Source organism: Patescibacteria group bacterium, from assembly GCA_041649475.1.
GTDB lineage: Bacteria > Patescibacteriota > Patescibacteriia > Magasanikbacterales > GWA2-37-8 > JBAZNA01.
Window position 1 is genome coordinate 1 of record JBAZNA010000001.1, and the last position, 115,343, is coordinate 115,343.

Consider the following 115,343-nt stretch of genomic DNA (forward strand, 5'->3'; position numbering starts at 1 on the left):
AGCCGTAGTGCCGGACGGCCCAGGCCAGAATCTCCCGCTCAATCCGGAGCCAGCTCCTGTTCTCGAGCCAAGCCTCCGGAACACCCGAGTCGCAGAGGCGGAAACTAGAGCCTCCGGTCTCGAAGTGCTGCGGCGAAAGGACGTCCTCCCCGAGCGCGACCGCGCGCTCGACTGCCAGCTTCAGCTGACGGACATTGCCGGGCCAGGGCTGGCTGTTGAGCCAGGGCCAGACCAGAGGCGAGACCTCCGGTGGCCTCCTGTCTCCCACGGCCTGGTGCAGGAAGCGCCGAGCCAAGGGCTCGACGTCTGCGGGACGCTGCGCGAGCGGCGGAATCTGGAGCACGACGCCGGCGAGCCGTTGCACCAGGTCGTCGCGGAACCGGCCGAGGTCAACAAGGTGGGCGAGGTTCCGGCTGGTCGCCGCGATGATGCGAACGTCAATCGTGACGAGCGCCGTGGCGCCGAGCCGACGGATGGTGCCCTCCTCGAGCGCGCGCAGGAGCTTCGCCTGCAGATGCAGGTCGAGCTCGGCGATCTCGTCGAGGAACAACGAACCGCTATTGGCCTCCTCGAACAGACCCGGGGCAGCGCTCGTGGCGCCGGTGAAAGCGCCGCGCACGTGGCCGAAGAGTTCGCTCTCGGCCAGACCGGACGGAACGGCGGCGCAGTTGAGGGCCACGAGCGGCCCAATGCGACCGCTGGCCTCGTGGATGGCGTGAGCGAGTACCTCCTTGCCGGTACCGGTCTCTCCGAGGATGAGGACCGGAAGAGTCGAAGGTGCGACCCTCTCGATGAGGGAGAGCAGCCGGCGCATGGGCTGACTGGCGGCGACGATGCTGTCGCGCCAGTGCCTGGGCCGGCTGCAGTGCAGAGCTTCCATGGGTACACCTCCCTTCCCCGACTTCCTTGCCGGGGTGCGTACGTGAAAGAGCGATTGGCAGCGCCCCGACATGGGGCACCGTCCCCTCTGAGCACCGGTCTTCGACTGATCTCGAGGAGACCGATGCGCGCAGGCCCGTGACCAGACGGGGCAAGCGCCACGACCGGCGTTGGCTAGCGGCCGAGTCAGAGGGGACGGCCCGTCAGAGACGGGCGATTTCGGTGTGTGAACACCGAATCGAGTGGCTCTACCCCTCGCGTGCTATCGTGCGGCTCGAGGAGTTCTGTCACGTGAGCAAGAAACCAAGGAAGAGCGACGGCAGGCCGGCATGGCTCAGGAAGCTCGTGCAGAAGGAGGCGGGGGCCGACGGGGAAGCTCGCGTCCGGACCGCCGCGCACGAGGCCGGACACGCAGTCGCCGACGTACTGCTTGACCGACCCTTTCGCGATGTCTCGATGCGGGTCCAGAGGACCCCGGAGAAGCTGCCTGATGGCAGAGCAACGGTTCGCGTTTTCACCGTCGGCGTGACCGACGAGGACTGTGTCCGCAACCAGGCACGGGTCGAACGGAATTCTGCTCTGCTCGATCTCCGACTGCTTGTCTCCAGCATGGCCGGCATGATGGCGGAGGCCATGCACGACGAGACGATTGCCAGTCCATATGACCACGAGCTCCTCGATGCGGGCGAGACTGACTTGGCCTACATGGACTGCGTCATCGCCAGCGTGCCGAGGGGCCGCCGGCATTCGGCGTCGGACAAGGATGATCAGGCGTTCCGAGGAGCCCTCTATCGCTGGGCTTCGCGCCGGGCGCTTTTCCTGCTCATGGACCACTGGGCTGCGGTCGCGGCCGTTGCGAACGCGCTTCTTGAGCGCGAGACGCTGACCTGGGCAGAGGTCCGGGAAATGGTCTCGGCGGTTGATCGATCTCCAAGTGCGCCTGCCGGCGTCGCCGACAGTGACCCGGAGTAGACATCCCGTTCGAAACCCGACATGAGAGGGCGAGCTACCCGCAGAAAGCGCTGATCGCCCGTTCCACCTGCTCCCTCGGAGAACAGAACCTTGCTCGCGACTGCTCCCTGATCCTGGCAATGGTCTCAGCCGCGTCGGTTGGACGAACGATCGCCGGCAAGGTGCGTGCCGAGAACGGCTTCAAGCTCTCCCCGCGGGCGAGCATCTTCACGGCCACGTGGTAGCGCTCGAGCTGCTGCAGGTCGTTGGCCGTGAACGCCGGCGCGAACTCGGGCTCGAGCAGCAAGGCGTCGTGGCCGCCGAGGCGAAAAACAACCGAGGTGCCGATGTTGCCAAGAACCGCGTCGCGGATGGCGGGTGTCAGTTGGGCCAGGTACTGGTGAGCCAGCGTCAAGCCCAAGCCGAATTTCCTCGACTCGCTGAGCATCGTGGCCAGCGAGTCCGTGACGAAGTGCTGGAACTCGTCGACGTAGACCATGAAGGGCGGACCGCCTCGTGGCCTCTCCATGGCCGCGAGCTGGATGGCTGATAGGAGAAGTCCGCCGAGCAGATGGCTCGCATCCTCCCCTATCCTTCCAGTGGCCAAGTTGGCGAGCAGGATCCCGCGCTCGCTCATGAGCTCGACCAAGTCCAGTCGCGAGCGCTCCTGTCCGACGATGTTGCGCACGACAGGGTGGGCAACGAAGGCGCCCAGCTTGTTGAGGGCCGGAGCCACGGCCTCGCTCTGCAGGGCCTTGGTGTAGCCCGGGTACTCCTTGGTCCAGAACTGGGAGACGACCGGATCCGTGATCGACGAGGTGACCTTCTCTCGTAGCCCCTCGTCGGTTAGGAACCGGTAGAGGAACAGGAGCGTGGCTCTCGGATCAGGCGCGACCGCGAGGATGGCGTTTCGCAGGATGTGTTCGAGCCGCGGGCCCCATGAGTCAGCCCAGTACTTCCTGAAGACCGAGACAAGCTGGGAAGCCAGGAGGGCCGTGTCCGGATGAGGCTGCCTTCCCCGCCGGAAGATGTTGAAGGAGAGCGGGTACTCCCTGTCCTCCGGAGCGAAGAGAAGAACCTGGTTGGTCCTGCTCCGAGGGACAAGGGGGAGTACGCTGTCGACCAGATCGCCATGCGGATCGAGGAGCGCCAGGCCTACGCCAGCGGCGAGGTCCTGCGCTACCAGATTGGCGAGGGCCGTGGACTTGCCCGAGCCGGTCTTGCCGAGCAGCCAGAGATGGCGCAGCCGGTCATCAGGCAGGAGCCCAAACCGGAGGTGCTTGCCCCTCCAGGTTGTCTCCCCGAGGATGAGCAGCTTCTCCCGGGCCGGCTGCGGTGGCGTGAGGATGTAGGCTGGTGGCATTGGAGGGTGGAGGGTTAGGAGTGAAGGGCTGTGCCGACGCGGGCGTAGCTGTTGGAGTCGGAGCTGCGTATGCGGCCGGAGCCAGCGCCATCGTCTCGCCATCGACGGACTTCCACATCGGCGAGAGGATCGTGTCGGCCGTGAAGTTGGTAACTCCACGACCGTCGTTGTCCTTGTGCTCATAGGCCCCGAACCAGAACAACCGCCGGCCGTGAGCGAGTTCTTGAGCCAGGGCGTTCAGGTTCTGGGCCCTGGCCTCCGTGCTGGTCGCAACCAGCACCGCTCGAACTCGCTCGTGGCCGAAGGCCTGGCGAAAGAACCCCCGTCTGAGCAGCTCGGTGTAGCGCTTGAGCTTGACGAGCAGCCGTCGGTTGCCGCCCTTGATGTCGGATCGGATGACCTCGAGATAGAACGCGCGGCGCTCGCCAGTGGCTGGGAATCGGAGAACGACTGCGGCGTCAGGGATGATGAAGCCGGTGTCCCTGCCGGTTCGCTGCCGCCAGCTCCAGACCTTCCTCCAGAGCGACGTCTCGGCCTCGATGGACTCGACCTGAACGTCAGCGTGGCCACGGCTGGCCGCCTCGACGGCGACCAGGAAGTCGGTGGCGACCAGGTTGTGCTCGAGGAGCGCGGGCGCGCTCCCAGCTGGACGCAGCTTCGCGAGCTGCTCGCTCTCCTTCCTCGACTCGTCATCAAGAGCCGCAGCGCCGGCCGGCGCCAGGCTGTAGATGGGCTGGGACGCTCTCTTGGGCGGCCTATGCACTCCGTCGAGGACGAAGGGGATGAAGTGCCGATCGAGCATCTGGTGCTCCCAGAGCTTGCGGAGACGGACCTGGAGCACTCGGAGGCTGACATCCGGGCAGAGGACCTGGTGCAGCTGGTCGCTGCACATGAATCGGTGTTTGAACACCGACACCAGGATTGCCCGGTCGCGGGGCTGGAGAACTAGGCCGGTGGCCTGATCCGGACGGATGAAGCGTGATGGACGCATGGAGGTGGGGTTACTTGATTGACGATGGCGCCGTGCGGCGCCGGGACGGGACGAGGTACGGCTCCGACAGGAGAGGACGACCGTCAGCGCGCCGTCGCGATTTCCGCCCTGAAGTTGCCGTAGGCCTCCATCAGCGACTCCTCGCGGTCGGTCGCCTCGTCCACGAGCCGCATGAACATTGCGTGGAGCGGCGTGTCAGCGCCTGCGACGTCCGCCGCGTACAGGTACAGTCCCAGCACGGAACGCTCCTTCGCGATGGCGAGGGCCAGTATCTGATCCAGCGCCCGCTCGGTGAGAGAGCGAGCATGCCGGGGCCCCTGTACGATGGTCGCAGCGATGGGCATGGACGTCTCCTTGTGGCTCAGTGGCATAGCTCACCATCGGCAGACAGCGCAGCCGACTTGAGGCCGGGTGCCCGCAGTGAACGCGGGCCCCAGCGCCACTCGCGTCGTCAGGGGGGGCAACGGCCGCGGCAACGCCAGGGCCCGCAGGCTCAAGCGTAGCACGCAGCCACGAAGATGCCGCGCCGAGGACTTGGCCGGCGTTCAGCATCGTGGTCGCGGGCCGGACCACAGGTTGAAAAGGTAGATGCAACAGATGAAGACGATGGCGAGCACGATTTGTTTCTCTCCTTGGGACGTTGGCATAGTGGTTGTTGGTTCCTGGCGTCGGTCGTTGAACCGTTCACCGTTGGGTCCTCGATGGAGGTGACGGACCCGGTCCCGACTTGGTCGGGAATCGGTGTCCGGCGCCTCCTCGGGGTAACCCGCTGCGCGATTGTCGTGGGGCCGCGGAGCGCGTAGCGCGCAGCGGCACCCGACGTTTTTCTGGCTCATGGAAGGGTGGCGCGTTCTCCCTCGGATGAACCGCCGGGAACCCACCTTGATGCCAGAAAAACGTCGGGGGCGGAGCCCCCGACAATCGTCGCTTTCTTAACCCGTAGGTTAGCGGTTGTTAGAGTGTTAGACCGTTCGGTGCCTACTCGTCCGTTATGGCGAGTAGTCGTGGCACCGATGATTGGTCAGGACGTCGAATGCAGCGGCAGGATGGCGTTGACTACTTAGGTTGCTTGGCGAGTAGGTAGTCGTCTAGGGCGCGATCACGGTGTTTCCGGGCCGCGGTGTCCCTTACCTTGAAGAGCACTTTACCAAGCGGAATCCACAGCGGCTTGTGCACAAGCTCGACGAGCAAGGCACGGTCAGGCTTGTCAATTGACTTCGTGGACTTTGTGGCGCGGTCGATCACGTCCGCATCGGACTCGTAGAAGAAGCCGCCGACGGTGTCCTTGTAGGTAGAATCCGACGTGGTGTTGTCGGTGAGCTCGTAGGCTGCACCACCGTCGAGGAAGCTCCCGGCAGTGACGGTGGCGTCGAGGGCGACCTTGCGAGTCTTCCGATAGCTCGTTGTGTAGTCCTTGAAGTAGTGAATGCCACGGACGAATGCAACGACGTAGTTGGTGTCCTTCAGGTACTCATCGAGCTTGGCGTTTGCGGCCTTGGCCACTGGATCGTCCTTCAATGCGAGCCTGGTCTTAGCGGTAACAAACGTGTCGTCGTGCATCAACGTGACTATGTCGATATTGAGTCCGTACTGGTATAGGTCGGTGTCCGTGAATCCGCTCTTGGCCTGAAAGATGGCATAGCCCGCCGAGGCTCTCGCGGTCACGGCGCGGTTCATCAAGACAGTTCGCTGAATCTTTATCGCAGATGCCCCGATGTTCGTGCTGACCCAATTGAGATCCTTCTTGCCGCCATATACGGCCGGGCCAACCACGGTGAACCACGTTCCACCCTTCTTCTTTGCGACGAAGCTGCCGAAGTCTGCCTCGAGGACGTTTACTAGCGCACGATATCCTTTCGCGACAACGAGCTCGCGGAACTTCGTGTCCGATTCGAGCAGCTGCTTGGCGGCCTCCTCAGGATCGAACCTCTTGACCTTGCTGGAGTCGATGGATATCTCGTCGCGGCGGTCCTTGTTGAGCGTGTAGGCAGGAGATTCCCAGATGATGTAGGTGTTCTGTCGGGCCTGGAGGCTGACCTCGCTGTCTTTCGGGAACTTCTCGGCCAATTCGCTCGTGGTGCCGGCCTTGATTGTCTGAACTGCACGGAACTGAGGGGGCTTGTTCTCTGGTTTGATCTGGTAGCGAAGCTCGTAGGCCTGATCCTTGTCGGGATTGGTGACCTTGAGCGTCAGAGTGTTCATGCAGCCGCCGAGCAGCAGGACAATGAGCGCACCCCATGATGTGCGGAGCATTTGCAGTCCCTCCTTCCCTGAGGGGACCCAGGGTAACGGGTGGAGAGAGTAGCGTCAAATGGAACGCTCGCCTAAGCGTGCGGGTGCTCGACCAGGCGATACTGGAACTGGTGTTTCTTGGTCGGGTGGCTGCGGCGTTCAACCGGGTAGCCGTATGCGAGCAGCCTGAACTTGGCGCCGGCGAATGTGTGGCCGACCCTGTGGACGAGTTCCTTGGTGGAGTGCCAGTGGCCGTCCTTGATGATGTTGAGCAGCTTCTCGATCTTGGTGGAGCGAGAGCTGCCGTTGTTCCTGAACATAGTTGTGAGATGTTAATAACTTAGATCGTGGCCGGTCGGCCGTGGGGCCGCCGGCGACGGTGGGTCTGGAGCCTCTGCGCTGCCAGAACGAGCGCGACTGCGAGGAGCGGTACCGTGCGTCGCGCCTCGTTGATCGCGAGCCGTCTCGTCCCCGGGATGAGCGTCACCAGTCGCCTGAGCTTGGGGTGGAGGTCGATGAGGTGCTGGAAGACGTCGTGGCGGGTGGAACGCCTGCGGCCCGCCATGAGGACGCTCTTGATCTCGTCGAGCGAAACGGATCGCACCCGGCAACGGTCGAGTTGCCGAGCGATGGTGTGGACTCGTGTGTTGGTCTCGACGATGACGATCCTCGGCGGGTAGCTGGTGGTCGCCTTTCGGACCAGAAACCTGATGGTCGAGCGAACGGGACGTCTCGCAGGAATCCTATGGCGCAGGACATCAAGGAGTTCGCCATCCAACGTGACAGCGATGCCCAGGCCGTGGCCGCGGTAGGCGACGGCGAGGGTGTACGCCTGATGGGTGGTGTGCGTCATGGCCGGCGGCGCTGGAGATCCATCGAGGTCTGTCCGTCGGTGCGCTCCTTCGTTGCCCGGCGGCGGTTGATGTCTCGCTTGAGGTTCTCGAAGTACTCGGGATCGATCAGGCGCTCCATCGGTACCTGCAGGGCTATTGCCACTGCGAACATGAACTGCACCGAAAGTGGCAGGTAGCGCGAGCACTCATAGAGGCGAAGCTGCCTCTCGGATACGCCCGCGAGCTCGGCCAATTCGGTTTGCGATAAGCCAGACTCGCCATGCCATTGGCGAAGTCGGCGAATGTGGAATACAAGTGATCCCGATTGTTCGAGATCACGCTCTTGGTCATTAGTTGTGTCCATAATATATTGCTGGACTTGACAGGAAACTTCGTTTCCTGTTAATGTGTCCATTCACCTCCCTTCTGTGGTTAGATTGGCCTGGTCAAGGGCTCTCTATCGCGGTCGCGGAGGTGATAGCAAACAAACTGTCTATCCTTCCTCTCGAACCGTTGAAGTATCATAACAAACCTCCTAGGGGTTTGAGAGGTGGCACAACCGGCAGAATCCTGTCCCTCCTGTGGATAAGTCGCCGTTGGGACAGATGGACAAGCATGACAAAGAGCCCCCACATTCGCGTGGAGGCTCTTTGTTATTTGTTGAGATTGCCGCTTCTGCCACTTACGTGGGCCTTAAGTGTTTGGTACGCTGATGAGTCTATGACTCATCAGCAACATACAACAACGTCACCGACATCGCGTCCGTCAAGTAGAGCGGTCCAGCCCGACACAGAGGGGGCGCCGCCATTGTCCGAAAAGGCAGTCTCGAGCCTTCTCGACTTCCTGGCTGTCGTCCGCGGCATAGTCGATCAGTTACGGTATCAGGGCTTCACCTGCAAGGACGGACGGCTTTTTCCACCGTCTGGTTGGAGGAAGAGAATGTGACAGACCTAATCTACAAACTATATGTATCAAGACGAATACTTACTTTACGCCCGCCGGAGCTCGGCTGACGTCGACAATCAACAGAACACCATCGAATACCAAGTCCAGCGCGGCCTCGAGTACATGCGAGCCAACGGCCTGAAGCTCGCTGACTACACGGAGAAGGGGTTCTGCGAGCGCGGAATAATCATCGAGTTGCATACGGCGTATAAGACGAAGCTGCCGAGAATCCTCGCTGACGGCACGGTCAAGCGCAAGATTGACCGGCCGAAGTTCAAGAGGCTGGCCGTGGTCTTGGCGCAGGCCAGGTTCAAAGGCTCAGTCTCATTGTGCCTCGACCGATTGAGCCGCAACAAACAAGACGAGGTGGTTATCGATACGCTGACAGAAGGCGGCCGCGATATTCGCTATGTGCAGGCGAACTACGAAAAGTCCAGTGCCGGCCACCTTCACAAGTCTATCGACGGCGTCTTCGCCGAACACTACTCGAAGAAGATTAGCGAGAGCATACGTGCGGCGAACTCCAAACTCCGCGGCGAGGGCAAGTGCACCACGCGGGCCCCGATGGGCTACCTTGACTTCGGGCCTGACAACAAGCCTGTCGATCGCCGTCAGGCAGACATCATCAGGGGCGTCTTCGAGCGATACGCTACCGGCCAGTGGAGCTTCGCCGAGATCGCCAAGTGGGCTCTGCATCAGGGACTGACCAGCAAGCCCCGACGAAGAAACCGGACGCGCGATGAGATTCTTGCGGGTATCGAGATCGGAGCCGTTGGAGTGCCCGTGGCCAGGCCGGTGACAGAGAAGACGATTGAGGCCGTTCTCCACAACCCATTCTACGCCGGCCTGCTCCGACACGAGGACGAGCTGCACCCGGGCATCCACGAGCCGATCATCACGCGCGATGTGTTCTACTGTGTTCAGGAGAAGTTGAGGCAGCGTACCCAGTCCCTGTACTACCTAGACAAGGACTTCTACGCCTACCGAGGTTTCCTTCGTTGCGTGTGCGGGAGGGCGTACTCGCCATACACCCAGAAGGGACACGCCTACTACACAGTCCCCTGTCTGGGAGGCTGCACGAATAGGAGTCGCACGCTGGCGGGGTTCAGGATCGATGCCATGGTCGAGGACTTGCTCGGCCGCGCGCGGCTCACTGATGAGGAGGAGAAGTTCCTCAACGAGCGCGCGCCAGGCTTCTTCGCCCAGCAGAACACGAAACGGGCCGATGCCAGCAAGGCCCTGGACAACCGGCTCAGAGTCCTGAACCGGGACCTAGTATACCTCGGTGAGAACAAGCTCACTCTGATCAGGGAGGGCGTGTACACCGGCGCCGACGTCATGGCAGAGATCCACCGACTCGAGGGTGAGAGCAGTGATGTCAGGGGGAAGCTGAGCGGACTTAAGGAGGTTACGAATGAGGAGAAGCTCGCCGCAGTCCTTACTTTTTCCGAACTCGTGGGGTTGGCTAGCTCTTGCTACAAGTACGCTTCGGAGCAACAAAAACACCATCTTCTTACAATGGCGCTTTCCGAACTGGTGATTGAAGGGGGGAATGTGGCTGAGATTAGGGCCATGGAGGGATTCGAGGCCCTTCTCAAGAAGGGGGGATCCCAGTGTGGTGGATGATACTGGGCTCGAACCAGTGACCTTTGCAATGTGAATGCAACGCTCTAACCAACTGAGCTAATCATCCGGTATTATAGCACAGTATTATAGTATTTCCGCCAATTTCTTGCTTAGCATATCACAGTGGGAGCCAAAAATCAAGCCAAACAGCATTCGTTGATATTATTTTTGGGCTGTGTTACAATGACTTCACGTCAGTTAGAAATGTATTTATATGGATGAACAGCCATTACTTCCCCAATTTTCACCCCAAAAACCAAAGAAAAAGAAGCGGGTTTTTTTTGTTATTTTGATCATTATCGCGCTTTTATTTGGTCTGGGCGTCAGACGCTATGTTATCAGCCGGACACTGCATACTTACTACGACCCGGTTACTCTCCAGCCCAGACAGCAAAGTTTTTTTCAATCAGTCAGGGACTTTATCTTCAGTTCAGATAATGTGTTAACCGGTCAACAAGACGACAGAATCAACATACTTCTGCTCGGTATCGGCGGCCCCGGTCATGACGGCCCGTATTTAAGCGATACCAACATCATCTTAAGCATCAAACCAAGTACAAACCAGGTGGCCATGATTTCCGTGCCCAGGGATTTGATGGCCAAAATTGATGGCCATGGTTACAGAAGAATAAATTATGCGGACGCGTTCGGAGAAGCGGAAAAAGCCGGTAATGGCGGTGAATATGCTAGGCAGATCTTTGAAGATACCTTTAATATAAAAATTCCCTACTATATTAGAGTGGACTTTAGCGCCTTTACTGATATTATCAACACGGTTGGCGGCGTCACAATTAATGTGCCAAAATCATTTACCGACAGTTCCTATCCCGGACCAAACGACTCATACGAAACAATTTCGTTTACCGCCGGCATTCAAAATATGAATGGGGATCTGGCATTAAAATTTGCCCGATCCAGACACGGCAGTAACGGCGAAGCATCTGATTTTGCCAGAGCCAAAAGACAACAACTGATTTTAACGGCTCTTAAAGAAAAGGTGATGTCCTCGCAAACTTATCTTGATCCGGTGAAAATGCAACAAATTTTTTCCTCTCTTTCCAGCCATATCACCACTAATTTAAATTTCGGACAATTAATGTATTTGGCCAGCTTAAGTAAAGACGTAAGCAATAACGTAAAAACTCTGGTCTTTGATGACAGTGCTAACGGCTTCCTTAGGCCGACTATTTCTGAAGAGGGCGCCTTTCTGCTTGTGCCCAAGACCGGAGATTTCGCCAGTATGGATGACGCGATAAATAATATTTTCTTGGCTACCAGCACACCAATGATCGCCGCGCCCCAGCCGCAACAACCTCCTCTGCAAGGCACCAAACCGATCACCAAAATAGAAATACAAAACGGCACTTGGCGTTTGGGCCTGGCCGCAAAAACAAAACAAAGAATGGAAGAGGAAGGGTATATAATCGCTTCAATCAGCAATACTTCACAAAGACCGGTATCAGACACGATGATTTATGTGATTAATCCGGTGGCGCCGGCCAAACTGCTTACTGATCTAAAAAATCAATTCCAGACCCAACCCACCGCCTCAAGCACAATGCCAAGCTGGATGCAAACTAAACCGGGAACCGAAATATTAATTATTCTTGGCGAAGACACGCCTGACAATATCTAATCTGCATTATGGCTACTCCGGCCAAAATTATAACTCATGATTTGCCCACCATCGCTTTGGTTGGCCGGGTTAATGTTGGTAAATCAACATTGTTTAACAGAATCACCGAAACCAATAAAGCCCTGGTTTCTAAAATTCCCGGCACCACTCGCACCCGGAACATTGCCGTTGCCGCTTGGCGCGGTAAAAATTTTAATCTGGTTGATACCGGCGGTTTGACTTTTTCCAACAAAATACCGCTTGAGGATGAAATTATCAAACAAACCGAAATGGCCATGGCCGAAGCCGACCTAATCTTATTTGTCATTGACATTCAAGCCGGCATTTTGCCGCAAGAACGGGAATTGGCCAAACGGCTGATAAAAAATAAAAACAAAGTTGTGTTCGTGGCCAATAAGGCGGACGGCGCCAAATGGCGCGATACGATTTATGATAAAGACATCCTCTCTCTCGGTTTTGGCGAACCGTTTCCGGTCTCGGCTACCAATGGGGCAAACTTAGGAAATCTTTTAGAAATAATTTATAAGCGGCTTGGTAAAATATCCAAGCGGCCGAAAAAATTAAAAAAAATAAATCCGATCAAAGTGGCGGTGATTGGCAAGCCCAACGTGGGCAAATCATCAATATTCAATAAACTTATAGGCAAAGACCAGGTGATTGTCAGCGGCCTGGCCCATACCACCCGCGAACCGCATGATATGCTGGTGATGGTTGATAAACAACCGATTCTATTTATAGACACCGCCGGCATCAGGCGAAAATCACATGTCTCCGGAGAGCTGGAAAAAGAAGGTGTTGCCAAAAGCATCCAGGCGATTAAAAAAGCCGATATAGTTTTATTGCTTTTAGACGCCGGCGAACCGGTTACCAACCAAGATCAGCAACTGGCCGGATTGTTGCGCGAGAGCACGAAAAGCGTAATACTCATTATAAATAAATGGGATCTGGCTGACAGCAATGAAGACCATTTCAGAAATGAAGTCAAAGATAAAATCCGCTCCGAGTTTCCCCATTTGGATTTTGCCCCGATTATTTTTACCAGCGCCAAAACCGAATACCGGGTGCATCAGATATTTCCTTTAATTGCCAGGGCCTGGGAAGAAAGACATAAAATCATTCCCGAGGCAGATTTGCGCGGCTTCTTTAAAAAAATTACCAAAGAACACCGCCCGGCCAGAGGCAAAGGCACCAGACATCCGGAAATCTTGTCTTTCCATCAGATACACAATAATCCGCCGATGTTTGAAATGCGCATAAAATCAAAAACCTCGGTGCATTTTTCTTACGTGCACTATATAGAAAACAGGTTGCGTGAACAATTCGGATTCTTCGGAGCGCCAATTATTATCAAATTAACAAAAATAAGAAGAGACATAAACGCCTAATATGAAACTAATCGTCGGTTTGGGCAATCCCGGAAAAGAATACAAAGACACCAGACACAATGCCGGATATTTGTTTATAGACAAACTGGCGGATGAAGTTGTTTCTAAAAAAATAATTTTGTTAAAACCGAAAACTTTCATGAACAACTCCGGCACTGCGGTGCGGGCCAAAATGGATTTTTATAAACTCTCCCCCGCCGATTTAATCGTGGCTCATGATGACAAGGATCTGCTTTTGGGTGAATACAAGATTCAAACAAACCGCAGCGCGGCCGGCCACAACGGCGTAGGGTCAATTATTGACCACCTGGGCACGCAAAATTTTACCCGCGTGCGCATCGGCATCGCGCCTGAAGACAAACAACTAATGGGTGATACGGCGGATTTTGTCCTGCATAAATTCAGCAAAGCGGAAAAAGAAATCCTGGAAAAAGTGCTGGCAAAGGCGATGGAAGAAATTAAAAAAATATTATCGTAAACGCATGCGCTATCACGCAGTGCTCGCTCACTTCACCAAGATAACCTACGGCCGCTACAAAAAACTAGCGGCTCATTTTTCTGATTTAAAAAATTTATGGGAGGCCGGACTGGCGGAACTGGTTAAGGCCGGGTTGGAAGAAAATATTGCCCGTGAATTTTTACTGTGGCGAAGTCAAAACCCGGCTGAACAAATCTTGGAAAGATTAGAAAAAGAAAACATTCGCACGGTTTCAATCACAGAACCGGATTATCCCGCGCTTCTTAAAGAAATCTACGATCCGCCGCATACTTTGTTTGTGCGTGGGATCCTTCCCAAAAACGGACCGGCACTGGCCGTGGTTGGCACCAGAAAATTGACCGGCTATGGCCGTCAGGCCTGTGAAGAGCTGGTCAAACCACTGGCCAAAAGCGGATTAATCATAGTAAGCGGCTTGGCTTTGGGTATAGATGGTGTTGCCCATCAAACCGCTTTGGACAATAACGGCATTACTTTAGCTGTCTTAGGATCAGGCATAGACAAACAGCATATCTACCCGGCAGCGCACAAACAACTGGCTGAAAAAATAATCAGCCAGGGCGGAGCCGTTATTTCCGAATATCCTCCTGGATTTTTGCCCAGTCAATACTCTTTTCCGGCGCGAAACCGGATCATCGCCGGACTGTGTCTGGGCACATTGGTGATTGAGGCGCCGGAAAGTTCCGGAGCGCTGATCACGGCCAGACATGCTTTGGACTACAACCGGGAGGTTTTTGCCGTCCCCCACCCCATAAATTCTTTGACCGGAGCCGGGCCGAACAATTTAATAAAACTCGGCGCCAGATTGATTACAGCCGCCCAAGACATCGCCGACGCGCTCAATCTAAAAATTATGGCCGACACTGCCATAGACGGCCACGACGCTTCTTTAAGTGCCGACGAAAATAAAATTTTGGCGGTTTTATCCGGCGAACCCAAGCATATTGATAACATCATTAAAGAAACCAATCTTCCCAGCCAAACCATTACCGCCAATTTGACGCTTTTGGAAGTAAAGAGTAAAGTCCGTAACTTGGGGGGTATGAATTATGTCAAAACCCTATGAATTTTTCCGAGGCGTACAATTTCATAATTTCCCTCAATAATCTTTCCAAGAATGATTACCTGCAGGGTAAAGATAATCCCAAACTGTATCTGAAAAGATTGCAGTGCCTTTTAGATATTATGGGTAATCCGGAAAAAAAGATTAAACATTACATTCATATCACCGGCACCAGCGGCAAGGGCTCGGTGGCTACGTTTGTCAGTTCCATTCTGCGCGCCAGTGGCAAAAAAGTCGGCCTGCTCACCTCTCCTCATCCGTCTATTATAACCGAAAGGTGGGAAGTAGGCGGACAAGAGATGGAAAAATATGAATTTGTGGAGAACACAATCTTTTTAAAAACCGCCCTAAAAAAATATTTGCAGAAATATGTGAACTCCCCTTGGGGACTACCGAGTTTTTTTGAAATAATCACGGCCATGGGGCTTTGTTATTTTGCCCAAAAAAAAGTTGACTTCGCCGTGCTTGAAGTCGGTTGCGGCGGCCGCTATGACTCAACCAATATAATTCCCAAAAAAGACATTGCCATCATTACCAACATCGGCCTTGATCACACCGACATCTTGGGCACTTCCAAAGCCAAAATTGCCCGGGAAAAATCCGGCATTATCAAACGCGGCTGCAGGGTTTTAACTATGGAACGCGACCCTAAAATTAATGCGATTCTCGCTAAGGAAGCCCGGGCGCAAAAAGCGCGCCTGATTGAATTTAATTCCAAATATACTTTAATAAAAACCGACACGCAAGGCAGTATCTTTAAATATCAGAACCAGACCTACACACTCTCTGTTTTAGGAAAACACCAAATTGAAAACTCTATCTTGGCTATCCAAGCCGCAAAACTTTTAAAAATTAAGAATTCGGCCATAAAAAAAGGACTGGCACAAACAAAAATGCCAATCCGGATGGAGGTTGTGTCAAGAAAACCGCTGATTATTTTAGATGGCGCCCACAATCCGGACAAAATCAGAGCCGCGATCAAAACCATTAGTGATTTAAAATTAAAAAATATTAATCTGCTGGTCGGATTTTCGGGCAACAAAAACATCAAAAAGATGATTAGCCAACTGGCCGGGCTAAAACCAAAAATAATTGCCTGCACCAGATATACAATCAACCCTCTGCGCAAAGTGGCTGACCCCAAAGACCTGGCTGACAGATTTAAAAAATTGCTGCCAAAAACAGACATTAAAATTTTTATAGACCCCAAAGATGCTTTCCTGGAAACCAAAGCGCGACTCAAGGCAAATGACATGTTGCTTGTGACCGGTTCCATGTTTCTGGCCGGAGAACTGCGCACTCAAAATTGACAAAAACCAAAAAATCTTCTATCCTTATATAATGTCCGCTATAACGTTCGTGTTTCTTATACAAATCTATGAAAACACTGGTAATCGTAGAATCACCGACCAAAGCCAAAACCATCACCAAATATTTAGGAAAGGACTACATTGTTAAGTCCTCTTTTGGCCATGTCCGCGATTTACCAAAAACCAAACTGGGAGTCGATGTGGAACATAATTTTGAACCGCAATACATCATCAGCAAGGACAAAACCAAAACCGTCAAAGAGTTAAAAGACGCAGCCAAAAAAGTTGACGAAATCCTATTCGCGACTGATGAGGACCGAGAAGGTGAAGCCATCTCCTGGCATTTGGCGCATATTCTGGATATTGAGCCGGAACATGCCCAAAGAATTGTCTTCCACGAAATCACCAAGCACGCAATCACAAACGCGCTTGAACATCCGCGCGCATTGGACTTAAAAATGGTTGACGCTCAACAGGCCCGCCGTGTTTTAGACCGCCTGGTGGGTTATGAGTTGTCGCCCTTTTTATGGCGCAAGGTGGCCAAGGGTTTATCTGCCGGACGCGTCCAATCCGTGGCCGTGCGCTTAACAGTGGAAAGAGAAAGAGAGATTACGGCCTTTAAACCGGAAGAATACTGGAGCGTGGAAGGACTTTTTGAAACCGCCAAACATGAATCTATTTTAGCAAAATTATTTTCTGTAAACGAAAAGAAGTTTGATAAACTTGATATAAAAAACAAGGAGCAGGTTGATAAAATCCTGAAAGATTTGGAAAAAACTGGCTATAAAGTTGCGGAGGTTGAAGAAAAAAAGACAAAGCGCATGCCCTCTCCCCCGTTTACCACTTCCACCCTGCAACAGGAGGCCAATAATCATCTTGGATTTTCAGCCAAACAAACCATGCGACTGGCCCAACAGCTGTATGAAGGCGTTGAACTTGGCAGTGAAGGCCACGTGGGTCTTATAACCTACATGCGAACCGATTCAGTGAACTTATCAGAAAAATTTTTAGGCGAAGCCAAAGAAATTATCGGCAAAGAATTTGGCGCTAAATACCAATTAAGCAATCCCCGGGTTTACAGCAACAAAAGCAAAAACGCCCAGGAGGCCCACGAAGCCATCCGCCCGACCGAAGTAATGCGCACCCCCGAGTCAATGGAAGCTCATTTGGATAGAAATCAATACCGCTTATATGATTTGATTTGGCGCCGGGCCGTAGCCACCCAGATGGCTCCCGCGGAACTAAACGCGACAGTCATAGATATAATCAGTAAAAATAATTACCAATTCCGGGCCAACGGGCAAACCATTGCCTTTGACGGCTATTTAAAACTCTACCCGGATAAAGCCAAAGAAAATATTTTGCCGACTGTCACCAAAGGCGAAGATCTAAACTGCAAAGAACTTAAACCCGAACAGCATTTCACTGAACCGCCGGCCAGATACTCCGATGCCACGCTGGTCAAAGCCCTGGAACAATACGGCATCGGCCGGCCATCAACTTACGCGCCAACCATAGCCACCATTGAAGACCGCGGTTATGTTGAGCGTGATGAAAAAAAGCGCCTCAAACCAAAAGACATCGCTTTTGTGGTCAATGATTTACTGGTTGAACATTTTCCCGACATTGTAAATTACCAATTTACCGCCAAAATGGAAGATGATCTGGATGAAATCGCCAGAGGCAAAAAAGAGTGGCAACCGGTTATCTCCGAATTTTATATTCCTTTTAAGAAAAATTTAACTGCCAAAGACAAGGAACTCTCCAAAAAAGAAATCACCGAAGAAAAAACCGATGAGGTCTGCGAAAAATGCGGATCGCCGATGGTGATTAAAACCGGGCGCTTCGGCAAATTCTTGGCCTGTTCAAATTATCCGGAATGCAAAAACACCAAAAATATCGGCGCTGACGGCAAAATAGAAGAAGAAAAAATTGAGCTGACTGATCAAAAATGCGAAAAATGCGGAGCGCAAATGGTTATGCGCCATGGCCGGTTCGGACCATTTCTCGGCTGTTCAGCTTACCCGAAGTGCAAAAATATAAAAAATATTGAAGTTAAAATAAACATGAAATGCCCGAAGTGCGGCCAGGGCGACCTGGTGGAAAAACGCACCAAACGCGGTAAACCATTTTACGGCTGTAATCGCTACCCGGATTGTGATTTTGCTTTGTGGGAAAAACCAACCGGAGAGATGTGCACAGAATGCAAAAGCCCGATGGTTTACGCGGCCAAAGGACAAACCAAGTGCAGTAATAAAGAATGCACTACATCTTCAAAACCAATCTCTTAAAGAACCATTTTTTAACTACTTCCACATTTATCAGATAAACAATCACTATACCCACTATAGTCAGACCTTGTTTTAAGTTTAAAGCCGTAAACCCAAAATACCCGGCCCAGCCGCTAAACACCAAAAACCAGCTAAGAACCACAATCGCGAACGTGCTCAAAAATAAGGCCCACGAAGCTCGGCTCTTGATAAAAGATAATTTTCTGGTGCGGATAATGTGCACCACCAGGGTCTGCGTTGCCAGCGACTCCAAAAACCAGCCCGACTGAAAAGCGCTGGCATTAAGATGAAAAATATAAAATAAAAATATAAAAGTGGCGAAGTCATAAATGGAACTGACCGGTCCGAAAATCAGCATAAACTTCTTTAAAAATTTTATATCCCATTTCCTGGGCTTTTTTACATCTTCTTTATCAACATTATCTAAGGGAATTGTAAATTGAGAGGTATCATACATTAAATTGTTGAGCAGGACCTGCGACGGCAGCATGGGTAAAAACGGCAAAAACAGCGAGGCGCCGGCCAAAGAAAACATGTTCCCAAAATTAGAACTCAAATTCATCATCAGATATTTAATGGTATTAGAAAAGGTCTTGCGCCCCTCTATAACTCCATTGACCAGTTCCCGCAAACTTTTCCGGAGCAGAATCAAATCCGCGCTTTCTTTAGCCACATCAACCGCGTTATTTACCGATATGCCGGCATCAGCGGCTTTTAGCGCCGGCGAATCATTAATACCGTCGCCCAGATAACCCACCACATGTCCGTTTTTCTGCAAAACTTTTATTATTTTTGTCTTCTGATCCGGTGACAATCTGGCAAAAATCGTGGTCTCCTCAACCACTTTTTCCAAAACACCCATACTCATGTTCGCAATCTGCGCTCCGCTCAAAACCCCCTTCACTTTTAAATTAATTTCCTGCGCCACTCTTTGTGTGACCAGCTCATTATCGCCGGTTAAAATCTTGATTTCAATTCCATATTCTTCCATAACTTTTAAGGTTTCGGTAACGGTGAGCTTGGGCGGATCCAAAAAGGCGATAAAACCCATAAAAATCATATCACCCTCATCATCCTTGGAATAAACACTCTTTTTCCCCGTCAGCACTTTTTTGGCTACGGCCAAAACCCTGAAACCGTCCCGGCTTAAACTTTCATAATTTTTTAAGGTCTCGGTTTTAATCTTTCCGGCAAACTCATGATTGGCATTTTGATAAAATTTTGATATTTTAAATATTTCCTCGGGCACGCCCTTGGTGATCATAATTCTGCTGCCGTCATCAACCACAATCGATCCCCGGCGCCGGACATAATCAAACGGAATTTCATCAACCTTCTTATATTCGGAAATTTTAATTTTTCTAAATTCCCTGACGGCATTGTCCAGCGGATTTTTTATGCCCGTTTCATAAAAACTGTTGATATAGGCACAAAGCAAAACATCATCCGATTCCTTGCCCAACCCATCGGTATATTTAACCAGTGCAATTTTGCCGTCAGTTAAAGTACCGGTTTTATCAGTACACAAAATATCCATACTGCCGAAATTCTGAATGGCTGATAACTTTTTCACAATCACGCCTTCCTTGGCCAGCGCCAGAGACCCCTTGGAAAGGTTAAAGGTGATAATCATCGGCAGGAGCTCGGGAGTCAGGCCCACCGCCAAGGCCAAAGCAAATAAAAAGGCATCAAAAAAACTATTATGCCCGGTAATAATATTAAACAAAAAAATACAAACCACCAAAATCAAAATAACTTTTAAAATCAAATAACTGAACTGCTGAATGCCGCGGTCAAAATCAGTCATTTCATCTTTTTTTAAGAGCGCTTCCGCGATATGGCTGAATTTTGTATTTTTTCCGGTTTGTTCAATTAAAATTTTGGCGTCGCCGGTAACCGCGCTGCTGCCCATAAAAACCACCTCGCCGTTTAGTTTCTCCAAGGGGTATGATTCGCCGGTCAGGGTTGATTCATCCACGAAAAAATCTTTTCCGATAATCACTTTGCCGTCGGCCGGAATAACATCGCCCGGCTCAAGCAAAACCACGTCACCCGGCACCAGTTGACTCACGGGCAGTTCCTGCAGCTTGCCATCCCTTAAAGTATTGGCTGAAACTCGCACCTTTTCTTTTAAACTATTGGCCGCTTTTTGTGATTTATAGGTATTAACAAAATCCAAAACCGTACTTAAAAGCACCATTAAAATAATAATGATTGAACTCACCCACTCGCCCATGAAAAAAGATATGACCGCGGCGATAATCAAAATAAAAATCAACGGATTTTTGAATTCCAAAAGAAATTGAACTAGTGGCGGGTGTTCAACCTTATATTGGATTAGATTCGGCCCAAACCTTTTTAAAAGCTCCTTGGCCTTTTTTGTTGTCAGGCCCATAGTGTCCTCGGCGCGAATCGAACGCGCATTACCAGCTTCGGAGGCTAGTGTCCTATCCATTAAACGACGAGGACATACATGTTAGATTAACCTCCGCAGCCGCCGCAAAAATTTATAAAAATTATATTTTTTATTCTCTATTATTATATCCCGGGTTCCGGCGGCAGAATACGGCATACCCCCAAAACCAAGTTTAAATCTGGTTACTCCCGCATACTGATGTTTGGGACTATATTCATATTCCCCGGCCTGCCCGTTGGTTTGGGGCGCCACCCCAAAAAAATCATAACAGACAAAACCCAAGCCCTTAGCCAATTTTATCGCTTCCCATTGCAACAGATACGGAGCCATTAAATTTCTATGAGCATAGTCAGAGGCACCGTATAAATAAGTAAATGTGTTGCCGAACCCTATACATATTATACAGGCAATCGGCCTGTTATCACAGAAGGCCGTCAGTTGATACGATAAATTTGAACTTAAAATCTGTTTATAGTGGTCTTCATAGTGCAATTTAAACTGATCGCGCTTGCCGGTTTCTTTCATCAAGTTCCAAAAAATATCAAAATCTTTTTTATTTTCAATTCTGATATTTTTCTTAGCCGCCAAATTTAGGTTATATCTGGTTTTTTGATGCATGCCTGCCAATAAATCCGCTTCTGATTTTTTTAAATCCAAAATGAGCGTGGCTGGAGGGTTAAGCTCTATGGTTTTTTGGGCGGACCCACGCGCTGTGAATTTCTCCGGTTCAATTCTGAAAAATATACAACCCTTTTGTTTAAAATAATCCGCTAAAATTTTATAAACCTTATCATCTTCTTGAGCGATTACCGGCCCGTTCGGACAAAACGCGTACTTCCACCCAAAAATAAGGTTGGAGTAAACGACCTGCGCCTCCGCCAAAATTTTTTCCCCCTCAACTACCTTTAGTCGCTCAACTTTTTTACCTTCAGCTATCAAAATATCCCCCCACTGCCAGGACTGTGTGAAGCGATTGCATGGGCGGTTTTCTTTAAGAAGCCAACTGTCCCATTCTGCTTGATTTTCGGCTATTTTTATCAGAATTATTTCTTATGATTCAAATAATACTTGTAATTCGGATCCTCTGTTAGTTCAAGATACTCTTTTCGTAATTTTTTAATATCAGTACCGGCGTTTGTAACGATCTTGGCTGTTTTCCTGTCTATGGTAAGCAAATCCGGACCCGTTAAACCAAACACAGCCAGTTCCTCGTTAATTTGTTCAAGCATCTTCTCTGCCTTTTTTCCGGCTTTCATTTTTAACTCCGGGCCGGCTGTGCCGGATTCAATTTGTTTTTTCTCTCTAGCTTCATTCAAGTCCAATCTGGCTCTGTCGCCTTTCTCTTCTCCGGCAGCATATTCTCTTTTTGACACCACTCCGCCGGCGCGATAACTCATGGCTCGCGCAGTTTCGCGATTATCATTTGCTGCCCCCGGTTTTCTCCGGACGTCTTCCTGCGCCTGCAATAATGCCTGATAATTTTTATCATCGCTTAATTTTATAAATTCCAAAATCAATCTCCCTTTTTTGGTTAAACTGCCCCAAAAAGGCGGCTTAACAATCTGCGCCTCCAAATCATACCCTAAAGTTTTTAATTCCTGGGCTATTTCTTCTAACCTGTGTTTAACAACCGCACCGGCTTCCAGTATTTTTGCACTTTCAGTAAACCCTTCAGTACCCAGTGTTTCCTGCAAACCAACTTCGGCCTCTTTCTCTGATTTTGTTTGTGCATCCAGATCGCGTCCTTTAAAATGTTTGGCTTCTGTCCAGCGTTTTGATTCTGCCTCCGGTTCCTCTGTTTCCACTGCTTCCGGTTCAACCATCATTTTACTGGCGTCTGTTTCCTGCATATCCTTTTCAGCTATAGCCGCATAATCCGTCACGCCGATTTCGCCAGAGACCATATCTGCATCCTCGCTGGTTTTTCTTTTTTGCGCGTAATGTTTAACCGGCCTTGATTCCTCCGACTCCGGTTCCTCTAATAATTCTTTTTGCGCTCTACTGACAATATCAGTCATCTTCGCTTTTTTTGCTTTCTCTGTTCTTTGTGCTTCGGTTAAGTATGGCGAATGCAGACCTTGCGCGACTACAAAATCATTCTGCGCTTTTAACATGGCGCTCCTGGCCGCCTCAACCTTATCTTTTTCGGACTTTGTAATATCAACCCCATATTTCTGTTTAACGTCCAAAGTTCTCTTGAGCGCTTCAAACTGTGCTTTCGCGCTCATAAACAAGGCCTCGGCTTTGTGCATTTTGTCAGCGGCCTTTCGGGCTGACTCTTTGCGAGCTTCTGCCGGGCTTTTTACTTTTTTCTCTTTTAGCCGTTTTGCCGCCTCTTCTACGGACTCTTCCGCAGGAATTGCCTGTGCGGCTTCGTGATGGTTTAAAGCGTGATTTTCTCTGGACATATTAAAAAAATTATTAATGAATTCCAAAATATTATAACATAAAGCGGTCTTTTAAACAAATCGGGGCGCTCACCATCAAGGTTCACGCCCCGTTTCACACCTCCTCCTTGGCATCAAGCCATGACTTGGCCCAGATGGACAGTTTCCCGTACGTCCGAGTGTTTAAAACGAGCACACCCAGCCCTTGTGCTGAATCGGCTTGTCTGTACCCGCCGACTTGCAACTTGATCACTGCCGACCCCTCCAACTCTGACCCTCTGGTGGTGCCGGCCACGAGCACTGCACACACTTCCCACTTCCTGCCATCATACTCCACGGATTCCACCTCAGCGACCACGCGGCTCTGGATTAGAACCCGGCCACGACTCTTGTCTTGCGGCTCCAGCAGGATTTCCAACTGTCCTTGCTTCTCCGTGTTACAGGCCTCCAGGTAGAACGCCTCCGCGAGTTGTCTGATGTTGAACACGGCCAGATCCGGCTGGAGACAAGCATCCGCCTGTCGTCCTGTTGCCATGGGCTTGCCTCCTTCCTTTCCGTCAAAAGAACAATCTATCTAACCACTAAAATGCTCTTTTGTCAATAGATTTATCCCCCCTTGCCAAACTCGCGTATTTGGTATATAATATGAGGCATAATCAACTTAATTTCACTAATTTAACGACTAATATGGGTTTACCAGGCCATCGCCGAACATCATCTCACAAGAACCGCCGCGCCGCGCATTTTGCTTTAAAAATTGCAAATGCCACTGTTTGTCCAAAATGCAAACACCCGGTTATGCCGCACCACGCTTGCGCGTTTTGTGGAACTTATCGCGGACGCCAGGTTTTTAATGTTGATAAGCGAACTTCTCGTTCAACCAGGAGAGCAAAAGCCAAAAAGGCCTAAAAAATAATTTGCTCATTAAAAAGGAGAAAAATATGTCAAATCGCCATTTAGCCAGAAGCATCGCCATGCAAGCTTTGTTTGAATGGGATTTTAACGACCAGTCAAAAGACGCCCTGCCGGAAATAACCGAACGCGACTTGCAGGAATTCGGTCCCGGGCTGGATGAGGTTGATTTTGCCAAAGCAATCGTCGCCGGGGTGCAGAAAAATTTAAAAGAGATTGACAAATTGATTGTCAAATACGCCCCGCAATGGCCGATTGAACAAATCACGATTATTGACCGGAATATTCTGCGCATCGGCATCTATGAATTGCAATTTAACAACGAAGTCCCGCCCAAGGTAGCCATAAACGAGGCGATTGAATTGGCTAAAAACTTTGGTGGCCCTTCTTCAGGCAGATTTGTCAACGGTGTTTTAGGTGCGATCTACAAAAATTTGCCGAAAGAAGAAGAATCAGAAAAAAAATAAACGCGTATGAAAAATAAAATTGCAGAAAGAGAAGACGTAAAAGAAAAAAAATACGATTCCCTGGAAGAAAAAATCGGAATTAAATTCAAGCACCCGGAATATCTGGTTCAGGCCTTTGTCCATCGTTCATACTTAAATGAGCATCATGATTTTCCTTTGGGCCATAATGAACGTCTGGAATTTTTGGGAGATGCGGTTTTGGAACTGATTGTCACGGAATTTTTGTTTAAGGAATACGCCAATCCGGAAGGAGAACTGACAAATTGGCGCGCCGCGCTCGTTAATGCCAAAATTTTGGCCAGCATTGCCTATGAAATTGGCATGGAACCGTATTTGTTTTTAAGCCGCGGCGAATCAAAAGATGCCGGCACCAAAGCCAGGGACTACATCATGGCTAACACCTTTGAATCCTTGGTCGGCGCCATCTATGTGGACCGGGGCTATGACTCTGCAGAAAAATTTGTGTCTGAATGGGTGTTGCCAAAATTGCCGTATATTCTTGAAAATGGATTATACATGGACGCCAAAAGCCGTTTCCAGGAATCGGCGCAGGAAGTTGTCGGAGCGACTCCTTCCTACCGGGTGGTACACGAAGAAGGCCCGGATCATATTAAATTTTTCAAAATCGGAGTTTACTTAAACGGTGAACTGGTGGCCACCGGCGAAGGCACAAGCAAACAGGAAGCGCAAACCGAAGCGGCCGAAGCGGCCCTGAAAATTAAGGGCTGGAAGGGTCCGAAGGTAAATGTGATGAAGAAGAGTGCAGGAGACCCTATCTAATGGCGGCAAACATGATTGCGTACGCGGGTCGCTAGCTCAGCTGGTAGAGCAGATCCCTCTTAAGGATAAGGTCCAGGGTTCGATCCCCTGGCGACCCACAATTTTGCCTCCATAGTTTAATGGATAAAATTCTAGGCTTCGAACCTAGCGATGGGAGTTCGATTCTCTCTGGAGGCACGAGAAGTAATTTACACGATCAAACCATCCACTTTCACCTTTTCTTCCTGATAGAAATTATTTTCACCCAGCACTGCGGTGATTTCTTTTTTTAAGTCCTCCAAACCGGTTTGGCTGTCTGACATCGGAATAATTACAAACGGCAAGTCCTTGGAAAATCTCTCTTCGCCAAAACCGTGATGGCCAAAAGCAATATTTATCGCCACCTTTAATTCTTCAAGCGTATAGTCAGCCGGCAAATGTTTTCGTTCAATAATAAATCCCATCGGCAAGCCGATTTCTCTGTTGGGATTAAACCCGCCGATACCATCATAATAAACCACGCGGGCCACATGAAACTCGGCCGGGCGCTCCATCTCTTCGGCCGGGATGTGATTATAATTTTCTTCATGCCCTAAACGGCCCATTTCTTCAGCAACCATTTTTGACCAATTTTTAGCATAATTTTCAATCTGTTCAGCTGTTGGGTTAGTGCCCGGGAAATCCCTTTTATACGCCAAACCAGCTGCCCCACAACCCTCATGACTGGTAACCTCGGTTATACCTAAATCAACAAACATTTTAGCTGTTTTAGCAATCCGTTCTTCTTCAGAATTTGCCGGAAACAAAATTCCGGACCCGGCCAGACAAAATTTATTCTCCCCGCCATAATCTTTAAAAGCAGTGCCTTCATCCATACAAACCACACACTGCAAGTCCTTGACAAAAGCATGTTTTAAATCCGGAAATTCTGTTTTAAAATATTTTTCCGCGCCGTCATTTAATAAAATTTTGATTTCGTCATTTTCCGCCTCCCAGGCAGATTGTTTTTCCTGCTCAATTTGGTCATCCATATAAAAAAGTTAAAATTATATCTAAAAGATACTATTTTTTACCGCAAAAGTCAAACAAAAAAACTCGCAGTGCCGACCCGTCGTCGGATTCACTGCGAGCGTTATGAACAAAGAGCAACTACGAGTACAGGGCGTGCGGATAGTGCTCCAAAAGCCACTTCTCCGCGGCCTTGGTGGAGATGAAATAGGTGCGCTTGCGGGCGCTATTGCCGCCGTTGCCGTCATCGCCATAGTCCACATGCACAAAGCACGGAAACTTGACGTTCGTGAAAACGGGCATGGCCTTGAGACGGCGTTTAGCCTTGATGAGGCATGAGATCTCCTCCACAAAACTCATACCACAGAGCCCAGCCGCTCCACACGGCGCGTGGATGCAAAGTCCGACGGTCTTGATCTGCTTCATGCGAATGCCCAGCCAGACATTGATCATCAGTATGATATCCTGACGCATCGCCTTGCCCATGAACCAGATGACAGGGTAGAGGAGTAACAGCAAGATGCGCCAGCCGAAATCGAGATTGTTCTCAACCAGAAACTCGTAGTAGAACCTCGACATGTTGGCGAGCGGACTGGACGGCGAGAGTGCCAGCGCGCCACCATTTATTGCGAACAGATGAACACGTTCGGCGCCGTATTGAGCCTCAACCAGAAGCCCGATGTGCTTCTTCATCTCGGGAAGCTGGTCCCCGTCGCTACACACACCGCCCAAGATGATGCCATTGTGCAACATCAACTTGCTGTCCGCCAGCTCGGTCAGGATGTTTGCTTTGCGGGCTTCCAGGACCTGCTCCCGATCCCTTTCGGACAACTTACCCATGGCCTGCCTCCATTATATGGCTCCGCCTGACGGCGGATTGTTAACAAAATATGCGGCATTAGATTACCACAATTTTTTGAAACGGTCAAGGATCTGCTCCCGGTAAAAATTTATAAAATTTTTAATTTTTCTTCACCTGTGCATAACTTTGTCTTTATCCCCTTCACTTTTAGATAAAAACATTCTATAATAAAGGTGGTCGAGAAAATTTTTTACAGCAATGCTTGTCTTGTAAAAAATTCTTCAATAGATTTTTTCTATCGCTCGCGAGGAGAAAAAATTTATAATCATTTCTTAATCCCGGCATTGCCGGGAGAGAAAGGGGGTGTCTACTATGGCCAAGAAGAAGAAAGCAAAGAAGAAAGTTAAGAAAGCTAAGAAACGACGTTAGTCACAAAAAATCTTCCCGTTTAAATTGGGAAGATTTTTTTGTTTATAATTTTATCCATTGCCGCAGGCGGGGCTAAAATTAGAGCAATCTGGACTGTTTTAAATCGTTTTTTCTCCCGTCAGTTAACACTTCAACAACACCAAATTCTCCGTCATACCCCGGGTGCACCTTCACATGCCCGGCCCGCATATTGGCTATGGCTGTTAAAATATTGGCATCAGAAATATTTTTTTCAATTTCTTCTAAGCCCGCGTCCAATAAAATATAAAATTCACTGCCGATCTTTTTTATCATTAAATCATACTCGTTTTTTACTTTTTTACTCGCCGGACCGACGTCGTATACTTTTCCCAGCACTTCTTTTAAAGGCACAATATACTTGTGCGGGATGAACTTATCCACAGGAATATTATTTTCTTCGCGATCGGCCAAATCATCAACGCGGTGCAGAACGCCAACCGTTACCGGTTTCTTGCATTTCGGACAAATAAATTTTTTGGCCTTGGTTTCTTTTGGTGATAAAACGATTTCGCAATCGCGATGGCCGTCAAAATGATACTTTCCTTCCTCCGGATAAAATTCAATCGTGTATAAAAACTTTTTCTTATCACCGGTTTTGATAATGCGCGTGATTTCGTCATAATTTATATCCGCTTCATCCGCAAATTCAAACCGGTTGGCTTCCCTGCCTAAATTATTGAGGCCGTGCGCATCGGAGTTTGATACCAGAGTAATGTTATCCAGTTTAGACAGCCGATGATTCATCGGTGGATCGCTGGAAAGCCCGGTTTCTCCGGCTTTTACATGCGGGGTCAGCTCTTCAAAGCACTCTTCAAATGAGTCATACCCGGATTTTGAACCCAAAACCGAAAACCACGGCGTCCAAATGTGGGCCGGTATCAGCATAAACCTCGGATCAATAGCCAAAATCATGCTTAAAATTACTTTTGCCGATAAACCCATAATCGGCCGACCGTCTGATCTGACATTTATATTTTTTTCTTCCAAAGCCCGATTAAATTTTTCTACTGCTTCAATACTTGGCGCCAAAATCAACAAATGCACCCGCCGGGTTTTATCTTTATGTTTGTAGATACACGAAATTTCAGTGCTTAAAATAAATTTTGTCGGGCTGGAATTATCTTTTAATTTATAAATTCCGGCGCCGGCGGCAACCTCCACTAAACTTTCTTTTATATGTTTAAACCACAGAGGATGGGTGTAGTCGCCGGTCGCCACGATATCAATCCCCTTGCCTTCGCAGGCCTTGGCAATTTTTGGCAATTCTAATTCAGCCGAGCAGGCCCGGGAATAACGCGAGTGGATATGCAAATCCAGAATTTTTTTAAGCACAAATCTTTTCTTATGTGTCCAGCCCTTTTTGAAAAGCATTTTTATTTTCCTCCCAGCCAGCTTTTTCTTTCAGCCGTCCTTCAAGCAGCATCAGGGTTTCGGCAATCTTTAAAACGCCCTTGTGTTCCAACAGTTTCGCCAAAAGTCCGAGAAAAAATACATTAAAATTTTTCGCCTGCAGTCCGGCAAGACCCGCGTAATCCTTAACATCAAAAATTTTTACATCATCGGATATATAATTTGTTGTCCGCTCCCTGGCCTGATCGGACATGATCACCAAAATATCCGGTTCAGTGAATTTCGGATAAGAAATGCCTTTGTCGCTGATTTGGATAAAGGCCAAAGACACGCCTCCCCTTTGTTCCAGCCCGTAATTGGGAATATAGGTAACGTGCTTGTTGTTTTCAAAAACGGCCTTGCAGATAACGTCAGCCATCAGCTGAATTCCCTGGCCCCCGTCGCCGGCTAAAATTATTTTTAACAGCATAATTAAATTTCTCCTGTTTTAAAAGTTTGTTTTAAATTTTCCAAATAGGCAATCGTGCCCTGACCAATGGTTTTCCAATTGGTCGGACAGAAAGACAAAAATTCAATTAGTGAAAAATGACCCGCTTGCTGGGTTTCAATTGCTTTGCGGATAAATTCCTGCATTTGTTTAACGTCGTTTACGGCGGTTCTGGCCAAATACGCGCCTTCCTGCACTACGCTTTTTAACAGCTCCGGGCCAAACAACGCCTCCTCTTCATAACCATGAGGATGGGTGTCGGTCTTTTGTCCTTTTAAAGTTGTCGGCGCGGTCTGACCGCCGGTCATCCCGTAAAGTGTGTTGTTTATTACAAAAACCGTGATTGGCTCATCGCGCCTGGCCGCATATAATAAGCTCTGCAAACCAATTGCATAGGCCCCGCCGTCGCCGGTATAACCAAAACACAAGGACTCCGGCCTGGCTTTCTTAAAACCCATCATTGTCGGAGTCACCCGGCCGTGGTGGGTCTGAAAGGTGTTTACCGGCAAAAAATTCCAGGCCAAAAGCGAACAACCGATGTCCAAACCCAAAACAGCTTTGTCTTCAAATTTTAAATCTTTCAGAACTTTCCCCAGCATCATGAGCACTATCGGGTGTCCACAGCCGGCGCAAAATTTTGACGGTGCTAAATTCGGCATACTATTTTAAAAATTTTATAATCTCTTCCGGTTCAATCCCCAAAGCCGGATGCTGTAAATATTCAAATGGAACTGAAACTTCCGGAGCCAGCTGGTCGCGCACTATCCTGGCCAACTGTCCCAAACTTGATTCAATAACGATGATTTTTTCTACATTCTTACAAACTTTATCCAATTCTTTTTTGGGAAACGGGCTTAAAGTGACAGGACGGAACAACCCGACTTTTTTTCCTTTCTCCCGCAGATGATCAACCGCGGACTTTGCACTCGCCCCGACAATTCCGTGAGCGATTAATAAAATCTTGGCATCTTTAGTTTGATATTCTTCGGCTTCGGCAATTTTTCCGGCCATTTTATGAAAATCTTTTTGCGACTCTAAAACATGGTCGTGCAACTCTTCCTCAAAGGTATAAATATTTCGCCAATGCCTGATTTCTTCGTCTTTGATAAACTGCTGGGCCGGAATATTTTTTAGACCATCTGTTAATTCTGAAAAATCAATCACACCCTTGGTTTTGAGCATGTAACCGTCAGTTAAAACAATCGCCGGAAAATGATACTGCCAAGCGTTATTAAACGCTTTTCTCGTCAACAAATAAAGCTCATCCAAATTTGCAGGAGAATAAACAATGCGCATTCCCTCGCCATTGCCCCCATAACAGGCCAAAATAACCTCCTGCTGGGAATAAATCACTGTGCCGGAGCTTGGCCCGCCTCTTTGCGCAATAACAGCCACAAAAGGCAACCTCATGCCTTCGGCCATGCTCAAGGCGTCCTGCATCAAGATATGTCCCGGCCCGGCCGTGGCCGTAAAACATTTCTGCCCGGCCAGCACTCCCCCGCAGACCCCAAAACCAGCCGCGATTTCATCTTCGGTCTGTAAATACTTACCGCCTTTTTTTATCCAACCGGTAAAAACCTCGGTTGCCGGCGTGATCGGGTAACCATACATCATTTCAGCCCCGGCATCCTGCGCTGCTCTGGCTACCACTTCGGCTCCGGTTGTAAATTGTTTTTTATTATTTAGCATACAAATTATATGGCCTCGGCCAACTGCAGTTCCTCTTGTGAATTAACTCCCAAGGCCTCTCTGGCATTGATCAGTACAGAAGAAGTTTTCTGTTCGTCATCAATTGCCTGTTTTACCAAATCCGTAAGATAATATTCCTGCTGAGCGTTATTATTTTTTAAATTCTTTAAATTTTTCCATAACCAATCTGCCTGAAAACAAAAGTAAGCCGGATTTATTTCTTTTATTTCTAATTCTTCCGCAGTCGCATCCTTTTTTTCAACAATTTTCGCAATGCGCCCATCGCTGTCACGCACGATTCTGCCAAAATTATAAAAAGGCATGCGCCAATCCTCAAAATCAGGTACAACAGCGGTCATCATTGTGATAATATCGTTATTATCCAAATGAATTTTTATCAATTTAGCAACTGATTGGCTGGTTAAATATGGATGGTCGCCATACAGCACGATAATATGGCCCACTTTATCTTTGAGCAAACTTTCGGCGCAAGCCACGGCGTGGCCGGTACCTAACTGTTCGGTTTGCACGGCAAAATTAACCCGATCACCCAAAAAATCACGCACCAAATTATTGGTATTACTTACCACCACCGTTGGTTTAATTCCCAAACCTTCAACCACCCTGACAACATAATCTACTATTGGCTTACCTTTTAATTGATGCAATACTTTTGGCAAATCACTTTTCATTCTTTTACCCTGACCAGCCGCCAAAATCACAGCGCCCACATTGGTAAATTGTTCTTGCGTCATAGAATTTTAGCCGTTTAAAACAATTTCAGCGATATCCGCAAACCGCTTTGCAACGGTTCCGTCTAAAAATTTTTGCTGGGTTTTTTCATCAGAATACTGGGAAATTTCCTGCCACAACGCCCGGCCGGCCAAAAATCCAACCGCCCCGGCCCCGACCGCTTCAACCAGTTCTTTTCTGAAAACTTCAAAAGAATCACCGCGAGTCAGCAATATCCAGGGGGTTTTGCCAACCATCTCCGTAATTTTTTTACACGATTTCGCGTCGCCCGGATATTCCAATTTCCAGACATCCGGAATAACATTTGCTGAAATAAATTTTTGGAGTGACCTTAGCACCCATTCAGAACGGCTCTTGCCCAACTCCTCATTGCCGTAAGTAACAATCTCCAAAAACAACGGTAAATCATTTTGGTGTGCGTCTGCCAAAGCTTGCTTGGTAACTTCAATTTGCGCCGCGCAACTATCGGCTTCGGGATTAAAATATATGAGTAATTTGACGCCGCTGGCCCCCCACTCTTTTAATTGACTCGCTGTGTACTCCAATTCAGTTAACCGTTCGCCTTTCACGTCACTATAACCGGTCTTTTCCAGACACAAAAGAAACGGTTTTTTCTTGTCATAGCCGGGCAAACCCCAATCCGGATCAAGCAAAACCCCGCTGAATTGATCTTCCAGCGCCCCGGTAATCATTGATTTTACTTTTATCACTTCCGCATCGGTGGCGGTCTCGGGCGCTTTTGGTTTTACGTATTTTTTAAAACTGCCCCGGTGATCAAGGGCTAACATTAAGTATTTTCCGGCTTTTTGAAATTGAGAAATAGACATATGCCGATATTATAACAAAGGGGCTTGACATAGGCAATACTGGTGGTATGCTGGAGGGAATATGCAGAATGAACCCTTAAGCATCAAAACCTGGTGGGGAGAAGGCGGGGAATATCATATCGGGGAAGCACCCAGCGCCTACGTAATGAAAGACGGTATTAATTTTATCTCCCAGTATCTAAATGGCGGTAATCCGCTGGTGGATTTTGGAGTTTGGAGCGGACGTAATTTGGAACCACTCCTGTCGCTCAAAAAAAATGTCATGGCCACTGATATAAATTCGGCCAGACCGGCTGTGGCCAAGGCCAAAGAACGCTTTCCACAAGTACAATTTTTTGAATCCCCCTTAACCGCTCTTCCTTTTGATTGCAATTCCATCGGCGGAGGCATTTGCTGGCGCGTTCTTCATAACCTGATCGGCACGGCTGAAATTATTAATTCACTTAAAGAAATAAACCGTGTTTTAATACCTAATGCACCTCTCTTGGTAGCTGTCCGCACTGAAGAAGAACCCATTGGAACCGGATTTTGGAAAAAACTATCCAGCTATATTAAACAAAAACCCAATGGCGCCGGCGGCTCCAGACGCGATATATATTTTACTGAAAAATCCTTCAATCTGCTGGCCACGCTAATGGGCTTTGAGGTTATCTTTTCCACTAAAATTTGGGAGAAAGAATCAATTAACGGACAGGAACTAAACAATCAATATTTAGTCGCCCATCTTCTTAAAAAGAAAAACACCATGGATAGGGCCTGGATCGCCATGGTGCAACAATTTATTATCCGCTTGGACTGATTATTTTTCGCCGTCCCATTCAGCCAAAAACTCTTCAATAAAATTATGAAGATACTGCTCTCTTTTTAAAGCAATAGCTTTGCCGAGTTTGGTATTCATCAGTTTCGGCAATTTGAAGGCCTTCTCGTAAAAATAATTAAAACTGGTGCCTTCTCTTTTTCTAAGCTGATAATCTTTTTTGCTCATCTTGCGGCGGGGTTTTCTTTTTGGATCATGAATCATGCGTTGGATATAACCGCCGGTGGCAAAAATCCGCGCTATCCCCAGCGCTCCAATAGTTTCCAGCCAGTCCGCGTCTTGAACAATTCTTCCTTCAATGGTTGATGGCACCCTGGTTTCACTGCCGTTAAATTGTGATTCGTCTATAATTTTTACTATTTTATCCTGCACATCTTTATCAATATCCAAAACATCCATCATTCCTAAAAGAATAAAAGGTCCCTTAAGGTCGCTCGTCTGATATTGTTGTCTGAAATTTTCAAATTCATGAAGTAGCACTGCCAATTCAACCAATTCCAAATTGCCGCCTTCAGCTTTCTGAATCCGTTTTGCCATTTGCCAAACCCGCTCCACATGATACCAATCATGGCCGGTGTGCTCGATTATAAGTTTTTGTTTGACGTATTCCGCTGTTTTTTGCACTAAATTTTGAGAAACAACCATAAATGAAATATCAAAATTTACGCCTCTAATTTACCACATTTGGGCATAGGGGTCAATTTCAACAAACAAAAAAGACCATTGTCCTGGCGGTGGCCTACTTTTGCCCGAGGGCTATCATCGGCGCTGGCTGGCTTAACTTCCGAGTTCGGGATGGGATCGGGTGTGACACAGCCGCTTGAACCACCAAGACAATGGTCTTTTTTAAATTTTTAAAACATTGGCATTGAACAGTCAACAATGGATATAAGCACAACTAAGTGCTTCTTTCGTGCGCTTGACTTATTAGTACGCCTCGGCTTAATCCCTTACAGGACTTATACCTAGCGCCTATCAACCTCGTAGTCTACAAGGAGTCTATAACGAATGTTAATCTTGAAGACGGCTTCACGCTTAGATGCTTTCAGCGTTTATCCGTGCCAAATGATAGCTACCCAGCATTGCCCTTGGTAAGACAACTGGTACACCAGAGATTTGTCCACTCCGGTCCTCTCGTACTAGGAGTGAGTCTTCTCAACATTCAACGCCCGCAACAGATAGGAGACCGAACTGTCTCACGACGTTCTGAACCCAGCTCACGTACCGCTTTAATTGGCGAACAGCCAAACCCTTGGGAGCTTCTCCACCCCCAGGATGCGATGAGCCGACATCGAGGTGCCAAACCTGGCCGTCTATATGGACTATCGGGCCAGATCAGCCTGTTATCCCCGGAGTAGCTTTTATCCGTTGATCTTCCACTCTCCTATATGAGGTGGTCGGTTCACTAACTTCCGCTTTCGCGACTGCTCGGGTTGTTGCCCTTGCAGTAAAGCCAGCTTTTGCGTTTGCACATCCAGCTCGATTTCCATCCGAGCTAAGCTGACCTTTGTAAACGCCTCCGTTACAATTTGGGAGGCAACCGCCCCAGTTAAACTACCCATCAGACACTGTCTCCTTTGGCCGATTCAGGTCAAAAGATTAGGCATAAAAATAAGTAAGGGTGGTGTCTCATTGGCGCCTTGCGGCTCCCACCTACGCTCAACATACTTGTCCTTATACCAATATCAAATTGTAGTAAAGCTTCACGGGGTCTTTTCGTCTAGTTGCGGGTAGGAGGCATCTTCACCTCCCTTGCAATTTCACTGAGTCCCTCGTTGAGACAGTCACACTATCGTTATGCCATTCGTGCGGGTCGGAACTCACCCGACAAGGAATTTCGCTACCTTAGGACGGTTATAGTTACCGCCGGCGTTCATCAGCGCTTCGGCTCAAGGCTTCAGCTTGCGCTTAACCTCTCCCCTTAACGTTCTGACACTGGCCAGGCATCACCCCCTATACTTCAGCTTGCGCTTTTGCAGGGAGCTGTGTTTTTGGTAAACAGTCGCAGTGTGTCTTTTGTTGAAACCCATCTTGCGATAGGCAGGCCTTATCCCTAAGTTACGGCCGTTGTATTGCAGAGTTCCTAAACGAGGGTTCTCTCATACGCCTTGGTCTACTCGACCTATCCACCTGTGTCGGTTTACGGTACGGATATATACAGCTTAACGATTTCTGCCTTTTCTAGGCACTTCCTCACCTTAAGTTGACTCCACCCGGGGGCTTCGTCTTCATCTTGCGATACGTATATAACCAAAATACGCTTAAAACTTAGAAATGCGCAACAGAAACCAAACTGTACATAGTGCTGGAATATTAACCAGCTCATCCATCGGTTACCCCGCCTTGCAGCGGACTGGCCTTAGGACCGACTAACCCTGGGTCGATTCTCGTTGCCCAGGAAACCTCGGATTTTCGGCGGGCAGGATTCGCACCTGCCTTTTTGCTACTTATGCCTGCATTCTTGCTTCTTTACACTCCACCGCGGCTCACGCCTACGGCTTCAGCGCGTAAAGAACATTCCTCTACCACATGCGCAGTGAACTTCGTTCTCGATCGCTCAAGAAAAAAGTTCACCGCACAAGTTCGCAGCTTCGGTACTACGTTTGAGTCCCGTACATTTTCGGTGCTAAAACTCTTGACCAGTGAGCTGTTACGCTTTCTTTAAAGGATGGCTGCTTCTAAGCCAACCTCCTGGTTGTATGAGAATTAAAACCGCCTTTGATACACTTAACGTAGATTTAGGGACCTTAGCTAGCGATCTGGACTGTTCTCCTTTTGACAATGGAGCTTAGCCCCCACTGTCTGACTCCCAAGTTTTGGCTACTGGCATTCGGAGTTTGATTGAAAACGGTATCCCGAAGGACCCAATTCTCATCCAGTGCTCTACCGCCAGCAGAAACACTTGAGGCTATACCTAGATATATTTCGAGGAAAACCAGCTATCACCGAGTTCGATTAGAATTTCTCTCCCATCCACAACTCATCTCCGCATGTTGCACGGTGCGTGAGTTCGGACCTCCCCCTGTATTTCTACAGGGTTCATCCTGGTCATGGATAGCTCACCCGGTTTCGGGTTATGTGCGTGCCACTTAACGCCCGTTAAGACTCGCTTTCGCTGCGCTTTCGGACCATAGGCCCTTAAGCTCGCGACACACAACATACTCGCAGGCTCATTCTTCAATAGGAACACGGTCATCCATCCCGACTTGCGCCGGAATCCGGACTCCCGCTCTTTGTAAGCACATGGTTTCAGATACTATTTCATCGCCCTCTCCGGGCTGCTTTTCACCTTTCCCTCGTGGTACTTGTCCACTATCGATCACTAAAAGTATTTAGCCTTAGGCCATAGTCGGCCTGGATTCAGACGGAATTTCACGAGTTCCGTCCTACTCAAGAACACTAACTATGATTTATTAACTCCTTTCGCGTACAGGACTGTTACCTTCTTTGGTCGTTCTTTCCAGAACGTTCTACTAGGAAAGTTAACTCTGTCACCCGACTCTATAGAAAGTCGGCGTTAGGTCTTACTACACCGTATAAACAACGGTCTACACCTTTAAAACTGCAGTTCAAAGTTAATCCGAAGACCAACAAATCACTACAGCAACATTTATGCGGTTTAGGCTGGTCCCTTTTCGCTCGCCGCTACTAAGGGAGTCTCTTTCGATTTCTTTTCCTCTGGCTACTGAGATGTTTCACTTCGCCAGGTCTTCTTCACACACCTATGTATTCAGTGTGTAATAAATGTGTCTTACGACACAAATGGGTTCCCCCATTCGGAAATCCCCGGGTCAAAGGTTGCTTGGGACCTCTCCGAGGCATATCGCACCCTGCAACGTCCTTCTTCGTCTTTTAGTGTCAAGGCATTCACCATGTGCCCTTGTAAAATTGCGCACGACTAAAGCACTCAATCGTGCTTAGTCGCTTCTACCCTATTATTGTTGACTTATTCAATTGTCAATGAACATTTGCCATGTTCATCCGCTTCCAGAAATTCTCTCACACGTATTACACCAAATTTTGGTATGATTCGTGTTTTAAAATTTCGATTTGAGATTTAAAAAGAACCGCGGCAAGCGGTCCCTTTAAAATTCAGTAAAACTGAACTTCAGCCGCTTGGATGATCTGAGTAAAATATTGATGTCTTCATATGGTTTAGTTATGTAAGAAATCATTTACTACCCAGAGGTCCAAGCTGGTACGATTTGTATCCAGAAAGTGTGGACATGGTTCCCTAAAGTTAGGGTTTTCTATCGCTTGAACATTATAACACTTGGCAAAATTTTGTCAAGCCCTGGAATGTGGATAAACAGTGGACAATTCTGGTGTTCAAACCTGCTCCTCTGTAATGAATACCGCGGCGGCAATGCAGGTTGTCCAAAGCCCGTATTTATTACACTGGGCTGATTGGCAAATATTGGTTGTTTTGATAATCTTTCCGCTTGCCTTATATTCCTGTTCCCTCTCATTCCAGGCCTTTTCCGTGTCAAACTCTATACCGAGCGTGGTGGCCAACATAGTGGCAGCCAAATCCTCGGCATACTCGCCGGCTTTTTCATCTGTCTCGCCAAAAGCATGGTGTTCAGAAAGATAACCGTAAGTATCTTTGTCTGTGGGCAGAGCCAAGCCGATGGCGGCTGATATCAATCTGTTTGGTTCGTTGGTTTCCACCCTGGCCATGACGCAAAAAGTTATCTGGCCTGCCTTTAAATTTGCGACCCCCTTTGCTCGGGGAATTATTTTGCATCCCGGAGGAAAAATGCTGGACACGTAAACCAAATTTTGATTTTCAATGCCGGCGCTCCGAAGCGCCGCCTCAAAGGATGCCAATTTGTCTTTGTGCACGCCCACACCCTTCACGAAAAAAATATTTTTTGGGATCATAAAAATTAGATATCTTCTTTAAAAATTATTATGCAACTGCCAATTTTTTCATCAACTCTGGCTATTACACTTTGTAACTCCGGGATTTTTAACAATTCCAGCACCTTTTTTCGTAATATTCCTTCGCCGATTCCATATATAATCCGGACCATCTCTTTATCCAAATGATAATTTTCCAAAACAAAACCCCTGACATCTTCCTCATTAAAAAGAGACATTTTTTCATGCAAATCCAGCTCGGGCATTTTGGCTCCAAGCTCGGCGGCAAATGATTTTGCTTCAATACTGTCAGACATAAGTGCTGGAGGAGGGACTCGAACCCTCACGCCTTACGGCATTAGTTCCTAAAACTAACGTGGATACCAAGTTTCACCACTCCAGCTTAATTACGGCTATTTTCTTGTTGTCTCAAAAATTCTTTTGCCCGGCTATACTTTCTTTCCAAACTAGCCGGAAAACGTGAATAGTATAACAAATCTACTAATTTTGTCGAGTCCCTCTTGGCATAAGCAAGCACATGTATACCACCACCAACAGTAAAATATCCTTTTATACCATCTTTTTCAGTCATACTTTTTACCCAAACCAAAAAAGGTTTACTGGCCGAAACTAAACGAATTCTAAATTGTGGAAGCTTGCTTTCAGGATGCCTAAAAGAATCAATGGTGCCGTCGCCGTCTATACACCCTCTTAAAAAATCATAGAAATACTTATCTGGAATATTCAACTCTCCTAAAGTTTTAGATTTCTTTGGCATCAACCCAATACTCAATAAAAATTTATAAAATAAAACATCCCCAAATTGTATGACATAATAATTTCTATCTTTCCTGCCATAACCGCATTTGCTTTTGATACCAATTTTATTACTCAGCCCCAAATATTTTTTATACAACTCTATAAAATCTAAATCCTTAGACGTAAAACTAATATGTCTGCCATCTGTAGACAAATTTCCGTCAGTCACAATCAAACCTATAACATAGGCAAACTCCGGTGACCATTCAATTTTTACTTTTGCGAGTGGTTTCATGTCAGAATCATACCACAGCAAAAATGAAGAATGGATAAAAATAAAATAAACTGCTTTTGGCAGTTTATTTTATAATAATTGTTGTTTTATCTTCCTCTTCCACCATGTCCGCCGCCTCTACCACCTCGTCCGCCACCGCCAAATCCGCCTCGTCCACCGCCACTGCTTCTTTCAAATGCCGGCCTTTCCACATAACCCTCCGGCTTTTCAAGCAAGGCTTTCATACTCAAGTTGGTGCGGCCTAAATTATCAATTTCCTTCACTTTAACTTTCACGCGATCGCCTAATTTTAGCACGTCGCTTGGCTTGTTCACTCGGTCATAACTGATTTCACTGACATGAACCAAACCGTCCTGACCGGGCAAGATGTTCACAAAAGCGCCAAAGTCCTCCAAACGGACCACGGTGCCTTCATAAATTTCTCCGGCAGTCACTTCATGGGTCAATTCTTTAATCCAATTGACGGCTTTTTCCATGCCAGTGGCATCCGAAGACGTCACAAACACACGGCCATCATCTTCTATATCTATAGACACACCGGTTTCGGCAATAATCTTGTTGATTATCTTGCCGCCCGGGCCGATCACATCACGGATCTTATCCGGATTAATATTAATGGTAATAATTCTCGGTGCATACTGTGACATTTCCTTTCTCGGTTCGGCAATCACGCCTTTCATAAAGTCCAAAATCTTGATTCTGGCTGATTTTGCCTCCGCAAAAGTTTTCTTCACAATATCCCAGCTTAAACCATCGGTCTTGGTATCCATCTGAATGGCAGTGACGCCATCACGAGTGCCGGCAATCTTAAAGTCCATACCGCCCGGCCCATCTTCAACATCCTGCAAATCAGTTATCAGTTTCCAACTGCCTTTTTTATCGCTGGCCAAACCCATGGCAATCCCGGCCACCGGCTTCTTCAAAGGCACACCGGCATCCATTAGAGCCAAGGTTGAACCGCAGGTTGAAGCCATTGAACTGGATCCGTTTGAACCAAGCACTTCAGAAACAACCCTGATTGCATAAGGAAAATCGGCTTCAGCGGGAAGCATTGGTTCAACCGCCCGTTCGGCCAAAGCGCCATGACCAATGGCACGATTACCCGGTCCGCGCAAAGGTCCGGCTTCACCGTAAGTGGCCGGCGTATCATTATAATGATGCATGTACCGTTTCTTGCCTTCTTCTTCCATAGTGTCTAATGTCTGCACATCGCCGGGAGCGCCCAAAGTGACTACAGACAAAACCTGGGTATCGCCTCGCATAAACAGACCGGTGCCATGAGTGCGCGGCAAAAGTCCGATTTCCGCTTTCAATTCTCTAACCTCATCAAGTTTTCTGCCGTCCAGCCGCTCTCCTTTTTCCAAAATACGGCTAGTAATCTCTTTTTCAACATAGATTTTTACCCGGCCGAGTACAATCTTTTTTATGGTTTCATCAACTTCTTTTTCATCAAGCATTTCGCCAATGGCCTTGCTGAATTTTTCAATCATCAACACCCTTTCGGCTCTGCCCTTTTTAGGTGCCTCAAAAATCCAATCATCAACATGGCTGGCTACAAATTTTTCCGCTTCTTTTTCAACTTTGCGCAATTCCAATTCTTTTTCATCGGCAATCTGGGAAAGATCCAGTTTGGCCTTGCCAACTTCTTTTTGAATTTTATTTATCAGATCCAAAATCGGTTTGAGTTCCTTGGCCCCAAATTGCATAGCGCCAATAACTTCATCTTCCGGGGTTTCTTTACAGCCCGCTTCCACCATAATCACTTTATCCGGCGTACCGGCTACCACTAAATCAACACTGCCGGTTTCCCTCTCCGCAAAGGTGGGGTTAATTTTCCATTTGTCCTCAATCTTACCAATTCTAACGCCGGCAATCGGACCCTGCCACGGGATTTCAGAAATTGACAGGACGATTGCGGCCGCAATCATGGCCGGTATCTGCGTATCATTCTCGCCGTCATAGGACAAAGCAGTTAAAATCACCTGCACGTCATTGCGCATGGTTTCATCAAACAGTGGTCTGATAGCACGATCAACCAAACGACCGGAAAGTACCGCCTCTTCGCTCGGTCTGCCTTCGCGCTTGATAAACCTACTGCCCTTAATTTTTCCGGCCGCATATAATTTTTCCTCAAAATTCACCATCAGCGGGAAAAAATCTATGCCGTCGCGGGTGGTCTTACTCATCACGGCGGTAGCCAAAAGCACGGTGTCGCCATAGCGAACCGTACAAGACGCATTGGCCTGAAGAGCCAATTTACCAACTTCAATAGAAAGGGTGCGTCCGCCCCATTCTATGGACCAGTTTTTTACTTCCATATTTTTCCTTTCTGAAGTTGATGTGGGAGCTTAAGACCTCTTATTTAAAGGTCTATGTGTCCCCGCACCAGCTTCTTTATGATTATATCTTTTATCTGTAATTAAAAACTTTCCTTTGTCTTCACTCAAATTAATAAAATCATCAGCTGCTTCAATTAATTTTCCGGAGGTTGTTCCGCCAAAAGCCATCACTTCAACCTGTTTTCCCTGGTTTCGCAAAAATTCAATCAAGGGTATATAGTCGCCATCGCCGGAAACCAGCACAATCGCGTCTAAACTCGGCGACAAACGAATGGCGTCAACTGTAATGCCGACATCCCAATCAGCTTTTTTTTCTCCGCCATAAAAAATCTGCAAAGGTCTTTCTTTCGTCTCAATACCCAGGTTATACAAGGCATCAAAAAACGGCTGTTCTTCCTTGCTTTCAGTGCTGACAACATAAGCAATGGCTCTAACCAGCTTTCGGCCGGCAATTGCCTCTTTGACTATGTTACCGAAGTTAACCTTGGCGCCAAATAAATTTTTGGCACTGTAGTACATGTTCTGTACATCTATAAACACCCCTACTCTTTGTTCGGGGTGCTTCAGAGGATTATTTTTTTTATTCAATTGCGGGTTCATGGCCTGGACTCATTATATCTACTTCTTCTCCAAGATCTTCTTCAACCGTACTGGGAGTGCCATCCGGTTTAAGGATAACTCTTGGAGCTTTTATCTTTAACTTTTTAACTAGTGTTTCGTAACTTTCCGGATTCTCTTTTTTCAAATAACGCATCAAATGCCTACGGCTGCTGACCTTTCGCAGTAACCCCCGACGAGAAGAGTGATCCTTCGGGTGTTTCTTTAAATGATCCACCAGTTCCTCTATTTCAGACGCCAAAATGGCAATTTGAACCTCGTTAGAACCGGTATCTCCGGCATGGGTCTGGTATTTCTTAATTATCTGCTGCTTTTTCTTTTTATCCAGCATACATATATATGTTACCGAGCTGACAAGAGTATGTTTCTTGGCAGTCCGTCCCTGATCAATTCCGCCAATTGGCGAAGGTCAGGACTAATTAATGGCTGTAGGATAACCTACTAAGACAAAAATGTCAAGCATTACTTTACCGCCAGCCGACTGATTACAAAGTTAGAAATTGCATACGCGGCCAATATAATTATCAGACCAATAATGCCGGCCTCCAGGGCGTTTTTTGCTTTCTTGGCATATTCTTCATTACCGCGCGCAGTCATCCACCTGAAACCGGTGTAAAACATAATTCCTAAAAAAACGATCGCCAGCAGGGCTAAAAACAGGTTTATTCCTTGACCCACAAATGTGTAAACATCTGATTGCTGGTATCCGGCCTTAGACGCGGTCTGACCCAGACCATATTGGGCCAAGGCCGGCACCGCAAACATAAACAGAAGTGGTATAATAAATATAACCATTTTTTTAGCTATCTTTTTAGGCATATTTAACAAATACTTGGTTTAAGTCGCGGTTATTATAGCACATCTTGATTTTTTCGTAAAAATAAGGTATAATATGTCTGCTTTAAATATCGGCCCCGTAGTTCAATGGATAAAACACCGGCCTTCTAAGTCGGATATCTAGGTTCGATTCCTAGCGGGGTCACTGGATAATTATTTATCCTAAACATGGTGTCCATGGTATAACGGTTATTACGTCGGTTTGTGGTACCGACAATCTGGGTTCAACTCCCAGTGGACACCCCAAATATGGCCTATTCAAAAAAACTGCTGATTGTCTCATGCTCTACCGGTTCAGGACACGGCCGGGCCGCGGAAGCCCTGCGGCTAAGCTGCCAAAAGTTATACCCCGATGTCCAAGCCCTGCATATTGACTTTGCCGACTATTCCAGCTGGATAGCCCGGGTTTCAATTATAAATTCTTATAATTTTTTTATTTCGCGCGCGCCCGGACTTTTCGGTTATATTTATAAATTATCAGATAATTTTGCCATCCAACCATTTTTTAAAGTTGCCAAATTTTTTCTCCGCCAGGGCGTGAGAAAATTTTTAAAAAAACTGAAAGAATACCAGCCCGATCACATTATTTCAACCCATTTTCTGCCCCAGCTGGTTTTACCGATTGAATATCCAACTCCCATTGATGTGGTAATAACTGATTATCACGCTCACCGTATCTGGCTCTCACCAAACACCAGAAAATTTTTTGTAGCTTCAGACCAGGTTAAAACCGAATTGGAAAAATTGGGAATAAAAAGTATTGTTTCCGGCTTGCCGGTGCACCCAAAATTTTTTAGGGAAAGAGACACTCAAAAACTAAAAGAGGAATTCGGTATAAATAACGGTCTGCCCACTATTTTGATGATGCCCGCTTATCGGGGCGAACTTAAGGCCAAAGAGATTGTTAATACAATCTTTTCTTATGACAAAAATGTAAATGTAGTAGCCATTTCCGGCCATAATAATGAGCGGGTCTTTGAAGAACTGGCCAACATAAAAAAGAGTGGACAAAAAAATCTGATTGTAATAAAAAGAGCGGAAAACATAGACGACTGGATGCGAGTGGCGGATATTATTGTCAGTAAAGCCGGCGGACTGACTGTAACTGAAGCTATGTTTTTACAAAAACCAATAATAATAATAAATCCAATCCCGGGCCAGGAGGTATTCAATATGGAATATCTGATTAAGAGCGGTTATGGATTCGGAGCCGAGTCGTGCGATGATCTGGCTAAAAAAATTGAAAAAATACTAGCCAATCCGGGCATAATCAAAAAACCGGCGCCTAGCCGGTCCAATGAAATAATTTTGACAGAGGTTCTAAAAAAAGAGGAATGATGATGTTGCGCCGGTTATTGCATTAAATACAAACCAGGTAATTGAATAGGACACCAAAATTATAGCCAAGCCAATCACGCTGGCCATTAAAATCTTCTTGGCTTTAGCAATATTATCTTCATTGCCGCCGGCAGTCATCCATAAAAAACCGGCATAAACCGTAAGGACAATAAAAATTGTACCGAGCAACCCCAAGGCCACATAAATTATTTGAGCAACTATCAAACGCGGATCAACCGGCGCGCCCAAATTTCCGCCTTGCATTCCGGCTGCGGCTTGGAGTTGTCTATTGGCTTCGGAACCTGGCCCGGAGCCGCCTTCATAAAAAATTTGAGCGAGAACTTTGTGCATAAACAATAATTATGGGCAAGGATTGGCGCAGTTATTCCAAACACTGCCGCCATCTTTTATACATTGATTTTCCGCATTCACCCTTTGCGGATCTCCGGAATTAGGCAAATTAATGGCGCCGTAACTGGGATCGCATTGATGAGTGGTGGAAAAACAACAGCCCCTGGCCCCGTTTATTCCCTCAACAGTAGTTTCATCGTAACCGCCAACCACATTGCCTGTCGGCGAAGTGGCGCTATATAAATAATTAGTCACAAAATAGGTAATGCTGTACGCGGCCAGAACTATCACTAAGCCAATCACACTGGTAGTTAAAATCTTTTTAGCTTTGGTAATCGGCTCTTCATCACCAGCCGCGGTCATCCACAAAAAGCCGGCATAAACCGTCAGGGCTAAAAAAATCATCCCTACCAGTCCTAAAACTATACTAATAATCATACCAACGGTTTGGGATAGAGTTGTGTCTGTCACACCCGCGGTTTGATAACCGCTCTTCTGGGCAATCTGGCTGGTGAGATCATTAATATTTGGGGCGGCCAAAACCGGCCCTGCCATTAAGGCAGAGGCAAAAATTATTGCTAATAAAATTTTTAAATAAATCTTCATGTTACGAATATTTAATTTGCCAAGCCGCTTGGATTTGAATTTGATACACTGCCACCCAATTTGGTAGTTACAAAATAGGTGATCGCGTAGGCCGACAAAACGATTACCAAACCGATAATACAGGTTTTTAAAGTTGTCTTGGCTGTCTCAATGCGCTTCTCTTCCCCGGCCGCGGTCATCCACATAACACCGGCGTAAATTGTTAAGCCCAAAAATACTGTACCAACAAGCGACAGAGCCACTTTGATAACATTAGCCACAGAGGTGGTGAGGTCAGATTGTAAACCGGTTCCACCGGCGGCTTTCTGCAGATTTCCGGTAGCTGCCCCAAGCTGGGCATTGGCAATTAAAGGTATACCGGCGAGCAAACAAATTGATATGGCGATAAGAAAAAGTTTTTTCATACTAAAAAAATATTAATGACAATCTGCTGAACAATTACCACCTGTATAGTAAGCTTTCCCCCCAAGGTCAGTACAGGTCTGCTGATCAATCGCCGCACAATAATATCCACTCTGGCCATTCATACAACACTCTCCGGATTCAGGTGCAACCGGCTTATTGCATGGTAAAATACTCCACGACCCGCCGGTACACTGTTCTTCTGTCATCATACCAATCAAACCACCACTGGCATTACAACAATAGCCATTACCCGCCGGGGCTTGCCCGCCGGTGGGACATGGTCCCAAGACAAAAACACCACTACCGCCGCAGTCGGCCTGTGAGGCCACATTAACACCGTTTACTCCGGGAAAGGTACAGCACCCGGCAGTATCATTTCCCGCCGGAGGGTTGCTTCCTGCGCCTCCTGCGCCCCCCGTAGTTCCGGCCACATTCTTAAACAAGAAGGTGGTAATCGCATACGCTCCCAGAACAATCATAAGTCCAATCCCAGCCGCTTCCATTATGCTTTTGGCCGTGTCCACTTTCTTTTCATTTCCCAAAGCCGTCATCCATAAAATGCCGGCGTAGAGAATCAACAGGAAAAAAATCACGCCCAAAAGCGACAGGCCCACTCCCACTACATTTCCAACAATAGAAGGGATATCAGTTCCCAATTTTGAAGTTTTTAAGTCCGACGGCGCGGCCGCCCCCAAACCATAATCATCAGCCAAAACTACCACCGGTATGGTTAGAATGCTTACAAGAGCCAAGACGATAAGAAATTTTTTCAACATATAGATTATTCAATTGTCATCGCAAACGAACATGTTCACTTGAAATGACAGCAGAACAACTTCCGTCGCAGGGGGTTGCGCGCGCGAACCCCCTGCGAAGAAGAAGGTTATCCGTTAAACTGTGCACCTCCGGAAGTCGCTGAAACCAAACTGTTGATTACGTAAGTGGCCAAAGCGTAGGCCGCCAATATAATCGCTAAGCCAATTATACCGGAGAAAATCCATTTTTTTGCATCGCTGGTTTTCTCTTCATTACCGCCGGCAGTCATCCAAATGAAACCGCCAATTAAGATAATAACCACAGCCACGATACCAAGCAGTCCCATCGCGGTTCTAATGATTGACGCGACAGTAACACGGATATCCTGGTGACCTAAACCGGTTGCCGCTCCATATTGGATACCCAAATCTTGAGCTCCAATCGGAGTTTGAGCAGACACCAACACCGGTACTAATAGCGCTAGCATTCCAAAAATAACTAACCATTTTTTCATAATCTCACCCCCTTTCCATTGATTGTATTTGTCATATGAAAATGCGTCTAAAAACGGCTATATTATACCACATTTTACTGCGGAGCTGAAGTCAAATATTGAGTGAAGGTGCTTAAGATGAAATAACTGGTGAAAACTAACATCAGCCCGATAACTGCCCAGAGCATTGTTTTTGAACCATTTTTTACTCTTTCTTCGTTCCCTGCCGATGTCAGCCACTGAAAACCGCCCCAAACAAACATGAGCAGAGTGAGACCGCCAACCAGGCCCAAAGCGGCTTTAATTATAATTTGAATTACTTGCGGCACGCTTGTGCTTCCACTTATATTAGAAAGAGGATTTTGTAAATTACAAACCGTAATCGGGGTTCCGGCTGCGGTTTTTGATTGAGTACAGCCGGCTGTTTGCGGAGTTGCTGCCGCGGGAGCGGCCAAAGCGATCACGGGAACACTTAAAAAAATAAAAAAGGATGTAACCCCTATAACTATTCTAAAAAAAATTCTCATAAAATCACGGGTGTTAATCATTTAATCGCTTTAATCACAAAATTCACCAAGGTATAACTTAATAACATTACCAAAACCCCCAAACTTGTCCAAACAATAATTTTTTTGGCCGAGTCAATTTTTTTCTCCTCACCGGCCGCGGTCATCCATAATATTCCAGCCCAGATAAACAAAACCAGGGCGATTGAACCGATAAAAGCCATCATTAAACTGATAACTCGTCTAATTAAATCAGTGGGGGCTGTAAATTTTGCCGGATTCAATTGACTGGCTGCAGCACTCCTCAATTGATCGGCTGTTTTACCGCCTGTATTAATACCAGACGAAGCGGCGGGTTGTGCGGTTTTGTCACACGGACCACTTATTGGTTGTTCGCCGCATTTTGTACAGGCGTCCACTATGGACGCCGGATCTACTTTATTGCCGTCAAACTCCTGACAGGTCTTACAACAATGAAAAATATCCGCTTTAGCCGGAATTAAAAAAAACAAACTAGCCGCTAGCGCTAATAAATAAATTCTAAAATTAGATTTCATATAAAATTCACTTTACTCCCAAACTCGTGCTCAAAAACTGCACCAGTATATAGGCGCTAAACACAATAACCAAGCCAACTCCGGCGGCCATTATTATGCTCATGCCCTTTTTTACTTTTTCGGCATTCCCTTGCGATAAAATCAAAGTAAAGCCGCCATAAATAAAAAACAGTAAAGCCAGCGCGCCGACAATTCCAAAAACATAATTGCCAACAGTGATAAGCAGGGTGACAAAGACACTTACATCCGCGCAGTCCCCGCTGGGCGTAGTTTGGTTGCCGCATTTTTGGATCAAATCCGAAACCGGATTGGCGGCTAAGGCAGACCCGGCCCCAAAAAACAACAAACTGGCCATGATTGCCACAAAAAATATTTTTTTTAAATTTCGCTCACTCATATCGCTTATTGCGCAAAGGTTTGATTCATCTGCGAAGCCGCTCTGTTTAAAATTTCCTGCTGCCAACCCAGCGGGTCTTTGCTGCTTGGAATTGGTGCAAGCCATTGGTGGGTCATATCGCCCAAGCTCTTTACCGCACCATCATAATTACGTCCTTTATACCAGCTATTTGCCACCAGCGCCTGCGAAGCAAACGGGAATAAAACCGGATTATCCAATTGTCCGGAAATATATGTGCGCAAAGCAGAAGGCCGCGCGGTTGTGTCCAAATAATCTTTAACCGCCTTTGAGTGGGTCAAATAATTCACTAAGTCCCAGGCCTCGTTTTGATGTTTTGATTTTCCGGTAACGGTTTGGAGCCAATAACTAGCCGCGTTCACCGGCTGATCCGGGTTAAGCTGAAGCATTGGCAGAACATCAAAATTAAGCTGGGGCGCACGGGCTTTGATGGTAGCGTAGTTAAAATTATAGCCAAAATAAAAAGCGAGAGATCCGTTTATGAAACTATCCAAAGCACTGCCCTTATCCTCGTTCCAAGAATAAACATCACGGGTGGGATTGGCAAAATCAGTATAAAAATTCATAACGGACATAGCCGGTGACGATCCTTCGTTGACAGACGAGGCATTAAAAACCGCATAACCGTTTTGATCAACAAAACTCACGTTGCTCTGTTTGAACAAAATATATAACAAATCATCAAACCCGGGAATATTGGCAGCCGTGCCCAGCGCGGCTCCGGATTGTAAAACCGTGTCGGTCTTTTTATCAATCTTAGTTATCTTTAAGACCGCTTTGCGGAAATCATCCCAAGTTTTTGGCGGCTCGGCCACTCCGGCTTTGTCCAGTAAATCTTTATTGTAATACAAAGCCATGGTGTCAAAAGAAAGCGGCAATCCGTAAATTTTTCCACCAATCACAACATCGCTTTTAACCGCCTGCACATATTCTCTGTCTATTTGCGTGATATTCGGCAAAACAACATTAGCAGTATTTATGGTAGTATCTGTACCGCCAATCGCATTTTTTGTTACAGTGACGGTTGTGTCTTGCACCGAAGCAGGCATCGCCGCCAATTTTGTTTGGTAGACATGCATGTATTTATTTTGAACCGAAATAATATCCGGGCCCTTGTCTTCAGCCAGGGTTTCAACCAATCTTTGATAAATTTCATCCGGACGAAGCTGTCTTAAATTTATGGTCAAATACGGGCGTTCGGCTTTGAATTTATCTATATTCGCCTGCAGGGCATCAACATCATCATAAACTGTCCAGTATTCCAGGGTAACCGGCTGGGTTGCCTGTTGTTGAGCTGTAGACAAACCCTTGCAACCAAAACCCCCCAACAGTAAAACCGGGATTATAACTAAAAAAGGAAGAATTTTTTTAATCATAGCTCACCTATTATACCACACTTTTCAAATACCTTCTAAATTCTCCGCTTAATTTTTTATCTCTTAAAGCAAAATCAACATTGGCTCTTAAATAGCCAATTTTTGACCCGGTGTCATAATAAGTTCCTTCAATTAACCGGGCATAAATAGACCGCTTCTTGAGCAATTTAAAAATAGCATCCACCAACCACAGCTCACCACTCTTGCCAAGTTTTGTATGCTCCAGCGCTCCAAATATATCTGGAGTTAAGATAAATCCGCCCAAGCTGGCCAACTGCGAAGGCGCTTGCTCCGGACCGGGTTTTTCCACGATATTTTTTACCTGATAAGTGCTTTTTTCCACTTCCAAAGCATCAAGAATTCCATACTTTGACGTATCGGATTTGCTAACTTTATATGCCGTCAAAACCGGATCGCCGTATTTTTCAAAGGTCTCAACCAACTGTTTAAGCTGGGGTTTTTTGGGCGCATAGAAAAATTCATCTCCCCACATCACGGCAAACGGTTCGTCCCCAACCACGGCCTTGGCGCACAACACCGGCGTGCCGTTTCCATACGGGCCTTTTTGCCTGATAAAAATAAAATTGGCCATGTCCGCAATTTTTTTAACCTCTTCCGCCACTTCGTCTTTGCCCTGCTTTTTGAGCAGATTCACCAACTCATAATTGGGACTAAAATGGTCTTCAACCGCCCGCTTGCTCGGACCGGTTACCAGAATAATATCCGTAATCCCCGACCGCACCGCATCCTCAACTACATATTGAATGATCGGCTTATCCACCACCGGTAGCATTTCCTTGGGCTGGGCCTTGGTGGCCGGTAAAAATCTGGTACCCAGACCGGCGACCGGAATAACCAATTTTCTTATTTTTGACATAAATTAAAATTATTTAATATGTGAGTATTTTACTTCACTTCCTGCCAACTAATCAAGTTATATTGCGAGCCGACCGGAAACCCGGGCGGCGGACCGTAAGTGAGATTGGCATCATAAGTGGAGTTTGTATTTCTGTATCCGGAAGTTATTGAGCCCCCGCCGGAAACCCAGCTCCAAGTCCAAATTTTCATGGATATAACCGAACCGTAAATCAGTAAATTTGTTTTCATGTCCCCCGGATAATAATAACGCTTGGCCGCGCCGTTTTGAGCCAAAACAGCTGCGTCTATTTCCAAATCGTCCGGTGAATTGTGAGGGATTAAAATATTTTGATCGGCAATCAGACCCAAAACATCCGTACCGTCTTTGGCGGCATAAATTATATCCCCATTTAAAATAATATTTTTACCGACCGAGGTGCCGACAACAACCCGGCCTTTTACAGCCCCGTCCACCCAAACATTATCATCAACAAAGATATAACCATTGCTGGGCATATCATAAGTTGCGTATGACTCTTGAGTACTGATATCTATGCATGGCCAAAAATAATTATTGTCACCGACATCTTTGGCTTTATAACAATCCGTTGTTAAGACCTTTGACACAATTACCTGTCCTTGGCTGGAAGAAGTGAATTGCAATCTCCAACCTTGCTGTCCGGAAGGGGTAAAGTTTAATCCGCCCAGATCCGGGTCTGAATTTGTTTCAATTTTGGCCAGATCGGCAGTGACCTCTGTAAAATCCTTGGCCGTAGCCGGAAAATCCCAATATGATTCGGGTCCGCCATCGCCCCAAATACCCGGTTTAACTTGACCTGCACCGCAACCATGATACTGCTTGCAGGTGTAAGTGGCCATGGCGCTGGTTATTGGAGCATCACCGAGGCCGTCAAAACGGATTCCTCCATTGGCATGAAATTTTCCATGAGTCACTTCATCGTCTCCAATCCAAACATCAGTGCCGGTTAAAAAGGCGAAATCAGTCAGGGCCGGAAAACCAAGCTTCACTTTTATTTTTCTTTTTGTATTCGGCTGAATATCAAGCCAGCCGGTGGAAGTGACAGTGACGATGGTTGATCCGGTTGGCGGCGGACCAATCTCCAAAGAAAAATGTCCGATTACATTTCCATCTTTGTCGGAATACGCGTGCACATACGGCCCGGGAGTACTTGTGCCGTTTCCGTCATAAAAATCTGTCTGACTATGAGCCAGGTGCCAGCGGTAATAATTAATGCCCGCGTCGGCAATTTGAAAAGCTACTTCCCGATTGTGTTTGCTTAGCGAAGCTCGGTTTTCAGAAATTGCATATCCGGCCAGACCAACCACAATGATTGAAAAAGCAATGGTGCCAAAGACCATGACAAAAAGTAAAATGTTTCCTTTTTTATTTAACATATTTTAATTATTTTTCAAATTCCTAAGCATCGCTTTTGATTCAATATAAAAAGGAGCCGGTGTTAAATTGGGATTCTGATCTAATTTTAAAATTATTCTGACAACTCTGATCTTAGTGACGTCAATTGGGCTGGCTAAGGGCGCTCCGGAGCCGTTATAATTACCGTCATAATAATAAAAAACCGAAGTGGCATTGGCAAGTTCGTTGGCTACGTTGATTACGATTTCATTGACCGGATTATAAGTTAAGGGGTTGCCGGTTGGTTTGATGATACCCATCTTTAAGGTTGAAGTGACAGTAAAATAACGAAGACGTTCCACCAAACTATCGCTATCCGTATTTGAATAAAAAATAATTCCGGTGCTCGAAGCCGCCTGAACCGGATAAGCGCCAATACTGGATTGCGAGGCGGTTCTGATTTGATTGACAAAATCCTGGGTGGCTTTCCGACCTTCATTTTGGGTAGAGAGCTGTTCCCAAACAACGGAATTGTATCTGGAACCAGTCAGATATACGGCCACCACCGCGCCAACCAGTAGAACAAAAATACCCAAGGCCACAAGCACCTCAATCAACTGCAGGCCACGATTATCTGTTTGTATTTTTTTTAAAACAAACATATTTAAGAACTGGGTGACATATTAACCAAGGTTGATCCATTTCCGCTTATATCAATGGTGCCGTTATTGGTTGTGTAACCGCTCCGAGAAACATCCAAAGTATAGGTATCAACCGACAAACCGCTGAAAAAAACCTGACCGGGCGGTGTACAACTGGTGGAAAATGTAAAAGCTACTTCCGACAGGGTGGGTGTATAAGATGTGCTGGATGTATTTAAAAATACTTTATATCTAAAATAACGGTTATTATCGTTTCCGCTCCAAATCAAAGTATTAGTAGCTGTATAAAACGTACCGGCCGTGCCATCCGGCCCTTTATAACTCCAACTGCTGGGAGTACTGGTGTTGCTGGAAGCAAACTGGAAAGTAACAGGATTGGCGCCGCACTGTGTCTGCGCAGAATACTTAAAAATTATATTATTAAAGTTTACTTGCGTGCCCAAATCAAAAGTAGAGGACTCCAGCCAGCCGTTATTGGCATAATAAAGTCCGGATTTCTTTAATTTTAAATCACCCGGATAAGAGCTGTAATTTACGGTTCCGCTGTCAGCAAAATATTTTTTTGGATTGGTAAAATTTATTTGCCCGCTGCCGCTTGACCAATCCGTTTGCCTGGTATAACCATAACCGGTTAAGACAGTGACATCATAACTAGTGCCCGTAAGTTCTACTGTCGCGTCTGACAAAGGCAACCCGGTGCCGGCATCAACCACATTGACCAAGAGAGAATTTGCAGTATGCGCCTGAAGAATAACTTTGGCATCCTGGGTCAGACCGGGATTAATAGCTAACGGCAACATCGGCATGGCTCCGGCTACATCATAACTGATTGTGCCGGTAGTGGATAGAAAATAAGTATCCCATTCAATGTTGGGAAAACTATAATTTCCGGAAGCGTCGGTTGTAAAATTTTTATTAAATTTATAAATATCCGGATCGATGGCAATTTTCTTGGCGCCTGACATGTTTAACCGAACACTGCCCAGAGCCGCGCAAGCCGTATTAATGGTATGCAGGGTTAAATTACTTAATCTGTCTATGGAAAAACTAATGTCGGTCACGTCCTGACTGACCACATTGGCCGGCGGTTTTATGGGTGTGGGCGCGCTGGGGCCGGAGACCACTGTATAATCAGTTGAATAGCCCGGCTTACTGACATTTATATAATAACTTCGCGTACCGGTGGTTGTGTCTATGATGCGCAAATAGCCATCATTTCCGGTTGTATCATTTACTATAATCAAGGGTGTGCGCGCAGTATTGGTCACAGACACATCCGCGCCCGCTACCGGCAAACCATCGGCATCAAAGACCTGGATAAAAAGCGCGCCGTTAACGCTGGCGCCTTCCAACTGTTTGGGGGCCACAATTGTACTTAAAATAACGGACGCTTGTTGTAAACAATTTTGACAAATAGCCGACATTTCCACCAACTTAAAATCCGCCGGAGACAAATCGTGGGGTGTGCCGCTCGCAGTGCCATCAAACGGATCATCTATGTTTCTGATGGTTGTAATCAGAGTAAATATCTCTCCATTGCGAACAGTGGTGGTGGTATGAGGCAAAACTCCGGCCGGCACGCCGCTTATAATACCGACGCTATCATAAGGAAGATTGCGCACGACTTCCAATTGCTCGGCCAAAATACCTGTTTCCAAAATGCGCGTGCGCGATTGATACACGATTTTAAAAATCAAAGTGATGCCCCCATAGATGCCGACCGCGAATAATACAAAAATAGCCGTCGCCACGATGACTTCTATAAGCGTAAAACCTTTTCTGTTAAGAAGGATTTTCATGGGGATATTATATCACAAATCACCGGTGAGTTCATCACTTGATTTTAAGTAATTGTTGTGATAATATTTGAGACGTAATAAGCCCGGGTGGTGAAATCTGGTAAACACACTTGACTTAAAATCAAACGCCGAAAGGCTTGCGGGTTCGATTCCCGCCCCGGGCACTAAATTTTCACTTCCTCAACTCCATCTTTAGCATTCACCCATCTCGCCGCCACAAACAAGAAGTCACTTAACCGATTAAAATATTTATACAATTCCGGCCGAATTGGCGCGGTTTTTCCAAACGCCACCAATTGTCTTTCCGCTCTCCGGCAAACGGTTCGCGCCAAATGCAAATAAGCTCCAACTTCACTTCCGCCCGATAAAATAAAATTTTTAAGTTCCGGCAATTCCGACCACATTGTATCAATCCATTTCTCCAAATCCGTTATTTTCTCTTCGCTAAGCTTTTCTATTTGCTCATTAAGAGGCGTTTGCAGTGAGGCGACTTCCGAACCGGCTATAATTAAATCCTTTTGCACCTGAATCAAAAAATCTCTCAAATTTCCTTCATCCATTTTTGCTACCACCACCCCCAGAGCCGCATTTAGCTCGTCAATCTCGCCAATCACCTGCATCTCCAAACAACTCTTCCCTATCCTCCTGCCGTCTGATAAAGAGGTCTCACCTTCATCGCCCGTTTTAGTATAAATCTTCATACTATCTATCTATGAACACCCAGTGGTGCTTCCACAATTTAAACATTTATAACAACTCCCGCTTCTGATAGTTATATGCCCGCAAGTCGGGCAAGGCGGCGCATCGCCCATCATACCTGATAACTGTTGATTTACAGCATCAGCCGCTGCACCCGCAACCTCCTCAACCGGTTCAACTTTGGGAATGTTCGGAAGCGTGGCCTGTGTGCCGGAAGCATCATCTTCTTCGCGTATATCATCTGCCCCTAACTGCATAGTTTTTTGACCGCGCAATTCCGCTTCAATTTTTTCCATTTGCTCGGCCCGGTTCTTTTGAATGCCGGCCGGTTTCACCTGCACAAAATCCATTCTTCCCAGATATTCCATCCCCAACACCCGGAAAATAAAATCTATAATTGAAGTGCAAAATTTAATATTAGGATGATCAGTGATACCGCTCGGATCAAATCTGGTAAAGGTAAACTTATCAACATATTCTTCCAGTGGCACGCCATACTGCAAACCGGTTGAAATGGACATAGCAAACAAATTGAGCAAGCTTCTAAATGCGGCTCCCTCCCTGTACATATCAATAAATATCTCCCCTAACTTTCCATCCGGATATTCACCGGTGCGCAGGAAAATCTTTTGCCCGGAGACCTTGGTTTTGATGGTTATCCCGCTGCGCTTATAAGGCAACCTTCTCTGCTCGCCATGAACATAAATCTTTGACCCCTGGTTGGTGCCATCATGCGCGTATTTAATCATGGCGTGCGTAGCCAGTACCGATACGGTTTCTTCTTTCTTTGCTTCTACTTTCTCTTCTTTTTTCTCCTCTTCTTTTTCTTTCTTATCACCCTTGCTTGATAGCGGTTGTGATAATTTACTCCCATCCCTGTATAAGGCAATCGCTTTGAGTCCTAATTTCCAGGAAGCGATATAAGCGGTTTTGACATCGTCAATCGTGGCCTCATTGGGCATATTGATGGTCTTGGAAATTGCGCCGGACAAAAACGGCTGGACTGCGGCCATCATTCTAATATGCCCTAAATAATGAATATACCGCTGGCCCTTTTTGCCATTTTTATTGGCCGTATCAAACACCGCGTAATGTTCTTTGCGCAGATGCGGCGCGCCTTCAATGGTCATAGCTCCGCAAACATATTCATTGGCCGCTAAAATCTGTTCTTGAGTGAAACCCAAAGCGGAAAGCAAATTAAAATTCAGGTCATTATATTGTTCGCTGGTAAAACCAAGGCGAGTGAGACAATCTTCACCCAGCGTCCAGGCATTAAACGCAAATGGCAGTTCAAATACCATTGGCATTGATTTCTCCAATTTTACTATTTCTTCTTCAGTGAAACCCTTTTCTTTTAATGTCTCATGATTAATATGCGGCGCGCCTGAAAGAGTGCCCCGACCGCGCAAATAATTTATTATGTCAATCATTTGGCTCTCGGTATACCCAAGCACCTTTAAAGCCATAGGCACGGATTCATTTACAATTTTAAAATATCCGCCGCCGGCCAATTTTTTAAATTTCACCAGCGCAAAATCCGGCTCAACGCCGGTGGTGGCGCAGTCCATAAGCAAACCGATTGTGCCGGTGGGAGCAAGCAGGGTCACCTGCGAATTTCGGTAACCAAATTCCTGACCAAAAGCCAGGGCTTTGTCCCAACTCTCCTGCGCGGCAGAAAGTAAATATGACGGCACATACTGTGAATCTAAACCCATTGGCTTGACCGCCAAATTTTCATATTCATCTTCAGGGGCATTGTAGGCGGCACGCCGGTGATTTCTCATCACCCGCAACATATCTTCTTTATTAAGTTCATACTGCGCAAAAGGTCCGAGCAATTTGGCCATCTCCGCGGACGTGGCATAGGACTCGGCAGTCATCAAAGCCGTAATGGCTCCGGCAATGCCCATGGCTTGCGGAGAATCATAAGGGATACCGGCGGTCATAAGCACACTGCCGACATTGGCATAGCCCAGTCCCAAACTTCGAAATAGATAACTGTTCTTGGCGATTTCATAACTTGGAAATTGCGCCATTAAAATGCTTACTTCCAAAACAACCGTCCAAATTTTGGTGGTGTATCTAAAACCTTCAACATCAAAAGCCAAGGCCTCCGCGTCATAAAAATGGCCAAGGTTAATTGAGGCCAAATTACAGGCGGTGTCGTCTAAAAACATGTACTCACTGCAAGGATTTGAGGCCTTTATCCGGCCCGACTGCGGACAAGTGTGCCAATCATTTATATTGGTATCATATTGCAATCCCGGATCAGCGCATGACCAGGCCGCGGTGGCAATTTTGTCCCATAAATTTTTAGCCGGCAAGGTCTTACAAACCTGACCGTTTATACGCCAAGTTAAATTCCAGTCGCCGTTATTTTCAACCGCTTCCATAAAATCCTGGGTCACGCGGATGGAATTGTTTGAATTTTGTCCGGAAACAGTTTGATAGGCCTCGCCTTCATAGGCAGAATCATAGCCGGATGAAATCAAAGCCGCCACTTTTTTTTCTTCATTCATTTTCCAATCAATAAACTTCTCAATATCCGGATGATCAATGTTTAAAATAACCATTTTGGCCGCCCGGCGGGTAGTGCCGCCGGATTTGATCGCGCCGGCCGCGCGATCGCCAATTTTTAGCCAGCTCATCAATCCGGAAGATTCGCCGCCACCGGATAATTTTTCTCCGGAGCCGCGCAAATTGGAAAAATTTGTCCCAGTGCCGCTGCCGTATTTGAATAACCTTGCTTCCCTGACCCACAAGTCCATAATTCCACCCGGATTTACCAGATCGTCTTTGATTGATTGAATGAAACAAGCATGCGGTTGATTGCGGGAGTAGGCGTCAGGCGACGGCATCACTTCTCCGGTGGCATCCTCAACATAGTAATGACCCTGCGCCGGACCATTTATGCCATAGGCCCAAAAAAGACCGGTGGTAAACCATTGCGGCGAATTTGGCGCCACCATTTGGGCGATGAGCATGTAAACTAATTCATCATAAAAAATTTGGGCATCTTGAGGGCTGGCAAAATAACCGTACTTTTCTCCCCAATATCGCCAGGTGCCGGCCAATCTATGGGCAACTTGCTTAATACTTTTTTCACTGCCCAAAACCGGCGAACCGCTTTCGTTTAATGTTGGCGTACCATCCGAATTATATTGCGGTACTCCGGCTTTTCTAAAATATTTCTGGGCCAAAATATCCGTCGCCACCTGCGACCAGGTGCTGGGCACCTCAACGCTGGTCATTTCAAAAACAATTTGCCCGCTCGGCTCTCTGATAACCGATGACCGAAGCTCATAGGTGAACATATCAAACGGACTGATATCGTCCCGGGTGTAATGCCTGGCAAATCGCAAACCGTTCTCTACGTTATATTTAAAATCGCTGTCGGTTATATAGGTTTTGGTGGCCACGGCATTTTGCATATATTCCTGCTTATAGTATTTAAAATTAATTTTTACCACAATATGTAGTAAAAGGACATTGACAAAATACATTATATCATTTTTACAAGCCGGGCACAAAGATAATAAATTTTAGCTAAAATTGGCCTAAAATCTAAATAAAAAAACTCATACTAGATGAGTTATCCACCGCCAAAAAATTGGCCTCAACTTTATACCGAGACCGGGATGACTTCAAAAGGCGGAGCAGGAGGAGCTTCGGGAGGTGTTTCTGGAGTTGGAGGAACTTCAGGAGCAGGTGGGGCTTCCGGGGCAGGCGGAACTTCGGGGACAGTTGGAGCCGGGGCGCTTTCAACAACCGGAGGTGGGCTGGGTGGTGTCTCCGTTACAGTTTCCGGAGTTGGGGTCGGAGTGGTTGGTGTTGGTGTTGGTGTTGGGGCTGGGGTTGGTGTTTCAACCGGTGTTTCAGTCGGAGTAGGAATGGGAGGAAGTGTTGGGGTTACAGGCGCATTGCTCCTCTTAGCTACGACTATCCAATCAAAGGTTGCGTTGCTATTTCCATTGTTTAATTCTTTCACCACAAAACCATTAGCACTCTTAGAAGCCACATACACTCCATTTCCTTCACCGGATGTCAAAGTCACGCTGATTTTAATGGGCTGATTCGGATCAATCACATCCTTAATTGCAGCATCAAAATCAATTTGTACGGTTCCGGACATAAGCTGAGACGAACTGGAAAATACTAATTCGGAATTGGTGGATTGCATGGCATACAAATCCTGCGAACCATTGGCTGTTTGTACTTTGGCAATTAAATTGCCGTCAGCGTCAATTCTCCACTTCCCGCCTGCGCCGGTGATTGAAGCCACATTAATAATTGTATTGTTCTGAAGATCAAGGTTGCCGCCGGTATAACTTAATTGCCCGCCGGTTTGTGACACGCCCAAATTTTCCGGAGAACTGCTGGGTGATAAATTTATTCCTTGGAGAGAAGCGATCTGGTTTATGCTATTTTGAATTTCAGCAATAGTGTTATCGCGATTATACATCCACCCGGTTCTAATTAATGTCATAATTTTTCCGGTGGGTTGATCCATTGGCTCAAGAGCCACACCAATTATACCGACCATCTTATTATTGTTATCTTTTGTCGGATCATACTTCATGGCGTATCCGGGCATAGAGGCGGAAATTAACAAATCACCGCGTTGTATTGGCCCGTTTTCATTGGAAACTTTGACCGGCACACGGCCAACCATGGCCATGACAGCCATATAATCAGTTTTACCGTTGCCTACTATAATAGTCGGGTTGGTAGAAACCACGCCGGCCACAGATTGCTCATATGCTCCGTTGCTTCTTCGGTATGTATCCGGCGCACTTGGGTCTACCATCAAAACATCCCCCGGTTCAACATTATCATCCACGGCAATATCCACCTTCTCTGCCAAATCGCCGGGGTTTGTGGATGTTCCTAAAGTGATTGATGGAGCGTAAATATTTCCTTTGGTATTAACATCGCCGTTGGCTGATACAGAAAACACCGGATCATTGTTTGAGCGCAGTGAAACAATATAATTATCCGCAGTGGAAGTATTGAAATTGATTGCGTTAAAAGTGAAGGCCTTAGCCGAAGGGGATGAAACTGCCGCTGATTGAAAAGTGATCTCTTGGGTTGTACTACTTAAGATAAGGGTTGAATTTAACTTCTTTAGGTCTCTATACATTGTCTGCTGGTTGGTGAGCAAGAATTGAATAGCTGACCCGGCGGCTATACTATTCTGGTCGTGGCCGGTTAAAAGATCCGGAGATTCATCGGCAATAATGCCATATTGCCAGATGGCTTGATCGCCATAAGCGCTTACATCATTAATAAAACGATATTGATTAATATTTAAACTGTCCAACATGGATAACAGGTTGCTTCTTTGTGTTTCTGTAATCGGAACAATATCCTGCTTAATGGAACGGGAGGACCCATTATGCCATTGGCCGTCAACTGCACTATAGTAACCGCCGCCGTCCATGTTTAAAAGATAACTAAAAGAAGAGGTGCCGATGCCGACATTGCCGCCCATGATGGCCATTACGTTAATGGCAGACACAGTATAATGGGTTTCGGTATTTCCAATGCCGATACCGATTGAACCAGTTCCTGAAACTTCTATATAGTTGCCTAAAGCCATGGCTTTTTCCGCAGACGAGGTCACATGGCTGCCAAAGGCAAAAGAAGTACCGGCTGAAGCAACCACAGTATCACCAATAGCTACCGATACATTCCCTGTTGCCGTAAGATGTTTTCCCATTGCTATAGAACTATCACCCGAAGAGACCCCGTCTCCCATGATAAAGGAAGAGAGACCGCCCGCCACTCCGCCCAACCCAAGAGCAACGGAAGCAGTGCCACTGGCTGTGTTGCCTCCTCCGGCGGCGAACGAGTATAATCCGCTGGCTTTGGTGCCGGCGCCAAAAGCAGCTGACGAGGTGCCAATATTGGCTTCATCCCAACCAGTGCCATCGCCAAGCGGCAACACTCCCAAAAACATATCTGCGGTCTTTCCAGCTCTAAACGCCGCTTTGGATGGAATCCACATCATACGAGTACCGGTGCCGGAAACAGGAGTGGCTCCGACTGTGCCAGCGGCTAAAATAGCACCGTCTTGAAGAGTAAAAAGTGCTTGAGGAGTTGTTGTTCCGATTCCCACATTCCCACCCATAATAGCCATGACATTGCTTTGATTTAATTCATAACGTGGCCATATATTATTCAAACTAATACCAAAAGATCTGTCACCGGTTACATTAATACGAGTTCCCATGGCAGTTGAATACGCGCCACTGGCAACAACATCATCACCAATGGCAATGGCTTGCGTACCACTGGCATATGATTGATAACCGACCGCAAAAGAATTCCCTCCGGTAGCTCTGGATGCAAAACCCAAAGCCATAGAGCCATCCCCAGAGGCAATTACACTATCTCCTAACGCAACAGATCGTGCGCCAGAGGCCTTAGCAAAAGATCCCAAAGCGATAGCCGTCGTATTGCTAGCAATGACATTCCAACCCATAGCCACAGAAGAAGATCCTATCTTTGCATCATCCCAATAAATAGATTCTTCCCCACCCTGATCTTCAAGCTTGCCGGCTCTAAATGCCGCTTTGGACGGAACCCACATCATACGGGTACCGAGGCCGGAAGCGGGGGTGTTGCCAATGGTGCCGGAAGCGATGACGGCGCCATTGATAATACCAAAAGTATTTGCGTTAGATAAGGTGCCATTATCTGAATTGCCTAAACCGATACCGAAGGAATTTGCACCGGAAACTGTCATATACCTGCCCATAGCAATAGAATACTGGGCAGTAGATGTTACTGAAGTTCCAATAGCCACAGCAAACGACGTCAGTGCCCTGGCGTCACCACCGATAGCTACCGAAGCGGTACCACTTGCTGTGGCAGCACCAAAAGCTGAAGATCCGTCTCCTGTGGCGCTGGAGCCGCCCAAAGCTGTAGCACTGGTGCCGCTGGCATAAGAACCAAAACCCATCGCAACAGATAAAGGCCCCCCAGAAAAATTATTCATACCTATTGCAACAGAACCAAGGGCGGTGGCTTTATTATTAACCCCCAAAGCCATGGAGTATTCACCAATATTTGCATCATCCCATTCTGTTCCACCATATGGGTCGGCTCCATAGGTATCAACACCTACCGCGCCAGCTCTAAACGCCGCTTTACTTGGTATCCACATCATACGAGTGCCGGGACCGGAACCGGGAGTGTTGCCGGTGGTGCCGGAGGCGATCATGGCACCATTGATTATTCCAAAAGTATTTGCAGTAGATAAAACACCATTGTCAGATGACCCCAAACCGATACCGAAGGAATTTGCACCAGAAACTGTCAAATATTTGCCCATTACAAAAGAATTTCCGCCCGAACTTGTTACAAACTCACCAATAGCAACAGACCTGCTTCCCAAAGCTCTTACTGTTTCACCCATAGCAATGGCTTTAGCCGCACTGGCAAATGCATTATTACCAAGAGCGATAGCTCCGTCGCCTTGAGCTTTATTGCCTGATCCCATAGCCACTGACGCGGTGCCGGTGGATATATTGCTGGCGCCCATGGCAATGGAGAATATACCAGCTGAAATATTTTCAACACCTGAAGCGAATGTATATGGACCGCTGGCTTCAACATTATACCCCAAAGCCATAGAATAAGAACCGATACTTGCCTCATCCCATTCTGTTGAAGAAGCATACCCGGCTCTAAAAGCCGCCTTGCTCGGTATCCACATCAGACGAGTGCCGGCGCCGGAAATCGGAGTCCCTTGGGCACCTGTGCCACTGGTTGAACTGACAGCCAGAATAGCGCCATCTAAAATTGTTAACGCCGCTTGAGGTGTGGTGGTGCCAATACCAACATTCCCACCCATGATGGCCATGACATTGCTGGCTGAAATAATTCTATCTGTTGTATCCAAGCCAATACCAAACGACTGACTTCCTGTAACATTTATATGTGATCCCAACGCGATTGCGCCTGAAGCAGTACTTGTAATATGCCCACCCATGGCGATTCCACCAGAAGCAAAGGCATGTGCGTTTTCACCCATCGCAAAGGAATTAGTACCCAATGCTGTTGACCAATTTCCTAAAGCAACAGCACCGTTTCCTGCTGCCCAACTGCCAACACCGGCGGCAAAGGCAGCAGTGCCACTAGCGATGGTATCTATACCAAAAGCAACTGAACCTAAACCAATTTTTGCATCATCCCAAGCATCCACACCGGCATATAGACCCTGGATTGATCCGGCTCTAAAAGCCGCCTTGCTCGGTATCCACATCATGCGAGTGCCGGCGCCGGAAATCGGAGTCCCTTGGGCACCTGTGCCACTGGTTGAACTGACAGCCAGAATAGCGCCGTCAACTATTGTTAATCCCGCCAAAGGCGAACTGGTATTTATTCCTACATTTCCATTTGCCAAAACGCGCAGCATGCTGGAGCCGGAGGAGGAGGCGATGTCAAAAAATGGACTGCTGGTAACCGAACCGGATATTGAGAATAGAGCTGTTGGAGTAGTTGTGCCAACTCCCACTCTGCCGGTTGTTCCTTCACCGGCCGATGGGCCTACAAATAATGTGGGAACTGTAGAATAAAAGCCCACAACCAAAGACCTGTCAGTGGAGTTGACAAGTAAACCACTACCTAGACCCAGGCCGTTACCAATAATAATGGAACTAAAGGCACTTGAAGAAACATACTGACCAAGGGCAAAGGAATTATCACCGCTGGCAGTGGAGTATTGCCCCAACGCGGTTGAATAGTTACCACTGGCAACAGATCGAGAACCCATCGCGGTTGAAGTATAGCCGCTCGCAACGGTATTACCACCCATCGCGACTGACCGGTCCCCGATTAACGCATCATCCCATTGTGTCCCATCTACAATACCCGCCCTAAACGCCGCTTTACTTGGTATCCACATCATACGGGTGCCGCCGCCGGAAATTGGAGTGTCACCGACTGAACCTGTGGCCAGGATGGCACCATCAACTATTGTAAACTTTGCCAAAGGCGAAATTGTGTTTACGCCTAAAGCCCCCAAAGTGCCTGTTGATGAAATTCTAAAATTGGCCACTTGATCCGCGGATGATTGATTTTGTATATAACTGTCTGAACCGGATGAAGATGCGAATCCTAAACTGCTTGTATTCACCCATTGCCCGCGGCCGCTGCCGTTAGACATATAAATATTGCCGCTATATCCGGAAGTGGCTATAAAATACTGTCCGTAATCAATATTATTTATTCTGTAAGTCCCGGTGGTATTAATATCACCGGCTACTGATAATTTCCAGGCAGGAGAGGTGGTGCCTATTCCAACCGAACCGCCAAAGTACGACGGCGTGTTTGTTGCCGAAATTGACAAAGCCCCTTGTGACAAAATACCACCATAACCAACCGTCAAAGATGTCCCTATATCAACTATTCCTTTGGTGATTATTTCGTTTTGCACTGCAAGTTTTCCAACTTCGGCCGAGTGAGCAAATAATGAACCGACTTCCGTTCCATAAAGATCGGTGATAAAAAATAAACCAGAACTATCATTGACAGAAAATACGTAATTCCCAACCACCTTGACCCCATAATCTCCCGCATACACATTACCAACCTCACTCATTACTCCCGGATTTGAAATATCAATTATATCTATAATTCCCAAATAAGTTGATACAAACGCATAATTTCCGGAAATGTCTAAGTCAAACGGAGCATTGACCAGGGCAACCGTGGATGATACCACCGGTGTAATTGGATTGTGTATATCCACAGATATTAAGGTATTATTCCATGTACCCCCTAAATATGCATACCCTCCGGAAACATAAATAGGATAGGCCCCTGAACCTGCCGGCAGGTCTGTAGTGCTTTTCTGTACTGGTAAATTTGGATTAGAAATATCTACTACCATCAAATGACTAGTATGTGTCAAATAAGCGTACTTACCGGAAACAAATATTTCCCCGGGGCCATAGTCCAATGTTACTGAACTTACTACTACCGGGTTATATGGATTGGAGATATCAATTACATACATTTTTGTATCATCTGTATCAGCGACGTATAAATATTTACCCGACACAAAAATTGAGTCCGCAGAACTGCTTGATCCTAATGATGTTGTGCTAATCTGAACCGGAGATGCTGGTTTGGTTACATCAACAACAACTAATTTATTTGTCATACCAGCGCCCAAATAAGCATAATTACCGGCAACAAATATTGAACTAACACGCCCTATGCTTAACAGTAATGTGGCAACCTTGATTGGAGCGCTTGGTCTATTTATGTCTATTACAGACAAGTATGATGGATCGCCTCTATCCGAAACATAGGCATATCGGCCAGACACATATAATTCAGAGGCCTGGGATTGTGCGAAGACAAACCCTACGGTGTTTATACCCGAATCGGGATGTATGGGATTATAAATTTTACCCAATACGGTCAGTTTTCTACTTGTCGCTGTTGTGCCAATTCCCACCTGTCCTCCGGCTGTCGCAAAAGTCGCCCCATAATTAAAAGTGGAAGTATTGTTTGAGATTACAGTCAGTTTGTTTGTGACGGTAGTTGTTGAAATCGTCGTACTGTTAAAATTAAAATTTCCGTTGACATCCGACACTGGAATGTAAGTTGACGAAGAAACAGTGGCCGAAGCAACTCCGTCCAAATACATTGAATTAAAAGAATATGGTGAGGCCGTGATTTGTTTTCTGGGGGTTAGGGTTTGGGCGCCGATTCTTACTTCCAAAAATACTGACGCATTATTTTTAAAAATATTTGGATCAAGGGTATTGGTACCAGTGTCGCCGAGATTGATTGAGAACAAACCTGAAGTTGGTGTAACAGCGATTGAGGTGGGTGTACCAACCGTGCCTCCGGCTGTATAGAGTGCCGTACCTCCGGACGCGGAATCATACAAAATAAAATACATGTCCTGACTGGTTGTTGCCGCTAACCCGTTCACCAATAATTTTCCTTGATAAGTAATTATGCTGGGTGGGGTGGCAGACCGCGCATTTAAACCATAGGCAATGAAAAACAAAATACACCCAAATATCAAAAAAATGGGAAGAATTCTTTTGCAGTTCTGCCACTTCCTCTTTAACTCCTGCATATCTTCTTTGTTACTTCTATAGTATAGCACCTTTTAACGACTATTTATACGTTTTTTAAGCAAAAAACTGTGGATAAATGGACTTCGTATCTTTTTTGCTATATAATTAAAATCACTATGAACCAAAGCGAAGATACAGAACGAGTTGTTCAGCCCGAAGTTGAAAACGAAGAGGCAATCTTAGATATTTCTTTGCGTCCGCAAAAACTGGCTGATTTTATCGGACAAAACCAACTAAAACAAAACCTGCATATATCAATGCAGGCGACAAAAAAACGCTCGGAACCGTTGGAACATATTCTCCTTTATGGAAATCCGGGTTTGGGGAAGACAACTTTGGCTCACATCATCGCCAAAGAAATGAACAGCAATATTCGGGTAACATCAGGCCCGGCCTTGGAAAAAGTTGGCGATCTGGCCGCCATTTTATCAAATCTGCAGGACGGCGAAATTTTATTCATAGATGAAATTCACCGACTGAATAAAACCATAGAAGAAGTGCTCTACCCCGCTTTAGAAGATTACGCCTTGGATATTATCATCGGCAAAGGCCCGGCCGCCCGGACAATACGCATGCCACTCTCCCGATTTACTTTAATCGGCGCGACCACAAAAATCGGACTTATATCAGCGCCTCTGCGCGACCGCTTCGGCCATACTTTTCATCTTGATTTTTATGAAGAAGATGATATAAAAACAATCCTTTTGCGTAACGCAAAAATTCTGGATGTGGAAATTAACTCGGATGCGGCCGATCTCATTTCGCAACGCGCCCGCCGGACACCGCGAATTGCCAACCGCCTGCTTAAACGCGTACGCGATTTTGCCCAGGTAAAATTCAACGGGAAAATAGATAAAAAAGTTGCCTCCGAAGGACTTAATATGCTGGCTATTGATCATTACGGCTTGGACGAAATAGACCGCAGATTGTTAAATACCCTGATTCAAAAATTCAATGGCGGGCCGGCCGGTCTAAACACGCTTTCCGCGGCCATTAGCGAAGAAATGGACACAATTGAGACAATCTACGAACCATTCCTTTTGCAAATTGGATTCCTTGAACGAACGCCCCGAGGCCGGCGAGCCACTCCGGCCGCCTACACGCATCTTGGCTACGGCGCCCCTAAATCTCAAACTCTTTTTTAATTAAATTTATGATTTCAATTCCCTTATATATATTTCTAATAATTTATTTTATCTTTTTATTTATTTTCGCGATTTTTTTTATCACCAATCTCTTGCATATTGTCCTAACCGGCACCACTACTTTTTCCGGACTCATAGTGACCCTAATCATTATTTGCTTAAGTTTATTTGTTGTTTTTGAGACCTGGAATATCTTACAAAATATAGATTGGAACCAGCCAATTATTATAAATTTTAATGTTTGATATGACTCTCAGCCAATTGATCAGTCAAAAATCTTACGAAAAAATTGAACGCACAATCAGGAGGCACCCGATAACCTTCATCCCCTATTTACTTCTATTTTTCCTGCTTTTAATCGTTCCTCTTGGTCTTTATTGGCTGGTTATAAATTCCTCTTTAGTAATGCTTTTGCAAAATCCTATCTACCATGTCTTGGCTATCCTTTTAACCAGCATTTATTATCTTTCAACCATTTTATTTTTCTATACTTATTTCGTGTCCTTTCATTTGGATTTATGGATTGTGACTAATGACCGAATTTTGGATATGGAACAAAAAAGTTTGTTCGCGCGTACCGTGTCCGAAGTTGACCTGTACCAAATTCAAGATGCCACTTCCACAATTGCCGGATTCTTCCCAACAATTTTTAATTACGGAAACATTAATCTGCAAACAGCCGGCCCAATTGCCAGGTTTGTCTTCCGCAACGTGCCTCATCCAAATGAGTTGCGCCAAACTATTCTTGACCTGGCGGCTGAAGACAAGAAATTCCACGAAAACCAGCCGCCGGCATCCGCTTAGTATATTTTCTCAACTTCCGTGTTAGAGTAATAATATTTTAGTATTTCTTCATAGGTCCAGCCGTCTTTGAGCGCTCTTTGCGAGGCATCGTGCGTGCTCATACCCAAGCCGTGTCCCCACAATTTCAAACCTTTGTCATATTTAGCCACAACACTTTTAAGCCATGGCCTCTTCTGACCGCCTTTGATGGGTTTAAAATCAAGAGTATGTCCGTTTGAATGGCCAAAATACGGAGTCAAAACCGGATTGCCATTATATGTAACCATCTCGCCATATGTGTCCTGTTCTGCCTGAACAATTTTTGGCATAACCAGCTCGCTGTTATAGCCCAAATATATCTGGTCCACAGTTGTAGGATAAATATCAAATAAATGCTTTTCGGTTGTTGGGGCAATCATCTGGTAAGCATAAGATCTGGCCGCCACGAGCAGTGCTTTGGCATATTCCGGCGCCACATCATTTGCACTTTCAGCCACACCGGCCACATACTCATCAAGCGGCAATTCATTTATAATGTAAGGAATGTCATTTTTGGGAGAATACCTGTATTCCATCACGCCTCTATAAGTATTGAAGTTGATTCCGCCCCGACCGGAGACCTTGCGCGTATAATTTGTTAATTTAAAATAATAGGTTAATTCATCGGGAACAAATCTGATCGGGTCTGAAGAACTGAAATCTAAGTCCGTGCTGACAAAATTATATACACCATCATTAAAAGAAACCGTGGCCGGTTCCCCCGCATACAAAATCCCTTTTACTTCTTGTCCGCTATAAATGTTATAAGGAAAATCCGCCTCAAACTTAACCGGTTTGTCAGAGGTGTATAACCTAACCCGGATATTCGGTTCATTAATCAAGGCGCGCGCATCAGTAACCGCGCTCACTGTTGAAACTTTGGCCAAAAATAGGGTTAATAGCAGGGAAATAACAATTATTGCTTTTTTTTGCATATGTGAAAAGTATATCACAAAACACCTTTTAATGGTATAATGGAGCCAACAAAAATATGTCTTTAAAGAGGGCTATAGCCAAAAATACAATCATCCAAATCGCCGGCAAAGCAATAAGCACTCTTCTCGGTCTGGTGGCCATAGCCATCATGACGCGTTTTTTGGGCGTGGAAAAATTCGGCTGGTACGTTACCGCAACCGGATTTTTGCAATTCATCGGCATATTTAGTGACTTTGGTTTTATCGTGACCACGGCCAACATGCTCTCCGAACCGCGGTTTGATAAACAAAAACTGCTCAACTGCCTTTTCACCTGGCGCTTTCTGACCGCTTTAATTTTCCAATTGCTGGCGCCGGCGATCATTTTATTTTTCCCCTATCCGGCGCCGGTAAAAATCGCGGTTGCCATAATGAGCGTTTCATTTTTCTGCATTTCCCTAAATAATATTTTTGTCGGCTATTACCAAGCCAACTTAAAAATGATCGTTCAGATGGTTGGTGAAATTTTAGGCAGAATTGTGTTAGTGGCCGGTTTATTTTTAGTGTCAATCGGCAGTTTTGGCTTCTTGCCGGCTATGGCCATAGTCACTATTGCCTCAATAGCCAACTGCCTTTATCTGTTTTATAAAAGCCCGAGAGTTGGGTTTGATTTTGACCCCATAATTTCCAAAGCAATTTTTGTAAAAATTTGGCCGACCGCAGTGACAGTAATTTTTAATGCCTTTTATCTCCAAGGCGACCGGGTGCTCCTGCCTTTGTATGCGCCGCAGACCGATGTCGGTCTCTATGGGGCGGCTTACCGCGTGCTTGATATCGTCACCCAAAGCATAGCTATGATTATGGGAATAATGATGCCAATCATCACCTTTGCCTGGTCGCGCGATCTAAAAGATGAATTTTTTAAAAGATGCCAAGCCGGTTTTGATCTTGTACTTCTAATTTTAATGCCGATGATGGCCGGAATAGTTGTGCTGGCCACCCCGATTATGCGACTAGTCGCTGGTCAAGATTTTAGCGGCGCCGGCGGTATTTTACAATTTTTGGCAGTGGCGATTTTTGGGCTTTGTTTCGGCAATATTTTCGGCTATATTGCCTTGGCTATCAACCGGCAAAGACAGGCAATCTGGATTTATGCTTCCGATGCCATACTTACCACTGCCGCCTATTTTATTTTGATTCCAAGATTCGGTATGTATGGAGCGGCTTGGGCAACTATTTTTTCCGAGTTCTACGCCGGCGTGGCGCTCCTATTTTTAGCCGGATATTATTCAAAATTCTGGCCCCGCTTCGGCGCCTTTATCAAAATAGTTTTGGCCAGCTTGATAATGGCCGTTTCAATTTATAAGCTTCAGCCCTTAAATATTTTTATTTCAACCCTCTTGGGCATCGCTATTTATGGGACTTGCGTCTTACTTTTTAGAATTGTCTCAAAAGAAACCATTTCAGAAATTATAAAACCGTGATAAGATATTAATGTATTTATTCACTCATACCTATTATGGATTTCTCAAAAATCAGAAGTATAATTTTCTTCACCGTGCTGGCAATCGTCACTATTGTCTTCGTCTATACGATTCGGCCGCTGTTTTATCCCATTTTTTGGGCCGCAGTAATTGCCAGCATCTTTCATCCACTCTATGAGCGCATCAGAAAAAAAATTAAATCCAACAATCTAAGCGCGGGTTTAATTCTGGTAATCGTATTTTTTATCATTCTTATTCCACTAAGCATAATCAGCAGTTTATTAATAAAAGAATCAATTGATATTTACGGTGAAATCGGCAGTAAAACCGGACAAATACAAACAAGCATCCAAAATGCCATCAGTGCAATCCAAAGCAACCCGCTGATAAACAAATTAAATATAAATGAAAGTTTCTGGATTCAAAAAATTTCTGATGTAACCGGATCTTTGTCCAGCTATATCTTCACCAGCTTAAAAAACATAACCGAAAACTCCGTCACCTTCCTGATAATGTTTGTCATCATGCTTTATACTCTCTTTTATTTTACCCGCGACGGAGAAAGGATATTACGGCGACTGATGTATTTATCTCCAATTGGAGATAAACAAGAGGTTGTTTTCTATGACAAATTTACCTCCACGGCGCGCGCCAGCATAAAGGGAACTTTGATTTTAGGAATAGTCCAAGGGGTGCTTGGAGGCCTGATGTTTTATATCGCGGGAATTAAAGGCGCGCTTATCTGGACACTGGTAATGACCGCTTTTTCCATTCTAATCGGTTCATACTTTGTTTGGTTGCCGGCCGGCATCATAATGCTGACTATGGGCGCCATTTGGCAGGGTATTTTTATTCTTGCTTTTGGCACTTTAATCGTCAGTACGATAGACAATCTTCTGCGGCCAATACTGGTCGGCAAAGACATCCAGATGCATCCTCTGCTCATTTTTATTTCAACCCTTGGCGGGTTGGTGGTTTTTGGATTATCCGGATTTATTATCGGACCGATCATCACCGCTTTCCTAATGACCTTCTGGGAGATATATGAGAATTACTATAAAGCGGATCTGGAAAAAAATGCTTAATTGAAATTTGAAAAATAAAAAATCCCCATGGTGGGGATTTTTTTGTTCTGTTTTGTTCCGGGGCCCGGATTTGAACCGGGAGCCTTCGGGTTATGGGCCCGACGAGCTGCCAATTGCTCTACCCCGGTGTTGCTCGCTCGGCCTTCGGCCGGCGCTTTGCGCTGTCTGGAGCGGGTGAAGGGAATCGAACCCTCGTCTTATGCTTGGCAAGCACACGCACTAACCGTTGTGCTACACCCGCGCTAAAGATATTTCTTTTTTTCGAAGCTCCAACCACTGCATGACCATTTCTTTATAGGAACGACTGGAAATTATTATTGTTCCTACGCCAAACGGCAAGGTTCGCTTAACTGAATGACCTTTAATATACTGACTTTTAAAGAATTTGTCAAGCGGTAATTCTACTATTTTTGACCAACAATCTTTACATCCACTCTCTTTTAAATCAGGATATAACACCAAATACACCTTCGCCTTTGCTGATATTTGCGGTAAGTAATGCTTTAAAAAAATATGGAAATTCTTTATAAGTAAAGGGTTTGAATTTGTCACGCGTATTTTTCCATTCTCAAGCTTATTGTCACCTTCTCCCCAATATAACATTAGTCCCTCAAGAAACAAGGATTCCTTACTATAAATGTCATATAACCGAATAGCCTCTTCACGCATTTCACTATACAATTTTTGTCTCCTTTCTTTGGTTTTTAAATTTACCAATTTCATTCTTTCCCTTGCCTTGTCTTTATTTGCCTCCTTCATAATAAAAAATAAAAATAATTATAATATTTTTATTATACCTAAGTATAGATGAAGAAAAACTAAAAAATTGATAAAATTTTAGATTGGAAGTGAACAAAAGTGAGCGGGTAACGGGAGTCGAACCCGTGTCACGAGTTTGGAAAACTCGAATAATAGCCGTTATATTATACCCGCGCTCAAGAAATTTATTCAAATTATATCTTATCTTTAACAAAAAGTCAACTTGACGCTTGACTGATAAATTCAGATAAGATAATATATTTAGAGTCAGGTTTTTAATCATTAATTAAGCAAGCCATATGCTTACTTATAATAATTTCGAGGGGGACGACGATTTAGATTTAACCGGCGGTGACATAGAAGAGGGCGAGGATACAGAAGAGACGGCGGGCACAGGAACCGACACGGACGAAGAGGAAGAAGAAAACATGTAAAAATTAAAAAGGGGGAGAAAAAGTTTTGAGCACTAGGCGTATGCCTTGGCGAAAAACTTTTTCTCCCCCTTTTTTGTATTTAAATTATTTTAGGCGCGGGCCGAATATTCTCCGGTTTCGGTATTAACCAAAATCTCTTCGCCTTCTTTTATAAATATCGGGGCCTGAATTTTTAAACCATTATCAAGCGTGATTTCTTTGGTCACATTGCCGGCGGCGCTGTCGCCTTTGACTGCCGGCGGCGCTTCCACCACCTTGTATTTTATTTTCTTGGGAATCTGGATGCTCACCGGTCTGCCTTCATAGAGTCCTACCACCACATCAATGCCTTCTTTCAGATATTTGCCTTCCTCACCGATCAAATCGCCGTTCATTTCAATCTGCTCATAACTCGCCATGTCCATAAAGGCAAAATTGTCTCCGCTTTTGTATAAATACTGCATGGTTTGAAATTGCACCTGCACAATATCAACGCTTTCACTGGTTTTATAAGTCCACTCAATCACTTTCCCGGAGCCCAAACTTTTCATCCGGACGCGCACAAAAGCCGCGCCCTTGCCCGGATTGACGTGTTGAAACTCAACCACCACAAACAAGTCGCTCTGATGGCGAATGACTACTCCTTTTCTGATTTCGGATGTTGCCGCCATAATAATTAAATTATTTGATCGCTTACGCTTTGAAAAATCACTTCATTTATATCCCGTGCGCCGGTAAACAATAATACCATACGATCCACGCCTAATGCAATACCCCCTGCCGGACGAATTCCCGACCTTAAAGCGCCTATAAAACCCGGGTCAACCGGCCAAATTTCTTTGCCCAATTTTGCTCTATGCTCTTTATCAGTTTCCAGCCGCGAATTCTGATCTTCCGCATCAGTGAGTTCACCAAAGGCGTTGGCCAGTTCCACACCGCCAATGTATAATTCAAATCTTTCGGCGTAGCGCTTATCGTCCGCGCAGAGCCGTGAGAGCGATGCCATTTGCGCCGGATAATCATAAACAAAAACCGGCTTATCAATTCCCAAATTCGGTTCAATTTTATTTAAAAAAATCTTAAAAAATAAATCTTCATAGGCATCATCTTCGCTGACATTAAAACCGAGCGCGGCAGCCAATTTTCTCATACTTTCAATTTCCAAATAATCATCCAGATTGACATTGACATATTTCTGCCAAATGCTTTTCATGGTTACCCTATCCCATTCGCCCGTCAGACCAACTTTACGGCCATTATATTCCGCTTGCGCGGCAGACAATTTTTGCGCTACAAATTTAAACAAATTTTCAGTATCATCCATGATCTCAAAATAAGTCCCCGGCGACCTGTACCACTCAATCATGGTGAATTCGCTGTTGTGCAAACCGCCGAATTCTTCATAGTCGCGGAAGGTTTTGGTTATCTGAAAAATTTTGCCGTAACCGGAAGCCAACAGTTTCTTCATTGAAAATTCCGGCGATGTATGCAAATAAAATTTTTCTTCCTTGCCGCTCTGATCATGAATCGTAATCGGCATGGGGTTTAAATACGGCTCCTGTCCGGGGAAACGAACCGCGAGCGGCGTATCGGTTTCCATAAAGTCCTTTGACCAAAAAAATTCGCGGATTAATCTGATGATTTTAATTCGCGTATTATAAATATTTTGCAGTCGCGGATTGTCTTTTAAATCCTGCCAGTTTGACATATGCTTTTCATTCGCGCGTATAAATCAAATCCCCCCGACATCACGTCGGGGGGCTTGTCTTTGTTTTAGGCGGCGTAGGGAATCAGTGAGGCCTGTCTGGCGCGCTTAATCGCATTGGCCACCTGCCGTTGGTGCTTGGCGCACAGACCGCTTCTTCGGCGGGGCGCTATTTTCATATAAGAAGAAACAAAACGTCGCAGGGTGTTTACGTCTTTATAATCAATCACCAATTTATTATTCACGCAGTAATAGCACTGCTTGGCTGTCTCTCTTTGGTTTGGAACTGTTCTTGGATTAGGTTGCATAATTTATTATTTTATTAAAATGGAATGTCTTCAACTTTTACTTCTTCTTCAATTACCTCTTGGGGGCCGCCTTGGCTTTGATCACCAATCGGCTCAACACTGGGTTCGCCGGCCACTCCTGTAGGCGCGCCTCCGGCGCCGGCTCCGCGGGAATCAAGCATAATTAAATTCTCCCCGATTATTTCTGTTCTGTATCTTTTGATGCCATCCTGGCCTGTCCATTCCCGGGTTTGTAATCGTCCTTCAATATATATCTTGGCGCCCTTCTTTAAATACTGATTGGCGATTTCGGCCAATTTTGACCAGACAACTATATTGTGATATTCAACACCTTTTTGTTTTTGACTGTTCGCATCTACCCAGAACCTGTTGGTGGCCAAGCTTAATGTGGCCACTGATTTACCGTTTGGTGTGCTGCGAAGCTCCGGATCGCGGGTTAGCCGACCGATTAACATTGCCTTGTTTAAATCCATACTACGTAAAATTAAGGATTAAGTTCCTCCATTCTACTACACCTCATCTAAAATTTCGTTCAATTTAGTATCAATATCCTTTAAATTCACTTTTTTGTCGGATTCCGCTGCAGAACCGGCTCCTACGCGTTCGTCCATTTCCTTCATGGTAGTTACCCCCACCTCATTGGTACTATACATAATTTTCTTGGTGGCGGTTAAGCTGGTTTTGAAGTAACTCACCATACTGCGCAAAACATCGGTTCGCAGTGATAATTTTTCTTCAATATTTTTAACAACCTCTGATTCGGCATTAAAGACCACGGTATAAAAATAGCCGTAGCGAATCTGCTTTATCGGATAAGCCAGGCGAATTTTGCCCAGATTGTTGATTTCAACGTCTTGAGCGCCGGCTTTAATTATATCCAAAATCTCCTGCACATGTTGTTCGGCTTCTTTTTCGTCAAACGTGCCGGGTAAAGTTAACAGTAATTCGTATTTCTTCATAGATATATTATATATTTTAGTGTGACTATCTTATCATAATTTGAGAAAAAGTCAACACCTTTGGGATTAAGCCGTTTTGTGCTATAATATTTCTAGATATTCCCGCCCTCGCGGGAATAAGAATATTTTTATATGCTCCCATCCACCGTTTTAAAAGATGTCATAAAAAAATTCAGTTTGGCGCCTGCCTCCGCCATTCGTTCAGCCCAAGGCAAGGCCACCCAAGCGCACAAAAACCTTGAAGATATACTAATAAACGAGGGCATAATCAATGAAGCGGACCTCTATGAAAAAGCGGCGCAATATTTGGATATCCCGTTTATCAGCTTAAAAGGCCGGGAAATAAAAAAAGAAATCTTGAACCTTATCCCCGGTCCGGTTGCCGGCACGCACCAGGTGGTTGCTTTTGATAAAGAAAAAGACGGGCTAAAATTGGCCATGACCGACCCTACCGACATCCAAACCATAGAATTCTTGCATAGAAAAACCGGCCTGGAACCAAAAATATACATCACTCCTCCCGGCGATCTAAAAGAGGCCTTGCACCGATACCATGCCGAACTTGAAGAAGACCTGCGCGTGATCCAAGATGCTACCGGCGGCGGTGAAAGCGGTAAGGATTTAAAGAAAGCGGCCGAAGAAGTCCCTACCATAAACATCGTTAACAGTATTTTAGAACACGCCGTCTATGAAGGCGCGTCCGATATTCACATTGAACCGGCGGAAAAAGAAATCTCCGTCCGCTACCGGATAGACGGCATTTTAAAACAAATAATGACCCTGCCAAAAAATGTGCAAAACGGCATAATCGCCAGAGTCAAGATATTATCAAATCTAAAAATTGACGAGCACATGATCCCTCAAGACGGCCGGTTTAAGATTCAAATTCAGGATGAAAAACTGGCTTTCCGTATTTCCATAATTCCGGTTTATGACGGTGAAAAAATCGTCATGCGCTTGCTCCACGAAGGCGCAAAACCGCTAAGTTTAGACCAACTTGGCTTCCTGGAAAAACAAAGAACCATTATTGAGGCGGCCATTAAAAAGCCGCATGGCATGATTCTGGTTACCGGTCCAACCGGATCAGGTAAAACTACCACTCTATATTCAATCCTGGGCATCTTAAATCAACCGGGCGTTAATATTTTAACTATTGAAGACCCAATTGAGTATCGTCTCCCCGGAGTCAATCAAAGCCAGATCAATCCGAAAGTCGGTTTCACTTTTGCCTCCGGTCTGCGCGCCTTCCTGCGCCAAGACCCGAATATCATCATGGTCGGAGAAATCCGCGACCAGGAAACCGCTGAAATCGCCATCCACGCGGCCATGACCGGCCACCTGGTGCTTTCCACCTTGCACACCAATGACGCTCCAACCACCGTTCCCCGCCTCATTGATATGGGCGTGCCGCCATTTTTGGTCGCTTACACCACCAACATCATCATGGCCCAGCGCTTGGTGCGCAAGATCTGCACCTACTGCAAAAAAGAATTCACGCTGGACAAGGCCTCGGCCGTTGAATTGGGAAAAGTGTTTGATGTAAAAAAGATGTCAACTCTTTTTAAAGACAACATCACCGGCAAAGACGCGGAGTCCTCAAATGACTTGGAAAAAATCAAATTTTATACCGGCGCCGGCTGCCACCGTTGCGGCCAAAGCGGTTTTAAAGGACGCGTCGGCATTTATGAAATTTTAGAAATTGACGAAGAGCTGATAAAAATGATTAATTCACACGCCACCGCGGAAGAAATAAAAAATTACGCCAGAGATAAAGGTATGATTACCATGCTTGAAGACGGATTAATTAAGGCAAAAACAGGCGTCACCACCATCAGTGAAATACTGCGGGTAACCAAAGAATAATTCACTCATTTCGATTATGGCCGGAAAAATTAAAAAACCAAAAAAACTTTCCCCGTTTGAACAAAAATTGAATAAATGGGTCAGTGACCATCTTTCCAGAGTGCCAATCGTGGATAGAATTTTGTTTATCAGCCACATGAAAACCATGGTTAAAGCCGGGCTATCTCTAATTGACGCTTTAAAAATCTTAAGTGAAGAAATAGGCAACAAAAAATTAAAAACGATTATCAGTGAAATCAAAGACGGGGTTGAAAAAGGCAAGCAACTAAGCGAGGTTTTGGCACAGTATCCAAAAGTTTTTCCGCATATTTATGTCAGTATGATAGAAGCCGGAGAAACCGCCGGCAAACTGGAAATGGCTTTAGACCAGGTGTCAACACAGATGAAAAAAAACCATGAATTGTCTTCAAAAATTATGGGAGCCATGATGTACCCGGCCGTAATTGTCGCGGCTATGGTTGGCATCAGTATTGAGGTGGTATTTTTTATTCTGCCGAAAATGATGGACATGTTTAAAGAATTTGACGCGCAGCTGCCGCTCGCAACCAGAATCTTAATCGCCTTTACCGACTTTACCATAAAATATGGCGTCTGGGTGCTGATAGGCCTGGTGCTTTTTATAATCCTTGCCATCTGGTTAATGAAAAAACCAAAAATTAAAAGGGTTATTCATGCCATGAATTTAAAACTTCCGGTCGCCGGCCCGATTATCAAAAAAATAAATTTGGCGCGTTTTACCTTAACTTTAAATTCTTTGCTGACCAGCACAATTCCAATTATTGACGCGGTGCGCATCTGCGCCGAAGTGCTTGGCAATGTAATTTACAGAGAAAATCTTTTGTATGTTTCCGAATCCCTGAAAAAAGGCGAAACCTTATCTGAAATTCTGGCGCGATTTCCCAAAACCTTTCCGCCAATGGTCACAGAAATGATTATGGTCGGCGAACGGTCCGGCCAAACCGAAGATATGCTTAAAGAACTGGCCGAATACTATGGAAACGAAGTTGACACAACCATGAAAAATTTCACCACTATAATTGAACCGGTGATCATCCTGATTCTCGGCTTGGCTGTGGCTGGAATTGCTGTGGCGGTTATCATGCCAATGTATTCATTGGCCCAAAATATTTAAAAAAGATTAAGTTTATGTTGCTCCGTAACCCCTTCGCCGGTGCCTTTGGAATAAATATCGGAGATCTGTCCATAAAACTGGTCCAAATTTTGCCTTGCCCGTTTTATAAAAGATGCGGGTATGTTTTAAAAGAAATCCGTTCCGCCAGCATCCCCCCGGGGCTGATTGTTGACGGTGAGATTCAACAACCCGAACCGGTCCGACAAAAATTGTTGTTTCTGCTCGGCCGTGGCGACCATAAATATAAACCCATAAAATCAACCTGGGTGGTGGCCAGTTTGCCCGAAACAAAAACCTTTTTAAAGCTGATTGAAGTTGAAATTGACGGCACTGATTTATCTTCGGTGGATATTGCCTATCAAGCCAAAAAGCATCTGCCTTTTGAGTTGGAAGAAACCTACTTGGATTGGCAAATAGTTAATACCGATACAAAAGAAAATACGGCTCAAATTTTAATTGGAGCCGTGCCAAAAGTGATTGCCGATTCCTACACGTTCCTGCTTGAAAGTGCGGGCCTTAATCCGATTGCTTTAGAAATAGAAGCCATTTCCATAGCCCGATCAATGATTACGGAAGATAAAGATTATACCGGTGAAGCCAGAGCGCTTTTAGATCTTGGCGGCACCAGATCAAGTTTGCTTATATACGACAACAAAAGCATACAATTTTCAACGACCTTAAAATTTTCAGGCGAACTGGTAACTTCAGCCGTAGAATTGGGCTTAAAACTTGAACGCCATCAAGCCGAGGTGTTAAAGATTAATAACGGCCTGGCTTTTGACCAAAAAAATCCAAAATATCTGCCGATTGTTTCTAAGTTGGCTGAAAATTTAATAGAAGAAATCAAAACAAATTTTCTTTTTTATAAAGAACATTTCAAAAATCCGAATAAAATCAACCATATTACCATGTGCGGCGGGATGAGCAATTGGAAAGGAATAGATAACCTGGTCTCGCGAAAATTAAAAATAGCGACTCACCCTGGCCACCCTTGGAAAAACCTGTTCAACCGGGGGTTATACAGTTTTGATCAGGAAAAAAGCTTGGGCTTCGCCTCTTCCATAGGCCTGGCCCTAAAAGCGGCTAAAAATCCATTTGAAGACGGAACCAAAACCATAAGATAACGCTATGATGAATATAAATTTGAATCTATTGCCGCCGCCTAAAAAATCCAGATTGGAATATGTGCTGAATTTTTTGATGACCAAAGATATATTAGAAATCGTTATTATTGTGTTCGCCACTCTGGCCATAACCTTAATCTGGAGCTGGATGATTTTGGAAAATCAATACGCTGACTTGGTATCCAGCGCCGTTTTAGTAAACCGCGATTCCTATTCATACAATAAAGACGTAAAAATTGTTAACGACGCCGTTGGTGAAATAATCAAGATCAGCAGAGAATACGGCATTATCACCCCGAAACTTACCGAGCTTATTTCCGATCTGCCGCCCGATATTAAAATCAATTCCATGCAGTTTGACAGAACAAGTCAAAATTTAATCTTATCCGGAACCGCCAAAACCAGAGAGGCGTTGCTTAATTTTCAAAGCAAACTCCAGAGCATAACCTGGTTAAGCGGAATTGAAACACCCGCTTCCCAACTTTTTCAAAAAGAAAACATTAATTTTCAGTTTACGTCCGGTCTCAAGGGCTTGCCGCCAATTGGCAGCAAAGAACCATCCAGATCGGCCCCAGCAGATTCAGACCTATGAAGCTTGATTTAACCAAAAGAACAATTTTAAAGGTTGGCATACTGGCGCTCGCAGTTCTAATAATTGCTTTCGGAATTTTCTGGCCGACCACTTATTATATTCAAAAAATAAACGACCAAACGTCTCAATTGCGCGCCTTCTTGGAAGAAAAATACCAGCAAACGCTCCGTTCCAGAGTCACCAGAAAACGGCTGACTGAAATCAAGAGTACCCTGCCTGATTTGCAGTCGCATATCTTTAAAAAAGGCAACGAGTTACAATTAATCACCTACCTTGAAAATCTTTCCGCCAAACACAAATTAACCCAGGCCATAAATAATTCCGATCTTGATAAAATCACCAATAATAAAATAACTATCGCCATGACCCTTTCCGGAGATTATTTAAATATCCTGAACTATACGACTGATTTGGAATCCTCAATTTATTTCTTAAACATTGAACAATTCCAGATAACGCCGGTTTTTACCAGAAATGGCGACCTAACCTCGCAAGTCAGTTTGAACTTAACGCTCGGCATGTATGTCAGCCAATAAAAAAATTAAAACACCATTCCTGGTAACCTACACGGGCAAATACGCCTTGTGGAGATTTATTAATATAATTATCATGGGCGCGCTGATCGGCGGCGCTTTGCTCACCTATGTTTTTATTTATCAAAACATCTATACTACCATCTCCAATACCTACGCCATCACCGAACTGAATGCAAATATAAACTGGACCACCCTAAATTCCCAAGATTATACAAAAGCGCAGGACATACTTAAACAAAAGGCGGAAATAAAACAAATTTCACGCACGATCAGAAATATATTTTCTTATGCCGGCTCATCAATACCAACCAGTTCAACCAGCACAATCAGCCAATAAGAGTCGTGACTGCGCGTACTGGTTTGTTTTGGGGCGCGAATCACTTATCGCCGCGGCAGAACTGCACGCGGTTTTAAATTTGAGCGAGTACAAATTCGCACCGCCGATTTTACAAGCTGTTTTAAACAAATTTGACGCCAAAAAACTGATTACAGAATTCGGCGGCACTATTAAAATTGCCGAAGAAATCGGCGGCGGCTTAAGTGAAGAACAAATGGCCGATCTGATAGCGCGCGAGCTTGAAACAGTTGAAGGAAAAATCAATTTCGGTTTGAGTTTTTATTCGCAAGGTGAAAAATCAGAGCAGATGTCTTGGGTGAAAAAATTTGGCTTAAATATAAAGAAAAAATTGAAAGCCGAGGGGTATTCAGTCCGGTATGTTGAGAACCGCGAACCGGTTTTGTCTTCGGTCACGGTTGATAAAAATGGGCTGACTGAACGCGGACGGGAATTTTTAATTACAACTGGAACATCTGGCGCACGGCAATTCACAGTAGCCAAAACTTTGGCTGTTCAGCCATTTGAAGAATTCAGTTTCCGCGACTTTGGCCGGCCCGGACGAGACGACTTAAGCGGTATGCTGCCGCCAAAGCTGGCCATGATGATGATAAATTTAGCCCAGTGCCCGAAAGACGGGGTTTTGCTGGATCCTTTCTGCGGATCAGGCACAATTTTAACCGAGGCGATGTTGTTGGAGTATGAAAATTTGATTGGCGCGGACAATTCCGAAAAAGCGATCAGCGACACGCAAAAAAATATAGAATGGATTAAAGATAAATTTGAAGTCGGGGCCAGTAAGGTGGAGATTTTTCAAAATGATATAAAAAATCTATCAAAAAAAGTTAAGGGCGGTGTAAGCGCGATTGTAACTGAACCTTTTTTAGGCAACCCGCTCAAAGGTTATGAAACCCAAAGCCAGCTTGTCGTGCAAATGGCCGAACTGAAAGAATTATATCTGGCTTCATTTAAAGAATTTTATAAAATCTTAAAGCCGGGCGGGGTTGTTGTGTTTATTATCCCCTGTTTCAGATATAAAAACGAATGGCTGAAAATAAACTGCGAAAATGAAATAAAAAAAATCGGTTTTGCAACCGAAAAACTTTTTGAAAATCACACTTCATTATTATACGCCCGCCCGGACCAAAAAATTGGCCGGGAAATCTGGAGATTCAGGCGCTGATGTGAAAATAGCAAACGTCTCCGTCTTTCACCACATAATCTTTGCCTTCTAAACGCACCTTCCCGGTTTCTTTTATTTTGCTCCAGCCGCCAAACTCAATAAAATCCTTCCAGTTCACCACATCAGCTTTGACAAAGCCCTTAATAAAATCAGTATGAATCACACCGGCGGCCTGCGGGGCCTTAGCCCCCTTCTTTATTGTCCAGGCACGAGTTTCCGGCTCGCCTGAAGTCAAAAATGTCACCAAATCCAACAGTTTATAGCTGGCAGTAATCAGCTTGTCTAAACCGGTTTCAGTCATGCCTAATTCTTTCAAATACCCTCTGGCGTCTTCGTCACTTAATTCGGCCAGCTCGGCTTCTAATTTAGCGCTGATCTGAATTTGGGCCGTACCTTTTTGATCTAATGCCGGCGCTGTGCCGGGCTTTTCGTCCGAATTTATTACATACAGCATCGGTTTCATTGTCAGAAGCTGGGTTTCTTTCATCCAAACGGTCTCGTCTTCATTATATTCCAAATCCCGCGCCGGTTTACCGGCTTCCAGTTGTGCGTTAACCCTTTCAAACAGTTCAATCTGTTTAACAAAATCCTTAGCCGCCGCGCCTTTGGCTGATCTTTTTAAATTATCCAATTTTTTGGAAACGGTTTGTAAATCTGCCAGGGCCAATTCTAAATTTATAACATCCGCGTCTTCTTTCGGATCCACTTTATTATTCACATGAATTACATTGCTATCAGAAAACGCCCGCACCACCTGCACAATCGCATCCACTTCGCGGATATGTGACAAAAACTTATTACCCAAGCCCTCCCCTTCGGACGCGCCCTTCACCAACCCGGCAATATCCACGAACTCAATCACGGTGGGGATGATTTTTTTTGAATCTGAAACCTTGGCCAACTGTGCCAGCCGAAAATCAGGCACCTCAACCACACCCACATTTGGGTCTATGGTGCAAAACGGATAATTTTGCGCGTCTGCCTGCTTTGAGCGCGTGAGCGCGTTAAACAAAGTGGATTTTCCCACATTGGGCAGGCCGACGATGCCGACGGAGAGAGACATATTTTTTAAATAAGGCGCGAACAACGCGCCTTTGTGGACCTTATGGGATTTGAACCCATGACCTCTTCCATGCCATGGAAGCGCTCTAGCCAGCTGAGCTAAAGGCCCAAACTAAATCTCTACAAATATACTTGGAAATTACAGTAATGTCAATGTTTCTTCAACTCCACATCCGGCGCCACGGCCTCTGAATTCTTCCCGTGCAAATCAATATTTTCCGTCTTATGCGGCTGATAATCCTTGTGCTCGTAGGTTATATAGTAACTGTCATCACCGGCCAAAAATGAATACCTACCCTTATTATCTGTCACCTGGGTTGAAACCAATTTATTAAATTGCGAATTAAACAACCGGGCCACAACTCGGCCAATCGGTTGTTTATTGGCATCATTATAAACAATACCCCAACTCTTTGTCTTCGGTGGCATAGACAGCCGTCTAAATAAGAAAAACAATATAATATGAACGGCCAAAAGCGCGCCAATATACCATTTGGGAGATATGTATAATGAAATGGCAGTCACTATCAAACCCAACCAGGACAAAACAACCTGCAATTTACGGCCAATGCTTTCCCAAATCAATCTGGACGGCCGTTTATACTCACCAGCCGGATCAAGCGGTATATTCACAGTAACGGACGCGCCGGAGTCGGTAACCTCTATCACCTCCCCGTGATAAATATCAACCTTCTGCCCATCGCTTTGAAACCCGGCCAAAAGCGCGGACGGGAAAACAAAATTATTTTTTACAACTTCAATTTTATATTTTCCCGAATCAACAATAAAAATATAATGCCCTTGCGCGTCTGTCACTTTTGATTGCACCAGCTTATTATTTTCTATATTTATTAAACGAACAATAGCCAAATCAACCGGCAACTTGTTCAAAGAATTGTACACCATTCCCCACTTCTCGCGTTTCTTGCCGCCAAACAACAATAGTGGCTGTAAAAACAACAAACGCAAGAGCGGTAAAAGATCTATCCATGATATTAATGGGATCGCCCCGATTGCCACCACCGCGATCGCGGTCGGCACCACGACCTGTTGGTTGGTCTGCTGAACTACCGGATTTTGCACCACTTCATTTATTTTTTGGACAGTGACTTCGGAAATGGCCTTGGTCTGCGCGAGAATATTCTTAGCAACCACAACCGCGTTTTCTGCAAGCGGTGCTTCTGGTTTTATATCTTCCAACAACTTTGGCGGTCTTTTTATCAAACTAACCCGGCTATTAATTGTATTATTGCTAACATTTAAAGACGAAATGGACGCATCATAATATCCGTCTTTGCTAAAAGAAAGTGAATACGCCCCGTTTGGAACCATCCAGCCAAAAGCGCCACCAGCCCCGCTAACCAACGGGTTAAGCTCTCCATACTGATCAACTGAAACAGTTGACCCGTTTGTCCGTAACAGTGTTACATTAACATCAGGGAGCGCGTTGCCAGAATTATCACTAACCACGCCCCAAGGCAAACCATTCAATTTAAAGCCAACCGAATCCAACTGGCCGGAGCCATAATCAATTTCCACATAGGCCTGAAAATTTTGCCAGCTGGGAAAAGAAAAATTAGAAAAATATACCTTAGAACCGGAATCATAAACAAACTGATGCTGGTCGGTGCCGATCTTCACCACCATGCTCTGTGGGTTCATGGCCAAAACATTAGCCGGCACTCCAACACTTAAGGTTATACCGGCCAAACTTGAAAAAATATCGCCGCTTGGAACCAACCTGATTTGCCTATTGCCCACCAAAAAAAGCAAATCGCTTAAATTGATTCTTAAAAATGTCGGCACCGATGATTCCGGCGGTTTCTCGGTTTCCGGCGGCTGCTCCGGAGGCGTAGTGGTTGGCGGAGGCGTAATTTGGCAGTTTGGCGCGCTTATACACACCGGATCATTACAATCAACTAAGCCATTCTCATCATCATCCATGCCATTATTACAAATTTCCACTTTAATTGGCGGAGGAATAATCGTTGGCAATCTCCCGCTTCTAAAAACTCCAGGGCTGTAATTTTCGGAAGTGTCAAAAGAAAAAATTGTGTAAAAATAATCGATATCTTTAGCCGGATTTGTATCATTAAAAAATTCCCCGGTTCCGGTGTATAGCAGGGTGCCGTCTGAAATGTTTGCAGACGGCGAACCGATCTTTCTAACTACTTTAACGCCGGCAAAATCCGGCACACTACCCAAACTTGGATTTTCCCAAGTCAAATTTATTGAATTGGTAGTCGTGGTTAAATTAACATTAGAAACATCCGGAGGCGGAATCGTATCCTTATTAGTTTTAAAAACTGCGTCTGCAGTGCTCGTACTGCTACCATAACTATTTGTGGAAATTATCCTAAAATGATAAGTCGTATCCGGTATCAGGCCGGAAAGATTAATACTGTGAACGAGAATTAAGGCGCTCTCTGAAACAGTATTACCATAAGCTGAAGTCAGGCCGTAATTTACCTGGCTATCGGCCTGCTGGTCTGTCACCCAATTTATGGTGGCAGTGGTCATCCCAACCAGGACTTGTACAAAACTGATATTTGGCGCCGGATGCGATAATGATAAAGTTTGAAATGTCCCGGTGTAAACAGTCGTCTGCGAAGCGGTGTCGGTAACGGAAATTTTAAAGTAATATAAGGTTGCATCAGTTAAACCGGACAAACTCACGCCATAAGTTCCAACCACAGTTCCTGAATTACCATAAATCAGCGAGGTGCCGTAAACAAAACTAACAGTGGTGATACCATGATCATCGGTGGCGCTCCAGCTTATATCAGCCGATGAGAAGGAAGTTGAAGTGGTAACACCGGAAATAACCGGGGCATTATCTGTCGGCGGTGTTACCTCTCCCCCGCCAGAGTTGCCCTGTGGTACAGTTAACTGAACATTAATATCACTATTGGTGGTTTCGGCAAAAACCGGAGTAAAACAAAGTATGCCCAGCACTGCCAGTAAAAATACATGCTTGATTTTGAACCCAAATTTCATAACTGTCTATTTTTCTTTCTGATACTCAAAAATCTCAACAAGATAAAGAATGCCAAAATTAAAACCACAAATAATGCCTGGCTCCACCATGGAAAATACCACAAATCATAAACAGCTGAAACGAGTTGTCCTGTCTTCCCGTAGGTAACATTGACCTGCACCTTATATAATCCCGGCCAAACGACTCCGGAACCTGCGCCGATTTCGGGCTTTAAATTTCTGGAGGATCCGGCCAGTAACTTATTACCCAAATTTATATCACTTGAAAAAACTTTAACTCCTCTAAAATCTTTTATAACCACCGAACCGGAGAGCGGCACCTCAATATTCCCATTATTTACAAGCCCCAGTTCAAAAACCCAACCATTTTCAGCCAGTTTCTTCTCAACCTTCCAATTATTAATACTTACAGCTTCATGCACCACTCCGCTCACCTGTATAGTAAGCAAACTAACAAGTTGTGTATTTAAACTGATTTTGCCCCGTGTTTCGGCCGTTGGTATAACTGCCAATCCCAAATAATGCGAACCGGGTGCCGCATCCTTGGGAATTTTAACAAGAAACTTACCATCGCCTAGAGATACAACCCAATTTTCAGCTACCTCAATGCCCGTGCCAAAAACTGGCCTGCCCTTTTCGTCTTCAACAGCCCCTAAAACTTTAAAAATAAAAGCGCTATAATTTGTGCCGTTATTGTTAATAGTAACCGAGACCGTCTGGCTTGTCCCCGGATCAGCAGTTATTAGTGTGCGTGTCGGAGAAATACTAAAGGCCCATGCTTGTCCTGCCCACAAAAACACAGCGCTCAAAAACACCAAAATAGCTGTTTTTTTTAAGCCCATAATTTTTTTCGGTCTTAAAAATTAGCCGATGCCGTAAGAGTAATGGTCTGGCTCCTGGCACCAGCTGTAGTTCCACTACCAATTGCTGCTTTAAATGTCAAAATTGTGCCCGCGCTTGTAATCGGCGTACTGGAAGAAGCCAGACCAAGTCCCGCGGTTATAGATTCATCGTCAGAAAATAATTTGTCCGATCCATCCAAGGACACGCCGTATTCTTCAGAACCGGCTGTAACAGAGCCATCTGCTACTCCTGTTAAACTGGAACCGCTTACACTGCCGACAGATAAAGAATAACCACTCTCGGAATTAGTGACCACGCTGGCTGTTGTGCTGGCACTATTTACTTGACTCACACTCATCGTGCCCAAATCCAAACTGGCACTGCTAAGGGTTAAACTGATTGAACTGCGTTCCATGGCTTGATAACCTCCCCGCACTTCATAAATACTGCTGGTAGTAAAACCGGCAGGGCTCTCACCGGCTGAATCTTGCAAGGTATATGCTCCGCCCGAACTATAAACTCCACCGGAATCAACCGTATCGGCATAAATTGTATAATTTGTTGAAGACATCATCCCCAATGCGCACAGAGGGAATAATAAAAAACCGAGCAGGAAAAAAATATGTATTATTTTTTTTCTCAACATACTTTATTGTGAACTAGTCCCGCCAACCAATGCCTTTATTTTTGCAGTTATATCCTTATTGTCCGGATTCAAGTCCTTAACTTTATAATAGTATTCCAGGGCCTTGGCTTTATCCCCTTTGATTTCATAAAGCAAACCCAAACTATATAAAGCATTGGAATAGCTGGGTTGGAGATTAACGGCTTGGAGCCATAATTTCTCCGCATCGCTTCTGTCGCTTCCTGTATTCCGGTTATAAAGCAAACGCCCATAGTTATACAGGGCCTCCGGATTATTTGAGGCAACCGAAATAACATTCTTATAAGTATCCACTGCCTTGTCCATTTCTTTGTTGGCTTCATAAGCACCGGAGAGCGCAACATAAGCGCCAACATAATCTTTTTTAAGATCAATGGCTTTCTGATAGCTTTCAATAGCTTTGGGAATATTGTTTGACGCCGCATAATCGTTTCCTATCCGCCAATACAAAACCGCATTTGTCGGTTCTAAATCAATGGCCGAAGTAATAGATTTAATCGCCCAATCTCCGGCTTGCGGAACAATTAAGGACGCGTTTTCATACATGGTGGCTAAATTTTCCCAAATTGCCACCGTATTCGGAGACAAATCCGTGGCCGCGCGGGCTTCATTTACGGCTTGAGCCATATAATTTCCAACCTTCTGCATATCCGGCTGTTTCTCTTTGGAAGCATCGCTCGCTTCAAGCAGATACACTTGCGCCATGGCCACATGAAAGATGTCGGAACTGCCGTGCAGTGTAATTGCTTGTTGTAATTTTGATTGGGCGCCGGCCGCATCCTTGCTGTTCAAGGCCTGCGCATAAGCCATATCAGCTAAGTAAAACCTGACGCCAAGCACGCCCACCATAACCACCACAGCCATCACAATAATCAAGCTAAAAGAAAAAGCTAAATTGTATTGAGGCGTATCTTCCAATGTCCAGTGATGCTCTTTCACCACATTATGCCCAAGCAAAGACAAGCCGCTGATTATCATTCCCAGCATCAGCCACCACATCAGCCACAAAGGAATGGCGTAAAAATTTGTCGCCATACCCACCCACAGCACCAACCAAACAATCGCGACCAAAAACACATCCAACCGGATATTGGTTTTATTAAGTTGTAAACTTAAGGAGATGTTTTGATCAGATCCGCGCGATTTGAACCAGGTGGTAAACACATGACCTAACACAAACAACAACAAGAAGGCAAACCCCAAGGTGAGCAGCACTCCCCCTTCAGAAATAACGGCAAAGAAAGAGTTGAAGGGCTGATTAAACCTTAAGGCCCAAGCCACCTGATCATAATTAAAGTCAGCGGTTCTAAATTTGGAGAAATCATAAGAGAAAGTACCCAAGCCGCTGCCAAACAAGAAATTTTTCGCTCCGGAAAACATCGTTGATTTTGTAATTGACCAGGAAGGACTTACATCTAAAGAAACCTCAACTGGTAAAACCGACTGAAGCGATTTGGGACTGCCGAAAATTATGAATATACAGGTCGCAACCAGAACCGCAAATAAAACCGAAAGCCAACCGACTCTGGCTTCATGGATAAAACTCACACCAAGTAATAATAGCAGAATTAAGCCAATTAAGAGCACCCACCACAAGACCTTAAAGCCCATTGCGAGCAATGGCACAAACGCCAATATCATGACAAAGAAATAGAAAAGGGCTCTGCCAACTCCGATATTTTTCTTAATGAGCAAGCCGGCTGATAATATAAAGATAACAATAAGCCACAAACCAAATCCGCTGTTTGTGCCGTCAACGACATTCCAAACCGAACCGACCCAGGGCAAATTCAAACCAAAAATAACTTTCAGTATGAACAGAATGGCGGTAAAACCGCCGACGCCCAAAACGATATCCATGATACTCCGCCACCTCTCCGGACTATTAATGCTGTTGATAAAAATGTAATAAAAGATGACTGAAAAAAGCAAGAAAACAAAATTTATGACAAAATATTCACCTCTGCCCAAGAAACTGTCATAAAGATTGTTGGAAAAGAGAGAAGAAATTAAAGCTACGGCTAACAAAATCAAAAGCGGTATGTCCAAAATTGATTTTCTGTAAACAATTTTTTTGGACAAGACGATTTTGGCCGCAAAGAAAAAGAGATTAAACAGCAACAAGCCGATAAATAGATACTGCTTAGGTATAATAAAAAAATTAATTAGATTTTTATCTATAAAAAGCGGTACGGCAATGATGTTTGCGATTAAAAACACATAGGATAAAACATCAAAAATTTTAACCAGCCGCTGATTTGAAATATTTGGCATATTACTTATTTTTAATTAACCAAGTATGAGGCCTTGGCGTTTTTAATATGTATAGATTATACCATATTTAGCGCGGACGCACAAAATTATACGGTTGATATCCTGTGGAAAGAAATTATTGTTAAATTATTAAAATTTGTAGTATTATATGATATTATGTTATAATGTTTCACAGTGGAACATTTATACTATTATACCACTATACCGCATTTATGATAAAAACCTTAAAAAAAGAGCGCCGACTCCCCTCCCTTGATTTTATTGCCGGTGTAATCGCAATAGAGGGCGCTTTCATGTGGATCAAACAAAACAAGAAGTCAATTCCTGTATTTCAGCTCAAAATGCGTGCCGACGAGCAGAAACTCTTTGAGCTTATTAAGTCCAAACTTAGATTAAAAGAGGTTGTCTACCAGTATAATCACCAAAATAGGCATTATGTACTTATGCTTATTAGAAGCCGGGCCTCAATAACCAGTGTTATCATACCTCTTTTAGATAAACGCCTATATGGGACAAAGAAAGCCAAATTTGAGGCCTGGAGAGACAAGATGCTTAGTATAGACCAAAAATAAATGATTAAGCGTTTAATGTGAAACACTATTTGTTTCCTGTGAAACATTACATTTGACCTATTTTTAAAGCCCAAGTTGAGATGCTTATGCCCTGTTGAAAACAAAGTTTGTATACAATATTGTATACAAATATCCCCATAGTCCACGCTTTATACACAGAGTTATCCCCAAATAATACAAAAATAGCCCACATAGGGCTACTCCAACACTTGTGGACCTAGGCAGAATCGAACTGCCGCTTCAGCAATGCGAATGCTGCGTCATACCACTAGACCATAGGCCCATTTGTATAGATTGTTGTATACTTTTTCTACCACCTGTGCCCCCAGCACGAATCGAACGCACATTTTGTCCTTAGGACGGACCTGTTCTATCCATTGAACTATGGGGGCATTGGGGCAATTTTACACGAAGATTTACACTTTGACAAGACCTTTTATGTTAATAAATTTACAATTATCAATGGAGGTGATAGAATCTATTTAACCTGGTGGTATTGGTTATCTTTTCACTTTCTTCGTGCGAACTCAGGGATGGTCGCTGTGGCGACCATAACCCGTTCAAAGATAACCAATACCACTAATAAAATATTTTTCCTATGCAATCCCTATTACTCACAATTGTTTTAATAATCCTTGTCGCCACCTTAGCTATTCTCTTCCTGCTATATAAAAAACTCCAGGAATCACAAAAGCCCAAAGAAGGGGATCAGAACTTATTTTTAATGTTGCAGAATCAAATTCAGGATCTAAACCGGCTAATGGATCAAAAAATGAGCGACACACATAAAGTAATGACGGAAACACAAGCAAATATAAACAAAACCATCCAATCACAATTCAACCAGAGTGTAAAAGTGATAACCGACATCACCGAAAAATTAACAAAGCTGGACGAAACCAATAAACAAATCGTAAATTTTGCCGACCAATTGCAAACTTTGGAAGACACTTTGCAGAACCCTAAACACAGGGGCATCCTCGGTGAATATTATTTGGAAACTGTTTTAAAAAATGTTCTGCCCCCGGGCGCATATCAGATGCAATATAAATTTTCCGACGGCGATATTGTGGATGCGGCTGTTTTTGTAAAAGATAAAGTCATACCAATTGACTCCAAATTTAGCTTGGAAAATTATAACCGCTTAATTGAAGAAAAAAATCCGGACAAACGCGCCGAACTGGAGCTTGCCTTTAAAAAGGATTTGAAAAATCGCATAGATGAAACAAGCAAGTATATTAAGCCAAAAGAAAACACCATGGACTTCGCCTTTATGTTCATTCCGGCCGAGGGAATCTACTATGACTTGCTTATCAATCAGGTTGGAGCTATTAAATCCAACACCCATGCTTTAATAGAATACGCCTTTAAGGAAAGGCATGTCATTATTGTTTCACCAACATCATTTTTGGCTTATTTACAGACAGTTTTACAGGGTTTAAGAGCTTTACAAATAGAGGAATCAGCCAAAGAAATCAGAAAAAGAGTAGAGGAGTTGGGCAAGCATATTTTGGCCTATGACGAGTATTTAAAAAAACTCGGCGCCAATCTTTCCACCACTGTCAACTCATATAATAATGCCTATAAAGAATTTAACAAAATGGATAAAGACGTGATAAAAATTGCCGGTGGAGACAAAACAATTGAACCGGTGCAAATAGAGAAACCAATAATGGATGAATAATCCCTAGGAGCGGTCTTGACTTTCCCGCCAATTTATACTATTATATCCACGCTCTCAAATTTGAATCATTAATGTAAACTATGCCAAATCTACAAAATGCAAAGAAAGCTTTGCGACAAAATGCAAAACGCGCAGCCGCAAACGCCATCAAACGCGACGCGTTTAGAACCGCAATCAAGAAGGCCTTAAAAGATAAATCAGCCGAAGCGATTAAAGCGGCCCAACAAGCGCTTGATAAAGCCGCCAAGACCGGCGTGATCAAAAAAAATACCGCAGCTCGAAGGTTATCCAGATTGGTAAAAAAGATAGCCGCGAAGTAATCCGCAAACAGATCAGATTTTTCCCACAAACAAATCAATAAGCAATGACTGGTCGCCCTGACCGGTTTTTGTTTTAATATCAATATCAAGAAGCTGTTTGTAAACTTCCTTTAATTTGGCCAGAGAATACCGTTTCATCAAAGGTAAACTTTTTTTAACCACAAACGGATGCAATTCCAATTTTTTAGCGACCGCGTCGCTGGTGATATTTTCTTCCCGGTTATACAAATCCCTCATTTCAATTAAAATCCTAAACTGCCGTAATATCATTCCAAATATATACATATCATCATTGCCGGTGCGGCGCTGTTCCTGCAAAAGTTTAAAGGCCAGTTTGCGGTTGCCGGCAATAATAGAATCCACCATATTGAAAATGCTGTCATCAATTTTTTCTTCCAAAAATAACTGCGCGTCAGACAGAGAAATTTCTTTTTGTTCGGCAAAAGAAACCAATTGATCCATTAAAGAATCCAAATACCAGACGTCTTTGCCGATATTTTGACAGAGATAGTTAATCGCGGGCTGACTGATTTTGCCGCCGCGCTGGGTGATTTCAGCTTTTACCCAAGCCGACAACTTGGCACCGGACAAATTTTCAAATTCCATGGCCCATTTTTCTTTGGCCAGAAGCTTGCTAAGATCCTGCCCGATTTTTGCTTTTCCGAGCGGCTCGGCTTGATAAAAAACCGCCACATTATTTTCCGGAATCCGCTTTTTCTTTATCCCTTCAGTGAGCGCCTCAATAATATCCGCATCTTTGTTGCTCAAAACATTCTTTATCACCACCATACGGCGTTCGGCCAAAAAGGGCGCGGCTGTTATCTCATCCCAAAACCGGCCGGCTTCATCTTTTTGTCCGTCCAAAACCACAACATTAAGGCCCTGCGGGTCTCTTTCTTTTTTAAACCGGTCAACAGTTTGCTTTAGGTAATTACTGCTGCGATAGGTGTCTTCACCGTGGATAAATATGATCATACTTGCCAGGGCATTTTAATACTTTCTTTGAAATTGAGCAATAACTGCTTGACCTGACTCATCAATTAATATATAATGTTTCCAGACCAAACCGCGTCGAGCCGCGGCAAGGAGGCAGAGGGATCGTGCACGTCAAGTGCAGGGGCCGACCGGCCCAGTTCCACGGACGCCTGCGGGCCTGAACGGAACAAAACCTCGAAGGGGGGCGCACAGCGCCCAAGTGAGGGTGACGATCCAGTAAGCCAACCTACATGGCAACACCGCAATTCAGGGATCAGACAACTGAAGGAGAGGACAAAACGGACGACCGCAAGGTCGCCCGACTCGCGCCGGTAGAGCCGGCGCCTCGAGGGGTTCAGTCGCCTAGGCGACTTCCCCTCATTTTTTTATTTCAATTTACCCCAACTGTGGCCGAAGTTAACCCCAACCTCAATCGGCACGCGAAGTTTAACCACATTTTCCATAACTTCTTTCACTATTTTAGAAACTTTTTCTTCTAAACCCTTCTTTACCTCCAAAACCAACTCATCATGCACCTGTAAAATCATTCTGATGTCGCCGTCTTTCTGCAGTTTCGCGATTTCTTTTTCAACTTCAATCATTGCCATCTTCATCAGATCCGCGGCCGTGCCCTGAATCGGGTGATTAATCGCCATTCTCTCCGCGGCCGCGCGTAACTGATGGTTGCTGGCATTGAGTTCGGGAATATACCGCCTGCGCCCAAACAATGTTTCACAATAACCCTCTTTTTTTGTAAATTCCAAAGTGCGAGCAATGTACTCGCGCACACCGCTAAAAGCCGCAAAATATTTAGCAATAAAATCTTTGGCTTCGGCTTGGGAGATGCCGGTGCGCCAACTCAAACCATATGCTCCCATGCCATACAAAACACCAAAATTTACTTCCTTGGCCCGATAACGCATATCCGGCGTAACATCTTGGAGTGGCACGCCATTTATAGCCGCGGCTGTGGCTTTGTGAATATCCTCGCCTTTACTGAAAATCTCAATCATGGTCTTGTCCTGCGCCATAGAAGCCACAATGCGCAACTCAATCTGCGAATAATCAGCACTGATGAGCACATTCCCCGGCTCGGAGACAAAGGTCTCCCTTACTTTTTTGCCTAACTCGGTGCGAATCGGGATATTCTGTAAATTAGGATCAGAGCTTGATAATCGTCCGGTGGCTGCGACCGCCTGATTAAAATGCGTATGAATGCGTCCGGTTTTTTTGTTGATCAAAGTCGGCAGGACATCTATATAGGTGTTCTGTAATTTCGCCAACTCACGATAATTTTCTACTTCTTCAATAATCGGATGCAGACCGTGCAATTTTTCCAGCTCTTCGGCTGAAGTGGATAATCCGGTTTTGCCTTTTTTAATTCCGATAACAGAAAGCCCGAGCCGATCAAACAAAATCTCCCGCAGTTGAATAGGGGAGGCGATATTAAATTCAGTTCCGGCCATTTCATAGATTTTTTTGGTCTCACTTTTTATTTCTTCATTAACATCCTTAGACAAATCTTTAAGCAGGTTCAAATCAACGGCAATGCCGTTTAGTTCCATCTGCGCCAAAACTGGTATCAAGGCCATTTCTATTTTATTAAACAACCCCAAATTATCGGCTTTCTCCAAATCTTTGCTCAATTTTTCTTTGGCCTGACTGATTAAAAACAATTCGTAGGCCAAAGATTTTTTATCAATGCCGAACAAGCTCTCTTGTCCGCTCGCGGCAGTCAGTCCCTTTCCCAAAACCTTTAAGACCACGCTGGGAATATCATGCGCGCGGCTGCCGGGATTAAGCAGATAGGAAGCAATCATCACATCAAAAATTCTGTTTTGTATTTCAACATTTTTTAATTTCAAAACTTTTACCAAATCCTTTAAATCATGCCCGACCAATTCCAAATCTTTATCACTGAAAATTTCCCAGACCTTTTTCAAATAATTATCCCCGACAAAATATGCTTCCGGGCCGGCTATAAAAATAATCCCCAACAAATTGGCGTCAAGCGGCTCCGGGTTGTCCAAAACCGCGCGTGCGGCAAAACTTTTTCTTTCTCTGATCGCTTTGAACAATTTTTTAAGTTCTTCTTCGTTTTTTATTTCAACAAGTTTAACTTCTTCGGCTTTTATTTTTTTCTCTTTGGTTTTTTTCGTCCCTCCAAATTCACCGGCCGCCATAAATCCGGGCACGCGCTTAAGCAAAGACACAAACTCAAACTTCTGAAACAATTCATTGATTTTTTCTTTATCAAATTCCTTTATTCGGCAATGTTCGGAATCAAACTTAATATCAGGCACATCGCAATCTATGGTTGATAATTCTTTGCTCATCTTAGCCAAGTCCTCACCTTCAACTAACTTCTTAATCACGCCCGGCTTTAGTTCGGCCTCTATTTTTTTCTTATCATTCTTTAATTTCTTATAGATATTTTCTATGGTGCCAAATTTTTGCACCAGCTCCATGGCGGTTTTCTCGCCAATGCCCGGCACGCCCGGAATGTTGTCCGACGCATCGCCGCGCAAGGCCTTATAATCCACCATCAACTCCGGCCCAAAACCAAATTTCTTTTTAAATTCGTCCTCATCATAAACAACCACATCACTCATGCCTTTGCGCAAAGTATAAACCTTAACACCGTCCCGGATTAGCTGGAGTGTGTCCATGTCACCGGTAACAATAAACACTTCATCTTTTAATTGTTTCACTATAGTGCCGATCACATCATCGGCTTCATATCCCTTTTTCTCATACACCGGCAAACCAAAGGATTTAACTACCTCATGCACCAAGGGAATTTGGTCATATAGTTCCTGATCCGCTTTCACTCGCGTGGCTTTATACGCTTTATATTTTTCGTGCCTGAAAGTCGGCCCGGCCATATCAAAAGTCACCGCGATACAATCGGGTTTCAAATCGTGCCAAACTTTTAACAACATTGAAGTAAAGCCGTAAACAGCATTAACCATCACTCCGGCTTTGGTTGTGAGCGGAGGAAGGGCGTGATAGGCGCGATGCACAATGGCGTTGCCGTCAATAACTATATAGCGGGACATATTTGTTTAGCTATATTGAGAATATTTGAGGCCACGATGGGACTTGCACCCATGATAGCGGTTTTGCAGACCGCGGTGTTAACTACTTCACCACGTGGCCAAATTTTAATAAAATATTTTTAACCATTTTATCAGCAGAAACAGGCCTTAGTTTAAAGTATTTTATGAATACTGTCAATTTATCTTTAAAACAAAATCCCTTAGGTGCATTTTGATACATTAATCTAAAAATATTGATACTTTGTCTGGTATTATAGCGGAGCTGAAAAGATCTGTGGCTATTGCTTATTTTAATCTCCCCGCAAAAATTACTCAATCTTTCACTCAAAACTTTTAAAAATTTTTGGCTACCAGACGTAAATATTACCTGTAATTTCCTTACTATTGTTTTCTGTTTTTTCCCTTCTGATAAAGATAGGTGAACACAGCCGTCTCCATCAAAATAACCTCTTATAAAATCTCCTAAATATTTTTTTGGAACATCAGGAAAAAGTGCAGTGAGTGACTTATTGGGATGCATTTGTAACTTAACCAAAGAATCATACATTTTATGACTGCCTATCCTTAAAAAATAACGGGGTTTATGTTTCTCTTTTCTGGGTGGTAATTCTAGAATAGGATGTTCAGCTTCCAAGCTCTTCTTGATATAAGAGACGCTATCTTTGTTAATATTGCTAACTCTTAAGTATTTTCCTCTTAAATAAGAAGCATCCTCTAAACTTCCATCGGCAAATAAAAAACCAAGTATATATGCCATGGACGGATCCCATCTGCAAAAAAAATTTTCATTAACTTTATATTTAATCCCCATAATATAAGAGGTAAGGAAATATACTGCAGGCAGTATACCATATTGTAAAAGAGCAATCTACTTTTAAGATAGTTACCTAATATAGTTCAACGGATTCACGTAAACTCCGTTTATAACCAATCTAAAATCAAGATGTATTCCGGTTCTGCCGCGGACATTGCCGGTATTGCCCATAAGTCCGACGGTTTGACCGGCAGTAACATATTCTCCCGGGGTTACCAAAAGTTTTGCGTTATGAGAATATCTGGTTGTTACTCCACCACCATGGTCTATCACAATAGTACATCCATAGCCATTATTCCATCCGCATTGGGCAAGTTTTACTACTCCGGCTTTGGCAGCATAATTTGGAGTCAGTAACGGACCGGCTATATCAACCGCCTGATGCGACCAAGAAAAATATTGAGTAATGGTTTTAGCTCCGGTAGGCCAGACAAATCCTGATAGAGATGCCCTCCCGGTTGAGTTGGGCGGTGTCGCCGCTTTCACAAAAGAAGAATAGGTTCTCGGCACCGAGGCAACCGAGCTTTGAGGCATAACACCGTTGGGCACAACAATTTTCTCTCCGGCCTTCAAATCAGAGCCGTCCGGTTTAAGTTTATTAAACTTTATAATACCATCGGCAGTAGTGCCGTATAATTTGGCAATCTTAGCTAAACTATCACCCTTTTTAATAGTATGCGTCAAACCGGTAACCGGCAAAATTTCAAGCTTATCTCCGGGTCTGATATATGAATTTAGGCCAAGTTTGTTCTGCCATAAAACCGTGGCCACACTAACGCCAAATTGAGCCGCAATTTCGCTTAAAGAGTCGCCCGGTTGTACTACATATACAATGACTTCAGTTCTGGTGCCGCCCAAAATTACCCCGGGTATAAGCTTCGGTTTGGACAAAGCCGAACCGCCGGCCATTACCCCGGACAAGTCCTGTGGCCGCCAATATACTGAACCTTCCGGATTTTGAGAACTGGCCACCACACCGTTACGCCACGAGGCATCGTTATTATTAAATGTATTGCCTGTTGAGTTTGAAACTACTTCTTCCAAACTAACACTCTCTTCCGATCCGGTTAAAGCATAAGCAATGGTATTCTGACCGGGCATGCTTAGATCCTTCTTGGCATAAATCTTGGTTTGGGGTATGGCGACTAAAAACAAGATTAAAAGAATTAAAATTTGTAAATTATCCCGCCTTAACATTTGAGTGTTTAAACCGGCTGCTCCCGCGATGTGCTTTATACCATAACTAATCTTATAAACCACAAACCCCAAGGCAACCCAAACCGGTCGAAAAATTAAAACAAAAACAAAAATAATTTTGGCGCCTAGCCACCAAAAAAATCTTTTGATATATATCAAAATCTGCAGTATTCTTAGCAAAATTTTGTATTTCATAGAGGTGCTAAAGCAGAATCTCTGCCTTGACGTGAAATCTATATTAGCATAATATATTGAACAGAACAACTTTAGTCGCCTCAAGCGACCCGTCATTAATTCTTAACAATTCGGGTTATGATTGTAGCCCTTTTTGCCCTACTGCCGGCAGTGTTGGCAGTGATATACGGAGTGGTATTAATCGGTTGGATAAACAAACAACCGGCCGGGGATGATCGCATGAAAGCGATTGCCAAAGCTATCCAAGACGGGGCCAAGGCCTATCTTGGCAGGCAATATAAAACTATTGCATATGTGGCGATAGTTGTTTTTATTTTGCTGGGATTGTTTGTTGATTGGATGACAGCCATTGGTTTTATAATCGGGGCGGTTTTGTCCGGACTGGCCGGCATGATTGGAATGAATATTTCCGTGCGCGCCAATGTGCGCACCAGTGAAGCAGCTAAAAAGGGCTTAAAAGAAGCTTTAAACTTGGCGGTCAAAGGCGGCTCAATTACCGGCTTACTGGTGGTTGGTTTGGGACTTTTAGGTGTAGCCGGCTTTTATTTGCTAACTCATGATATTTCCGCTTTAATCGGTTTGGGATTTGGCGGCAGTTTAATTTCGGTCTTTGCCAGAATTGGCGGCGGTATCTTTACCAAAGCCGCTGATGTTGGCGCTGACCTGGTGGGAAAGGTGGAAAAAGGCATTCCTGAAGATGATCCGCGCAACCCGGCGGTTATTGCCGATAATGTTGGTGATAATGTTGGTGACTGCGCCGGCATGGCCGCTGACTTATTTGAAACCTACGCAGTGACAGCCATTGCGGCTATGGTTTTAAGTTCATTGTTGTTTATTGGAAATGACAAAGCTGTGGCTTACCCACTGATACTCGGCGGTGTTTCAATCATTGCCTCCATATTGGGAACTTTCTTTATACGACTAGGCAAAACTAATAACATAATGAATGCGCTGTATAAAGGACTGCTGGCAGCCGGCGCCTTGGCTTTAATCGGTTTTTACCCGGTGACAAAATGGCTGGTAGGTGACTTAGCCGGCTACAGCGTAAACAAAATCTATTTATGTTCAGTGATTGGTTTGGTTCTGGCCGGACTAATGGTTTGGATAACAGAGTATTACACTTCAACAAAATATAATCCGGTAAAAAGTATTGCCAAGGCCAGTGAAACCGGACATGGCACAAACGTCATTGCCGGTCTGGCTGTTTCTATGAGATCAACCGCTCTGCCGGTTTTGGCGATTGTGGCCGCCATCCTCGGCGCCTACTGGCTGGCTGACTTATTTGGTGTGGCTATCGCCGCTATGAGCATGCTTTCGCTCACCGGAATTATTGTTACCATTGATGCTTACGGACCGATTACAGATAATGCCGGCGGCATTGCCGAGATGAGCAACTTGCCGGAAAACGTGCGTGAAATTACCGATCAATTGGATGCGGTTGGCAACACCACTAAAGCCGTGACTAAAGGTTACGCCATTGCCAGCGCTGGCTTGGCTTCACTGGTGCTCTTCGCCGATTACACTCACAAGCTTCCGGACTTGGTTAAATTTTTCCTCAATGATCCCAAAGTTTTGGCCGGATTATTTATCGGCGGTTTACTGCCATATCTGTTCGGATCAATGCTGATGGAGTCAGTGGGCAAGGTTGCCGGAAAAGTGGTTGAAGAAGTTCGCAGACAATTTAGAGAAATCCCGGGCATAATGGAGGGCTCCGGCAAACCGGATTACAGCAAAGCGGTTGATATTGTTACCAAAGGCGCAATCGGACAAATGGTTCTGCCGGCTTTGATTCCAATTGTCGCGCCGATTTTAGTCGGCTGGCTACTGGGAGTTGAGGCGCTGGGTGGTTTGCTTCTGGGCACAATCATCACCGGTATATTCGTGGCCATATCAATGACCACCGGCGGCGGCGCCTGGGACAATGCCAAGAAATATATTGAAAAAGGAAATTACGGCGGCAAGGGCTCATTTGCCCATCAGGCCGCTGTCACCGGCGACACTGTCGGCGATCCATACAAAGACACTGCCGGTCCGGCAATCAATCCGATGATCAAAGTGGCCAACATTGTGGCCTTGCTGATTGTGGGATTGTTGATGAAATAATTAAAAGATTAAAAAAGACGGCCGCCTGAAACGGTCGTCTTTTTTTAGAAACTAAAGTGGGATGGTGGTGCTCTTACTTCGCGCCACGCCCACACAGCATCAGCGACGGCCTCCGCACTCGGTTCCGCCTGTGCTCTTCTTGAGAGAATACAGCTGACCGCGTATCTTCTGCTGGGGCGTGTAGAACCCTCCTGGTCCGACCGGCTCAAGCAAATACACCTCGCGACAGCCGGTTGGCAGGGGTGCTTCGAGCAGGATGTCTTCACCCTCAAGCCGAACCTCCGCGAACGCGGTACCGGCCGGGGGTTTGAACTTGTAGACAGCTCCTACTTTCTTGCCTTCCTCCACCCTGGTGTTATTGACATCCATCGGCACAGCCCCCATGTAGAAAACGACCACCCGGGGCTTGTCTGGCTCTGGCCGGCTCACAAGCAGGACACCCTGCCAGTGGGGCTGGTCATTGGGCCGACCCTCCCTCATCATCCAGTCCAACAAATGCGGTTGGGGCGCGGCGCACCCGGACACAAACCACAAAACCATCAACGTGAATAGCGAATTTTTCATCACCCTCTCCTTGCCATCTGTGGGCGCTCTTTGTGAGCACCACCCACTTTAATTTCTAAATTTCAATGAACAAGGCAGTATAGTAAACATCTCCTTTCTTGTCAACCATTGACATTTTGGTATTTTTAAACTAAACTGAACCTATATTTTTAAAAATTTACGTATGAAATACGAAATCAAAAAGCTAGACAAGTCCCAGTTGGAATTCACTATCACGGTTGAGGCCAAGGATTATCAGCAAGACCTTGAAAATGCAGCTGTGCGTCTGTCCGAGCGCGCCGCCATCAAGGGCTTCCGTCCGGGCAAGGCGCCGTATGAGATGGTCAAACAACAGCTCGGTGAAATAAAAATCCTGGAAGAGGCCATGCAAAACATTGTGGAAAAGAATTTTTTTGAGGCCACCCATCAGGAAAAAATAAATACCGTGGGCATGCCGCAAATCACGATTGAAAAAGTGGCTCCGGGCAATGAGTTTGTTTTTAAGGCCGTGGTCGCGCTTCTACCGAAGGTAACTCTGCCTGATTTTTCGGGAATTAAGGTTAAACAGGAATTAAAAGAAGTTGGCGAAAAAGAAGTAAGCGACGTTTTAAATGATCTGAAAAAAATGCAGCCCAAAGAAATCATCAAAAACGACAAGGCCGCCAAAGAAGACAAGATTGTTTTAAACATGGAAATGTTTATTGATAAAGTTACGGTTGAAGGCGGCCATTCGCAAAGCCACCAGGTATACTTAAGCGAACCGCATTACATTCCCGGTTTTGCCGAACAGTTGATCGGCCTGAAAAAAGACGACGAAAAAGAATTCACCCTGAAATTTCCGGAAACCCATTACCAAAAACACTTGGCCGGCAAGAATGTTGATTTTAAAATCAAAGTCAAAGACGTGTTTGAATTGCAATACCCAGAACTAAACGATGATTTTGCCAAAGCGCTCGGCCAGGAAAGCATGGAAAAATTAAAGGTGCTGCTGGTAAAAAACTTAACCGAGGATGCCCAGCATAAGAGCGAACAAAAAATGGAAATTGAAATTTTTGAACAGCTGATTGCCAAAGCACAATTTGATGAAATCCCGGAAGTGCTTTTGGATTCGGAAAAACACAAAATGTTCCATGAACTGAAACACCAGTTGGAGCACCAGGGAATTGAAATGGAACACTACCTAAAAGACCTGAAGAAGACCGAGAAACAAATCCATGATGATTTTACCGAGAATGCCACAAAACGCGTCAAAGCGGCCTTAATTTCACGCCAAATAGCCGTAGATAACAACATTAAGGCCGAAGAACCGGAAATAAAACAAGAAATAGAAATGATTAAAAAGGCCTATCCCGGTGACAAGACCGTTGAGGAGAACTTAAAAAATCCTGAAGTAATAAGCACGATCGCTTTAACCGTGCAGAACCGCAAGGTACTGGCCTTCTTAAAAGAAAAAGTGGTAAAATAATAAGGTATGTACTTCGGCGCACACGTTTCCATAGCCGGCGGTTTACCAAACGCCCCGCTTAACGCGGCCAGAATCGGCTGTGAGGTTTTTCAAATGTTTACTCGCTCTCCACGCGGCGGCTGGGTGGCACCTTTGGATAAAAAAATCGCAGACGAGTTTAAGCGCAATTGCAAATCAGCCGGCCAGCACGAATGCTACGTGCACACGCCATATTTCATTCATTTCGCTTCCGCCAATCCGCGCATCTACCATGCGGCGATTACGGTTGTCCGCGAGGAGCTTGAACGCGCATCGCTCCTGGGCGCAACTTATTTAATGACTCATCTCGGCACCTACAAAGATCTGGGTAGGGAAGGGGGATTTAAAAAACTAATTGACGGCCTAAATGAAATGTTAAAAGGGTATAAGGGCTCAACGGAATTTTTAATTGAGATCTCGGCCGGAGCCGGGGATGTGATTGGCGGCACCTATGAAGATATCGCTGAAATTTTAAATCATCCAAAATTAAAAAAATATGACATCGGCGTCTGCTATGATACCCAGCATGGTTTTGCCAGCGGCTATGACTGCCGCACACCGCAAGCAGTTGATACGACCTTAAAAAAGTTTGATGAAATTATCGGCCTGAAAAAATTAAAGCTCTCTCACTGCAATGATTCCAAAACTGAATTCAACTCGCATCGTGACCGCCATGAACATATTGGTCAGGGAAAAATAGGTTTAGCTGGTTTCAAGACCCTGCTAAATGATAAACGACTACAAAATATCAATTTCGTTTTAGAAACCGAAGGGGATCTGGTGGAAAAAGATTTGGAAGTATTAAAAAAAATAAGGGGCTAGGGCAAATCCACTCCGCCTTTGCTCCACGGATTACATCTCATTATCCGCCACAGTGTTTTGGGAAGGCCAATGATCAGGCCTTTCTTTTTTATTGTTTGATACCCATACTCACTACAAGAAGGGTAAAATCTGCAGTATCCATCAGGAAATAAGAACTTATACAAACCGTGGTCCGGCGAAATCGTCTTTTGATAAATTCTAATCAATGCCAAAACCGGCATTCTTGGCAAGAATAAGATAAAATTGAAGATTTTCTTTATCATATTAATAATTTTGCCCGGTTCAACAATAATTTCAATTCTTGGCTAATTTCAGAGTAATCTTTATCTAAAACATCTTTTTTTACCACCACCAGTATATAAAACCCCTCTTTTATAAGTCCGTCTTTTACCAAAAGTCGCAAAACCTCTCCGATCTGTCTTTTCGCCCGATTTCGCTTAACTGCCTTTTTTTCCACTTTCAAACCCACGGATATGGCTATTTTTAGCTGTTTTTTAAACTTATCCGGGTCCTCTTTTTTAGGAAAATAATCCTGAAATTTGGCTAATTCAAGCACCCGCATATCCAAAAATCGGCCATTGACCCAACGGCCATGTTCCATTACTAAATTGAAGTCCCTGACTTTTGCCAATCGATTTTCTTTTTGAAACACATTATCTTGTTTTTCTTCGTCTTTTGCCAACCTTCTCATCCGAAACTGTAAGTTTCTTTCTGCCCTTAGCACGTCTGCGGCTAAGAACAATCCGGCCATCGGCGGTTTTCATCCTGGCTCTAAACCCATGGCTCTTGGCTCGCTTTCTCTTTTTTGGCTGGTACGTTCTTTTAGTTGACATAACATTAACGTTTAGTGTTTAATACGTGAGCTATTACGCAAACAAATTATACTCAAAAATTTCTACAGTGTCAAGGGAAATTTTGCCAAACTAAGTTCCATCCACAGTTTTTCCCCAGCATATCCCCCTTTTGCCTTTTCTCGAGTATTGGTAGCCCACCTCTGATGTGATAAAATGAATTCACTCTTCGCCAAATGGCGGATTAAACTTCATCATTTCATATATGACCAACCACGAGATCTGGCAAGCTGTGCTCGGTGAATTAGAACTCTCAATCTCTAAACCAAACTTCGTTACATGGTTTAAAGGTACAGATATTTTAAATTACCAAGACGGCGGCGTAATCTTGTGTACCCCCAGTGAATTCAATCGGGGCTGGCTAGAAAAAAAATATCATCAGATGATTGTAAAGTCATTGGAACGGGTCACCGGAAAACCAATGAAAAAATTGGAATACAAGATATATAACATAAAAAACATTGCCAGCCAGACGGCCACTCCTCAAGGCCAGCCGGCAGATGGGGTATCTGGAACATCCGTGCCATCTTCAGAAAATATTATAGTAGAAACATCTCGACCGGCGCCAAGGATCGGCGAATTTGGTTTGAATCCAAAATATGCTTTTGAAAACTTTGTCGTTGGCAGTGGTTCTGAGTTGGCATTCGCGGCCGCGCAAGCAGTGGTAAACAAACCGGGCGAGGCCTACAACCCTCTGTTTATATATGGCGGCGTGGGTTTGGGAAAAACACATTTGCTCCAGGCAATCGGCAACCATCTCCTGCAAAGAAATCCAAACTTTAATATCATGTATGCCAGCGCTGAAAAATTTTCCAATGATTTCATCTCTTCGGTTAAAGATGGCAATGCCAAAAACTTCCAAAACAGATACCGGAACATTGATGTGCTCCTAATTGACGACATCCAATTTATTTCCGGTAAAGACAGAACCCAGGAATCTTTCTTTCATACCTTTAATGAACTCCACCAACAAAACAAACAGGTAATAATGACTTCTGACCGACCGCCAAAAGCTATTCCGGCCCTGGAAGACCGCTTAAAATCCCGCTTTGAGTGGGGGATGATCGTTGATGTAGCCGCCCCTGATTTAGAGACAAGAATCGCTATTTTACAGAAGAAATGCGCGGAAAAGGCCTTTCCTTTAGCGCAGGAGATCCTACAATTGGTGGCCGCCACCATCCATCATAATATCCGCGAGCTTGAAGGGGCGTTAAATAAAATTATTGTATTTCACCAGTTAAAAAGTATGGAACCAACCATGGCCTCAATAAAAACCCTGCTCTCAAGCTTGGAAGTAAAATCAATCCAGCGATCAGTCACCCCGCAACAGGTCATAGATGCCATCAGCCAATTTTATGCCATCAGCATCCAGGATATTTTGGGACAGAGCCGGGAGAAAAAATTCTCCATGCCCAGACAAATTATAATGCACCTGATGAGAAAAGAATTGAACATGTCCTACCCGGCAATCGGCAACGAGCTTGGCGGCAGGGATCACACCACAGCCATGCACGCGGACAATAAAATTACCGGCGAGATAGAAAGGGATTTGAAACTGCGGCAGGAGATAGAATTCATAAAACAAAAAATCTACGTGAATAATATCTAGTTGATAAGCTGTTGACAAAGAATGTATAACTTATGTATAACTCAAAAAAGTTATCCTGAAACCGTCAACAGTTGAAGGGGTTTATACACCGGGCAATTAAATATAAAAAATTCGTTCACCAGTTACACCACCGTAAGTCAACATTTTCCACACAGGCATTTTTTAAAAATAAAGCGCAAATAAAACAAAAAAAATCAGTTATCCACCCTGTCCACTCCCTTGTTATTACTATTATATAAATATATATAAAATATAAAACAATAATAGACACTAACTAAAAAGTTGATAAAAATATATGAAATTCTTTTGTACTAAAGAAAACCTGTCTAAAGCATTATCGTTGGTAAGTGGAATAGCCGGCAAGAATATAAACCTGCCTATATTAGGAAATGTTTTAATAAAAACAGAGGAACAAAAAGTAGAATTAATAGCCACCAATCTTGAGTTGGCCATTATTGCCACCTTAAGGTCAAAGGTTGAAGAACCGGGGACTTTCACGGTTCCGGCCAGAACTCTAAATGACTTTGTAAATTTATTATCTGAAGATAAAGTGGAAATTTCTTTAAAGGATAATGAAATAGAGGTGGTTTGTGGTAAATCAGCCACCAAGATTAAAGGCGCGCCAGCTGATGAATTTCCGGTTGTGCCATCTGTAAATGAAGGAAGTGGTTATTTGGTTGATGTTGAAGAATTTAAAAAGGGGCTAAGCCAGGTGTTTCAATCAGCCGCCAAAAACGAAATCAGGCCTGAATTGGCGGGTATATTTGTAAGTTTTAATAATGAACCAGGAAAATTGATTATGGCCGCCACCGATAGTTATCGTTTGGCTGAAAAAAAAGTAAAGCTTTTACAAGGGGATCAGCAGACTAAAATAATTATCCCATCTCGAACCGCTCAAGAGGCAATTCATGTTTTGTCTATCGCCAAGGGGCTAGAAAATGAAAAGAATGTACGGTTAATTGTCAGTGAAAACCAGATTGTTTTAAGATCCAATGAGGTTGAGTTGATTTCCAGATTGGTAGAGGGCCAATATCCTGATTATACCCAAATAATACCCAAAGATTTCAGAACCATTGCCGAACTGTCCACTAATAAGATCATCAAAGAAATAAAAGCCGCCAGTTTATTTACCACAACCGGGGTTAATGCTGTAAATTTTGATCTGAATCCTAACGGCGGATCGGTGGCTTTATCTTCAACTTCAACTCAAACCGGTGAATATAAATCAGAGATCAGCGCCGAAGTGAAAGGTGAAAAAAACTCTGTGCTTTTAAATCATAGGTATGTGCTTGAGGGTTTGGCAAATATTGATACGGATATGAGCGAACTTAAAATGATAAACGGAGACAGCGCCTGTGTATTTATGCCAAAAGATGACCCCAGTTATTTATATATAGTGATGCCGATAAGACAATAAATACTTTTAAAAAAAGTAGCAGCTCCCACGGGGGGCTGCTTTTTTGTTGCGGCGGAGTCGGATCATGTTGGCGGGGCTAGTGGAAAACGAAACGGTTGAGCCCGATGCCGATGGCGATGCCGATGAGAAGGGCGATCACGGTCATGATCAGTGCGAACCTGTTCTGGCGCTTCTCCTTGCCGTGCTGGCAGTGGATGTCCACTGCGACGTTCAGCGGGTGACCCATGGCATCTTCCAGCATCTGGTGTGCCGCTCGAGCGCACGCGTTGCAGGGATGAGTCCGTAGGGTCTCATGGGACTCTTCGGCGTCACGAATATCCTTCGCCTCTCGCAGAATGACACCCATAGTTCCTCCTTGGCCTAAAAAAGGGCAACAGCCCATGTTAGCAGAATGGCCGTCAAATGTCAACCTTTCGCAGGTAAAAAGTTGTAGGTAAAAAAAGACCCGGCACACCATTTGGTATGTCGGGGATTTTGGGAATGAGCGTAGCTGCCGAGGGCTACACGTAGTAGACAGTGACCGTGTCGCCGTGGTTGACCGTGTACTGGTCCACCGGCCTATCAATGTCCTTGCCATTGACCTGGATGACCATGTCAATGTCGCTGGGGTCGGCATAGGACACCACCGTGCCGGACACTCTCTGGCCGGCGAACCGCCAGCGATAGTTGGCGAGATGGTTTTGGAAGAGGATGTTGTCCACGGTGGTACCGGAGACGACAACGACTTCCTCCGGGGGCTGGCAGGCCACGAGCTTGCCGGCGAAAATAGCCCCGGCGCAGGCCAGAAACAGCGATTTGAAGAAACCCCTTCTTCCTTCCATTTGCGCGCTCCTCTCTTGTTGGTTGTTGGACTAAAACACAAACACCCCAAGGGAAGGGGTGCTTGCAGTTTACAACGTGCTGTAGAGGGCTATAAAGCCACCCACAGCACATTATAAGACATCGCAGACACAAACCCTTGCTCGGAGTTTTTTTGTCTGTAATGAAGCTATACGTTGAAGATCGGACTACCCTGATCTGCCAGATGGCAGGCCAGGGATTACCGTTGCGGCACAGTGAGGGAATTTGACCCTACTTCCACAAAGTAAAGCTTGCTTTTTGAAAGAGCATTAATCTTGGACAGTAATATGCAGAGTTTTTTCTATTGTTCGTCCGTTTTCATCAAGCAACACGCCTTTTAAATCATATTCTCCGGCTCCGGGGTCATGCTGCCAGGTGAATGTTAACTGATTATTAAATAGTTTGTCAACAGCTTGGTTAAAGGTGTAGATTAGTTTTGGTGAAGCGATGTTTGTGCCGGATAAATATATACTGATTTGTTTGGTGCTATCCCAACGAAAAGGATTTAAACTCAAGACCCTGGGGAAGTCACCGGACCCCAAAGTAATAGACGTGCCATCAAACCAATCAAAGCTTGGCGGATCCAGTTCGGCTTGCATGGCAAAATTAATTTGTTGTTGCGCCGCATTACCCTGATCATCTTCAGCCACAACTTTTAAATTATGCGGCCCCTTAATTAATTTTTGAGCGTAATAACTTAAACCAAAAGGGAATTGTGAGGATTCGCCGATTGATAATCCGTCAATATAAAATAAAACTTTGGCCACGCCTCTAGGCGCGGAAGCATTTACTTGAATATTAATCTGTCTGCTGGTCAGGACCTGTCCTTCGGTTGGAAAAGTGACACTTAAAGTAGGCATCAGTGCGGGATTTTGCGGATTGTCATATTCAGTAGGCGGATCTTCCAAAGTCAATTGCACACCCGCGGTTTGTTGGCGTGTTACCCAGCTCTGCAAAGCATTTTCCCAATTTTGATATTGCGGATCAACGGTTGGGTCTGCCGGTGGCGGTCCCTGCGGATCGTCTTTATTTACATAATACAAAATATCGTGCGGCGGCAAGTATGTTCTTTGTGAGATTAAATTTTCAGGGGTTGATGAGTTGGCTATTTTGCCGGTGGTGACATTAATGTTTAAAACAATGCCTTTGTCAGTGCCGATCAAGACCGGTTTGGTTGAGGTGTTAATTGGCGGGGTGGGGAAATCTTCAACCGGCGTGTCTTTTAGGGCTTTGGCCATGAATTGATTCCAGATCGCGCCCGCCAGAGTATTGCCGCCGGATTTCATCGGTGATGGTCTGGTGTTACCAACCCAAACACCCGTTGTTAAAGAGGGGGTATATCCCAGTGTCCACGCATCTTTACTGTCATTGGTGGTACCGGTTTTGGCGGCCACCGGCCTGCCGGGCAACACCAGATTATTGTTAATTCCGAACATATAGGCACGGGCATTGTTGTCGCTAAGAACACCCGAAACCATAGCGGCCAATTCTGGTGAAATGGCATCTTGGCCTTGGGTCGGCTGCCACTCAAACATTGTACCGCCATTTTGATCAGTAACCTTTAAAATACTCACCGGAGCATTGTAGACGCCGTCATTAGCCAGAGTGGCGTAAGCGTTGGTGTGTTCTAGTAAATTCACTTCCGCGCCTCCCAACACCAAACTTAATCCATAATCACCGGTCATGGTTGTGTAGCCAAACCTGTGAGCAAAATCAATCGCATTTTTTGAACCAACCAGGTAAAGAGTTTTTACGGCCGGGATATTAAGCGACCCCTGTAAGGCCTTTCTCATTGTCACCAATCCGTGTTCTTTGCCATCATAATTTTTGGGCGTGTAATTTCCACCCACGCGCATATCAAAATTTGTTTTTACATCATATAAAACCGTATCAGGCGTAAAACCCTTCTCCCAGGCGGCCGCGTATACAAACGGTTTAAACGAAGAGCCGGGCTGACGCTTACCCAACACCGCCACATTAAATTGTCCGTCAATATTATCATTGTTATAATCACGCGAACCCACCATTGCGAGCACTTGTCCTGTCTTGGGATCTAAAGAAACCAAAGCGGCATTGTTGGCGTTTGAGGAACTGGCGTATTGGTCTCCAAGTTTTTTTACAATATCCTGTGCCATTATTTGTTTGTCATAATCCAGAGTGGTGATTACCTGCAACCCGCCTTCTTCAACGGTTTTATCGCCATATTGATCAGCCAGTAATTGTTTTACATATAAAACAAAATGCGGGGCCACCATTGGTCCGGATTCCCGGTATATTCTCAAAGCCACATTTTGGGCATCTTTTTTTTCTTGTTCGGTTATATATCCTTGTTCTTGCATCAAGGATAAAATCAAATCCCGCCTGCCTCTTAAAGAGTCGGGATTATTTAAATATCTGGTTGGCGCCTGAATCATAGCCGCCAGAGTGGCAGATTCGGGCAGGGATAAATCCTTGGCGCTTTTATGAAAATAACTTTGGCTGGCCGCCTCAATGCCGTAGTTGGTTGAGCCGTAAGGTATCTCGTTTAAATATAATTTTAAAATCTGGTCTTTGCTGTATTTTTTTTCAAGCTGAATAGCCATGATGGCTTCCTTGATTTTTCTAAATATGGAATGTTCATCTCCAATTACTACGTTTTTTATAAGCTGTTGGGTGAGGGTAGAAGCACCGCCTCCGCCCGATCTTCGGCCAATTATATTATTAAAACCGGCCCGCACAATACTTAGCAGTTGAATGCCTCCGTGTTTATAAAAACTTTTATCCTCAATGGCAATGGTTGCCTCTTTGGCATAATCCGCTATTTGGTTGAGTTCAACCAGGGTTCGTTTTTTATTTTGGTATATCTCATAAAGCAGGTGAGTGCCGGTTCGGTCATATATTTTGGTGCTTTGTGAGACCTGGGAATCATTTATTTTGTTTGGATCCGGCAAATCACGGCTAACCCAGGCCACAACAATAGTGCCGATAACAAAAAGAGCCGCTAGAGAGGACAAACCCACAATAATAATGGTCTTTATAAGCTGTTTTCTTCGCTCTTTTTTGGGTGAATTACCGCCATTTGCGGACAAATGTCCATAGTGGCGAGTTCGCAGGGAAGGGATAGGCATAATTGATATAAATTTGAGGGAGATTTTATACATTATACACCTTATATTGAGCATTGACAAAAAGTCAAATTTGTGCTATAGTATTCGGTTAAAAAACGAGGGTATCCCAGATGGATATCCTTTTAAATTAACAAAAAATATGAAATTTACACTAAATGCAGGTATTTTACTGCTTTTGCTAATGAGTATGGTTACTTTTGGCTCTGTTGAGGTAAAAGCCGATCAAAACCCGGTTTCAAATGACTTATGGTTGATTGAAAACAGCCCAACTGTTGGCACAACCACCATTATGACCGGTGTTGACCTAAATCTTGCCCATGGCATATTAAGGTCAGGCACCCCGGATAAGAAGATAAAAGCCGTTATTACGGCCTATACCAGTACTCCGGACCAGACAGACAGCGACCCTTTTACGGCCGCTTCCGGAAAACGGGTTTATGACGGCATGATTGCCGCCAATGGACTGCCGTTCGGGACCAAAATTAAGATTCCTTCTTTATATGGCGATAAGGTGTTTACGGTTGATGATCGCATGAACTCCCGTTACGGCTTTGGCCGTATGGATATCTGGTTTGACTCCAGCAAGGGTGAAGCCATGAAATTCGGAGTAAAGAGAGTGGAAGTTGAGATTTATTACCCGGCAATAAGGTTGGCTAGTCAGTTTTAACCCGAAACTGCAAGGCCTCGGCCACATGCTCAAGTTTAATATCGTTACTACAAACTAAGTCGGCTATTGTCCGACTTAGTTTTAGTATACGGTTATAGGCGCGGGCTGATAAATGCATTTGGGTAACAGCGGCGCGCAGGAGATCAATTGATTGTTCGTCTAATTTACAAAATTTTTTCACTTCACTGTTGTGCATCTCGCTGTTGCTGTGGATTTTATATTTTTTAAAGCGCTGCTCCTGGATTTCTCTGGCATTTGTAACCCGTTCGCGGATTTTTTCTGATGATTCGGCCAGGGTGTCAGAAGCCAGCTTTTCAAATTTAATTCGCGGCACTTCAACATGGATGTCAATGCGATCTATTAAGGGGCCGCTGATTTTTTTCCGGTATTTTACAATCTGCGCGGCGCCGCATACGCAAACTTTTTCCGGATCAGTGTTATATCCGCATGGGCAGGGATTTTGGCTGGCAATTAAAATAAACCGCGCCGGAAAAGTGAGTGTGCCCGAGGCGCGGGAGACGGTGACAATGCCATCTTCAAGCGGTTGGCGCAAACTTTCCAAAACCGAACGCGGGAATTCCGGAAATTCATCCATAAACAAAACACCGCGGTGTGCCAAAGACATTTCTCCGGGCTTGGGATATTTGCCGCCGCCAACCAAAGCCGTACGGGAAGCGGTGTGGTGCGGCGAGCGAAATGGCCGTTCTTTTATATAGTTACTTTTTAGCAGGCCGGCCACAGAATAAATTTTTGTCACCTCCAGTAATTCCTCGGAATTTAATTTGGGCAAAATAGATGGAAAGGTTTTGGCCAGCAGGGTCTTGCCCGAGCCGGGCGGGCCGGTCATTAAAACATTGTGTCCGCCGCTTCCTGCAATTTCAAGCGCGCGTTTAGCAAACTCCTGGCCTTTGATGTGGGCCATATCAAGTTCATAGGTGATAGGCGGGTCACTGGCAAGTGGCGTACTCTGATAAGAATTTAAAACTTGCGTGCCAACAATATGTTGAACAACTTGTTTTAAATTTTTTATCGGATAAATCTCCAAATCGGATACCAGCGCGGCTTCGGGTGCGTTCATTTCCGGAATATAAATTTTTTTAAGGCCGTGTTGTTTGGCAAAGACAGCTAAAGGCAAAATACCGTTTGTTCGGCGCAAAGATCCGTCTAAAGCCAGCTCTCCCACAAACAAGGACTCGGCTAAATTCAGGCGCAAATTGTTGCTTAAAATAATAATGCCCAGGGCCATAGGCAAATCATAAGCCGTGCCTTCTTTGGGCACATCGGCCGGCGCCAAATTCACCAGCACGCGGAAATTAAACGGATAAATAAAACCCGAATTTTTTAAAGCCGAATGAATCCTGTCCCTGGCTTCGTGAATGGAAGTGTCGGGCAACCCGACAATATTAAAAGCGGTTTGACCTTTGTTAATATCAACTTCAACATCCACAGGCAAGCAATCCAGGCCGAGGGCGGCGGCCGAGTTAAGCTTGATGAACATAATGCGGAGCGAGCGCTCTTTAGTTTTTGTTTCTTAAGTTGATTAGGAAGATGATCAGACCAATGATGATGAGAAGATCACTGATATTTATTATTCCGGTCCAGATTAAAATATAATCAATAACGCTGCGGTAAAAAATTCTATCCAGGAGATTGGAGAGCGCGCCGGCTAAAATTAGAGACCATCCCAGCATTGGTATCATCTTATTTCTGTTATACTCCCGGTAACATAAAATTCCGATCAAGAAAATCATCGGAACAGTTAAAATGATGGTCAGGGTGTTTGAAATTGGCAAACTGAAAGCAATACCTTTGTTAAAAAATGGCTGCCAGCCGAAATTATTAAAAATGTGTGGCTGTGACCAACTGTGCAGAGCCAGCCATTTGAGTGTTTGGTCTAAAAATAAAAAAAATCCGCTGATGAAGATTATTATCCAGCGGACTTTTTTGATATTCATATTAGGCCTCTTGGGTGATGGTCTTTTTACAACTCATACAGGAGCTTGAGGTCGGACGAGCCAGCAATCTTTTTTCTTCGATTGGTTTTTGGCAATATTTGCAGATGCCGTATTCGCCTTTTTCCAGCCGGTGCAGGGACTGGTCAACATCGCGCAGAGATTTTTCCAAATTTTCTTCTAAAGAAAGATTGACGACATAGTCAGCCACTTCGGCCGCGTTTTCATCTTCTTTGTCGCCATAATTTGGAAAAGTGGTGTCAAAATCATCTTCCTGTTCAGGATTTTTTTTGGCGAACTTGGAGAGTTCCTTTACCAGCTTTGTCTTTTCTTCAAGCAACATGGCTTTAACCTTTTCCAGGAATTCGGTTGAAAATTGTGTTTTTGTCTTGTTCATACGAGTTCAATTACAGTGTGTATTATACTACACTATTTGAAAAAAATAAACCAGCCGATTAGTGACTGATTTAAACAGTATAACACATAAATTCAGCTTGTCAACCCCTTGACAAAAAGCGTAATTTGTGAGAGGGTAAGGGGTATTCTTTGCGCATTCTTGCGCCATAGTTTACTGCAATTTGACAACAAAACAACCGATTTGGCCGTGTGTACGGCCAAGAGAGATAGGAAAAGGAGGCAATGACCATGCAGAACAAGCGAGTCCCCACGTTGGACAAGCCGCAGACCTTTCTCTGCGGCTTCCTGGAGGCGGCCCTGCGGTTGGGCATCCTCACCCCCGAGGATGTGATGAAGCACTTCGGTGAGGCAGAGATGATCACCACCATCATCGACCCGGAC

The 115,343-nt window shown here is 45.2% G+C and carries 104 protein-coding genes, 15 tRNA genes, 2 rRNA genes, 2 pseudogenes and 1 riboswitch (1 of these 124 running past the window's edge); of the genes and pseudogenes, 41 read left to right on the forward strand and 82 right to left on the reverse strand.

Features of this window, described 5'->3' with window-relative positions; genetic code table 11:
• The coding region (locus WC526_00005; GenBank protein ID MFA5061531.1) for a sigma 54-interacting transcriptional regulator at nucleotides 1–880 on the reverse strand (880 nt) is incomplete at its 3' end.
• Nucleotides 881–1,146: 266 nt separating this feature from the next.
• Between WC526_00005 and WC526_00010 the strand changes: the two genes are divergently transcribed.
• Nucleotides 1,147–1,851, forward strand: a complete 705-nt coding sequence (locus WC526_00010; protein ID MFA5061532.1) for a hypothetical protein — start codon at nucleotides 1,147–1,149, stop codon at nucleotides 1,849–1,851.
• Nucleotides 1,852–1,885: 34 nt separating this feature from the next.
• Here WC526_00010 and WC526_00015 read toward each other — a convergent pair whose 3' ends face one another.
• The 7 genes from WC526_00015 to WC526_00045 form a co-directional block, all read right to left on the reverse strand.
• A complete protein-coding gene (locus WC526_00015) occupies nucleotides 1,886–3,193 on the reverse strand; it encodes a DUF87 domain-containing protein (GenBank protein MFA5061533.1) in 1,308 nt (435 codons plus the stop codon).
• Nucleotides 3,084–4,184 (reverse strand): replication-relaxation family protein, encoded by a 1,101-nt coding sequence (locus tag WC526_00020; GenBank protein MFA5061534.1) that lies wholly within the window; start codon nucleotides 4,182–4,184, stop codon nucleotides 3,084–3,086. The genes WC526_00015 and WC526_00020 overlap by 110 nt, the downstream gene beginning before the upstream one ends.
• Before the next feature lie 83 nt (nucleotides 4,185–4,267).
• Nucleotides 4,268–4,555 (reverse strand): hypothetical protein, encoded by a 288-nt coding sequence (locus WC526_00025; GenBank protein ID MFA5061535.1) that lies wholly within the window; start codon nucleotides 4,553–4,555, stop codon nucleotides 4,268–4,270.
• A 685-nt stretch (nucleotides 4,556–5,240) separates the two neighbouring features.
• Nucleotides 5,241–6,437 carry a hypothetical protein gene (locus WC526_00030; protein MFA5061536.1) on the reverse strand — a complete coding sequence of 399 codons (1,197 nt, stop codon included), beginning with the start codon at nucleotides 6,435–6,437 and terminating at the stop codon, nucleotides 5,241–5,243.
• Nucleotides 6,438–6,508: 71 nt separating this feature from the next.
• Nucleotides 6,509–6,736, reverse strand: a complete 228-nt coding sequence (locus WC526_00035) for a hypothetical protein (protein MFA5061537.1) — start codon at nucleotides 6,734–6,736, stop codon at nucleotides 6,509–6,511.
• 20 nt (nucleotides 6,737–6,756) lie between these two features.
• The gene (locus WC526_00040; protein ID MFA5061538.1) at nucleotides 6,757–7,269 is read right to left on the reverse strand and encodes a hypothetical protein; all 513 of its coding nucleotides are present in this window, start codon (nucleotides 7,267–7,269) and stop codon (nucleotides 6,757–6,759) included.
• Entirely contained in the window at nucleotides 7,266–7,613 is a 348-nt protein-coding gene (locus tag WC526_00045; protein MFA5061539.1) for a helix-turn-helix transcriptional regulator, read from the reverse strand. Before WC526_00045 ends, WC526_00040 begins: the two co-directional genes overlap by 4 nt.
• A 602-nt stretch (nucleotides 7,614–8,215) precedes the next feature.
• Between WC526_00045 and WC526_00050 the strand changes: the two genes are divergently transcribed.
• Nucleotides 8,216–9,820 (forward strand): recombinase family protein, encoded by a 1,605-nt coding sequence (locus WC526_00050; protein ID MFA5061540.1) that lies wholly within the window; start codon nucleotides 8,216–8,218, stop codon nucleotides 9,818–9,820.
• Here the strand turns inward: WC526_00050 and WC526_00055 are convergent.
• Nucleotides 9,811–9,887 (reverse strand) — tRNA-Val (locus WC526_00055). The two genes, WC526_00050 and WC526_00055, sit on opposite strands and share 10 nt — an antisense overlap.
• Before the next feature lie 147 nt (nucleotides 9,888–10,034).
• Here WC526_00055 and WC526_00060 point away from each other — a divergent pair.
• The 6 genes from WC526_00060 to topA all read left to right on the forward strand — a co-directional run bounded on the left by WC526_00060 (nucleotide 10,035) and on the right by topA (nucleotide 18,001).
• Nucleotides 10,035–11,456: an LCP family protein gene (locus tag WC526_00060; GenBank protein MFA5061541.1), complete on the forward strand. Its 1,422-nt coding sequence runs from the start codon at nucleotides 10,035–10,037 to the stop codon at nucleotides 11,454–11,456.
• Between the two features lie 8 nt (nucleotides 11,457–11,464).
• The gene (gene der, locus WC526_00065) at nucleotides 11,465–12,841 is read left to right on the forward strand and encodes a ribosome biogenesis GTPase Der (protein ID MFA5061542.1); all 1,377 of its coding nucleotides are present in this window, start codon (nucleotides 11,465–11,467) and stop codon (nucleotides 12,839–12,841) included.
• 1 nt (nucleotide 12,842) lies between these two features.
• The gene (gene pth, locus WC526_00070) at nucleotides 12,843–13,319 is read left to right on the forward strand and encodes an aminoacyl-tRNA hydrolase (protein ID MFA5061543.1); all 477 of its coding nucleotides are present in this window, start codon (nucleotides 12,843–12,845) and stop codon (nucleotides 13,317–13,319) included.
• 4 nt (nucleotides 13,320–13,323) lie between these two features.
• Nucleotides 13,324–14,403 carry a DNA-processing protein DprA gene (gene dprA / locus WC526_00075; GenBank protein MFA5061544.1) on the forward strand — a complete coding sequence of 360 codons (1,080 nt, stop codon included), beginning with the start codon at nucleotides 13,324–13,326 and terminating at the stop codon, nucleotides 14,401–14,403.
• Nucleotides 14,400–15,710 (forward strand): Mur ligase family protein, encoded by a 1,311-nt coding sequence (locus WC526_00080; GenBank protein MFA5061545.1) that lies wholly within the window; start codon nucleotides 14,400–14,402, stop codon nucleotides 15,708–15,710. The genes dprA and WC526_00080 overlap by 4 nt, the downstream gene beginning before the upstream one ends.
• A gap of 68 nt (nucleotides 15,711–15,778) precedes the next feature.
• The gene (topA, locus tag WC526_00085) at nucleotides 15,779–18,001 is read left to right on the forward strand and encodes a type I DNA topoisomerase (GenBank protein MFA5061546.1); all 2,223 of its coding nucleotides are present in this window, start codon (nucleotides 15,779–15,781) and stop codon (nucleotides 17,999–18,001) included.
• Here topA and mgtA read toward each other — a convergent pair.
• The 5 genes from mgtA to WC526_00110 all read right to left on the reverse strand — a co-directional run bounded on the left by mgtA (nucleotide 17,976) and on the right by WC526_00110 (nucleotide 23,339).
• Nucleotides 17,976–20,396 (reverse strand): magnesium-translocating P-type ATPase, encoded by a 2,421-nt coding sequence (mgtA, locus tag WC526_00090; protein ID MFA5061547.1) that lies wholly within the window; start codon nucleotides 20,394–20,396, stop codon nucleotides 17,976–17,978. The genes topA and mgtA overlap by 26 nt on opposite strands.
• A 2-nt stretch (nucleotides 20,397–20,398) precedes the next feature.
• Nucleotides 20,399–20,470 (reverse strand) — tRNA-Arg (locus WC526_00095).
• A gap of 7 nt (nucleotides 20,471–20,477) precedes the next feature.
• Nucleotides 20,478–21,464, reverse strand: coding sequence for a peptidoglycan bridge formation glycyltransferase FemA/FemB family protein (locus WC526_00100; GenBank protein MFA5061548.1), 987 nt, complete (start codon nucleotides 21,462–21,464; stop codon nucleotides 20,478–20,480).
• The gene (locus WC526_00105; protein MFA5061549.1) at nucleotides 21,461–22,825 is read right to left on the reverse strand and encodes a hypothetical protein; all 1,365 of its coding nucleotides are present in this window, start codon (nucleotides 22,823–22,825) and stop codon (nucleotides 21,461–21,463) included. Before WC526_00105 ends, WC526_00100 begins: the two co-directional genes overlap by 4 nt.
• A gap of 94 nt (nucleotides 22,826–22,919) precedes the next feature.
• Nucleotides 22,920–23,339, reverse strand: coding sequence for a hypothetical protein (locus WC526_00110; GenBank protein ID MFA5061550.1), 420 nt, complete (start codon nucleotides 23,337–23,339; stop codon nucleotides 22,920–22,922).
• Nucleotides 23,340–23,491: 152 nt separating this feature from the next.
• Here WC526_00110 and rpmF point away from each other — a divergent pair, with 152 nt between their 5' ends.
• From rpmF to WC526_00135, 5 genes are all read left to right on the forward strand, one after another.
• Entirely contained in the window at nucleotides 23,492–23,713 is a 222-nt protein-coding gene (gene rpmF, locus WC526_00115) for a 50S ribosomal protein L32 (GenBank protein ID MFA5061551.1), read from the forward strand.
• Nucleotides 23,714–23,745: 32 nt separating this feature from the next.
• Nucleotides 23,746–24,183: a transcription antitermination factor NusB gene (nusB, locus tag WC526_00120; GenBank protein ID MFA5061552.1), complete on the forward strand. Its 438-nt coding sequence runs from the start codon at nucleotides 23,746–23,748 to the stop codon at nucleotides 24,181–24,183.
• A gap of 6 nt (nucleotides 24,184–24,189) precedes the next feature.
• Nucleotides 24,190–24,963: a ribonuclease III gene (gene rnc, locus WC526_00125; protein ID MFA5061553.1), complete on the forward strand. Its 774-nt coding sequence runs from the start codon at nucleotides 24,190–24,192 to the stop codon at nucleotides 24,961–24,963.
• A 25-nt stretch (nucleotides 24,964–24,988) separates the two neighbouring features.
• Nucleotides 24,989–25,061: transfer RNA gene (locus WC526_00130), tRNA-Lys, on the forward strand.
• Nucleotides 25,062–25,068: 7 nt separating this feature from the next.
• A tRNA-Arg gene (locus WC526_00135) sits at nucleotides 25,069–25,140 on the forward strand.
• 11 nt (nucleotides 25,141–25,151) lie between these two features.
• Here the strand turns inward: WC526_00135 and WC526_00140 are convergent.
• The 8 genes from WC526_00140 to WC526_00175 all read right to left on the reverse strand — a co-directional run bounded on the left by WC526_00140 (nucleotide 25,152) and on the right by WC526_00175 (nucleotide 32,308).
• Complete coding sequence (locus WC526_00140) at nucleotides 25,152–25,973, reverse strand: hypothetical protein (protein MFA5061554.1); 822 nt, start codon at nucleotides 25,971–25,973, stop codon at nucleotides 25,152–25,154.
• A gap of 118 nt (nucleotides 25,974–26,091) precedes the next feature.
• Nucleotides 26,092–26,790, reverse strand: coding sequence for a hypothetical protein (locus WC526_00145; protein MFA5061555.1), 699 nt, complete (start codon nucleotides 26,788–26,790; stop codon nucleotides 26,092–26,094).
• A gap of 469 nt (nucleotides 26,791–27,259) precedes the next feature.
• The gene (locus tag WC526_00150; protein ID MFA5061556.1) at nucleotides 27,260–28,573 is read right to left on the reverse strand and encodes an endonuclease Q family protein; all 1,314 of its coding nucleotides are present in this window, start codon (nucleotides 28,571–28,573) and stop codon (nucleotides 27,260–27,262) included.
• A complete protein-coding gene (locus WC526_00155) occupies nucleotides 28,545–29,021 on the reverse strand; it encodes a 2-oxoacid:acceptor oxidoreductase family protein (GenBank protein ID MFA5061557.1) in 477 nt (158 codons plus the stop codon). The genes WC526_00150 and WC526_00155 overlap by 29 nt, the downstream gene beginning before the upstream one ends.
• 2 nt (nucleotides 29,022–29,023) lie before the next feature.
• The gene (locus WC526_00160; protein ID MFA5061558.1) at nucleotides 29,024–29,698 is read right to left on the reverse strand and encodes a thiamine pyrophosphate-dependent enzyme; all 675 of its coding nucleotides are present in this window, start codon (nucleotides 29,696–29,698) and stop codon (nucleotides 29,024–29,026) included.
• Between the two features lies 1 nt (nucleotide 29,699).
• Entirely contained in the window at nucleotides 29,700–30,728 is a 1,029-nt protein-coding gene (locus tag WC526_00165) for a ferredoxin oxidoreductase (protein MFA5061559.1), read from the reverse strand.
• A gap of 5 nt (nucleotides 30,729–30,733) precedes the next feature.
• Nucleotides 30,734–31,483: an NTP transferase domain-containing protein gene (locus WC526_00170; protein MFA5061560.1), complete on the reverse strand. Its 750-nt coding sequence runs from the start codon at nucleotides 31,481–31,483 to the stop codon at nucleotides 30,734–30,736.
• Between the two features lie 6 nt (nucleotides 31,484–31,489).
• Nucleotides 31,490–32,308: a DUF2090 domain-containing protein gene (locus WC526_00175; GenBank protein ID MFA5061561.1), complete on the reverse strand. Its 819-nt coding sequence runs from the start codon at nucleotides 32,306–32,308 to the stop codon at nucleotides 31,490–31,492.
• A 61-nt stretch (nucleotides 32,309–32,369) separates the two neighbouring features.
• Here WC526_00175 and WC526_00180 point away from each other — a divergent pair, with 61 nt between their 5' ends.
• A complete protein-coding gene (locus WC526_00180) occupies nucleotides 32,370–33,107 on the forward strand; it encodes a methyltransferase domain-containing protein (protein ID MFA5061562.1) in 738 nt (245 codons plus the stop codon).
• Here WC526_00180 and WC526_00185 read toward each other — a convergent pair whose 3' ends face one another.
• The 11 genes and pseudogenes from WC526_00185 to WC526_00235 all read right to left on the reverse strand — a co-directional run bounded on the left by WC526_00185 (nucleotide 33,108) and on the right by WC526_00235 (nucleotide 42,818).
• Complete coding sequence (locus WC526_00185; GenBank protein MFA5061563.1) at nucleotides 33,108–33,770, reverse strand: HD domain-containing protein; 663 nt, start codon at nucleotides 33,768–33,770, stop codon at nucleotides 33,108–33,110. It lies immediately after the preceding gene.
• A gap of 81 nt (nucleotides 33,771–33,851) precedes the next feature.
• Nucleotides 33,852–33,958 (reverse strand): 5S ribosomal RNA (gene rrf, locus WC526_00190).
• 80 nt (nucleotides 33,959–34,038) lie between these two features.
• Nucleotides 34,039–37,019 (reverse strand): 23S ribosomal RNA (locus WC526_00195).
• Between the two features lie 435 nt (nucleotides 37,020–37,454).
• Complete coding sequence (locus tag WC526_00200) at nucleotides 37,455–38,009, reverse strand: arginine decarboxylase, pyruvoyl-dependent (protein ID MFA5061564.1); 555 nt, start codon at nucleotides 38,007–38,009, stop codon at nucleotides 37,455–37,457.
• Between the two features lie 5 nt (nucleotides 38,010–38,014).
• Nucleotides 38,015–38,305 carry a Smr/MutS family protein gene (locus WC526_00205; protein ID MFA5061565.1) on the reverse strand — a complete coding sequence of 97 codons (291 nt, stop codon included), beginning with the start codon at nucleotides 38,303–38,305 and terminating at the stop codon, nucleotides 38,015–38,017.
• Between the two features lie 3 nt (nucleotides 38,306–38,308).
• Nucleotides 38,309–38,391: transfer RNA gene (locus WC526_00210), tRNA-Leu, on the reverse strand.
• Nucleotides 38,392–39,042, reverse strand: a complete 651-nt coding sequence (locus tag WC526_00215; GenBank protein MFA5061566.1) for an LAGLIDADG family homing endonuclease — start codon at nucleotides 39,040–39,042, stop codon at nucleotides 38,392–38,394.
• A gap of 86 nt (nucleotides 39,043–39,128) precedes the next feature.
• Nucleotides 39,129–41,360: a polyribonucleotide nucleotidyltransferase gene (pnp, locus tag WC526_00220; protein ID MFA5061567.1), complete on the reverse strand. Its 2,232-nt coding sequence runs from the start codon at nucleotides 41,358–41,360 to the stop codon at nucleotides 39,129–39,131.
• 30 nt (nucleotides 41,361–41,390) lie between these two features.
• On the reverse strand, nucleotides 41,391–41,981 hold the full coding sequence (locus WC526_00225; GenBank protein ID MFA5061568.1) for an NYN domain-containing protein: 591 nt from the start codon (nucleotides 41,979–41,981) through the stop codon (nucleotides 41,391–41,393).
• An 88-nt stretch (nucleotides 41,982–42,069) separates the two neighbouring features.
• A pseudogene (rpsO, locus tag WC526_00230) lies at nucleotides 42,070–42,330 on the reverse strand (30S ribosomal protein S15).
• A 131-nt stretch (nucleotides 42,331–42,461) separates the two neighbouring features.
• Entirely contained in the window at nucleotides 42,462–42,818 is a 357-nt protein-coding gene (locus WC526_00235; protein ID MFA5061569.1) for a hypothetical protein, read from the reverse strand.
• A gap of 91 nt (nucleotides 42,819–42,909) precedes the next feature.
• On the opposite strand from WC526_00235, the gene WC526_00240 reads away from it, so the two are divergent.
• From WC526_00240 to WC526_00250, 3 genes are all read left to right on the forward strand, one after another.
• Nucleotides 42,910–42,981, forward strand: a tRNA-Arg gene (locus WC526_00240).
• Nucleotides 42,982–43,007: 26 nt separating this feature from the next.
• A tRNA-His gene (locus tag WC526_00245) sits at nucleotides 43,008–43,082 on the forward strand.
• Nucleotides 43,083–43,085: 3 nt separating this feature from the next.
• Nucleotides 43,086–44,174, forward strand: coding sequence for a glycosyltransferase (locus tag WC526_00250; protein MFA5061570.1), 1,089 nt, complete (start codon nucleotides 43,086–43,088; stop codon nucleotides 44,172–44,174).
• Here WC526_00250 and WC526_00255 read toward each other — a convergent pair.
• The 13 genes from WC526_00255 to WC526_00315 form a co-directional block, all read right to left on the reverse strand.
• A complete protein-coding gene (locus WC526_00255; GenBank protein MFA5061571.1) occupies nucleotides 44,157–44,525 on the reverse strand; it encodes a hypothetical protein in 369 nt (122 codons plus the stop codon). The two genes, WC526_00250 and WC526_00255, sit on opposite strands and share 18 nt — an antisense overlap.
• Nucleotides 44,526–44,534: 9 nt before the next feature.
• The gene (locus WC526_00260) at nucleotides 44,535–45,131 is read right to left on the reverse strand and encodes a pilin (protein ID MFA5061572.1); all 597 of its coding nucleotides are present in this window, start codon (nucleotides 45,129–45,131) and stop codon (nucleotides 44,535–44,537) included.
• An 11-nt stretch (nucleotides 45,132–45,142) separates the two neighbouring features.
• Complete coding sequence (locus tag WC526_00265; protein ID MFA5061573.1) at nucleotides 45,143–45,535, reverse strand: hypothetical protein; 393 nt, start codon at nucleotides 45,533–45,535, stop codon at nucleotides 45,143–45,145.
• A gap of 12 nt (nucleotides 45,536–45,547) precedes the next feature.
• Nucleotides 45,548–46,312, reverse strand: coding sequence for a pilin (locus WC526_00270; protein MFA5061574.1), 765 nt, complete (start codon nucleotides 46,310–46,312; stop codon nucleotides 45,548–45,550).
• Nucleotides 46,313–46,419: 107 nt separating this feature from the next.
• A complete protein-coding gene (locus WC526_00275) occupies nucleotides 46,420–46,806 on the reverse strand; it encodes a hypothetical protein (GenBank protein MFA5061575.1) in 387 nt (128 codons plus the stop codon).
• 74 nt (nucleotides 46,807–46,880) lie between these two features.
• Entirely contained in the window at nucleotides 46,881–47,312 is a 432-nt protein-coding gene (locus WC526_00280; GenBank protein MFA5061576.1) for a hypothetical protein, read from the reverse strand.
• A gap of 17 nt (nucleotides 47,313–47,329) precedes the next feature.
• A complete protein-coding gene (locus WC526_00285) occupies nucleotides 47,330–47,848 on the reverse strand; it encodes a pilin (protein MFA5061577.1) in 519 nt (172 codons plus the stop codon).
• 7 nt (nucleotides 47,849–47,855) lie between these two features.
• A complete protein-coding gene (locus WC526_00290) occupies nucleotides 47,856–48,245 on the reverse strand; it encodes a pilin (protein MFA5061578.1) in 390 nt (129 codons plus the stop codon).
• A gap of 5 nt (nucleotides 48,246–48,250) precedes the next feature.
• On the reverse strand, nucleotides 48,251–49,639 hold the full coding sequence (locus WC526_00295) for an extracellular solute-binding protein (GenBank protein ID MFA5061579.1): 1,389 nt from the start codon (nucleotides 49,637–49,639) through the stop codon (nucleotides 48,251–48,253).
• A gap of 10 nt (nucleotides 49,640–49,649) precedes the next feature.
• Nucleotides 49,650–50,516 carry a UTP--glucose-1-phosphate uridylyltransferase gene (locus tag WC526_00300; GenBank protein ID MFA5061580.1) on the reverse strand — a complete coding sequence of 289 codons (867 nt, stop codon included), beginning with the start codon at nucleotides 50,514–50,516 and terminating at the stop codon, nucleotides 49,650–49,652.
• 29 nt (nucleotides 50,517–50,545) lie between these two features.
• Complete coding sequence (locus WC526_00305; GenBank protein MFA5061581.1) at nucleotides 50,546–51,913, reverse strand: pilus assembly PilX N-terminal domain-containing protein; 1,368 nt, start codon at nucleotides 51,911–51,913, stop codon at nucleotides 50,546–50,548.
• Between the two features lie 3 nt (nucleotides 51,914–51,916).
• Nucleotides 51,917–52,534 (reverse strand): hypothetical protein, encoded by a 618-nt coding sequence (locus WC526_00310; GenBank protein MFA5061582.1) that lies wholly within the window; start codon nucleotides 52,532–52,534, stop codon nucleotides 51,917–51,919.
• A 2-nt stretch (nucleotides 52,535–52,536) separates the two neighbouring features.
• Nucleotides 52,537–54,333, reverse strand: a complete 1,797-nt coding sequence (locus WC526_00315) for a prepilin-type N-terminal cleavage/methylation domain-containing protein (GenBank protein MFA5061583.1) — start codon at nucleotides 54,331–54,333, stop codon at nucleotides 52,537–52,539.
• Between the two features lie 81 nt (nucleotides 54,334–54,414).
• On the opposite strand from WC526_00315, the gene WC526_00320 reads away from it, so the two are divergent.
• Nucleotides 54,415–54,497, forward strand: a tRNA-Leu gene (locus WC526_00320).
• On the opposite strand, the gene WC526_00325 is transcribed toward WC526_00320, so the two are convergent.
• From WC526_00325 to WC526_00335, 3 genes are all read right to left on the reverse strand, one after another.
• A complete protein-coding gene (locus WC526_00325; protein MFA5061584.1) occupies nucleotides 54,498–55,034 on the reverse strand; it encodes a cob(I)yrinic acid a,c-diamide adenosyltransferase in 537 nt (178 codons plus the stop codon).
• Between the two features lie 9 nt (nucleotides 55,035–55,043).
• A complete protein-coding gene (locus WC526_00330; GenBank protein ID MFA5061585.1) occupies nucleotides 55,044–58,463 on the reverse strand; it encodes a vitamin B12-dependent ribonucleotide reductase in 3,420 nt (1,139 codons plus the stop codon).
• Nucleotides 58,464–58,654: 191 nt separating this feature from the next.
• Nucleotides 58,655–66,136 carry a tail fiber domain-containing protein gene (locus WC526_00335; protein ID MFA5061586.1) on the reverse strand — a complete coding sequence of 2,494 codons (7,482 nt, stop codon included), beginning with the start codon at nucleotides 66,134–66,136 and terminating at the stop codon, nucleotides 58,655–58,657.
• Between the two features lie 117 nt (nucleotides 66,137–66,253).
• Here WC526_00335 and ruvB point away from each other — a divergent pair, with 117 nt between their 5' ends.
• From ruvB to WC526_00350, 3 genes are read left to right on the forward strand one after another with little or no spacing between them, the layout of a single operon-like run.
• Entirely contained in the window at nucleotides 66,254–67,282 is a 1,029-nt protein-coding gene (ruvB, locus tag WC526_00340) for a Holliday junction branch migration DNA helicase RuvB (GenBank protein MFA5061587.1), read from the forward strand.
• Between the two features lie 8 nt (nucleotides 67,283–67,290).
• Nucleotides 67,291–67,527 (forward strand): hypothetical protein, encoded by a 237-nt coding sequence (locus WC526_00345; protein ID MFA5061588.1) that lies wholly within the window; start codon nucleotides 67,291–67,293, stop codon nucleotides 67,525–67,527.
• A gap of 1 nt (nucleotide 67,528) precedes the next feature.
• Nucleotides 67,529–68,086, forward strand: coding sequence for a PH domain-containing protein (locus WC526_00350; GenBank protein MFA5061589.1), 558 nt, complete (start codon nucleotides 67,529–67,531; stop codon nucleotides 68,084–68,086).
• On the opposite strand, the gene WC526_00355 is transcribed toward WC526_00350, so the two are convergent.
• The gene (locus WC526_00355; GenBank protein MFA5061590.1) at nucleotides 68,083–69,039 is read right to left on the reverse strand and encodes a SpoIID/LytB domain-containing protein; all 957 of its coding nucleotides are present in this window, start codon (nucleotides 69,037–69,039) and stop codon (nucleotides 68,083–68,085) included. The genes WC526_00350 and WC526_00355 overlap by 4 nt on opposite strands.
• Before the next feature lie 56 nt (nucleotides 69,040–69,095).
• On the opposite strand from WC526_00355, the gene WC526_00360 reads away from it, so the two are divergent.
• The gene (locus WC526_00360) at nucleotides 69,096–70,502 is read left to right on the forward strand and encodes a flippase (protein ID MFA5061591.1); all 1,407 of its coding nucleotides are present in this window, start codon (nucleotides 69,096–69,098) and stop codon (nucleotides 70,500–70,502) included.
• 35 nt (nucleotides 70,503–70,537) lie between these two features.
• Nucleotides 70,538–71,587, forward strand: coding sequence for an AI-2E family transporter (locus WC526_00365; GenBank protein ID MFA5061592.1), 1,050 nt, complete (start codon nucleotides 70,538–70,540; stop codon nucleotides 71,585–71,587).
• Between the two features lie 55 nt (nucleotides 71,588–71,642).
• Here WC526_00365 and WC526_00370 read toward each other — a convergent pair.
• From WC526_00370 to WC526_00385, 4 genes are all read right to left on the reverse strand, one after another.
• A tRNA-Met gene (locus WC526_00370) sits at nucleotides 71,643–71,715 on the reverse strand.
• Nucleotides 71,716–71,753: 38 nt separating this feature from the next.
• Nucleotides 71,754–71,828: transfer RNA gene (locus WC526_00375), tRNA-Gly, on the reverse strand.
• Nucleotides 71,819–72,346: a hypothetical protein gene (locus WC526_00380; protein ID MFA5061593.1), complete on the reverse strand. Its 528-nt coding sequence runs from the start codon at nucleotides 72,344–72,346 to the stop codon at nucleotides 71,819–71,821. Before WC526_00380 ends, WC526_00375 begins: the two co-directional genes overlap by 10 nt.
• A gap of 102 nt (nucleotides 72,347–72,448) precedes the next feature.
• Nucleotides 72,449–72,520: transfer RNA gene (locus WC526_00385), tRNA-Gly, on the reverse strand.
• A 125-nt stretch (nucleotides 72,521–72,645) separates the two neighbouring features.
• On the opposite strand from WC526_00385, the gene WC526_00390 reads away from it, so the two are divergent.
• On the forward strand, nucleotides 72,646–72,780 hold the full coding sequence (locus WC526_00390; GenBank protein ID MFA5061594.1) for a hypothetical protein: 135 nt from the start codon (nucleotides 72,646–72,648) through the stop codon (nucleotides 72,778–72,780).
• A gap of 89 nt (nucleotides 72,781–72,869) precedes the next feature.
• Here WC526_00390 and efp read toward each other — a convergent pair whose 3' ends face one another.
• The 5 genes from efp to rpsF form a co-directional block, all read right to left on the reverse strand.
• A complete protein-coding gene (gene efp / locus WC526_00395; protein ID MFA5061595.1) occupies nucleotides 72,870–73,430 on the reverse strand; it encodes an elongation factor P in 561 nt (186 codons plus the stop codon).
• Between the two features lie 5 nt (nucleotides 73,431–73,435).
• Nucleotides 73,436–74,467, reverse strand: a complete 1,032-nt coding sequence (gene epmA, locus WC526_00400; GenBank protein ID MFA5061596.1) for an EF-P lysine aminoacylase EpmA — start codon at nucleotides 74,465–74,467, stop codon at nucleotides 73,436–73,438.
• A 65-nt stretch (nucleotides 74,468–74,532) separates the two neighbouring features.
• Entirely contained in the window at nucleotides 74,533–74,772 is a 240-nt protein-coding gene (rpsR, locus tag WC526_00405) for a 30S ribosomal protein S18 (protein ID MFA5061597.1), read from the reverse strand.
• A gap of 14 nt (nucleotides 74,773–74,786) precedes the next feature.
• Nucleotides 74,787–75,245 carry a single-stranded DNA-binding protein gene (locus WC526_00410; protein MFA5061598.1) on the reverse strand — a complete coding sequence of 153 codons (459 nt, stop codon included), beginning with the start codon at nucleotides 75,243–75,245 and terminating at the stop codon, nucleotides 74,787–74,789.
• 36 nt (nucleotides 75,246–75,281) lie between these two features.
• Complete coding sequence (gene rpsF, locus WC526_00415; GenBank protein MFA5061599.1) at nucleotides 75,282–75,731, reverse strand: 30S ribosomal protein S6; 450 nt, start codon at nucleotides 75,729–75,731, stop codon at nucleotides 75,282–75,284.
• Nucleotides 75,732–75,863: 132 nt separating this feature from the next.
• Between rpsF and WC526_00420 the strand changes: the two genes are divergently transcribed.
• Genes WC526_00420 through WC526_00450 form a run of 7 tightly spaced genes read left to right on the forward strand, consistent with a single transcriptional unit; the run spans nucleotide 75,864 to nucleotide 82,495 of the window.
• The gene (locus WC526_00420; GenBank protein ID MFA5061600.1) at nucleotides 75,864–77,594 is read left to right on the forward strand and encodes an ATPase, T2SS/T4P/T4SS family; all 1,731 of its coding nucleotides are present in this window, start codon (nucleotides 75,864–75,866) and stop codon (nucleotides 77,592–77,594) included.
• Between the two features lie 16 nt (nucleotides 77,595–77,610).
• Entirely contained in the window at nucleotides 77,611–78,726 is a 1,116-nt protein-coding gene (locus tag WC526_00425; GenBank protein MFA5061601.1) for a type II secretion system F family protein, read from the forward strand.
• 14 nt (nucleotides 78,727–78,740) lie between these two features.
• Nucleotides 78,741–79,850: a pilus assembly protein PilM gene (gene pilM / locus WC526_00430; GenBank protein MFA5061602.1), complete on the forward strand. Its 1,110-nt coding sequence runs from the start codon at nucleotides 78,741–78,743 to the stop codon at nucleotides 79,848–79,850.
• Between the two features lie 4 nt (nucleotides 79,851–79,854).
• A complete protein-coding gene (locus WC526_00435) occupies nucleotides 79,855–80,442 on the forward strand; it encodes a hypothetical protein (GenBank protein MFA5061603.1) in 588 nt (195 codons plus the stop codon).
• On the forward strand, nucleotides 80,439–80,978 hold the full coding sequence (locus WC526_00440) for a hypothetical protein (GenBank protein ID MFA5061604.1): 540 nt from the start codon (nucleotides 80,439–80,441) through the stop codon (nucleotides 80,976–80,978). The genes WC526_00435 and WC526_00440 overlap by 4 nt, the downstream gene beginning before the upstream one ends.
• On the forward strand, nucleotides 80,965–81,315 hold the full coding sequence (locus WC526_00445) for a hypothetical protein (protein MFA5061605.1): 351 nt from the start codon (nucleotides 80,965–80,967) through the stop codon (nucleotides 81,313–81,315). The genes WC526_00440 and WC526_00445 overlap by 14 nt, the downstream gene beginning before the upstream one ends.
• Nucleotides 81,266–82,495, forward strand: a complete 1,230-nt coding sequence (locus WC526_00450) for a DNA methyltransferase (GenBank protein ID MFA5061606.1) — start codon at nucleotides 81,266–81,268, stop codon at nucleotides 82,493–82,495. The genes WC526_00445 and WC526_00450 overlap by 50 nt, the downstream gene beginning before the upstream one ends.
• On the opposite strand, the gene ychF is transcribed toward WC526_00450, so the two are convergent.
• From ychF to WC526_00480, 6 genes are all read right to left on the reverse strand, one after another.
• Nucleotides 82,485–83,558: a redox-regulated ATPase YchF gene (gene ychF / locus WC526_00455; GenBank protein ID MFA5061607.1), complete on the reverse strand. Its 1,074-nt coding sequence runs from the start codon at nucleotides 83,556–83,558 to the stop codon at nucleotides 82,485–82,487. The genes WC526_00450 and ychF overlap by 11 nt on opposite strands.
• Before the next feature lie 34 nt (nucleotides 83,559–83,592).
• Nucleotides 83,593–83,666: transfer RNA gene (locus tag WC526_00460), tRNA-Ala, on the reverse strand.
• Nucleotides 83,667–83,707: 41 nt separating this feature from the next.
• Nucleotides 83,708–86,554 (reverse strand): hypothetical protein, encoded by a 2,847-nt coding sequence (locus WC526_00465; GenBank protein ID MFA5061608.1) that lies wholly within the window; start codon nucleotides 86,552–86,554, stop codon nucleotides 83,708–83,710.
• Complete coding sequence (locus WC526_00470; protein MFA5061609.1) at nucleotides 86,551–87,396, reverse strand: hypothetical protein; 846 nt, start codon at nucleotides 87,394–87,396, stop codon at nucleotides 86,551–86,553. Before WC526_00470 ends, WC526_00465 begins: the two co-directional genes overlap by 4 nt.
• Nucleotides 87,397–87,410: 14 nt before the next feature.
• On the reverse strand, nucleotides 87,411–88,043 hold the full coding sequence (locus WC526_00475) for a hypothetical protein (GenBank protein MFA5061610.1): 633 nt from the start codon (nucleotides 88,041–88,043) through the stop codon (nucleotides 87,411–87,413).
• 3 nt (nucleotides 88,044–88,046) lie between these two features.
• On the reverse strand, nucleotides 88,047–90,335 hold the full coding sequence (locus WC526_00480; protein ID MFA5061611.1) for a tetratricopeptide repeat protein: 2,289 nt from the start codon (nucleotides 90,333–90,335) through the stop codon (nucleotides 88,047–88,049).
• A gap of 212 nt (nucleotides 90,336–90,547) precedes the next feature.
• Between WC526_00480 and WC526_00485 the strand changes: the two genes are divergently transcribed.
• Complete coding sequence (locus WC526_00485) at nucleotides 90,548–90,907, forward strand: LAGLIDADG family homing endonuclease (protein ID MFA5061612.1); 360 nt, start codon at nucleotides 90,548–90,550, stop codon at nucleotides 90,905–90,907.
• A 212-nt stretch (nucleotides 90,908–91,119) separates the two neighbouring features.
• On the opposite strand, the gene WC526_00490 is transcribed toward WC526_00485, so the two are convergent.
• Nucleotides 91,120–91,190 (reverse strand) — tRNA-Ala (locus tag WC526_00490).
• A gap of 37 nt (nucleotides 91,191–91,227) precedes the next feature.
• Nucleotides 91,228–91,299: transfer RNA gene (locus WC526_00495), tRNA-Arg, on the reverse strand.
• 206 nt (nucleotides 91,300–91,505) lie between these two features.
• Here WC526_00495 and WC526_00500 point away from each other — a divergent pair.
• Nucleotides 91,506–92,591 (forward strand): DNA recombination protein RmuC, encoded by a 1,086-nt coding sequence (locus tag WC526_00500; GenBank protein ID MFA5061613.1) that lies wholly within the window; start codon nucleotides 91,506–91,508, stop codon nucleotides 92,589–92,591.
• A gap of 80 nt (nucleotides 92,592–92,671) precedes the next feature.
• Nucleotides 92,672–92,911 carry a 30S ribosomal protein S20 gene (rpsT, locus tag WC526_00505; GenBank protein ID MFA5061614.1) on the forward strand — a complete coding sequence of 80 codons (240 nt, stop codon included), beginning with the start codon at nucleotides 92,672–92,674 and terminating at the stop codon, nucleotides 92,909–92,911.
• A 12-nt stretch (nucleotides 92,912–92,923) separates the two neighbouring features.
• Here rpsT and holA read toward each other — a convergent pair whose 3' ends face one another.
• The 5 genes from holA to WC526_00530 form a co-directional block, all read right to left on the reverse strand.
• Nucleotides 92,924–93,886 (reverse strand): DNA polymerase III subunit delta, encoded by a 963-nt coding sequence (holA, locus tag WC526_00510; protein ID MFA5061615.1) that lies wholly within the window; start codon nucleotides 93,884–93,886, stop codon nucleotides 92,924–92,926.
• Nucleotides 93,887–94,272: 386 nt separating this feature from the next.
• Nucleotides 94,273–96,945 carry a DNA polymerase I gene (polA, locus tag WC526_00515; GenBank protein ID MFA5061616.1) on the reverse strand — a complete coding sequence of 891 codons (2,673 nt, stop codon included), beginning with the start codon at nucleotides 96,943–96,945 and terminating at the stop codon, nucleotides 94,273–94,275.
• Nucleotides 96,946–96,973: 28 nt separating this feature from the next.
• A tRNA-Cys gene (locus WC526_00520) sits at nucleotides 96,974–97,045 on the reverse strand.
• A complete protein-coding gene (locus tag WC526_00525; GenBank protein MFA5061617.1) occupies nucleotides 97,028–97,756 on the reverse strand; it encodes an LAGLIDADG family homing endonuclease in 729 nt (242 codons plus the stop codon). Before WC526_00525 ends, WC526_00520 begins: the two co-directional genes overlap by 18 nt.
• Nucleotides 97,757–97,828: 72 nt before the next feature.
• On the reverse strand, nucleotides 97,829–99,151 hold the full coding sequence (locus WC526_00530) for a M23 family metallopeptidase (GenBank protein MFA5061618.1): 1,323 nt from the start codon (nucleotides 99,149–99,151) through the stop codon (nucleotides 97,829–97,831).
• A gap of 117 nt (nucleotides 99,152–99,268) precedes the next feature.
• Here WC526_00530 and WC526_00535 point away from each other — a divergent pair, with 117 nt between their 5' ends.
• Nucleotides 99,269–101,254 (forward strand): sodium-translocating pyrophosphatase, encoded by a 1,986-nt coding sequence (locus WC526_00535; protein MFA5061619.1) that lies wholly within the window; start codon nucleotides 99,269–99,271, stop codon nucleotides 101,252–101,254.
• Between the two features lie 99 nt (nucleotides 101,255–101,353).
• Here WC526_00535 and WC526_00540 read toward each other — a convergent pair whose 3' ends face one another.
• Complete coding sequence (locus WC526_00540) at nucleotides 101,354–101,737, reverse strand: hypothetical protein (protein MFA5061620.1); 384 nt, start codon at nucleotides 101,735–101,737, stop codon at nucleotides 101,354–101,356.
• 244 nt (nucleotides 101,738–101,981) lie between these two features.
• On the opposite strand from WC526_00540, the gene tig reads away from it, so the two are divergent.
• Together tig and WC526_00550 are read left to right on the forward strand one after the other, a co-directional pair.
• The gene (gene tig, locus WC526_00545) at nucleotides 101,982–103,262 is read left to right on the forward strand and encodes a trigger factor (GenBank protein MFA5061621.1); all 1,281 of its coding nucleotides are present in this window, start codon (nucleotides 101,982–101,984) and stop codon (nucleotides 103,260–103,262) included.
• A 6-nt stretch (nucleotides 103,263–103,268) separates the two neighbouring features.
• The gene (locus WC526_00550; GenBank protein MFA5061622.1) at nucleotides 103,269–104,102 is read left to right on the forward strand and encodes a deoxyribonuclease IV; all 834 of its coding nucleotides are present in this window, start codon (nucleotides 103,269–103,271) and stop codon (nucleotides 104,100–104,102) included.
• A 5-nt stretch (nucleotides 104,103–104,107) separates the two neighbouring features.
• Here WC526_00550 and yidD read toward each other — a convergent pair.
• The 3 genes and pseudogenes from yidD to rpmH all read right to left on the reverse strand — a co-directional run bounded on the left by yidD (nucleotide 104,108) and on the right by rpmH (nucleotide 104,935).
• A pseudogene (gene yidD / locus WC526_00555) lies at nucleotides 104,108–104,365 on the reverse strand (membrane protein insertion efficiency factor YidD).
• On the reverse strand, nucleotides 104,362–104,793 hold the full coding sequence (rnpA, locus tag WC526_00560) for a ribonuclease P protein component (GenBank protein MFA5061623.1): 432 nt from the start codon (nucleotides 104,791–104,793) through the stop codon (nucleotides 104,362–104,364). Before rnpA ends, yidD begins: the two are co-directional and overlap by 4 nt.
• Nucleotides 104,756–104,935, reverse strand: coding sequence for a 50S ribosomal protein L34 (gene rpmH / locus WC526_00565; GenBank protein ID MFA5061624.1), 180 nt, complete (start codon nucleotides 104,933–104,935; stop codon nucleotides 104,756–104,758). Before rpmH ends, rnpA begins: the two co-directional genes overlap by 38 nt.
• Before the next feature lie 223 nt (nucleotides 104,936–105,158).
• Between rpmH and dnaA the strand changes: the two genes are divergently transcribed.
• Both dnaA and dnaN read left to right on the forward strand, forming a co-directional pair.
• Nucleotides 105,159–106,562: a chromosomal replication initiator protein DnaA gene (dnaA, locus tag WC526_00570; protein MFA5061625.1), complete on the forward strand. Its 1,404-nt coding sequence runs from the start codon at nucleotides 105,159–105,161 to the stop codon at nucleotides 106,560–106,562.
• Nucleotides 106,563–106,857: 295 nt separating this feature from the next.
• Nucleotides 106,858–107,979 (forward strand): DNA polymerase III subunit beta, encoded by a 1,122-nt coding sequence (dnaN, locus tag WC526_00575; protein ID MFA5061626.1) that lies wholly within the window; start codon nucleotides 106,858–106,860, stop codon nucleotides 107,977–107,979.
• Nucleotides 107,980–108,055: 76 nt separating this feature from the next.
• Here the strand turns inward: dnaN and WC526_00580 are convergent, their stop codons facing one another.
• The 3 genes from WC526_00580 to WC526_00590 form a co-directional block, all read right to left on the reverse strand.
• The gene (locus WC526_00580) at nucleotides 108,056–108,325 is read right to left on the reverse strand and encodes a hypothetical protein (GenBank protein ID MFA5061627.1); all 270 of its coding nucleotides are present in this window, start codon (nucleotides 108,323–108,325) and stop codon (nucleotides 108,056–108,058) included.
• A 154-nt stretch (nucleotides 108,326–108,479) separates the two neighbouring features.
• Nucleotides 108,480–108,800, reverse strand: a complete 321-nt coding sequence (locus WC526_00585; GenBank protein ID MFA5061628.1) for a hypothetical protein — start codon at nucleotides 108,798–108,800, stop codon at nucleotides 108,480–108,482.
• A 122-nt stretch (nucleotides 108,801–108,922) separates the two neighbouring features.
• Nucleotides 108,923–109,085, reverse strand: a riboswitch (adenosylcobalamin (AdoCbl) riboswitch).
• A gap of 3 nt (nucleotides 109,086–109,088) precedes the next feature.
• Nucleotides 109,089–111,926, reverse strand: coding sequence for a PBP1A family penicillin-binding protein (locus WC526_00590; protein ID MFA5061629.1), 2,838 nt, complete (start codon nucleotides 111,924–111,926; stop codon nucleotides 109,089–109,091).
• 139 nt (nucleotides 111,927–112,065) lie between these two features.
• Between WC526_00590 and WC526_00595 the strand changes: the two genes are divergently transcribed.
• A complete protein-coding gene (locus WC526_00595) occupies nucleotides 112,066–112,593 on the forward strand; it encodes a hypothetical protein (protein MFA5061630.1) in 528 nt (175 codons plus the stop codon).
• Here the strand turns inward: WC526_00595 and WC526_00600 are convergent.
• Genes WC526_00600 through WC526_00610 form a run of 3 tightly spaced genes read right to left on the reverse strand, consistent with a single transcriptional unit; the run spans nucleotide 112,580 to nucleotide 114,942 of the window.
• Entirely contained in the window at nucleotides 112,580–114,091 is a 1,512-nt protein-coding gene (locus WC526_00600) for a YifB family Mg chelatase-like AAA ATPase (GenBank protein ID MFA5061631.1), read from the reverse strand. The two genes, WC526_00595 and WC526_00600, sit on opposite strands and share 14 nt — an antisense overlap.
• Before the next feature lie 19 nt (nucleotides 114,092–114,110).
• Nucleotides 114,111–114,548, reverse strand: a complete 438-nt coding sequence (locus WC526_00605; GenBank protein ID MFA5061632.1) for a signal peptidase II — start codon at nucleotides 114,546–114,548, stop codon at nucleotides 114,111–114,113.
• 1 nt (nucleotide 114,549) lies between these two features.
• A complete protein-coding gene (locus WC526_00610) occupies nucleotides 114,550–114,942 on the reverse strand; it encodes a TraR/DksA family transcriptional regulator (protein MFA5061633.1) in 393 nt (130 codons plus the stop codon).
• Nucleotides 114,943–115,184: 242 nt separating this feature from the next.
• On the opposite strand from WC526_00610, the gene WC526_00615 reads away from it, so the two are divergent.
• Nucleotides 115,185–115,343: the 5' end (the start) of a hypothetical protein gene (locus WC526_00615; protein ID MFA5061634.1), read on the forward strand. 1,002 nt of this gene lie beyond the right edge of the window; the window shows 159 of its 1,161 coding nt (coding positions 1–159); the start codon lies at nucleotides 115,185–115,187; its stop codon lies off the right edge, out of view.

What these genes read in the sequence shown, in the direction of transcription:
- WC526_00480 (MFA5061611.1), bottom strand. Translation starts at nt 90,335, where the DNA reads ATGCCAAATATTTCAAATCAGCGGCTGGTTAAAATTTTTGATGTTTTA.
- WC526_00345 (MFA5061588.1), top strand. Translation starts at nt 67,291, where the DNA reads ATGATTTCAATTCCCTTATATATATTTCTAATAATTTATTTTATCTTT.
- WC526_00390 (MFA5061594.1), top strand. Translation starts at nt 72,646, where the DNA reads ATGCTTACTTATAATAATTTCGAGGGGGACGACGATTTAGATTTAACC.
- WC526_00290 (MFA5061578.1), bottom strand. Translation starts at nt 48,245, where the DNA reads ATGAGTGAGCGAAATTTAAAAAAAATATTTTTTGTGGCAATCATGGCC.
- WC526_00080 (MFA5061545.1), top strand. Translation starts at nt 14,400, where the DNA reads ATGAATTTTTCCGAGGCGTACAATTTCATAATTTCCCTCAATAATCTT.
- WC526_00350 (MFA5061589.1), top strand. Translation starts at nt 67,529, where the DNA reads ATGACTCTCAGCCAATTGATCAGTCAAAAATCTTACGAAAAAATTGAA.
- dnaA (MFA5061625.1), top strand. Translation starts at nt 105,159, where the DNA reads ATGACCAACCACGAGATCTGGCAAGCTGTGCTCGGTGAATTAGAACTC.
- WC526_00305 (MFA5061581.1), bottom strand. Translation starts at nt 51,913, where the DNA reads ATGTTAAATAAAAAAGGAAACATTTTACTTTTTGTCATGGTCTTTGGC.
- WC526_00325 (MFA5061584.1), bottom strand. Translation starts at nt 55,034, where the DNA reads ATGAAGATTTATACTAAAACGGGCGATGAAGGTGAGACCTCTTTATCA.
- rpsR (MFA5061597.1), bottom strand. Translation starts at nt 74,772, where the DNA reads ATGCAACCTAATCCAAGAACAGTTCCAAACCAAAGAGAGACAGCCAAG.
- WC526_00215 (MFA5061566.1), bottom strand. Translation starts at nt 39,042, where the DNA reads ATGAAACCACTCGCAAAAGTAAAAATTGAATGGTCACCGGAGTTTGCC.
- WC526_00060 (MFA5061541.1), top strand. Translation starts at nt 10,035, where the DNA reads ATGGATGAACAGCCATTACTTCCCCAATTTTCACCCCAAAAACCAAAG.
- holA (MFA5061615.1), bottom strand. Translation starts at nt 93,886, where the DNA reads ATGATCATATTTATCCACGGTGAAGACACCTATCGCAGCAGTAATTAC.
- WC526_00280 (MFA5061576.1), bottom strand. Translation starts at nt 47,312, where the DNA reads ATGAGAATTTTTTTTAGAATAGTTATAGGGGTTACATCCTTTTTTATT.
- WC526_00605 (MFA5061632.1), bottom strand. Translation starts at nt 114,548, where the DNA reads ATGAATATCAAAAAAGTCCGCTGGATAATAATCTTCATCAGCGGATTT.
- WC526_00150 (MFA5061556.1), bottom strand. Translation starts at nt 28,573, where the DNA reads ATGCTTTTCAAAAAGGGCTGGACACATAAGAAAAGATTTGTGCTTAAA.
- WC526_00585 (MFA5061628.1), bottom strand. Translation starts at nt 108,800, where the DNA reads ATGGAAGGAAGAAGGGGTTTCTTCAAATCGCTGTTTCTGGCCTGCGCC.
- WC526_00425 (MFA5061601.1), top strand. Translation starts at nt 77,611, where the DNA reads ATGGCCGGAAAAATTAAAAAACCAAAAAAACTTTCCCCGTTTGAACAA.
- WC526_00045 (MFA5061539.1), bottom strand. Translation starts at nt 7,613, where the DNA reads ATGGACACAACTAATGACCAAGAGCGTGATCTCGAACAATCGGGATCA.
- WC526_00110 (MFA5061550.1), bottom strand. Translation starts at nt 23,339, where the DNA reads ATGGCAACAGGACGACAGGCGGATGCTTGTCTCCAGCCGGATCTGGCC.
- WC526_00295 (MFA5061579.1), bottom strand. Translation starts at nt 49,639, where the DNA reads ATGATTAAAAAAATTCTTCCTTTTTTAGTTATAATCCCGGTTTTACTG.
- WC526_00315 (MFA5061583.1), bottom strand. Translation starts at nt 54,333, where the DNA reads ATGAAAATCCTTCTTAACAGAAAAGGTTTTACGCTTATAGAAGTCATC.
- topA (MFA5061546.1), top strand. Translation starts at nt 15,779, where the DNA reads ATGAAAACACTGGTAATCGTAGAATCACCGACCAAAGCCAAAACCATC.
- WC526_00360 (MFA5061591.1), top strand. Translation starts at nt 69,096, where the DNA reads ATGTCTTTAAAGAGGGCTATAGCCAAAAATACAATCATCCAAATCGCC.
- WC526_00410 (MFA5061598.1), bottom strand. Translation starts at nt 75,245, where the DNA reads ATGGATTTAAACAAGGCAATGTTAATCGGTCGGCTAACCCGCGATCCG.
- WC526_00530 (MFA5061618.1), bottom strand. Translation starts at nt 99,151, where the DNA reads ATGAAATACAAAATTTTGCTAAGAATACTGCAGATTTTGATATATATC.
- WC526_00160 (MFA5061558.1), bottom strand. Translation starts at nt 29,698, where the DNA reads ATGCCGAATTTAGCACCGTCAAAATTTTGCGCCGGCTGTGGACACCCG.
- WC526_00225 (MFA5061568.1), bottom strand. Translation starts at nt 41,981, where the DNA reads ATGAACCCGCAATTGAATAAAAAAAATAATCCTCTGAAGCACCCCGAA.
- WC526_00420 (MFA5061600.1), top strand. Translation starts at nt 75,864, where the DNA reads ATGCTCCCATCCACCGTTTTAAAAGATGTCATAAAAAAATTCAGTTTG.
- WC526_00260 (MFA5061572.1), bottom strand. Translation starts at nt 45,131, where the DNA reads ATGAAGATTTATTTAAAAATTTTATTAGCAATAATTTTTGCCTCTGCC.
- WC526_00380 (MFA5061593.1), bottom strand. Translation starts at nt 72,346, where the DNA reads ATGAAGGAGGCAAATAAAGACAAGGCAAGGGAAAGAATGAAATTGGTA.
- ychF (MFA5061607.1), bottom strand. Translation starts at nt 83,558, where the DNA reads ATGTCTCTCTCCGTCGGCATCGTCGGCCTGCCCAATGTGGGAAAATCC.
- WC526_00250 (MFA5061570.1), top strand. Translation starts at nt 43,086, where the DNA reads ATGGCCTATTCAAAAAAACTGCTGATTGTCTCATGCTCTACCGGTTCA.
- WC526_00200 (MFA5061564.1), bottom strand. Translation starts at nt 38,009, where the DNA reads ATGATCCCAAAAAATATTTTTTTCGTGAAGGGTGTGGGCGTGCACAAA.
- WC526_00535 (MFA5061619.1), top strand. Translation starts at nt 99,269, where the DNA reads ATGATTGTAGCCCTTTTTGCCCTACTGCCGGCAGTGTTGGCAGTGATA.
- WC526_00610 (MFA5061633.1), bottom strand. Translation starts at nt 114,942, where the DNA reads ATGAACAAGACAAAAACACAATTTTCAACCGAATTCCTGGAAAAGGTT.
- rpsF (MFA5061599.1), bottom strand. Translation starts at nt 75,731, where the DNA reads ATGAAGAAATACGAATTACTGTTAACTTTACCCGGCACGTTTGACGAA.
- rnpA (MFA5061623.1), bottom strand. Translation starts at nt 104,793, where the DNA reads ATGAGAAGGTTGGCAAAAGACGAAGAAAAACAAGATAATGTGTTTCAA.
- WC526_00185 (MFA5061563.1), bottom strand. Translation starts at nt 33,770, where the DNA reads ATGGTTGTTTCTCAAAATTTAGTGCAAAAAACAGCGGAATACGTCAAA.
- tig (MFA5061621.1), top strand. Translation starts at nt 101,982, where the DNA reads ATGAAATACGAAATCAAAAAGCTAGACAAGTCCCAGTTGGAATTCACT.
- WC526_00265 (MFA5061573.1), bottom strand. Translation starts at nt 45,535, where the DNA reads ATGAAAAAACTTTTTCTTATCGCCATATCAATTTGTTTGCTCGCCGGT.
- WC526_00300 (MFA5061580.1), bottom strand. Translation starts at nt 50,516, where the DNA reads ATGTCAAAAATAAGAAAATTGGTTATTCCGGTCGCCGGTCTGGGTACC.
- WC526_00145 (MFA5061555.1), bottom strand. Translation starts at nt 26,790, where the DNA reads ATGGGTAAGTTGTCCGAAAGGGATCGGGAGCAGGTCCTGGAAGCCCGC.
- rpmF (MFA5061551.1), top strand. Translation starts at nt 23,492, where the DNA reads ATGGGTTTACCAGGCCATCGCCGAACATCATCTCACAAGAACCGCCGC.
- efp (MFA5061595.1), bottom strand. Translation starts at nt 73,430, where the DNA reads ATGGCGGCAACATCCGAAATCAGAAAAGGAGTAGTCATTCGCCATCAG.
- WC526_00435 (MFA5061603.1), top strand. Translation starts at nt 79,855, where the DNA reads ATGATGAATATAAATTTGAATCTATTGCCGCCGCCTAAAAAATCCAGA.
- WC526_00170 (MFA5061560.1), bottom strand. Translation starts at nt 31,483, where the DNA reads ATGACGCAAGAACAATTTACCAATGTGGGCGCTGTGATTTTGGCGGCT.
- WC526_00440 (MFA5061604.1), top strand. Translation starts at nt 80,439, where the DNA reads ATGAAGCTTGATTTAACCAAAAGAACAATTTTAAAGGTTGGCATACTG.
- ruvB (MFA5061587.1), top strand. Translation starts at nt 66,254, where the DNA reads ATGAACCAAAGCGAAGATACAGAACGAGTTGTTCAGCCCGAAGTTGAA.
- mgtA (MFA5061547.1), bottom strand. Translation starts at nt 20,396, where the DNA reads ATGGGCCTGACAACAAAAAAGGCCAAGGAGCTTTTAAAAAGGTTTGGG.
- WC526_00525 (MFA5061617.1), bottom strand. Translation starts at nt 97,756, where the DNA reads ATGGGGATTAAATATAAAGTTAATGAAAATTTTTTTTGCAGATGGGAT.
- WC526_00015 (MFA5061533.1), bottom strand. Translation starts at nt 3,193, where the DNA reads ATGCCACCAGCCTACATCCTCACGCCACCGCAGCCGGCCCGGGAGAAG.
- polA (MFA5061616.1), bottom strand. Translation starts at nt 96,945, where the DNA reads ATGTCCCGCTATATAGTTATTGACGGCAACGCCATTGTGCATCGCGCC.
- pth (MFA5061543.1), top strand. Translation starts at nt 12,843, where the DNA reads ATGAAACTAATCGTCGGTTTGGGCAATCCCGGAAAAGAATACAAAGAC.
- WC526_00465 (MFA5061608.1), bottom strand. Translation starts at nt 86,554, where the DNA reads ATGAAATTTGGGTTCAAAATCAAGCATGTATTTTTACTGGCAGTGCTG.
- WC526_00205 (MFA5061565.1), bottom strand. Translation starts at nt 38,305, where the DNA reads ATGTCTGACAGTATTGAAGCAAAATCATTTGCCGCCGAGCTTGGAGCC.
- pilM (MFA5061602.1), top strand. Translation starts at nt 78,741, where the DNA reads ATGTTGCTCCGTAACCCCTTCGCCGGTGCCTTTGGAATAAATATCGGA.
- WC526_00165 (MFA5061559.1), bottom strand. Translation starts at nt 30,728, where the DNA reads ATGCTAAATAATAAAAAACAATTTACAACCGGAGCCGAAGTGGTAGCC.
- WC526_00155 (MFA5061557.1), bottom strand. Translation starts at nt 29,021, where the DNA reads ATGCTGTTAAAAATAATTTTAGCCGGCGACGGGGGCCAGGGAATTCAG.
- WC526_00540 (MFA5061620.1), bottom strand. Translation starts at nt 101,737, where the DNA reads ATGATGAGGGAGGGTCGGCCCAATGACCAGCCCCACTGGCAGGGTGTC.
- WC526_00285 (MFA5061577.1), bottom strand. Translation starts at nt 47,848, where the DNA reads ATGAAATCTAATTTTAGAATTTATTTATTAGCGCTAGCGGCTAGTTTG.
- WC526_00330 (MFA5061585.1), bottom strand. Translation starts at nt 58,463, where the DNA reads ATGCAAAATGCCGTGGCCACCAAAACCTATATAACCGACAGCGATTTT.
- rpsT (MFA5061614.1), top strand. Translation starts at nt 92,672, where the DNA reads ATGCCAAATCTACAAAATGCAAAGAAAGCTTTGCGACAAAATGCAAAA.
- rpmH (MFA5061624.1), bottom strand. Translation starts at nt 104,935, where the DNA reads ATGTCAACTAAAAGAACGTACCAGCCAAAAAAGAGAAAGCGAGCCAAG.
- WC526_00235 (MFA5061569.1), bottom strand. Translation starts at nt 42,818, where the DNA reads ATGCCTAAAAAGATAGCTAAAAAAATGGTTATATTTATTATACCACTT.
- WC526_00020 (MFA5061534.1), bottom strand. Translation starts at nt 4,184, where the DNA reads ATGCGTCCATCACGCTTCATCCGTCCGGATCAGGCCACCGGCCTAGTT.
- WC526_00475 (MFA5061610.1), bottom strand. Translation starts at nt 88,043, where the DNA reads ATGTTGAGAAAAAAAATAATACATATTTTTTTCCTGCTCGGTTTTTTA.
- WC526_00595 (MFA5061630.1), top strand. Translation starts at nt 112,066, where the DNA reads ATGAAATTTACACTAAATGCAGGTATTTTACTGCTTTTGCTAATGAGT.
- nusB (MFA5061552.1), top strand. Translation starts at nt 23,746, where the DNA reads ATGTCAAATCGCCATTTAGCCAGAAGCATCGCCATGCAAGCTTTGTTT.
- WC526_00445 (MFA5061605.1), top strand. Translation starts at nt 80,965, where the DNA reads ATGTCAGCCAATAAAAAAATTAAAACACCATTCCTGGTAACCTACACG.
- dprA (MFA5061544.1), top strand. Translation starts at nt 13,324, where the DNA reads ATGCGCTATCACGCAGTGCTCGCTCACTTCACCAAGATAACCTACGGC.
- WC526_00025 (MFA5061535.1), bottom strand. Translation starts at nt 4,555, where the DNA reads ATGCCACTGAGCCACAAGGAGACGTCCATGCCCATCGCTGCGACCATC.
- WC526_00030 (MFA5061536.1), bottom strand. Translation starts at nt 6,437, where the DNA reads ATGCTCCGCACATCATGGGGTGCGCTCATTGTCCTGCTGCTCGGCGGC.
- WC526_00105 (MFA5061549.1), bottom strand. Translation starts at nt 22,825, where the DNA reads ATGTCCAGAGAAAATCACGCTTTAAACCATCACGAAGCCGCACAGGCA.
- pnp (MFA5061567.1), bottom strand. Translation starts at nt 41,360, where the DNA reads ATGGAAGTAAAAAACTGGTCCATAGAATGGGGCGGACGCACCCTTTCT.
- WC526_00050 (MFA5061540.1), top strand. Translation starts at nt 8,216, where the DNA reads ATGTATCAAGACGAATACTTACTTTACGCCCGCCGGAGCTCGGCTGAC.
- WC526_00270 (MFA5061574.1), bottom strand. Translation starts at nt 46,312, where the DNA reads ATGTTGAAAAAATTTCTTATCGTCTTGGCTCTTGTAAGCATTCTAACC.
- WC526_00580 (MFA5061627.1), bottom strand. Translation starts at nt 108,325, where the DNA reads ATGGGTGTCATTCTGCGAGAGGCGAAGGATATTCGTGACGCCGAAGAG.
- WC526_00470 (MFA5061609.1), bottom strand. Translation starts at nt 87,396, where the DNA reads ATGGGCTTAAAAAAAACAGCTATTTTGGTGTTTTTGAGCGCTGTGTTT.
- WC526_00310 (MFA5061582.1), bottom strand. Translation starts at nt 52,534, where the DNA reads ATGTTTGTTTTAAAAAAAATACAAACAGATAATCGTGGCCTGCAGTTG.
- WC526_00365 (MFA5061592.1), top strand. Translation starts at nt 70,538, where the DNA reads ATGGATTTCTCAAAAATCAGAAGTATAATTTTCTTCACCGTGCTGGCA.
- epmA (MFA5061596.1), bottom strand. Translation starts at nt 74,467, where the DNA reads ATGTCAAACTGGCAGGATTTAAAAGACAATCCGCGACTGCAAAATATT.
- WC526_00590 (MFA5061629.1), bottom strand. Translation starts at nt 111,926, where the DNA reads ATGCCTATCCCTTCCCTGCGAACTCGCCACTATGGACATTTGTCCGCA.
- dnaN (MFA5061626.1), top strand. Translation starts at nt 106,858, where the DNA reads ATGAAATTCTTTTGTACTAAAGAAAACCTGTCTAAAGCATTATCGTTG.
- WC526_00550 (MFA5061622.1), top strand. Translation starts at nt 103,269, where the DNA reads ATGTACTTCGGCGCACACGTTTCCATAGCCGGCGGTTTACCAAACGCC.
- WC526_00040 (MFA5061538.1), bottom strand. Translation starts at nt 7,269, where the DNA reads ATGACGCACACCACCCATCAGGCGTACACCCTCGCCGTCGCCTACCGC.
- rnc (MFA5061553.1), top strand. Translation starts at nt 24,190, where the DNA reads ATGAAAAATAAAATTGCAGAAAGAGAAGACGTAAAAGAAAAAAAATAC.
- WC526_00275 (MFA5061575.1), bottom strand. Translation starts at nt 46,806, where the DNA reads ATGAAAAAATGGTTAGTTATTTTTGGAATGCTAGCGCTATTAGTACCG.
- WC526_00600 (MFA5061631.1), bottom strand. Translation starts at nt 114,091, where the DNA reads ATGTTCATCAAGCTTAACTCGGCCGCCGCCCTCGGCCTGGATTGCTTG.
- WC526_00255 (MFA5061571.1), bottom strand. Translation starts at nt 44,525, where the DNA reads ATGCACAAAGTTCTCGCTCAAATTTTTTATGAAGGCGGCTCCGGGCCA.
- WC526_00335 (MFA5061586.1), bottom strand. Translation starts at nt 66,136, where the DNA reads ATGCAGGAGTTAAAGAGGAAGTGGCAGAACTGCAAAAGAATTCTTCCC.
- WC526_00450 (MFA5061606.1), top strand. Translation starts at nt 81,266, where the DNA reads ATGCCGGCTCATCAATACCAACCAGTTCAACCAGCACAATCAGCCAAT.
- WC526_00175 (MFA5061561.1), bottom strand. Translation starts at nt 32,308, where the DNA reads ATGTCTATTTCTCAATTTCAAAAAGCCGGAAAATACTTAATGTTAGCC.
- WC526_00180 (MFA5061562.1), top strand. Translation starts at nt 32,370, where the DNA reads ATGCAGAATGAACCCTTAAGCATCAAAACCTGGTGGGGAGAAGGCGGG.
- WC526_00500 (MFA5061613.1), top strand. Translation starts at nt 91,506, where the DNA reads ATGCAATCCCTATTACTCACAATTGTTTTAATAATCCTTGTCGCCACC.
- WC526_00485 (MFA5061612.1), top strand. Translation starts at nt 90,548, where the DNA reads ATGATAAAAACCTTAAAAAAAGAGCGCCGACTCCCCTCCCTTGATTTT.
- WC526_00355 (MFA5061590.1), bottom strand. Translation starts at nt 69,039, where the DNA reads ATGCAAAAAAAAGCAATAATTGTTATTTCCCTGCTATTAACCCTATTT.
- WC526_00035 (MFA5061537.1), bottom strand. Translation starts at nt 6,736, where the DNA reads ATGTTCAGGAACAACGGCAGCTCTCGCTCCACCAAGATCGAGAAGCTG.
- der (MFA5061542.1), top strand. Translation starts at nt 11,465, where the DNA reads ATGGCTACTCCGGCCAAAATTATAACTCATGATTTGCCCACCATCGCT.
- WC526_00140 (MFA5061554.1), bottom strand. Translation starts at nt 25,973, where the DNA reads ATGGATGACCAAATTGAGCAGGAAAAACAATCTGCCTGGGAGGCGGAA.